The following is a 115,343-nucleotide window of genomic DNA, read 5'->3' as shown; positions in this document are numbered from 1 at the left end:
AGTTTATTCCGCCGGGCTTTATGCCAGAGTCGCAACGACCACAATTTGTGGTGGATGTGTACTTGCCACAAGGCTCGGATATTCGCCGCACCGAACAGGTTGTCGCCAGCATTGAGAAAGACGTGGCGCAAAAAGACGGTATTACCAATATCACCAGTTTCATCGGCGGTGGTGGCCTGCGTTTTATGCTGACCTACTCACCCGAGGCGCGTAACCCTAGTTACGGTCAACTGCTGATTGATATTGATGACTACACCAAAATTGCTCCATTAGTAGGCGAGCTGCAAAATGAGCTGGATGCCAAATACCCAGATGCCTCAATCAAGGTGTGGAAGTTTATGCTCGGTCGCGGCGGCGGCAAGAAAATTGAAGCCGGTTTCAAAGGCCCAGACAGCCATGTGCTGCGCCAATTGGCCGAACAAGCCAAAGCCATCATGCATAACGACCCGAACTTGATTGCGGTGCAAGATGACTGGCGTCAACAGGTGCCGGTATTGCAACCTGTGTATTCCGCGCAAGAAGCACAGCGCCTTGGCTTAACCACACAAGAAATCAGCGCCGCGATCGCGCAAACGCTCAATGGCCGTAATGTTGGGGTGTATCGCGAAGGCAATGATTTGATCCCGTTGATGGTTCGCGCACCAGAAAATGAACGCCACCACGAACGTGCGATTGAAAACAGTGAAGTGTTCAGCGCGCAAGCCGGTCGTTACGTTCCGGTGAGCCAACTGGTGGATTCAGTCAATACTGTCTATCAAGATGCCTTACTGCGCCGCATCAACCGCATGCCGACCATCTTGGTGCAAGCTGATCCAGCGCCGGGTGTGATGACGGCCGATGCGTTCAATAATGTGCGCGAAAAAATCGAGCAGATTGAGTTGCCAGCTGGCTATGAGCTGATTTGGTACGGTGAATACAAAGCCTCGAAAGATGCCAATGAAGGTTTGGCGCTCTCCGCTCCTTATGGCTTTGCGGCGATGATTCTCGCGGTGGTGTTTATGTTTAACGCGCTGCGTCAGCCACTCGTGATCTGGATGACCGCCCCCTTTGCCGTCGTGGGTGTCACGATTGGCCTTATCGCCTTTCAAACTCCGTTCGAGTTTATGGCAATCCTCGGCTTTTTAAGCTTGATTGGTATGATGGTGAAAAACGCGATTGTGTTGGTTGACCAAGCGGATGCGGAAATTCGCGAAGGTAAAGAAGCTTACTTCGCGATCATTGATGCGGCGGTGAGCCGTGCACGCCCGGTTCTGCTAGGCGCATTCACCACGATTTTAGGTGTGGCTCCACTTCTGGTAGACCCATTCTTTAAGAGTATGGCGGTCACCATTATGTTTGGTTTGCTGTTTGCCACCATTCTGACCTTAGTCGTGATCCCGCTCTTCTATGCCGTGCTGTTTAGAGTGAAAGTCTCCAAAGTATAATCAGGCGGTTAATCTCACCCTTCCCAACCAATAAGGCTCCGCAAGGAGCCTTATTATTCTAGAAAACCCAGCACAATTGTCGTGATTTTGCCCACTCCAGCTACTTTGTAAGCAAACGCACTCAATGCGCGAGTTTTTTTCGGATTTCTGCTTGACCATCCACAGTAGAATCATTAAATTAGCGCCTCGTTAGCCAAGCGGTTAACGATTCGGTGAGTTGTCCGAGTGGCTGAAGGAGCACGCCTGGAAAGTGTGTATACGGCAACGTATCGAGAGTTCGAATCTCTCACTCACCGCCACATTCAAGTTTAAAGACGTCCTAGGACGTCTTTTTTCTTATCTGAAATTTATAAAAATCAAATAGTTACTATTCAGTAGTATTCCACAAGATGTCATAAAAGCGTTCACTTTTCGTAATACCTAAAGTAATACCCAGCTACCCACTCTAGTGCTAGTATTACTTTTGAGCACCAATCCAGGTATTACTTTATGGTCAAACTGCCCACCAAAGCAGGCTGTAACTTAATGTAAATTAAGTAGTTATTAGCCAAAAGTAATACCTATTTTTGGGAGTCCTCATGCTCTAGCCAGGTATTACTTGAGGGATTGAAATGGCAAATAATCTAACCGCAAGGCAAATTCAAACCGCAAAACCTAAGGATAAGCTTTATCGTTTATCTGATGGCGGCAATCTCTACTTTTGCGTACGTCCAAGCAATTCTCGCTCATGGCAATTCCGTTATAAACGACCAGGACAAGATAAGATCACTTATCTTTCGTTTGGAACCTATCCCGATATGTCTTTGGCGGAAGCTCGAGAGAAAGCCCTTGAGGCTCGCAAGCAGTTAGCGGATGGTATTGACCCTCAACTCGCTAAAGAAGAACAAAAAGCAAAAACCATTACTGAACAAAATGCGACGTTCAAGTTTGTCGCTGAGCAATGGAAGGCTACGAAGGAAGGGCAAATAAAAGAGAAGACACTGGAAGGGAATTGGCGAAAACTTGAACTTTATGCCTTTCCCAAATTGGGCTCGATACCCGTTAGTAAACTTACTGCGCCGATTGCCATCGCTGCATTACGGCCAATAGAGTCTCAAGGATTACTAGAAACTGTAAAACGCACCGCCCAACTTATGAATGAAATCATGAACTATGCGGTAAATAGCGGGGTCATTCATGCTAACCCATTGGCTGGCATCCGTGATGTGTTTAAAAAACACAAAGTGGTGCACATGAAAGCCCTGCAACCACATGAAATGCATGATCTTATACGCACCGTTGCTACAGCAAATATCCAGCATGTGACACGATTTTTAATTGAATGGCAACTTCACACCATGGTTCGGCCTAACGAAGCCTCTGGTGCTCGTTGGGAAGAAATCGACATGGTTAATAAGCTTTGGATTATCCCTAAAGAGCGAATGAAGATGAACCGTGAGCACGTAGTCCCACTGACAGCACAAACATTGGCTATTCTTGAAGCAATTAAGCCCATCAGTGGTCATAGAGAGTTCATTTTCCCATCTAGCCGTAATCCAAAGGTACCCACCGATTCTGAAACCGCTAATAAAGCACTTAGCAGAATGGGATTTAAGGATAGAACGACCGCGCACGGTCTTCGTGCTTTGGCAAGTACCACTCTTAATGAACAGGGCTTTGAACCTGATGTCATTGAAGCCGCATTGGCTCATACTGACAAAAACCAAATACGCAAAGCATACAACCGTACCGACTATTTAGACTCTCGTCGAAAGCTTATGAGCTGGTGGAGTGAGCATATCGAAAAATCTAGTTATGGAAGTTACAGTGTGGCTGGTGCTGGATATTTGCACTTACTGAAAGCCTAAATAAGTGGTAACACACCAGTATGCCTAGGCCATCTAGTGCGCGATGGGACGACATTGATTGGGATGAGAAAGTTGGGGCTATTCCCACAGAGAGAATGAAAAAAGAAGAGAGCACCGCATTCCGCTCACAGAGCAGATGCTAGCGCTATTGGAAGTAATGAAACCGATAAGTGGCCATCGCAATTTTATTTTTCCGTCAGATAGACCCGAAAAAGCCCTGCAACAGCCAAACGGCTAACATGGCATTAAAACGTATGGAGTTTGCTGGAAGGCTTGTTAGTCAAGGCTTGCGCTCTCTAGCGAGTACCACACTCAACGAGCAAGGCTTTGATCCCGATTTGGTAGAAGCAGCGTTGGCCCACGTTGATGATAACCAAGTTCGAAGTGCCTATAACCGCACGGATTATCTCGAACGTAGAAAACCAATGATGTGCTGGTGGAGCGAGCATATAGAAGAGGCCGGCAAAGGCAGCCTCTCTGTTACTGGGACCAAGCAATTTTTAAATATCATCCTTGGATTGAAAAACTGTCCAAGGATGAAAAATGTGGTACATACTGACTTTAGTTAACCGCTACATTATCCTGCTTATGAACTCAATGGATGCTTTCTTTCCGCTCATCAGCTTCTTTCTTCTTCAACTGAAAATCGATCACATTAACGCTTTGAGAGATTATTGTCTGAATTTCTTCATCGTTCATCGTTCTCTCATTGTTTTTCTTATGCTTTTCAATCAATAATTTGGGCAAATCAACCAAGGTTAATGAAACAACTTTTTTGGCCGAGTCATAAATGACATTTTCCAGATATGGTCTCAGAACTTCATTTGCCATTGCAACAGTTGCATATGCAACAATAACATCAACAACACTTCCTTTTTTAGTCTCTTTTAAAGTCCAAACAATACCGTCTTGACTTCCATTGTATAGTGGTAACCCTAAATCCTTAGTTACACTTTCCAGTAAAGCTATAGAGTTCAATGTAATATCGAGAACCGATCGTGAAATAATACCTAGCTCTTTAAGCTCTCTGTAATAACCCGTGGTGCTCAAACTTGCAAAATCTTCTTGATATGGTGAATCAGTGCTTAACGTAATAGATAGCAGTTCCTCCATACCTTCTACCTTAGCAACTTGTGAAGCTCTATAGAGCTTCATATCACCAAAGATCAGAGGCTCAGGGGTACCTATTTGACATGCTCCGTTCGAGTAATCCACGTCGCCGCTGTTAGAAGTTTCTGCTTGATTAATAATAAACTTTTGGAGGTACTCATCAATACGCAAATTGAGCTTAAAGGGAGGAATTGTAGTCCTTTCAATACGCTCAAAGAAAACCTTTGCCTTGCGTTTATCGACTGTCGATTTCAACGTGTCAAAACGGCCAAAGCGGTTAATGTTGTGTGCATTAACGTCGCCGTTCATTAATTGAAGAAGCAAATCCTTGTCTAACCCAAGCGCCTCAACAATACCAGCAATCCGCGACTGTTCAGCCTGATTTTGGTAGTCATTGATGTAGTCTCTAAACGAATGACCATCAATTAATTTAGCATCACCACGCTGCAAATCATGTAAAAAGAGCTTGGCGTATCTTTGCTCGGCTTGGGTGAGCGATGCAAACGACTTGTGTAGCTCATTTAGTGTCGTTTCAACACTTGTATAGTCTTTGTGTTGATTCAGCTCCTTTAAGTATTTATCAAATCGGCTGTTCATGTAGTCGGCATCAATTTTGCCGGTATCAATTTCTGTTAAATAGCCACTGATATCGAAAGGAACATCGCCGCCATCTGAGCCGCCGCCATTATCTTTACTAGCTAGCTCTTTGTAACGCAGGGCTAGCACCAAGTAGGTTTGCTGTTCTATGGCGAGCAACACTTCCCGATCAATACCGCCATCCTCTTCTGAGGAGTCAGTAAATGTGTAGACAGACTGCCCCCAATGCATTCCTTGCACTTTGGCAGCTTCCAGATGCTTGTTCAAATCATTAAATAGCTGGGCAAACTTGGCACAGACTTCAATATCTTCTGGCAATTTTTCAAAATTTCCGACGCCAGCGCTAACAAACAGTTCGGTAATCTCTGCCGCTAGCTCATTCATCGCCTCAAGGTTGCTTGCAAGTTTGTCAACAAATAAACCGATGGGTTTGTCGCCGGAATAGAGTTTTACCGCATCGTTAATGTGTTGTTCCATGGTGTGTGGATAGCGGTAATAACGAATGATGCCGTGAGGCTTGTCAGGACCGAACAGGCGATTGGTACGCGAGAAGGCTTGAATAATATTCTGGTACTTAATCACCTTGTCCAAATACAAAGTATTCAGCCACTTAGAATCAAAGCCAGTGAGCATCTGATCGACAACAATCAAGAGGTCCAGTTGTTTTGCTGGCTCGGTATGAATATTCTCGTAGGGTTTCTTATGAGCAAGTCGGGCTGCTACATCTTTTTTAAAGGCTGCATGGCGGGCAAAATCAAAATCGTGCCCGTAACGGGCGTTGTAGTCGCCCATAATTTCTTCTAAACCATCACCTTTAAAGGTTGGGCCACGGTCGCCGCTACCGTCGTTGTCAATATTTGGGTCAAAGAGAGCAGATATTTTCAGTTCAGGTTTGGCGGCTTTCAAGCGGCGGTAGTAGTCAATGGCTTCCGCGATACTATTTGTGGCAAAAATGGCGTGGAATTTATTGCCTTGGCTAAGTACATCCCATTTATCCAAGATGTCACTGACGACTTTTTCTTGGTGAGTGTCAGTTAAATATTGGCTTTTGGGGACATAGTCTTCAATGCCTTTATGATATTTACCTGTGGCATCTTTGTAGCCTGCCATCGGCACGTCATTCATAAAGTGATTAAATTTTTTCTTCTTGACTGGATCTGCCATCGCATCAGTCACCGAGTCAGCCTTGGCTTGCTCTAATGCTACAGCTTGTTTTAGATCACTGTCTCGAAAGGTGGGCACTTTATAAGGGTCAAATCCCAACACGTTTCCATCACGGATACCATCAGCGATGCTGTAACGGTGCAGCTCGTCACCAAACACATCGGTGGTGGTATTGTTATTAACCTGATTTTCTTCATGAATCGGCGTACCGGTAAAACCAAAGAAAAGGGCTTTAGGGAAGGTTTTTTTCACCCTTACCAACATGCCTTCTTTGTTTTCTTTGCCCCCACTCATGGTCGAGCGGTGTGCCTCATCAATAATAAACACCAATCGCTTCGCACGAATTTTATCTATGTCGGCCGAATTAGTTGCAGTGCCCTCATCATCTACCTCTTCAAAAATGTTACTCATTTTCTGGATTGAGCTAACAATGAGGGTATCAGCAGGATCGGTGCTCTTTAACTTGGTCACCAGCACATGAGTATTTTCAGTGGCTTGTACCACTTCCCCGTCGCCAGCAAAACCTTGGTATTCAAGGAGTGATTGAGTGCCAAGCTCAATTCTATCCATTAAGAAAATGACCTTGTCAGCATCTTTTGATTGAGCGATCAACTGCGCCGACTTAAAGCTCGTCATCGTTTTACCCGAGCCAGTGGTATGCCACACATAGCCACCAAGTCTGTCTTTATTATTTACACTACCCAGTTGATTCCACGTAGTTTTGGCAACGCGGTCGGATATCGCATTGGCGGCATAATACTGGTAGCTGCGCATGACTTTGAGCACGCCATCGGTATCATCGGCCACAGTGTAAAAACCAATCAACTGGTGTGCCATCGGGATAGATAACAGCGTTGAAGCGATATCCTTCCAGTGGTTCACAGGCTCGTTATTAAAATCGGCCCAATGGAATTGATAATCTGGATTAAACTTGCCATCTAGACCAGGGTTGGCGAAGTATTTGGCCTCTTCAGGCTCCATGGCGACAAAGACTTGGATGAGCGAGAACAAACCGCTAAACACACCCTCTTTGCTGTATTTTTCAATCTGGTTCACCGCTTGGCTTACAGGTACACCGCTGCGTTTTAGTTCAACATGAATGACCGGCATACCGTTGATCAGTAACAGCACATCACCACGACGATCGTTACGCAACGGACTGCCGCGTTCAAACTTGGGTTGCTGGACTATTTGATAACGGCTTTGACCTGCTGCTATTTCGTGGCGGTCATAAATTTTTAAGCTGACTTCCTTACCATAGTGCAGTGTATCATCAGGGTTATCACGTTTGATCGCGACGGTTTTACCGTTAATTAGCCCGTTTAGCTTAAGCGGCGTTTTCAGCGCTTTGATCTGCTCAATAATCTGCTGCATTTCACTTGCAGTCAGCGGCACATCGTTTAAGCGATCTTGCTGCCGATTGTTTTCAAACAAAATGTTTGCCCAGTTTTGCAACAACTCGGCCTCAGTTTTGTTTTTAAGTATCTCTGGCTCCCACCCCTTTTGAGTAAGCACCTCTATAAAAGCCTGCTCAAATTGCGCCTCGGTTTTAAAGGTAGTCATGGTCTCTCCCTAGACAAACATCTTGCTCAAGCAGGCTTGCTTGATGTTATTAAGTTTGGTGATCTGTTGTTGGTGTTGGTTGATCAGCGCATCGAGTTTTTGGAAGTAGCTGCCAATGGCGGCTTGTTCTGTTTCGCAAGGCAGAAGAATTTTCATACGTCCAAGTTGCTTACCTGAAATCTCTAAGAACGTCGAGCCTGACGCATGTTTAAGGGCATATTCTTTAATCTGTTTGCCTGCGGAATAAATGAAATAAGGTACAAATCCTTCTTTCACAACAAAAGATTGAAATCCCTGATTGGTAGTACCAGGTTTTGTAAGAATAGCCATATCACCTATACCAGCTCTACTAGTAAATAGAACCGTCCTACCAGCCGGAAGTAGCTTTGCAGACGAACTTTTAAGGCCTAGAGCCGTAATTTTTTTCTGGCTACCTTCAGCATACACTTTGTCACCAATTTCAGTAGGCGAGTACCAATCGATATCACCGTTCCAAAATTCAGCTATAGAGGTACTAGGAGTGCCTCCACCAATGATATCAGCAACATCAGTACCCAGTTGTTTATCCTCCCACTCCCCACTAAACCCTTTAAAACGTATTTCTGGGATAGTTTCGCATTTTTGGGGGAACATTTTTTCCAGCATTGCTTTTTTAATGTTACTGAGCTTGTCATGCTTTTGTTGATGCTGGCTGATTAGGCTATCGAGTTTTTGGAAGGTGTTGCCGATGGCGGTTTGTTCTGCTTCAGCAGGGAAAACAAAATCTAGTCGTTCTAATGCATCATATGAAAGAAAAGGCTGGCCACTACCACCGCAAACCTTTTTCAAGTTCATTTTTACTAGCGAAAAATATCCGAATAATGGATTGAAATCAGATTTTTTTGGTTTAGCAATAGTTCCATTATAAGTTACGAAATGCTCACCCTCCGCCCACAAGACAGAACCAGCATATTCACCCATATGGCCAATTACAGCAGAGCATCTAGCATTAAATCTGGTATAACCCCCAATAATTCCATTTGCACCATAAACAGGATATTGTCCACCATTGCTTGGGTTGTTATTAAACTCACCGTACTGAAAGCTATAAAGTTGCCCTAGCTTATCTTCCTGCCACTCCCCACCAAATCCCTTAAAACGAATCTCAGGAACATTCTTTTCCACACTCATCTTACGCGCCCTTCAATAAGTTAGTCAGTTCAGTCAAGCCTTGCAGATCAAACTCATTACCGGTGAGTTCGCCCATCATTTCTGCTAGCTCAATCTCGGTGGTTTTTATCTCATTCGCTACTTGCGAATAAGTCACCGCGTATTTATCGGCAAGGGCTTGTACTTGGTTGGTCAACTCTGAAATCACGGCGCTTGGCATGGCGGCGAGTTCAAGACTTAATGGCGTGACCCATTTCAAGTGCAGCAAATCTTTTACTTGTTCGCCCGTCAAACCCTCGATAGTGGTTTTGGTTTTCAAGTGCAGTTTAGTGGCCGATTCTTTGACCGCTTTTTTCAGGTTTTTTTCTTCATCAATCAGTTTGCTGGCACGAATAATTTTGGCCTTATAGCTGACTTCTTGATCCAGGCTGTCTTCAGCAAATTTGAGCTTGCTGGCTTTTTGTTCTTTTAAGAAGGCTTTCGCTGCCTTGGCGACTTCGGCATTGGCAAAAGCATCTTTACTTTCTTTGACCGTATCTAGCTCTTTTTCTTCTTCGCTTAGAGAATCTAAGATCTCTTCAAGTGCACTAGCTATTTCTGCCAAGCGACTATCTTGTTTAGTCAATGATGCTAGGTCATCGCTTAAGTAGGTTTGTTGCACTAAACCAAATGGCAATATATGACCTTTCCAAGGCGTCACTTTGTCTTGTACCTCGGCTTCTTTACCGTCTTTTTTCTTGATAATGATATTTGGATCAACCTGTTTGGTTGCAGTAAAGCCTTCAGTTTGCATCATTTCCAGGTCAGCACTGATGACTTGCCATTGGTTGTTCAGACATTGGAAAGCTTGGTATTTATCAATGAGGGAAATCGACTTTAAGCGAGTAAACAGCTCCGCACTCAACATTGCCTCTTGCTGGTTGCGGTTAACCGCTTCCCAGCCTTGAATAAGGCTAGTATTCAAGTAATCATCAAAGCCAACAAAAGCTTGGTTGTAAGCGCTGATAAACTCCAACACCTGTGGGTGGCTACTGATGTTGGCATTAACTGTGTTTTTGGTAATGGCTAACTCACTGTAGGCACTAGATTTAGCTTTAAACAGAGCACTACGTAACTGCGGGAAAGCAAGCCAGTAAGGATTTAGCTCGGCAATTTCGCTGTTAGGAATGCCGCCTAGCATGGTGGCGTGTAAATCCCAGCTTTCAGCCGCTGCTGAAGAATCAACATAGCGTGGTATGTTTAGGTTGTAGCCATTTTCGCGCAGAGTTTGCTTACTCACCACTTGCGAGAATTTTTCGATGCTTTCTCTATTGATTACAGCATCGACAATGCGCTTAATGTCACTGGCTTGCAGCTTGTTGTTCTTACCTTCTTTTATAAAGTGCTTTGACGCATCAACCACCAGCACATCGGTATTTTGGCGTTTTTGTTTGAGTACCAAAATTACAGTAGGAATACCGGTACCAAAAAAGATATTTCCAGGCAAACCAATAATGGCGTCAATGTGGTTTTGCTCAATGAGTTGCTTACGGATTTCCCCTTCTTCACCGCCACGGAACAGCACACCATGAGGCAATACAATGGTCATTATGCCATCAGGTTTTAAGTGATAAAGGTCGTGCAACAAAAAGGCAAAGTCGGCCTTGGTTTTGGGGGCTAGACCAAAACGCGAGTAGCGAGGGTCACTCTCTTTATAGCTTGGATCCCATTGTTGTGAATAAGGTGGGTTTGATACAACGGCATCCACATACAAGGCGTGGTAAGTGCCTTGTGGATCGTTTTCATCAAAATACGGCCAATCGTCTTCTAAAGTGTCGCCATTACGGGTTTTAATGTTGCTGGCTTTAATGCCCCGCATGATGAGGTTCATACGGGTGAGGTTGTAGGTGTTGGCTTTCAACTCTTGGGCATAATAGGTAATGCTGTCTTTGTTTTTCGCGTATTTTTCAACCGCTTCACCAATATTGATCAATAGCGAGCCAGATCCCGACGTTGGATCGTAAATCTCGATGGTGTCTTTGTGTTTTAACTCGTGAGCGATGATGTGCGACATCAGTACCGAGACTTCATGAGGCGTATAAAACTCTCCGGCTTTTTTTCCGGCATTAGCGGCAAATTTTTCAATCAGGTATTCGTAGATGTAGCCCAGCACGTCATAGCCTTGCTTGCCGTTCATTGGGATACTTTTGATCAAATGCAGTAGGTCACTAATGGCTTTTGTGCGCTTACCCGCGCTTTCACCGAGTTTGCTTAGGCCCGTTTCCAGGGTGGTGAAAATACCCTCAAACAGTTTTTTGTAGGTAGGCGAAATCAAGCGACTAAACGCCGAGAGTGCATCACGAATATTAGACTCGTCAAAGTTAGACGTTGGATCAATCCAAGTTGAAAACAAGTTATCATAAGCAATGAAGTAGCCGAGATTATCTTGAATGTATTTGACCGTTTCAGCATCTTCTTCAGTTAAAGCCTTAATCTCCTCCGGTGTCATCTCTTCTTTGGTAACAAACTGCACCTGTTGATCGCTGAGATATTTATAGAAGATGAAACCTAAGATATAGTCTTTGTATTCGTTTGCTTCGATCTTCGAACGCATCTGGTTTGCCGATTCCCAGATTTTTGCCGCTAACTGTTGTTTGTTCATATTGATTGCGCTCTATTCTTTTCTAGTGTTGGCCAATTTCTTGAAAAATCATTGGCACATTCACGTAATCTTGTGTTTGGAGACTCAATTAAGCCTATTTTTGCTCTCAAATCCAAGCTTCGAAGACCTCACGTTCTAAGCCCAAGAAGCACCCACGTTAATGCCAAGTAACTTGCTTTCACTGGTAAACCGATAGGTATTTTTTTTCTGCAAGCTTCAGATACGTAGCCAATGCTTTTCGATTAAAATTTAGACATTTATTTCAGCGTGTTAGCTCTAACCGATTACGTTGACAATTTTGATGGTGAGAGAATATGAAAAAACAGATCCGTGGGCAATGTTCTAGGTATGGTTATGAGATTGTGCGCTTAATCTCTGCTCAAAAGCGCTGAACTTGTTGGTATTACTCACAGAGTTAAAACGCACTATTTAGCCAAACCACTTCTTGTTCTAACGCCAACCCCTGTTTCTTCATTTCTTGTATAAGTGCTTTTAACTCATTTTCCTGTTCGAGCCATTGGCCAGCATTACGCTCAAAGGATTCAAACTCTCGTGCAGTATCAATCCAGAGTTTATTTTGGCCATAGCGAGTTAATAAGATGCGCCAATTCGGCATCAGCCAAAAAGTGGCTCTCTCTCCGAGCCGCTCTTTTAAGCGGCGGTAATTGTTCAGCCCTACTCCATCATAATCAGCAAATAAATAGATGAATGGCGACCGCTGCGGAGGTGCCAGCCAATCGATCAACTTATTGTGCAGTTGGCCACGATACCAAATTACGCTGGTGGGCTCCGAAGCTGGCAACCAATCAAGCCTATCAAACAGCTCTTGGTTCTCCACGAGCCAGATAGGATGTTTGCTATACAGTGAATGATTTTTGTCGCCGCCGATTTCTAGAGCGGCAACGCCAAACTCTTCGCTCGCTCGTTGTAACTGTTCTGTTGGCCTATCTCCGTCAAACCAGTTCGGCTGAGCTTGGGTCTTAATAAATACATGAGTAACATCGTGGGTGATTCTTCCCTGTTTACTACTTCGAGTGCTGGCGATGTTCGCGGCTCTTGGCGGAATCGATAACGGTAAGTCTTGATGTGGTGACAATTGCTGTAGGGTCACGGTCACGACGGCGAGATCTTCAATGCGGTAGGCAACCCCTCTGCCGCTAGGCGTCATTCGCACGCTGTGAGTCTTTCGGCAAAATTCGTCGAGTTGCCTTTTCTGCGCTGTCGTCATTGTGCTCGCTGCAATCGAGTCTGGATGTGCGTTCATGAGCCGTTTTAAGGCGGCAATCAATGGCTGACTCATTGTGATGTCTCCGCTATTGGCTGAGTCACAATACGACTTTCGATGGGCGACAATAGCTGCCAGCTATTACGGCTTATGACGTTTTTACCATTCACTTGGTGAATTGGTACACAATAACGAGCGGTGGTTAACGGTGCTGGCGAGGCAAAAATTAACGCGAAGCCAAATTGCTCTGCTATCTCAATTAAGTTGGCTTGGTTCTTGGTATCCAATGCTAACGCTTCGTCCAAATAGCAGACTGCTTTCATTTGGTGGCGTTTGTCTTGCATTAGGTGCAGCATGGCAAGGCCGGTGACTAACTTCGCCATCAATACCGTGCCGTTAGACGCTGCGCTATCAATATCTTCAAAAGACTCTTGCGGTTGCCCCTGCTTTGCCACGACAAACTCAAGCCTAAATAAGTCTGCGACTCTTAATCCTTGGCGAGCATTGCCCTCTTCAATTAACGTATTTTTCGCTCGCTCTAGATCTGCATCATCCAAAATGCTCGCTTGATCGAACAGATCGAAACTTTGCCCCGAATCTGTCTGCTCTGCTTGCTGTATCAACACATTCATCGCATTCACAAGCAAGCTTTCCTCGACAGGTTCGATTTTGAAGGTTTTCAAATCAGATAGCTGTCTGTGACTGATTAATCGGTTGAATTCCTTCATCTTGCTTTGCAGCGTATAAAGGCCACTTCTCAGCTCTCTTAAACTCGCTGCTACTGTAACAACTTTAGAACGCGCCCACTTTTCTAACGCTTGCTTTTCGTCATCCAAACAATGGCTAAATTGAATGATGCCTTTTAGCTCTTCGTCTTGAGTGGGTGCCATTTGAAACTTTGTGAGCCCTTTCTGAGCCAACTCATTTTTCATTTGGCGTAGCTCTTTAGAAAGGTTATCCAGTTCCCGGCAATCGTTGATGAACTGTTCAAGGCGAATGGGGAGAAACTCCAAGCTCCATTCTTCGGTCGCTATCCATGGGGTATGAGGTTGTTCCGATAGCGTCGTAAAGAGGGATTGATCATCCATTCTTTGCTCTTTGAGCGACTCAACACGGTTATTATCTGAAGTTAACTTACTGAGCTTTTCCGAAGTCTTGTTGATTTGTTCTATCAGCGCTTGATAGCGCTCTTTCGCACTTGCTAAAGCATGATCAATCGCTGTGATCTCTTGCTCGATCTTGGCTTGTTCTTCTCTACGTTGAGACTGATTCGCGGTGAGTTGCTCAAGTTGCTGATAATCGATGAGCGCCCTTTCACACTCTTTCACAGCGCCGTGCAATTCGTTCTTTTTCTTTTCCGCCAAATCTCTTTGCTGACTGACCTCTAGCAGTTCTGTCAGGCTATTTATCTGCTGATTAACACTATCTAGCTCTTCCACCAGCTCTTGTTCGGTCTTTTGAACATGTTGAGGAATGAGCTCATCAAGAGATATGGTTAAACCAGAAAGAGTGAGCGTCGGGGCCGCTTCACCACTCAGCACTTCTCGAAGCTGATTGATATCGAGTGAATAGTGCGAAGGTGAACGCTGCATCACTTGCTGACTCAGTACTTTGTTCAGTTTTTCTAGCTCATGCGCTTCGAGCAATTTGGAGAGATGAAGGTACAAATTATCGTCTAGAGTTTGCCGCTGCGTTTCCAACTTTTGGCGCTTTTCTGTCCGTTCTTTTAACTGCCTGGCTAAATCTGATGAAGAAGAGCGTTGCGATTGAATACATAGCGCGGCCTGTTCTTCATAACTTTGTTTTGCTAGATTGAGCTGGCTCTCTAAATAGGCGTGATTCGGAATCAACGCAAAGCGAGCTTGAAGCTCTTGGTACTGCTCTTCGGTACGTTTTAGATCAGTGAGCTTGTTGTTTAACCCACTGCGTGCTTCAACGCGAGCAATATCTTGGTGATGTAACTGATTTTGTTCTTCTTCAAGCTGATGCTTTTGTGCTGATAATTTTTCTCTCGTTGTTTGAACGTGTCCGTGCCAATCTTGCAATAATTGGTTCACTTTGGGCTGTGCCGCTGCAATTCTGCCTCTTAACGACAATGTACGTTGAAACTTATGCTCCAGCTCTTCGATGGTCGCAAGATTATTCACCGCTGCTAGATATTGCTCCCGCTCTAAGTTGATATCTTGAAATGCCTTCTCCCATTCTTGCTTAAAATCGATACTCGCATTGGGCAGCTCACGGCTAAATATCTTGAGCAAGTTCTCTTTTACATCACTGGAATTGAGCTTATCCAATCTAAGCGTTTTGGTGAGCACTTGCTGGTAAGAGCGTGCATCGCTTACGTGTTCAAGCTTGAATACCGTAAAGTCGATGTCACCGCTTCTCTTACTCTTTGCACCACCGTAAATCAAATGACGAAAATCTCTTTCATTGTATTGATAGACCCTGTGCTGGTGGCTAGCTAGATGGTTGACCAGTTTGGGTTGAGTAACAATATGACCATCCGCCAAACGGTAATCATCTAGGTTTAATTCTCCTTTGTAGGCAAAGTATTCATAATCGTGGCCTACGCCTTTACCTACGCAGCCGAAAACAACGGTTCCGGTTTGAGGAAGTATGACTTCAAGCAGGATGTATGCGCTGTTGTTTGGGAAATAGAAACGACGTGCTTTTTCGACGCTATGAGAGCCAAAGTCCATTCTTCTTTGGTCAATGATCAGTAGAAACTGGAGGGCGTTGATTAAACTGGTTTTACCGTGATTATTTGGTGCGATTAATGACACAGAATCATCCAGTGGCAGCTCTGCTCGCTGATATCCAGCACTGCCAATTAATGCGAGACGTTGGAAGCCGTAATTTAGCATGATTCATCCTCCTCATCCGTGACTCCATCGCTAACAGAGGCTTGTTCGGTAATCGCCTCAAAGTGGTCTAAGTAACGATATACCGAAGGCAATAAGCGCCAGTGGTTGTTTTCTTGAATCGCAAAGCCTTTTCGCACCGCATTTTCGAGGACTCTTACCAATCCCCCTTGATCTAACTCTTCTGCATCCAACAATCCTTGATGCTTTTCATAGACCTCATTTAGCACTTTATTGTTAATGGTCCACTGATAAAACTGACTCAAAGAGCGACCATTGTCCGCTTGGTAGTCAAAAATCACCATCAGCAAAAGCGCCAACTGTCGCGATTGCTTGTTGATGTTTTGATTCCCTTCATCGTCATGAAACCAAGCAAAACCACGGCCATCGATACGTAGCTCAAACCCTAGGTTAGAAAATAGATGTCGATACTGTTCCGATTTCTGTTCGAGTTCATACCACAGGGCCGCATCTGTCGAACGGTTCAGGTGCCGACCTGAATTGAATAAGTTGAACAGTTCTGTGAGATGTGTCAGCTCAGTTAAGTCGAGTTTGCTATTTTGCATTATCCATATCCTTTGCACTTGTTGAGCGAGTCAAGGTCGTTAGTTGATGAGGATGATAAGTGACAGAGACGGTACTGAGCGTTGTGGTACAACGATTTGGACCCAACAGGCTTTGCCATTGTGGTTCTCGCACCAGTTCATGATAGAGACGGAGTAATTCCGTATCAGGTAAATAGCGATAGTGTGTCGTTAACCAAGTCATGAGATTCTCAACCGGCAATTCTGCTGAAAGTTGTTCACGCAATCGCTGCTCATCGATCCAATTCACTAAGAGGCTATCAGAGAGCTCTTCTTCATCCGGAAAAGGAATTGAATTGGGTTCAAAACTCAAAAATTCAGCCATCAGTTCACGCACTTCGTTCCCAATCTGAATTTTACTGGTACGACTGGCTTTCCATAATGGTAAGCCGACTGCATTTAACCCTCGAACTAGGCCCTTCTTACGAACTTGGCTTATTTGCTTGCTAATCACAGCAGAAAGCTGGTTATGTAGCCTCGCTTCCTCTCTCAGCGGTAACAAGGTATCTGCACATTGCTGAGCGATGACCCGCCCTTGGTAACGAAGATCTTTGACTTGATAAGCAATCTGACGCATTGCTAACCTTTGTTGATACAAAGAGCCGCGAATAGCCAAAGTATCAACGGCTTTGTCTAGTGCTTCTTCTGCTTTTTCCAACAATGGGTAGAAACTGCCTCCAAGACCGCTATCCATCATTTCATTCATGGGTTCAACGTATTGGTCGTACACTTCTAGTACTTCACGATAGCGGCGTTCAATTGGCACACTGGTGTCTGCGGATTTAGCCGCTTCAGCAATGTCAAAAATGGCTTGCTTGTCTTGTGTTAATTGTTGGGCGATCTTTCTCGTCAGCTCTGACAATTGGTTAGCGCCTGAACGCAGTAAATCATTATCGGTATCTTCAAGTCCCTTTAGTACTTGGCTGGTGGCGTTTTTGATAGCCTCAACGCGAGCTTTAAGTACCGCGGACAAACCAAGCTCATGCTCATGAGTCAATCCACGTACAAAATCCATCACCAGCGTGTTGAACTGATAATCACTACTTCGGCTGATAGGCTGCAAGATATCCGCGTTGATAAGACTCGCCAGCACGCTGTTAGTATCTGCATCTTTGTTTTTGTACTGGTTTATCACTTGTTCGAGGATACGGAGCTCAAATGCAGGGAACTCTCGTGAAAGCCGGGTTAACTGCTCAACCACTTCCCAGTGACGGTGTAATTGAAAAACAAGACTTTTAGGGGCAACCATTTCCACTACCTTATCCACAAAGTTCTAAGTTTTGATTCACCAAGACTATGCATAGATTGAAACTAAACTCATAATGTCTACTTAACGGCGACAGGTAAACACTGAATACATGAACATGTCGAATAACTAGACAGGAATCTAACAATGAGTGCATGGCCAATTCGATGGGATCTGCTGTTTCGATACCGAATGATTGAGATTATTGCTTTATGGGAAGGGCGTTTGACCACCAACCATCTGATCCAGAGCTTTGGTATCGGGCGTCAACAAGCTTCCAAAGACATCAATACTTATCTTGCGGAGATTGCACCTGGCAACTTGGTTTACGATAAGTACCTCAAAGGCTATAAACCCAGTGATAGCTTTAGCCCTAAACTCACCTCTGGCCATGCCGATGAATACTTGCATATTCTTTCGCGTAGTGAGGATATGACGGTCACTTTTAATGAGCTCGATATGGGCTTTGAACATTCCACTATGGTTCGCCCAGTAACACGCAATATTTCGCCACAAGTATTACGTCCTTTGGTGCAGGCGATACGAGAGAAAAAACGTGTCGATATTTGCTACACATCGCTAAAAGATGGTGAGCAATCTGAGCGCATTATTTCCCCGCATACTCTTGTTTGCACACCATTACGCTGGCATGTTCGCGCTTATTGTGAACAGGCTGGTGGCTATCGTGATTTTGTCTTAAGCCGCATACAAGGTATTCCCGATATCAACAATAATGCGATACACGGTAAACGTGACGATGTACTTTGGAATACCAAAGTGAACGTAGAGCTCATCCCCGATCTTCGCCTAAATGAAAAACAACGCGCGGTGATAGAAAAAGATTATGCGATGTGTGACGGCGTTTTGCGAATTGCCACCAACGCGTCACTCGTTCGCTATGTACTTGATACCTATAACATTGATATCTATGTACAAAAATCTAATCCTCAAGGACAACAGATTGTGCTGGGGAATCGGGATGAGCTTATATCCTACGTTTTGGAGTAGGTTCATTGAAACATTTAATACATTCATTCCCATTGTTAATGACGAAGCGCATAACTATAAAAAATTAATCCATTAATAATGATAAGCATCTTGTCATTGCATCACCATTAGAGTTTTCTCCCCCTAAAACATACATAGCTTTTCCGTTTGAAGCGGAAACACCATAGGCAATACCTGCGTCTAATTGGCATTTATTCTCCCAGGATTTACCATCAAAAATCCAAACATTCGAACTAAAGTGTTTAATAAGGCCATTATGGGCATATAAGCTTCCATTTATGAATGCGTCTTGACTACCAATAAAATATGCACCACCAATAACAATTATCTTATTGTCAATTTCACCGAAAAAATGCCCAGCTAGCCCCTCATGATTTTTACTTATATCAATAATAGACGCACAACTATCAGAATATTCCAGTTTTCCTTCTTTAAAAAAGTAGCGCTTAGTCTCTAAGCTTCTCAGACCTGGCTTCACTTCCCCTTCAATCAAAGTTACAACGTTGTCTTTATGAATTATTCCAGAACCACAATTAGGTTTAAATGGGTTTTCACCAACAACTGACCAGTGTTCATTGCATGGTGTAAATGACAAAATATTTCTATTCCAATTATAGTTATCTATTGCTTGAGACATAAATATAGTAATAAGCTCTTTATATCTATTAGGCTCTTTTGTTACATCAATTTTTGAGATTTCAGAAAGGAAGTTATTAAATGTATCCTTATCATACCCTCCGAAAAAAATGATGTCCGTCGATGATAGACTACAACAAGATGCGCCAAGAAAGCCGGTAGGAAGTGTTCTCTCTAATCGTTTCCATTGATTGATTTGACTATCAAATACATAACCATCCATTAAAACTGTTGGAAAGCTGTTATTGCCCTCTATCCCTGCACCTGAAAAAACATAAAGCTTGTTACCACAGACTGTATAGGCAGCATCATTTCGAGCAATTCCCGGAAAGTCAGCAGCCGACTTCCAACCACTATTCATATCTTTTAGGTCTAAAACAAAAAATGCATTTCCAGAACTACCAAGCCCTGCATACAATTTTTGACCTATTATTCCACCCACTCCGTGTTTAATTCCTACTGGAAGCTCAGGGAGTAATTGAAATGAGATTGCCATAATGCTCTCCTTAATTAGTCTATCACTTCAACAGTAGAGCCATTCCAAGCCAACATATAAACCTTATGACTCATTTCTTTACCACTTTTTTCTCCACCAACAATTAAAACACCCTCTGATGTAGTAAATGAAGCCCCATATGCCAAGCCCTCAGGAAGCGAATTTACCGTTGACCAAATGCCCTCTTTTTCTACATAAATTTCGGAATTAAACGCCTTAGGCAGCCCTTCATGTGCGAACATTTTTCCGTTTTCAAATGCTTGTTTCGCACCATGGAAATTCGCTCCACCAGCAACAACTACAACTCCATTTGTCTTCCCAGAAAATGCACCTGCAACACCCTCTTGGATATTGCTCGTTTGGGGTGCAGGTAAGGGCAACAAACTTTTCCACGGTTGATCCATTCCAAATTCATATTGCTTAACTTCAGCGGTGCGTAAACCCGGTTTTATCTCACCACTGATGAGAGTTACTTTGTTCCCTTCAATAACGGTTGCGCTACCACAATTAGGGAGATACGGAGACACGCCTAAATCACGCCACTCTTGTTTTTCAGGCAAATAACTGATCACATTTCGGTTCCATTTATAATCCGTAGGCTTCATTCCCATATAATCATCAACTATACGTTGCCATACTTCAGGATTTACTTGCTTGTCAGTGGTCGATATATCTCGCAGATAGCGATCAAAATAGGCTTTGTTATAACCACCAAAGAAGAGGATCTGTCTATTGTCCGGAGAATAAGAAGAAGCTCCAAGAAGTCCTACAGGCGAGGTAGTGTTCATTTTCTCCCATGAATCTTTCTTGGTGTCGTAGCGATATACCGAATCAAACAAAATAGGCGATGGATCAGACGGTTCTGCTTTGCCGGAGCCACCAAAGAGATAAATATCATTTCCGATTACAGATGCCGTCGCTCCACTTCGTTCAGCACCGGTAAAATCAGCAATCTTTTGCCATCCTTTCGATAATGAATTCAAATCAAGTACATAAAAGCTTTTCCCCAGAGATCCCAGTCCTACATACACTTTTGAACCAACTTGTGCACCAACCCCATCTTTAAATCCAGTAGGTAAATCAGACCATTGATTATCGGCATAGACAACATGACTAAATGCTGTCACAGAAAGTAACGTAGCGTAAGTCAATAGAGTTTTCATATTCATTGGTTTGTCCTTATTAATTAATATCCATACTTTTGTCAGGTGCTCAATGAGAAACTGAACTTTAACACCTTTTTTGAAGATTAATTTCCTTGCAGTTAATTAAAGTAAAAAATATCTTCATGAAATATGCTAAAAAAACCCATCAATATCTTGATGGGTTTCAAACTTGTTAAATACTGCTTAACTATCCATTAAAGGTAAAACCACTTCCGCAGTACCAAATACGGAGGCTGAATATTCAGGATATACATCTAAAAGTGTGTTAATCAAAACATCAACAAGCAACAAAGCACCAACTTTAGAAGAAAAAGCACCGCCAGTGAGAGGGCCTTCAGGCCTTGCAGCCACTAACATTTCATCTGAAATCGAAGAAAGTGGGCTATGGCTAATATTCGTAAGAGATACAACTGGCACACCGCGTTGATGAGCCTGGGTGGCCGCATGAACCACCTCTTTTGTAGACCCTGAGCTCGATATTGCAAACCATGCATCCCCGACAACACTCTGTCCAGCACTCATTGCCGCCAAGTGTGTATCTTCATACATGATGGCTTTTTTACCTATTCTCACTAATCGGTACGCCAAATAGCGACCGACGATACTGGATGCTCCCACACCAACACACCCAATAAACTTAGCACCATGAACCAACTCACATATTCTATTTAAGGCAGCTCTGTCTATCAGTTTTGCAGTATCCATTAAACTATCTACCGCGCTTTGCGCAGAAACTTCGCAAATATCGCCATCCATTTTGGGCTGAGATTGGTTTGCAGACTGACTAAGATCAACCGCCAATGCCATTCTAAAATCCGAATAACCTTTGTAGCCCAAATCACGGCATAGCCTGACTACAGTGGCTTCGCTTGTTTTTGTATTAAACGCTAGATCGGTGATCGTCTGATACTGAACTTCATGTGCATTTTCGAGCACATAATCAGCAACAACTCTGAGTTTTTTGCTCAAAGGTTCGGTATTCGAGCGCAATCGAACCATCAGATTTTTAGGCAAATTCACTTGGAGTCCTTAATATTCTTTTGACTACCATAAAAGTACCAAAGACCTAGATCTATTAATACATCATCATGATAATTTGTTCTTAAATCTTCTTTTAGGGAGGATGAATATTCCTCCCTAGCCTTTATTTAGATCGACAGGAACCCAGCATCACGCATCTTCGCAAGCACATCCGCTTTCTGCTTGTCATTCAATGAACGAATAGGTAAGCGGGGATCCCCAGCATCAATACCATGTAACTGCATGGCAACTTTACCTGCCGCAACACCGCCGTATTCGACCAATACTCGAATAATCGCAATCACTTTATCCATCAACGCTGCGACTTCATCATGTTTGCCATGGTTAAATGCTTCAATGATTTTCAAATACAATGGAGCAGCATAGTTATAAGTGCTACCAACTGCGCCTACCGCACCGACGGCTAAACCAGCAGGTAAAAACTCATCCACACCAAATGGAATATCAAATTTGCGATTCGATACTCGCACGCAACGCTGGTATTCATACAAATCAGCATTATTGAATTTTGCGCCATAAAGATTAGGAATGCGCTGTTCGCCTTTAATCAAGAACTGCTCTAAATCTAGATTCACACCCGACATTCCTGAGTGGTAGTAATAAAAACCTTTTGAAGGAGCTGCGGCAGCAACTTGAGCACAATACTCAACTAAATCATCAACACTTCCCGGTTTGAAAAAGCATGGGCCAATAGCGGAGGTAGCAAAGATATCCAGTGTTTCAGCGTGCTCTGTCAAGTTGAGGGTATCAACAATACTTAAAGCGCCTGTATGTAAAATAACATCTAACTTCCCATCAACGGCTTTCACCCAACGTTCTGCAATGGCTATTCTTTCTTCGACAGAGCAATGGATCCCCTCACCTGTCGTTCCGCAGACATAAGCACCTTTCACTCCTTGTTCAATCAGAAGCTCAGCAATTTGGTCAATCGCCGCAAAATTAACCTTGTTATCTTTTGTGAAAGGCGTATGTGGAGCAGCAATCAAACCTGTTAATTTTTTCATTTTGTTTACCTTTAAATTCTATAAGTTCGCTAGTTCAACTACTGTCCGTATCCGAGGAATAATTCCGGTAGCAGCAGAGTAAATTGAGGGAATACAGCCACCAGCGCCAATACGATGAATAACGGCACCAGTAGTGGTAAAACACCACGCGTAAGCGTATGGAATGGAATATCTCCGACTCGAGAAACCACGTATAAAGCCATTCCCATTGGAGGGGTAAGAATGCCGATCATTAGGTTAAGAATCGCCATAACACCGAAGTGAACAGGATCGATACCCACCGCTGAAGCCACTGGCACCAAGAATGGAACTAGCAGCAACAGCAAGGCCAATGACTCAATAAACGTACCCAAGAAGAGGAGCAACAAGTTGATCAACAGAAGCAGTACGAGTGGGTTATCACTGATTGTTAAGAAATAATCAGCCAACATCTGTGGTAACTGTTCGCGAGCCACAATCCACCCAAAAACAGTCACGCCCATAACCATCAGAGCAACCACGGCTGTGGTATTGACCGTTTCTTTCAGAATTTCGATGAAACCATGTAACGTGAGCGTGTTATAAACAACTGTACCTAAAAATAGTGCGTAGAGAGATGAAACAGCAGCCGCTTCAGTTGGCGTAAATTTACCAGAGAAGATCCCACCAATGATAATAACTGGCGTCAGCAACGATAAAAATGCTTCTTTAAGTGATTTAAATTGCTCACGTCTACTCGCTTTAGGCAATGTCATATATCCGCGCTTTTTGCAGATAAAATAACTCATCACCATCAAGGCAATACAACACAGCAAACCAGGTATCGCACCCGCTAAAAATAATGCGCCAATAGAGGTATTGGAAACCACACCGTATATGACTAGTGGTACTGATGGCGGCACCAGAGGACCAATGATGCAAGATGCCGCTGTCAGACCGCCCGCGAAATCATCGTGATACTTCGCATCACGCATGGATTTGATTTCAAGCTGACCTAACCCACCTGCATCTGCCAATGCTGAGCCTGACATTCCAGAGAACAACAAGCTTGCCATGATATTTACATGACCCAAGCTGCCCGTAATATGGCCAACGAGAGACTTCGCGAAGTTGAAGATTCTTTCTGTAATACCGGCACTATTCATTAGATGGCCAGTTAACACAAAAAATGGAACGGCTAGCAACGTGAAGTTGTCGATCCCACCCAGCATTTGCTGAGCCGCAAAATTAATCCCTGTACTATTGGTGAGAATGAGAAAAGCTAATGCAACAAAAATAAGTGAAAAACCTACTGGCATGCCCGCAAATAACAATCCTAACCAACCAAAAATTGAACCAACCATAGTCCTACTACCTCTCCGTTACTTGCTGATCAATTAATGAAGCAGATGAGCTAACACCCAGTAGCAGCTTCATAAGGTTAAAGATTTTTTCGAGTTGTCTAAACACCATAAACACGCCACCCACAGGTAAGCTATAATTCATCCAGCTACTCGATATCCCTAATGTGATCAATTCAAAGAATGCATTACGCTGGGCATGTTGATAGCCGAGCACAATGATTGCACCAATAGAAACCAGCACGGCAATCTCTAACGATAGGACTAAAGACAAGCGCGCCTTTTCAGGAAGTTTGTCAGAGAAAAAAGTGATATTGACGTGAGAACTTCGTTTAATGGCGATAGCACATCCCACTAAACACATATACATGAAGAGTAATCGGGCAAGCTCTTCACTCCACAAAGAAGGATCATTGAGAAGCCAACGGGTACCAATTTGCCAAGTCAAAACAGCAAGCAAGGCCGCCATTAGAGGCACAGTAATGATTTCTTCAATATTATTAATTATCTTACGTAACATCTTAAACTCCATAGCTGACCAGTCCTAGCCAGCTAATTTAATGAGACAGAGAACCCTACCCTTTACATTGCTGCCAATTTCGACACAATCGGCTGACCGATGTTACTGTCAAACTCCTTGTAAAGTGGTTGCATCGCTTCTCGGAATGGCTCCAGATCTGGGTAAGTCACGTTGATACCTTCACTCTTGAAGAAGGAGACCAATTCTGCCTCTTGAGTTTTAACGGTCTGTGTATGAGCATCTCCCACTTTCTGCACGGCTTTCTGAATGATGTCTTTATCCACATCAGAAAGCTTCTGCCAAGTAGATTCTGAAATGATCACCATTTGATCGTTAACAATATGATGTGTCATGGCTAAGTTCTTTTGAACTTCATAGAACTTCATTGTTTTAATTGTTGGTAGCGGGTTTTCTTGCCCATCTACGGCATTGGTCTGCAGCGCTAAATAAACTTCAGAGAATGACATGGGGGTTGGCGAGGCACCAGACAGCTTTGCGTAATTGAGGTTTTGCTTAGCATTCGGGACTCGAAGTTTTAACCCTTTAAAATCTTCAATCGAATTGAGGGGACGGTTTGAAGTGGTTTCACGGGTACCGTTATACCAAGTGTCCAAAGCACGCCAGTTGAACTTCTGGAGCATTTCATCACGAACACCTTGACCAAAGTCAGATTCAAACATGCGGCGTAAATGGTCAAAATCTTTCGCAACATAAGGGAGCATGACCGCTTCTGCTCGCGGTATCCAAAGCCCCATACGACCAAACTCAGCATAAGTTATATCGAGATCTCCCAGCGTCAATTGCTGAAGCATGGCACGATCATCACCAAGCTGGGCGCTTGGGTACAAAGCGAGTTTGATCTCTCCTTGACTCATTTCTTCTAATGTGTCGGCAAGCATTTTTGCCGAGTTATACTCTACAGACCCCACAGAAGCTTGCATCCCCATCTTTAAAGTCGTCGCAGCATTGACAGAAGCAGCAGCACTCAAAGTAAGTATTGCGATAGTAATCTTATTAATGGTTTTCATATTTTTCCCTTTGTTCTTTCCTGTTACGCCTTGTCTCACCATTTTCAAAAAAAACTTTTATTTCGTTTGAAAAAAATCTTCGTTATGAATTATCATTGCGGTGGAGATTATTTTCAAACCACCTTTTTTCAAAGTGTGATGGCGAACAAAATTTGGTTACAAGAGTCCTTTTGTTCATCAAGTCAGGAATTAAAAACGTTTTTAGAAAAGAAAAATGAGGCCCGTCGTGAGAAAGAATTTTTTGAATATCGAAGAGTTAAAGCGATTTTTAAACGGCCAAACTGTCGTTTCCATACAACCTGTAACAGGCAGCCCACTCGATAAAACAGATTTCATTGTGGCGATGGCGATCGCCGTCGAACAAGCGGGTGCAAAAGCGCTGCGCATTGAAGGTGTGAATAACGTGGCTGCTGTATCCGCCGCAGTAACAATTCCGATTATAGGTATCGTTAAGCGTGACTTGCCTGATAGCCCAATTCGAATCACTCCTTTTGTTTCAGATGTTGATGGCTTAGCAAATGCTGGCGCAACGGTCATTGCTTTTGATGCCACCGATAGAACACGCCCTGAAAGTCGAGAACGTATTGCGCAAGCAATCAAAAACACGGGATGTTTTGCGATGGCCGATTGCTCCACATTCGAGGATGGATTATGGGCTAACTCACAAGGTGTTGAAATTGTTGGATCAACACTGTCAGGCTATGTCGGAGATATTGAGCCCACGGTTCCAGATTTCCAACTTGTGAAAGCGTTTTCTGAAGCCGGCTTTTTTACCATGGCGGAAGGTCGATACAATACGCCTGAGTTAGCAGCGAAAGCTATTGAGTCTGGTGCGGTTGCCGTAACGGTTGGTTCTGCATTGACTCGATTAGAAGTGGTTACTCAATGGTTCAATAACGCAACCCAAGCTGCGGGAGAAAGGAAATGCGCACACTAGCCATCGATATCGGCGGAACAAAAATAGCATTAGCGATTGTAGAAGAAGGTACGATCATACAGCGTTACCAGATAGCAACGCCTGTGGTGCAGGACGTCACCAAGTTTGTTCAAGCGATTCTCGAAAAGGTCACTGAATGGCTCCCTTCTATCGATTATGTAGGCGTATCAACAACAGGTTATGTAACGCCAGAAGGCATCACATCGATAAATCCAGAGACTCTTAATTTCCCTGTACCTTTTCCATTAGCTCAAACGCTAGAACAACTCACTAATAAACCAGTCTCCATTCTTAATGATGCACAGGCCGCGGCATGGTTTGAATTTGTGCAGTTAAAAAATCCTAGCTTAAATATGGCTTTTATTACGGTTTCAACAGGGGTTGGTGGCGGAATCATCATTGATGGCAAGCTTCACAAAGGAAACAGCGGTTTAGCGGGACACATAGGTCACATGTCGGTGGCCATTGAAGGTCCATTATGCGGATGTGGTCAGCGAGGTTGTGTTGAGTCCATGGCTTCAGGTAACGCGATTCAAAAAGAGAGCGAAACCACTTTTACCGAGACAATGAGCAATGTTGAGTTATTTAAGCAAGCAGCGTTCAACCCGAAAGCAGAAGCGATCATCAATCGAAGTGTGCAAGCAGTAGCCACATTATGCTGTAATCTTAAAGCATGCTTAGATCTGGATATTATTGTTTTGGGTGGTGGAATTGGTCTCGCAGAGGGCTACCTTGAACGCCTCAACAAAGCTATTCAATCTAGGCCATCCGTATTTCACATCCCTGTCATTCCTGCTCATGGCGATTATGATGCTTGCCTACTCGGAGCAGCATTTCAGTTTAAGGAGTAAACGATGGCATTAAAGGCAATTTCAGCCACACGGCTTTTTGATGGAATTCAGTATTACGAGAATGCGGCAATGGTTTGGGAAGGTTCACACATTCACTCCATTGTTCCTATTGAGTCTCTGACGGAGGATATTGAGCATCAACATTTTGATGGTGCATTGATCGCTCCAGGATTCATTGACTTACAAGTTAATGGCGGTGGCGATGTCATGTTCAATAATGACATGACTCTTGCGGGTATTGATTCGATCTGCCGAGCACACAGAACTCACGGCACCGCCTATCTGCTTCCAACCTTAATCAGTGCAACACCGGAACACATCAACCGTGCACTTGATGCCATTCAATCTGCAATCGAAAATCAAGTCTCGGGTGTGTTGGGTATTCACTTAGAGGGGCCTTGGTTAAACCCAGAAAAGAAAGGCGCTCATAACCCAGATCTGTTCTATTCCCCGACACCCGAACAACTTTCACAGTTTCACTGGCCAACCAAAGGCAAAGTTCTTGTAACGGTCGCGGCTGAAAACCTCTCCATCGACTCACTAAAGTGGTTAAAGGATCATCATGTTACTTTCTCGTGTGGTCACAGTAATGCCACTACAGCCCAATTAACCACTGAGAAGTTAGCTCTCATTGATGGATTTACCCACTTATTTAATGCCATGTCGCCTTTTGAGAGTCGTGAACCCGGAGTTGTCGGTACAGCATTGAATACCGATCATGCTTGGTGTTCAGTAATAACTGATGGAATTCATGTCCATCCACAAAGCTTTTTACTCGCTAAGCGAATCAAACCTAAAGACAAACTTCTTATTGTTACCGATGCCATGGCTAGCCTTGGCAGTGTGACTAACCAGTTTGAATTGGATGGGGAAACCATTCGCGTCATCGATAATAAACTGGTTAATAGCCGAGGCAACCTTGCGGGAGCACACATCGGGATGGATGAATCGGTTGCCAATGTTATTCGTTGGGGAATCGCGGAAGATGAAGCACTAAGAATGGCCTCGTCTTATCCGGCTCAAGCAATCCATTGTGATGATTTAGGGCAACTAAAGCCCAATTATCGAGCCGCCGCCACTGTATTAAACTCCAAATATGAAAGCTTGGCTGTAGTCAGTGAAGGCGTACTCTACAACTGAGCTACCGATCAAACATGCCAATCCGTTATTGACCAGATCTTTCACTATTCCAATGTTCAGCAGAGATCATTGGAATAGCTCTTCCCAAAAAATCTATATGCCTTTAGGCATTAACTGCACTTCCGTCACCGTTATTCCGACTTCCGTAGCTTCCTCTAACCCAACTACACACATCTAAGTACGAACATAACTGCAACGTGTTGATGTCTCATCGATTAAACAACACACAAAAACATTTTGGAAATTATTTTTTTTGCGATCGTAGTTCATGAAGAAAATATTTTTTAATGAGAATCTACAACTGGAAATGTGAACGTTTCCAAGCCTTACATTCGATGGAGACTTGTCAATCAAGATGACTTCACAACGAAGAAGAGCATCGATTCACAAGGAAACAGATTCTAATATAAAGGGAGTAGATATGCGTTTCAAAAACGTAAAGAAAACCGCTTTAATGCTTGCTATGTTCGGTATGGCGACAAGCTCAAACGCCGCACTTTTTGACTATAACGCAACGGGTGACACTGAGTTTGACAGCCCTGCCAAGCAGGGATGGATGCAAGACAACACGAATAATGGCAGTGGTGTTTTAACCAATGCAGATGGAATGCCCGCTTGGTTGGTGCAAGGTAATGGAGGGAGAGCTCAATGGACATATTCTCTCTCTACTAATCAACATGCCCAAGCATCAAGTTTCGGTTGGCGAATGACGACAGAAATGAAAGTGCTCAGTGGTGGAATGATCACAAACTACTACGCCAACGGCACTCAGCGTGTCTTACCCATCATTTCATTAGACAGCAGTGGTAACTTGGTTGTTGAATTTGAAGGGCAAACTGGACGTACCGTTTTGGCAACCGGCACTGCAGCAACGGAATATCATAAATTTGAATTGGTTTTCTTTCCTGGAAGTAACCCATCCGCTAGCTTTTACTTCGATGGCAAACTCATTCGTGACAACATCCAGCCTACTGCATCAAAACAAAATATGATCGTATGGGGGAATGGCTCATCAAATACGGATGGTGTCGCCGCCTATCGGGATATTAAGTTTGAAATTCAAGGCGACGTTATCTTCAGAGGCCCAGACCGTATACCATCCATTGTAGCAAGTAGCGTAACACCAGGGGTGGTAACCGCATTTGCAGAGAAACGTGTCGGCGGTGGCGACCCCGGTGCTCTAAGTAATACCAATGACATAATCACTCGTACCTCACGAGATGGCGGCATAACTTGGGATACCGAGCTCAACCTCACTGAGCAAATCAATGTCAGTGATGAGTTTGATTTCTCTGATCCTCGGCCTATCTATGATCCTTCCTCTAATACGGTTCTTGTCTCTTATGCTCGATGGCCGACCGATGCCGCACAAAACGGAGATCGAATAAAACCATGGATGCCAAATGGTATTTTTTACAGCGTCTATAATGTTGCATCAGGGAATTGGCAAGCGCCTATCGATGTTACCGATCAGGTGAAAGAACGCAGTTTCCAAATTGCTGGTTGGGGTGGTTCAGAGCTGTATCGCCGAAATACCAGCCTAAATAGCCAGCAAGACTGGCAGTCACACGCTAAGATCCGAATTGTTGATGGTGCTGCGAACCAGATACAAGTTGCCGATGGTGGCCGAAAATATGTTTTCACACTGAGTATTGATGAATCAGGCAGTCTGGTCGCTAATCTAAATGGTGTTAGTTCTCCGATTATCCTGCAATCTGAACACGCAAAGGTTCACTCTTTCCATGACTACGAACTTCAATATTCGGCGTTAAATCGCACTACAACGTTATTCGTGGATGGTCAGCCAATCACCACTTGGGCTGGCGAAGTATCGCAGGAGAACAACATTCAGTTTGGTAATGCGGATGCCCAAATTGATGGCAGACTGCATGTGCAAAACATTGCTCTCACACAACAAGGCCAAAACCTCGTGGAGTTTGATGCTTTCTATTTGGCACAGCAAACCCCTGAAGTAGAGAAAGACCTTGAAAAGCTTGGTTGGACAAAAATTAAAACGGGCAACACCATGAGTTTGTATGGGAATGCCAGTGTCAACCCAGGACCGGGTCATGGCATCACCCTTACTCGACAACAAAATATCAGTGGCAGCCAAAACGGCCGCTTGATCTACCCAGCGATTGTGCTTGATCGTTTCTTCTTGAACGTCATGTCTATTTACAGTGATGATGGCGGTTCAAACTGGCAAACCGGTTCAACACTCCCTATCCCTTTTCGCTGGAAGAGTTCGAGTATCCTAGAAACTCTCGAACCTAGTGAAGCTGATATGGTTGAGCTCCAAAACGGTGATCTACTCCTTACTGCACGCCTTGATTTTAACCAAATCGTTAATGGTGTGAACTATAGCCCACGCCAGCAATTTTTGAGTAAAGATGGTGGAATCACGTGGAGCCTACTTGAGGCTAACAACGCTAACGCCTTTAGCAATATCAGTACTGGTACCGTTGATGCTTCTATTACTCGGTTCGAGCAAAGTGACGGTAGCCATTTCTTACTCTTTACTAACCCACAAGGAAACCCTGCGGGGACAAATGGCAGGCAAAATCTAGGCTTATGGTTTAGCTTCGATGAAGGAGTGACATGGAAAGGACCAATTCAACTTGTTAATGGTGCATCGGCATATTCTGATATTTATCAATTGGATTCGGAAAATGCGATTGTCATTGTTGAAACGGATAATTCAAATATGCGAATTCTTCGTATGCCTATCACATTGCTAAAACAGAAGCTGACCTTATCGCAAAACTAAGAGCAGCTTAACGTGTTAAAGCTGATAGCACATCAAATGATGCTATCAGCTTATTTCTCGTCAACCGTTTCAAACCAGTACTCACATTGACAAACACTCTGCTTATCTTGGGTAGACATTTGCATGCAAAACCACATAATTGTTGTCAAAAAGCTATATGTGGCTTGTATAAGGAAGTGGCGATGATTGTGGATCCCGACCACAATATTCCGTTGTCCACCACTTTGTCATGATCTGAGCACGAGAATTCGTCGTTTGAAAACTCCACAAAAAGCAGAGCGAGTTGCCCTCACCGTCGAGATCCTCACGACGATTCAACTCGTGCAGATCGACATCCTGTCGAAATACTGTTCAAAAGAGAAACAGCGAATCATGAAGCCATTGCGTTTATCGCCTTTTTTCTTAGCAGAATAATGGCCTAGATTCTTTAGATCACGAACTCTACTCCGGCCAAGTAAACCGTTGATGTTACCCACTCGATACAGTTACACTACGCGGCTCAGAGCAAACAAGCGCAGCAAACACTGCGCTTGTTCAAATCGCAAGACGATAATCCCTAATCATCCTTTAGCCTGTTTCGAGCACAACCCGATGAACCGTAAAAAGAAAATTAATCAGACATTACAAAAACGCCTTAAAAAGCAACATGCGAAATTGCACCCGAGCAATAAGCCTCGTTATATTTCTAAAGCGGATCGGGCTAAACTCGCGGCAGAACAAGAAGCGAATCCCGAGCTTGGAACCCGCGATTCAAACCCTACGGAGCCCTCGCTGAGCAATAGCGCATTACAGTAATAGACGATGCTCAATCGGGTGAAATTGACTGGCGACATCGATTAAATGTTGTGCGGTCAGTTTCGGCACGCCATACACTTCAACCTTAACCTGAAAGCGTTGCGCAATTCTGGTCACCAAAGGCTCAAAATCACCATCCCCAGAAACGAGCACCAAGGTGTCTACCTCCTGAGCTAATTCATAGCCATCAAGGGCAATCCCGACATCCCAATCCCCTTTCGCGCTACCATCACTGCGCTGGATAAAAGGTTTTAGCATCACCTCAAAGCCAATCCCTCGTAAAATATGATGAAATTGCCTCTGCTGCGGATCTTTACTGGCAATCGCATAGGCATTAGCTTTCACTACCGTACGATTTTGCGTCACTTGCGACCAAAACTGGTTGTAGTCAAAGTGCCGGCCATATTGCTCGCGGCAGGTGTAATACACGTTTTGTACATCGACCAAAATGGCAATTTTTTCCATTGATTCCTACTTAGTTATTCTTGATTCAAGGCTCAACGCCGCACTTATATTCTACACCGTTATTTAAAAACCAATTCATATATAAGCTATTAGGGGGCTGTAGTTAGGAGGTAAAGTCACCAAATCTATTTCTTTTGACAACCCCCCTCTTGGCATTGGGTTTGGCCAAACCAGCGCGAGAGGCGCATTCTGTGTTTGGCAAACAGGAGATACATTCGATCACTGATCCCCTTTAAAATCGTCAGACGAGTAATGAAAAGCCAGCGATGTCGGTTGACCAAACGCCATGCAAGCACTGTCACGTCTAAGCCATATAAAAGTTGTCCTTGCTGATCGATACCGTGCAAGATAGACAATACACGTTGTTTATCGATCGATGGGTAGCAGGACATCGTACCCGTATCATGCACATCCACCAGCAAAATTCGCGCTTGGTGATCCGCCGTTTTTAATGCGCGCATCTCGTTACAACAGAGCGGACATTGTCCATCAAAAAAGATCACCAGATCTGGCTTATTCATGGCTATTGACCTCAGATTCATCATTGCAATCTGTTACGCACACTCTCTTTTCGAGGATCAATCCCATTACCGCAACCGCAGCGCGTGATCGCTCAATCCCTTTGACCGTATAAACGCTCATTAACCCCATCATCGGTATTGAGAGTGGAACTTGAGTAAAAAAATTGGCCTGTACTGGTTTACCAACGATTTACGAGTGAACGATAACCCGCTACTTGAGCAAGCCTCGCAGCAAGTGGATCGCTTGATCTGTTTGTACTGTTATCCCTCGATTACGCCATTTTTGGCGCGCTACGCCCAGCAAACACAATGGGGCGAAGCCAAAAAAAGGTTTCTCAACCAAACCTTGGCTGACTTAGATCATTCGCTCAGTACGCTAGGCCAAAAGCTTTGGGTGACGCCACTTTTGCCCTATCAGGCGCTGCGCCACCTACTGACTCAAGTCGAGATTACGGATATTTATGTGGATGCAGTGGCGGGCTCAGATGAACGCCAAGCTATCGCGCGCATTCATCAGGACTTTTCTTCTGCGCACATCCATCAGCAAGCTCTGCACAGCTTATTGAGTGAGCCGCAGTTGCCGTTTGCACTTGAGGCGCTACCGAGCACCTTTACCCAATTTCGTAAGCAAGTAGAAACGCTCTCCCTCTCTGCGCCGATGGGTTATCCGCGTGTTTTGCCACCCATTGAGCAAGGCTGGCAGTTGCCTTTGATGGACATTGTTACCGAGCCGAATCACAGCGCCTTTGTCGGTGGTGAGCAAGCAGGGCTGACGCATTGCCAAAACTATTTCTCCTCCATGCTCCCCAGTCGCTATAAAGAGACGCGCAATGGGTTAGACGGCATGGATTATTCCACTAAGTTTTCGCCTTGGCTCGCGCTCGGCGCGGTTTCGTCAAAAACCATTTATGCCATGTTGCAGCGTTATGAAGCTGTACATGGCGCGAACGATTCCACCTACTGGATTTTCTTTGAGTTACTGTGGCGTGAGTATTTTTACTGGTACGCGCGGCGCTATGGCGCAAAACTGTTTCGCTTCTCCGGGATTGGCGAGAAAAAACCGCTCACCAGTTTCTATGCGCAGCGCTTTTTACATTGGAAGCACGGAGAAACGCATTTCCCCATTGTGAATGCTTGTATGCGGCAACTGAATCAAACGGGTTACATGTCCAACCGTGGTCGACAGTTAGTCGCCAGCTGCCTAGTCCACGAACTAGGCTTAGATTGGCGCTATGGTGCCGCTTATTTTGAAACCCAGTTAGTGGATTACGATGTCGGATCCAACTGGGGCAACTGGCAGTATTTGGCGGGAGTCGGAGCCGACCCACGCGGCTCGCGGCAATTCAACCTCGAAAAACAGGCGCACACTTACGATCCAAAGGGCGAGTTCGTTGCCAAATGGTGCGGAACGGATTGTGACAAGCTAAATGCTCTCGAAAATTTGACGCTCGACAGTGTCGATATGGTTGACTGGCCAATCGCCGCCACCGCGTCTCATCTTATCCATCATCCTCATAATAAGGAAAACTCATCATGAATATCGTGATCATCGGTGGCAGCGGCGGTATTGGTTTGGCGATGGTGCAAGAAGCGCTGAACTGGTTTAGTAAGGCCAACGTGCATGCAACTTACCATAGTACTATGCCGACGTGGCAGCACCCGCGGCTGACTTGGCACGCACTCGATGCCACCCAAGAAGCGCAGGTACAAGCCCTGAGTGAGCAATTTAGCCGAGTCGATTGGCTTATCAACTGTGTCGGCGTACTGCATACGGCAAGTAAAGGACCAGAAAAGAACCTCAATGCCTTAGATGCGGATTTTTTCCTCTACAACCTGACCCACAATGCCTTGCCTAGCCTACTGCTTGCCAAGCATTTCACCGCCAAACTGAAGCAGAGTGAGGCGGCCAAGTTTGCCACGCTTTCCGCCAAGGTCGGCAGTATTAGTGATAACCAACTCGGCGGTTGGTACAGCTATCGAGCATCGAAAGCGGCGCTCAATATGCTGCTGAAAACGTTAGCGATTGAATGGCAACGCTCACTGAAAAAAGGCGTGGTGTTGGCACTGCATCCCGGCACGACCGACACCAAACTCTCTGCGCCGTTTCACAGCAATGTCGCCCCAGAGAAACTGTTCAGCCCCGCCCGTGTTGCGCACGATTTGATTAGTTTGATTGCAGCGGCAACGCCTGAACAAAGCGGCGGATTTTATGCCTACGATGCTCAGGCGCTGCCTTGGTAAAGCGTAGGGATTAGCTAAAGGTGGATAGATTAGCTAAAGGTGGATAGATACAGCGCCTCAACCTTATCGCGCGCCCATTGAGTTTTACGCAAAAACTTGAGCGATGATTTAATCGATGGGTCATTTGCAAAGCAGTTAATGTTGATACGCTGATGTAACCCACTCCAGCCATAATGCTCCACCAAGCGAGTGACGATTTTTTCTAGGCTTAGGCCGTGCAGCGGGTTATTAACTTGTTGGTTCATTAGGGGGTTCTCTGTGAAAATCTGCCTTTCATCAGGCAGAAAATGGGAATAGGCGATGAAGCTGCCAATCTTACTTCAGTATCCCCAGTGCTTTCAATTTGCGATAGATGGTATTTCTGCTCAGCCCAAGCAAACGCGAGGTTTGACTAATGTTGCCCTGCGTTGCTTGGTAGGTTTTGAGTAAGGATGCTTCTACCGTGGATTTGATGTCTTTCTGTTGATCATCCTCCGCAGCGATAGGCGCCGCGTGGCTGAGTTTTTGGGCAAGATGTGTCGGCAGATGATTGAAAGTGAGTATCCCTTCGCCTTCGGCCATCAAACTCGCGACTTTGATTAGGCTATCCAGTTCACGTAAATTACCCGGCCAGTGATAAGCGAGTAGCCTTTGCATTAAGTCACCACAAATTTGTTGGCCAGGATCACTGTAGCGGCGATGAATATGGTGGATCAGGGCTTGTTTATCTTGACGCTGCTGGAAGCTGGGCAGCTCGACAACCAAATCACAGAGTCGGTAGTAGAGATCTTGGCGAAACAGCCCTTGTGTGACCAACTGTTCAAGGTTTTTGTGAGTTGCAGCGATAATCTGAATATCGACTTTGCTGGCGTGATTAGAACCCACTGGCAGCACGGTTTTGTCTTGCAACACATGCAGTAAGCGACTTTGCGCATCTAAGGGTAAATCGGCGATTTCATCTAGAAATAGAATGCCTTTGTCGGCTAAACGCACTTTCCCTTGGTATCCTTTATGACTGGCTCCGGTAAAGGCGCCAGCGACATAACCAAACAGCTCGGCCTCCACCAACTCTTTTGCCAGTGCACCACAATTTACCGCGACTAAAGGGCCGTTTTTACGCTGGCTATTTTTGTGCAGCGCTTTAACAAATTCATTTTTACCCACCCCAGTTTGGCCAAGGATCAGCAAGCGGATATCTTTATCAATTACCCGATTAGCCTGTTGCCAGCAGCGCTCCACCTCCGCATCCCCAAAATGCAGATCACTGGCGGGGGTTAACGCGCGGGTACGATGTTGTTTGGAGTGTAGCGGTGTGGTGGTATAGATAAATGATGCATGCGTCTGTGGCCGTGGCAGCACCTGCTCCACCGATTGACCAATCACTCTGCCTTGCGCTAATAACTGACCTGCGACTTGGTTATGCGCCAATATCTGGCCCGATTCATCCGCAATAATTACGCCTTGCCAGCCACTGCTCAATAACGAGGGTTCACAGGCGAGATCGATTCGTACATGGCCATGTGGTATCTGGTTAAGGAGCTGATTTTCAACCAGTTGTACCATATTCTGCACCACAACTTGGGTTGAAAGCGTGTGTTTCTGCTGCTCGCTGGTGATGTCTAACACTCCGATCAACTGTCCGGTGTAATCAAAAATCGGGCTCGCGGAACAACTGATAAAGTGATGATGCTGAATAAAGTGCTGCTCACCAATCACCGAAATGGGTTTTTGCTCAATCAAAGCCGTGCCAATAGCGTTGGTACCTTTGATCGGCTCTTGCCAACATGCGCCGGAGCTTAGCGCGATTTGGCTCAGTTTTTCACGAAATCTCGCTTGCCCCCAACTCCCGATGATCACGCCGTGTTCATCGGTCAAAATTAAACGACTGTCACTGTGTGCAAACAGTTGATAGAACAGCGGTAGAGCAAATCGGCTGACCGTATCAATCAGCCCCGCGAGCTCTTGGCGACGCTCCTTAAGTTTGTTGTCACTCAAGCGAATATCTTGCGCACGACTCTGCTGGGTCAACCCCGCCTGTTCACTGCGCTGCCAAGAGTTCACCAGCCAATTAACGTGGCTAAGCTGTTGAAGTTGCATCACTGTTCCATTTCCTCACACTCTGGGTGTGTCATTTTGTAACACTTGAACACTCGTACACATCATCCAATCGAGTACGGCAACCTTGTCTGTTACTTGCGATCCTTTTGTTAACCATAACGTTACACAAGATTAACAACAAGTTCATTTATGTTGGCCTGTGATTTGCGTTATAGCGTTGGAATACCCGAACCACTTGGAGTAGCCACTTCAAGTAGGAAAGGGATAAAGCAGTGCATTTCGACACTGTGTAACACCCAAACCGAAAACAAAAGGACGAGTTATGATTTATGCACAACCGGGTAGTGACAACGCCGTTATCACCTTCAAGAGCCATTACGATAATTTCATTGGCGGCCAATGGGTTAAACCTGTCAGTGGCGAATACTTTGGTAATATTTCACCCGTCAATGGACAGGTTTATTGCCAAGTCGCGCGCTCAACCCAAGCAGATATTGATTTGGCGTTAGATGCCGCACATCAAGCGCGTGAAGCATGGGCAAAAACCAGTGTGACTGAGCGCTCTAACCTGCTACTGAAAATTGCTGATCGAATTGAAGCAAACATCGAGCAGCTTGCGGTAGCGGAATGCTGGGAGAATGGTAAACCGGTGCGTGAAACTCTAGCGGCCGACCTCCCTCTGGTGGTTGACCATTTCCGGTATTTTGCAGGTTGCATTCGTGCTCAAGAAGGCAGCGCCGCTGAGCTCGATAGCCACACGGCCAGTTACCATTTTCCTGAGCCAATCGGAGTGGTGGGACAAATCATTCCTTGGAATTTCCCAATGCTGATGGCGGCGTGGAAGTTAGCGCCAGCCCTTGCTGCAGGCTGCTGTGTGGTACTCAAACCTGCCGAGCAAACCCCCACTTCGATCTTGGTGTTGATCGAGAAAATCGCCGACCTCATCCCAGCAGGCGTCATCAACGTGGTCAACGGTTTTGGCAGTGAAGCAGGCCAAGCCTTGGCCACCAGTCAACGTATTGCCAAACTGGCGTTTACGGGCTCAACCCAAGTGGGTCAACACATTCTCAAATGTGCGGCGCAGAGTTTAATTCCATCAACCGTAGAGCTCGGTGGGAAGTCTCCCAATATCTATTTCCCAGATATTTTTGACTATGAAGACACCTATCTGGAGAAATGTATCGAAGGCACGCTGCTGGGCTTTTTCAACCAAGGTGAAGTGTGTACTTGCCCTTCTCGCGTTCTGGTTCATGAGTCAATTTACGATCGCTTTGTGGCCAAAGTCGCGGAGCGGGCGAAAGGCATCAAACAAGGCAATCCACTGGATACCGACACTCAAGTGGGCGCTCAGGCATCTCAAGAGCAGTTTGACAAGATCTTGAGTTACTTAGATATTGGCCGCCAGGAGGGCGCAAAAGTGCTGTTTGGTGGTGGCGTTGCCAAACAGGAAGGGGAACTCGGTCAAGGCTACTATATTCAGCCGACCCTACTGCAAGGCCACAACAAAATGCGAGTCTTCCAAGAAGAGATTTTTGGTCCTGTGATTGCCATTACCTCTTTTAAAGACGAAGCCGAAGCGTTGGCATTGGCTAACGATACCGAATACGGCCTCGGCGCAGGTATTTGGACTCGTGACCAAAACCTCGCCTACCGTATGGGAAGAAATATTCAAGCAGGCAGGATCTGGATCAACTGTTACCACGCTTACCCCGCGCATGCGGCCTTTGGTGGCTATAAAAAATCGGGGATTGGGCGTGAAACCCATAAAATGATGTTGAACCACTACCAGAACACCAAAAACTTACTGATCAGCTACGATGTGAATCCTCTCGGTTTCTTCTAAAAGCTTAATATTCAGTTAATACCCCAAACCCAGCCTCGTTTCAGCGAAGCTGGGTTTTTCATTTTGGATCCATTCCAATGTTTTTACGAATTGGCGTTGTAGGGAAACAGCCTGTTAGTTAATCCCTATTAGCACAGATAAACGATGTGATTGAGGCGAACGAACTTAGCCGGCACCGCTGCAGCTTCAAGAAGGAAATATATATACCCAAACTACTTGGAGTTGCAGGTAGGCGGCAAGTGAATTCATCCCCATGAGCATAGATACACTATGTGATTGGGGTGAACGAACGTAGCCAACACCGCTGCAGCTTCAAGTAGGAAGGGGATAGAACGACGAATATCACACTTAATTGTGTGTGGTACAAATCTATAGCGAGTGAATTATTTTTGCTATTTCGGCAAAACCCAACATCCATTAATTTTTAGCTCATCAGTTAAATACTTTATGAGCCAATAAATGATCACCGAACTCACCAACGTCCATTTAATTAAAGGCAACCTTCAAGCAAATAGTAAAAATGAAGTTTTTGCAGAATTGGCACAAATGTTACTTGAGAATAACCGCATCAGTAACAAAGAGGATTTTTTAAACGACATTGAAATACGTGAAAGATTAAGTGTCACGTCAATGGACGGCATCGCCTACCCACACTCAAAAAGTAAAGCCGTTACAAAACCTGCCATCGCTGTTGGTGTAAAGCACGAAGGCATTGAATATGGAGATGAAGAAGGCATCAAACCGACCGTATTCTTCATGATTGCCTCTCCCGACAACGGCGCAGACCACCATATTTATGTTCTTCAAGAATTATTCGGAAAATTTAGCGAAGAATTTATTGAAGATATTCATAACGCAAAAAATGAACATCAGATCCTTAATATTTTAATTCAATCATAAGGCGTGAAATTATGAGTACCCTAACCGCTCAAGCTACCAATAATAGTAGCGATTTCAAAAAACTCCTCAGTACCATGAAAGGCCACCTTTTATTTGGCACCTCACATATGTTGCCATTTATTGTTGCTGGCGGCGTATTATTGGCACTTGCGGTAATGGCATCCGGCAAAGGTGCCGTTCCTGCCGATGGCTTATTAGCGGATATTTCCAATATCGGTATTAAAGGTCTGGTGCTGTTCCCGATTATTTTGGGTGGTTTCATCGGTTATTCCATTGCAGACAAACCAGCTCTTGCGCCAGCGATGATCTCTTCTGGCATCATGGCGGATATGGGCGGCGGTTTCCTTGGTTGTATCGTAGCGGGCTTCATCGCCGGTGGTGTGGTATTCCAACTTAAGAAGATCCCTCTTTCGGCTAACATGACTGCGTTGGGCGCTTACTTCATCTACCCACTTATCGGTACACTTATCTCCGCAGGCATCGTTTTATGGGGTATCGGCGAACCCATCAAGCTGTTCATGGCGTCTATGAACGAATTCCTAGCTTCTATGGCTGGCGCTTCTAAAGTGGTGTTAGGTGCGATTCTTGGTGGTATGACGGCATTCGATATGGGCGGTCCAATCAACAAGGTCGCAACGCTATTCGCTCAAACTCAAGTGGATACTCAACCATGGCTAATGGGTGGTGTGGGCATCGCAATCTGTACGCCTCCTCTCGGCATGGCGCTAGCCACGTTCCTGTTCAAGAAAAAATTCACCAAACAAGAACAAGAAGCAGGTAAAGCAGCAGCAATCATGGGTTCTATCGGTATCTCTGAAGGCGCTATCCCATTCGCAGCAAATGACCCAATGCGCGTTCTTCCTTCCATCGTTGCTGGTGGTATCGTTGGCTGTGTGTTTGGCTTCCTGACTAACGTTCTGCTTCATGCTCCTTGGGGCGGTCTCATCACAGCACCGGTATCAAGCAACATCCCAATGTACGTTGTAGGTATCGCACTAGGCTCACTCACCACTGCACTCATCGTTGGCTTCTGGAAACCAGTCGCGGAAGAAGAAGTGGAAGACGAAATCGCAGAAGCTGCACCGATGCAAGCTCAAGCGGCTCCAGCAGCCGGCGAAGGCGAGTACGATATCGTTGCTGTCACTTGTTGCCCATCTGGCGTTGCTCACACCTTTATGGCAGCCAAAGCGCTCGAAAAAGCAGGCGCAGCCGCTGGCATCAAAATCAAAGTCGAAACGCAAGGTCAAAATGGCATTAAAAACCGCATTACTGACTTAGACATCGCCAATGCGAAGCTGGTTATCCTCGCTCACGATATTCAAGTGAAAGATGCTCACCGCTTTGCCAACGCGAAAGTCATCCAATGTTCGACCAAGGAGGCGATGAAAAAAGCCGCCGAACTTATCCAAGCTTAAACCTTAAGCTCCTCCCCCAGAGCCCTTTCCCCCAAAGGGCTCTTTTTCTATCTCAAGTGTAGTGATTCAGAATGTTATCGCTTTATCTGCACCAATGCCGCGGCATTTAAAATCGCGTCTTTCGTTGTCACGTCAATGACTTTAATGTGCTTGAAGCGTTCTGGTTCTTTAATCGCCACATCGTGCGCAAAAATCACCAGCTTCGCTCGTTGCACATCTTTGGCCGTGATTCGATTGATGATGCCGTTGGCGCCTTGTGTTTCTACTTTGATTTTCACTCCCGCCAGACAGGCGGCTTTTTCGAGTGATTTAGCCGCTAAAAACGTATGAGCAACGCCAGAAGGGCACGAGGTGACGGCAAGAATGTCGGCTTGCCCTTCTCCAATCACCGATGAAAAAGCAAGTGACTGCCCCTGCTCATTGTCCTGCTCGTGCACCGTTTTCTTCAGGGCAATAGCAATCAGTGCCGTGGTTAATGCACCGGCGATAGTGCCAAGAATATACCCTAGCTTACCGTCCACAACAGGCAGCACAATCCAACCGCCCCAAGGGGCGTGATTGAGCACTTGAAAGAGAAAACCAATCACGTTGCCAACAATACCACCCGCAATAATTGCAGGGAGTACGCGCGCGGGATCAGCGGCGGCAAACGGAATCGCCCCTTCACTAATGCCAATCATACCCATGATGCCCGCCGCTTTTCCGGCTTCACGTTCGTCCCGCTTGAATTTACTTGGTGACAATAAGGTCGCAAGCGCCATCCCCAATGGTGGGGTACAAATGGCAATGCCTACCCCACCCATTAGCCAAGGTTGGGTGTTGACTTGAGTTTGGGCAAACAGCGTAGCGACTTTATTGATTGGGCCGCCCATGTCAAAAGCGGTCATCGCCCCCAATACCGCTCCGAGCACCACTTTGCCGGAATCGGCCATCGATGCCAGAAATTGATTGAGCCACAGCATACTGCTGGCAATCGGTGCGCCGATTAACCACATCACAGCACCACAGGTTACAAACGTCCCCACCAGCGGATAGATGAAGATGGAACCCAGCGAACTCATGCTGTCGGGGAGAGCGATTCTTTTCAGTTGACGAACCACAAAGCCTGCAAAAAAACCCACGATGATCGCGCCAATAAAGCCGGTTTGATATTGGTTTATCGCAACCCAGGTGCCAATCATGCCGGGGGCCAAACCGGGTTTATCTGCCATCGAGTAAGCGATATAACCACCCAATACCACCGTAAATAGGGTTAAACCGGCAATACCCATTTGAGCGATATCCGCCAACACGCCCTCTTCTGGCACCGCTCCGTGACCAGACATCATCACTGAAAGCGAGAGTAATACCCCACCCGCCACGATAAACGGCATCATGTGAGAGGTACCAAACAATAGATGCTCTTTAACGCGAGCTAATTTTTGTGCCATTGGGCTTAGCGGCTGGTAATCGGCATAATCCATTACCGGTGTAGAGCTTAATGTTGAATGGTGTGGGTGAATGAAAAGGGCGAGTGCCTGCTCAACACTTTCTGCGGCTTTAAGCTGTTCAACAAATCCCTCTTCAATCAATTTACTGGAGATTTGTGCCAATACTTCAATGTGGTGATGATCTTCTCCATCCGGTGATGCCAGCATAAAAAACACATCAGAAAGCTGACCATCTTCTGCACCGTAATCGATCCCTTGGCGGCTAATACCCACGACGACTGCAGGCAACGCCACCGCAGCACTTTTGGCGTGTGGAATGGCTATTCCTTCTTCAAACCCTGTATTTCCGATCTCTTCTCGTCGCCAAATGTCGTTTAAAAATTGCTGCTTATCGGTCAACTTTCCTGCGTTATCGAGCAACTCAACCAGCTCAATCAGAACATCTTCTTTGTTATTGGCTTTTAGATCTAAACAGATGATTTCAGGTTCGATCAGATGGGTAATATCCACAATTGTTTTACCTTACTGTTGTTTGAATTGGCATTGCCATACCGATGCGCCTCGCTAGAGTAACGAGCGATACTCTTTCAAGACACAGGACAAAAGATGCAATAACTGGATTAATGTAACATTCGATTTGAACTGTGAACTGGGTCTTGGCCGAAAACGGAGTATTTGCCAAGCGCTATGTTACTATCGCCGCAAAAATAACAATGAGGGATTTCCATGAAAATTGTTGCGGTCACCGCCTGCCCAACGGGCATTGCTCATACTTATATGGCGGCCGATGCTTTGACCAAAGCCGCACCAAAGTACAATGTGCAGATCAAAGTGGAAACTCAAGGTGCGATGGGTATCGAGAATCCTCTCACGCCTTATGACCTCTCTCATGCCGATAAGGTGTTGATCGTCTCCGATATCGACATCGAACAGCCTGCACGATTTGAAGGGATGAAGGTGGTGAAGCTCTCGATCGAAGAAGTGCTACTCAATGTCGATAAAGTCTTTCTCGTCCACTGCCGCTGATCCTTGGCATGATGCATGAATTCCAAGTCACCTTCTTGGTGAATGATGTGAATGCCAGCGCCCATGTTGCCCAACCGCTGTCTCGCGTTGCGCGTAAGTTCAAAAGTACCCTACATATCATCAACATCGCCAGAAACCGCAGTGCTGAACTCACTAAATCTCTCGCAGTATTGCAGGTGGGATTACAAGAAGGTGATTTATGCCAAATCACCGCCATCGGTATTGATGCTGAACTCGCCTGTTTCGTGATTAAAGACATGCTTTCTGCGCATTACACTGTCGTGGGCTCCAAAATCAACTATGAGTTCTCTAGCCTGCTCGCCGAGCGCCTGCCACAAATATGCCCGCCGAGTGAAGTCAAATGGCACTATGCCAAAGCCCATACCACACTGACCAAATTCGAGTGTTTGAAAGGATTAGCGCAACTGATCTACCCCGTTTCACCCGATGAGTTGATTTTGGCTTTTATCAAACGTGAAGAACGCTCTTCCACCTGCGTAGCGCCTGGGATTGCGATTCCCCATGTGATGTTTGCAGACATAGAACACATTGCGGTTGCCGTTATTAAGAATGATGAGGCGATGGACTGGGCCTCTCAAATGGGAGAGGTGCATTTAGCGATTGCTTTGGTGATGCCGAGTAAGCCCAATCGAGAGCAAATCATTACCGCAACCAACCTGACCCGAAATTTACTGTGCGATCAAATGGTAGAACGTTTACTACTGACACGCAGCGGCGTTGATTTACAAGCTCTGCTGATGTACGCGATGTCACGCCTGTTAAATTGAAGCGCGATAATCCGTTGGTGTACGGCCTGTACGATTTTTGAAAACGCGGCAGAAGTAATTCACATCTTTAAACCCACAGCGTAGCGCCACTTCATTGAGCTTAAAGTTGTACTTTTTCAGCATAAATTTTGCTCTATCAACCCTGACCCACGTAATGTAATCGGCCAAGGTCATATGCCCTTGCTGACGAAACAGCCTCGATAAATGGTTGGCAGAAATACTAAAACGCGAAGCAATACTCTCTCGCGTGATCGGGCGGTGAAAATTCTCTTGGATATAGATACAGATCCCTTGGTAGAGATCCTGCACTCGGTTTTGTGGCTGCTCTGTCGGAGCATTCAACATAGTCTGGGTATATTGAAGGAGAGCTTGCAGCAACAGCTCATCCATCGGTTTTTTATGATTCTCACGCGCCAATGAGCTGAGCGCTTCTAAGATGTTATCAATAGCAAACCCTGAGCGCGTTTGGATACTATGCTTTTGAATATCATAAAAGTTGGCTTCGCCTTTGCGCTTGCTGACAAAACTCAGTCCTAGTTGGCGGCGTCCAAATAACATGCTCAACACTGAGCAATCTGTATCCCAGTTCGGTTTATTCCAACAGTTAGCGGGAATAAAAATCGCATCTCCGGCTTTGGCAATTATTTTCGTAACTTTACGGTCATGACTTTCCATTTCATTTATATACTCTCCACCTAAGACCAATTCTAAGCGTGGAAAATTCACCTGATAACTGAATTCAGGTGGTGTATGAAAATCACCCGCAAACCAAATATGATGAAATGATTCACGCTCATTAAGCACCGAGGAAATCAAATCATCAAATATCATATGCAAACTCTCACTTCGTCATCGTACTTTTATTAACGTCAGGTATACCCCGAATGCCATTGAGTCTCTTTGAGCAACATCACACTCAAGCAAGAATGATACAATAATCCAGTGTTAACACCAATTCTCTAGCACAAACCTCCATCATGAATAACAACAAACACATTATAACTAAATGAAAATTAATGAATTAACCCTATAGTCATTACTTAAAATTGGCCTCACTACCCCAATAGACGCTACGAGATCTAAATCACACCCAACCAATAGGGTTACAATACTCCAGTGAATGCTTTATTTCTGCACTAATAATAAAAATAAAAAAATTAAAGAATGACTCTGACATAAAAATAAAATGTACAGAGGTCTCTATGATCAACCAATTGATTAATGCCGATTTAATTCAGCTTGATCTGCAAGCGAATTCCAAACAAGCCGTATTTGAAGAACTGATAAATATCCTACATGCCCAAGGGCGAATTTCAGATAAAGCGGCATTCTTAAAAGATATTCAAGCTCGTGAAGAGTTAGGTAATACCGGATTTGAAGATGGTGTCGCTATTCCGCATGCTAAAAGTGCAGCGGTGACTCAACCAGCCGTTGCAATTGGTGTCAGCCGAGAGGGTATCGACTATGGCGCAGAAGATGGTTTGCCTTCCAAGCTTTTTTTCATGATCGCCTCGCCCGATGGCGGCGATAACCACCACATTGAAGTGTTGGCCGAACTCTCTTCCAAACTGATTGAAGAAGGTTTTATCGAAGCTTTTCTCAACACCAAAAACTCAGAGCAAGCACTAGAATTACTGCTGAAAAAATCCGCGCCTACACCTCTTGCAAACCAAGCAGAAAGCAAAGGGCTGATTATCGGTGTTACCGGTTGCCCGGCGGGTATTGCTCACACTTACCTTGCGGCTGAAGCACTCGAAAAAGGCGCGGCGGCTTTGGGTTTTGAGATCAAAGTGGAAACCAATGGCTCGATTGGAGTGAAAAACAGCCCAAGTGCGGAAGAAATTGAACGCGCTGAAGCGATTGTGGTCGCCTGTGATAAACAAGTCGACATGGCACGGTTTGCCGGCAAACGCCTCATCAAAACAAATGTGAAAGCGCCAATTCGTGATGCACAAAAGCTGATTAATGAAGCGTTAAGGGCGCCAACTTATCAAGCTGAAACGGTTAAGACTCAATCGGTGGCAAACAAAGCCTCACAAGCTCGCTCGGATTTGTATCGCTTTTTGATGAATGGCGTGTCGCACATGATCCCATTTGTGGTAACAGGCGGGCTTTTAATTGCACTGGCTCTCGCGGTGGGTGGTGAGCCAACAGAAGCGGGTATGGCCATTCCTGCGGGCAGTATGTGGAACCAAATCCTTGAAGTGGGCGTGGTGGCCTTTACCTTGATGATCCCCATCCTTGCTGGCTACATCGCCTACGCCATTGCCGATCGCCCTGCGCTCGCTCCCGGTTTGATTGGTGGCTGGATTGCCAACAACGGCTCTTTTTATGGCGCCGATGCAGGTACAGGATTTATCGGTGCCATCATCGCGGGTCTCTTGGTCGGTTATTTCGTGAAGTGGATTACTTCCATTAACTATCACAAGTTTATCCAACCCCTAGTGCCGATCATGATCGCACCGATCACGGCATCGCTGTTTATCGCTGGTCTGTTCATTTTCGTTATTGGCGCCCCCATTGCGAGCCTGATGGATGGACTCACGGCTCTACTAACTAGCATGAGTTCTGGCAACGTTATTCTGCTCGGCATCGTACTCGGTGGTATGGCAGGCTTTGATATGGGAGGCCCATTCAACAAAGTCGCTTTCCTATTCTCTGTAGGCATGATTGCCAGCGGCCAAACTCAATTTATGGGTGCGATGGCCTGTGCGATTCCCGTTGCACCACTCGGCATGGCACTCGCAACAGCGATGGGCCGTAAGCTCGAACTGTTTGAGTCTTCTGAGCTTGAAGCGGGTAAAGCCGCAGGCGCAATGGGCTTAGTCGGTATCTCTGAAGGCGCCATTCCTTTTGCGGCGCAAGACCCAATGTCAGTCATTCCAGCCAACGTGTTGGGCTCTATGGTTGCCGCTGTCATGGCATTCTCTTTTGCCATCACCAACAGTGTGGCTCACGGTGGCCCCGTAGTCGCCCTGCTTGGCGCAATGAACTACCCTCTGCTTGCCCTACTTTGTATGGCGGCTGGTGCGGGTGTTACTGCCATCACCTGCGTGACGCTCAAAAAAATCCGCTCACAAAAGTTTGAAGCCGCTGCGGCTTAATTCTCCCTTCCTCGCGATGGCTTGAGGTTTCACTCAAGCCATCTTTCTAACGGTGACGACAATGACTCAGATTCCGACTCAGGATGCAGCCCTACCAGAGGCAGTATTCTTCCCGATGACCAACCCTATCCAAAACTACGCATGGGGCAGTAAAACCGCTTTGCCGCAGTTGTTTGATCTCGAAAACCCAACCCATGCCCCCCAAGCAGAGCTATGGATGGGCGCTCATCCTAATGGCTGCTCCGGTATAGCCATTAACGGTAAAATCGTTCAACTTTCCGACTTTATTGCACAAAATCCAAACTTGATTTTGGGTGAAAATACCGCGCGGCAGTTCGGCGAACTCCCTTATCTGTTTAAAATTTTGGCGGCGGAAAATGCACTCTCCATTCAGGTCCATCCGAACAAACAGCAAGCAGAACGAGGCTTCGCTCAAGAGGAACAATTAGGTATTGCGCTCACGGCATCTCACCGAAATTACAAAGACCCGAACCACAAACCCGAATTGGTTTATGCGCTCACCGAGTACCAAGCCATGAACGGCTTTCGTGCCAATCAGGAAATCCTTAACTACTTTATTGAGTTATCGATAGATGAGATTCAGCCTCTCGTTGACGCATTCCAATCAAATCCGACAGAACAAGGGCTCAGAGACTTTTTCTCAGGGTTACTCTCATTACAGGGAGAAGCCAAAAAACGTGCGCTTAGAGCTTTGATGACTCAAGCTAAGCAGATTGATCTGCCTCTTTTCCAGCTGATCGTCGAATTGGAAAAACACTATCCCAATGACATTGGTTTATTCGCCCCTCTGATGCTCAATGTGATTACCTTACAACCAGGTGAAGCGATGTTTTTAGACGCAGAAACGCCGCACGCGTATTTGCACGGAACAGGCCTTGAGATTATGGCCAACTCAGACAATGTGCTACGCGCAGGGCTCACGCCAAAATATATGGATATTAATGAATTGGTGACATGTACTCAGTTCAAACATAAGCCACTTGAACAGCTACGCCTTAAGTCTGAAGTCATTGAAGGGTGTGAACAATATCCGATCCCAGTTGCCGATTTTAAATTTGCCATCATCCCACCTACGACTCAGCAGACTATCGGCGTTAAGAGTGCAGAAGTTGTGCTGCCTCTCGATTCTTCAATGATATTGCGACATGCAAATGGTGAGAAATGCCTTGTACGAAAAGGACAATCTGTCTTTATTCCGGCTTATGCTGAGCGATACACCATTGAGTGTGATGGTCGTGTAGCAAGAGCTTTTAGCGCCTAGTATTAGCCTAAAAGGCCAGTTTCACTTATTCCCTAGATCTGATTGCTCGATTTAGGGTAATAACTGAAATTGGCCAAATTAAATGGAGTGGCAGTTAACAGGGCAAATGTTTAACCGTATTAACCCTCAGATACTGTATAGCCGGGAACTTTAAACCAACGGCGGCACATATCGAGGAAATAGCCATATAACACACCCATTCCACACGACACCAATGCATTGGTGGCCACAGCAGTAATGATTTGATCGGTAGAAGCGCCTACGGTGAAGAGAATGGCGGCATAAACCGGCGATTGAAAGAGAACATAAGCCACGAGATCGGAGAGATTCTTCATCCAACCGGTTGGGGAAATTCTACGCCCTTGGCGAAGAACATAATCTCTAAACACACCATACGGCCAAGCAATCGCGATATTAACGGGAATGGAAAGGGTTCGGGAAGCGAGTGATTGCTGAAAGGTCATCCCAGACACAAAAATTTCAATAATCATGCCTGTTACAAAACAGAATATAACCATCGCAAAAGTATCAGCCGCTGCGTGACGGATACAGAATGGACCACGTGCTTTCATTTACATCCCCTATAAAATATATCACTACAATTTCACAATCATAGCCAGACATGGAACTGCCATTAATCCTAAATGGCAGTTTATGGTGCTATTAAATCATAGAAATTTTAGTTTTAGGCTTTGTTTTTGAACGCAACAGGTAAATAAACAACCAGAAAATGAAACCAAAATAGCATCTATAGCTAGTTTTTGGCTTTTTTGAAATAACACATCGGTTAGTGGGTTTAATTTTGGTAATTTAATTACATACAGCAACGCGATGTTATCGCCCAAGTACACTAAGTGAATAGAAATAGGATGGGGTTAATCGGAAACTGCCGATAGGCATTCGGGATGATATTGATAGAGGCGCTCATAATGTTGTTCAAGCGTGAAATCCAACTCATGCTCTGCAATCGGTTTAGCAATGATGTCATCAGCACCGGCTGCGATCATGCGATCCCTCGTCTCTTTGAACACATCAGCGGTACAACCAAAAAGCAGGATATTGGACTGTGGCGAAGACAATTGGCGGATTTCTCGTGTAGCTTGAATACCATCTTTTAACGGCATGTGGTTATCCATTAAAACCAAATCGAATTGACCTTGTTGCAAGGCCACAATAGCCTGTTCGCCATCCGTGACACTTTGGCATTCAAAGCCTTTATTGCGCATGAAAGCCTCCAAAATCATGATGTTGGTGCGGTTATCTTCCACGATCAACACACGTAACCCTGGATATGTTTTGGCTTTCGTCGGCTTAAATTCTTCTTTGATGGGCTCTGTGATGGAAAGCTTCACTTTCACTTCAAAACAGGTACCGCGCCCCACTTCACTGTGCACGACAACGCTACCATTCATCAATTCAGCAATCTGCTTAACAATTGCTAGCCCCAAACCCGTTCCACCAAAACGGCGGGTCGTATGAGACTCCGCCTGTTCAAAGGGTTGAAAAATACGCCCCAAAGCCTCTTGGGCAATTCCGATCCCACTGTCTTGAACTTTAATGGTGAGGTAATTTCCATCATGGGTTTTCTCTTCCATCAAATCCACTGAAACGAAGCCTTTTTCAGTGAACTTTACGGCATTGCTCAGTAAGTTAAAGACGATTTGTCGCAAACGAGCTTTATCTCCGTAATACCAACGCGTATCACTGATCTCCGAGTGGAGCTGAAATTTGAGTCCCTTTTCATAACAGAGGCTGGAATAAATACTTTTGATGCTGCCAATAATAGAACGTAATGGGAACGGGCTATAATCTAGCTCAAACTTGCCTTGCTCGATTTTTGAATAGTCCAGAATTTCATTAAGAAGCGACATCATGTGTTCACCTGACTCATAAAGGCTAGTTAGATGTTGTCGCTGTTTTGTGGTGAGTTCATCTTTGAGCAAGATCTGCGCGGTGCCAAGAACCCCATTCATCGGTGTACGAATTTCATGCGAAAGTGTTGCTAAAAAAGCACTTTTGGCTTTGGTTGACGCTTGGGCTTTGACTTTTTCTGCTTCTAAATAAATGGTTTTCTGGTTAAAAGTATCAATAAGATGGCGAATTTCATCTTGGTAGTGATAGCGAATATCAATAATCTCACCTTCTCCCGATTCACTGACTTTCTTGGCAATCATCACGATCGGGCGGATCCAATAATGGTTGATCAAGAAATACCCTACCATCAAGCACAGTAGTAGGATCGGCATCAATCTTTTTTCTATATCGATGATTAAATTGAAAATGATTTCATCAACATGTTGAGTGGCATTCACTACTTCAATCTGCCAGTTAAACTCACCAAAGTTGTGATAACTCACTAACGCATGTTCGTAAGTTCGAAAATTATGAGAAACAATATCTACCCCGAAGGCATCTTTAAGATTGACGCCCAAATTGTATTGCTCTGCCGTTGCAGCAACAAATTTAATCAAGCCATCCAGTGATAAATCAACCGTTGCTACACCAGCGAATACGCCATTTCGATAATACGGGGTGGAGACAGTAATCATCTCCACTCGCGTGTAGGCATCAACATACACAGGGGACCAAAAATAAAGCCCTTCAGCCTCATGTTCTGCTGTGAGGTACCAGCTCTCTTTGTCATATCCCCCCGCTTGAGGATTGTTCCATGAGATCAATTGATCGATCTGACCATCCACAGCTTTGTTGAAAAACAAGCTGTCATACCGTAATGCTTCATCGGTAGACAAACTGGGATCCGGCCACAAACCACCACTGATAATTACCCCGTCAACCACAGAGAACAACGAGCGTAACATGCGCTCTTGCTCTTGCTTATCGGTTGCGCTTTTTCCAATGCTGGTGACACTTTGTAGTACACCGATTGAGTTATTCAGCGGCTCACGCACTTGAGTCGCGAGCAGCTCCGCTCTCAGGGCAAGATTATTCTTCAGTTCTTTGCGAAAAGGAACTTCAAGCCCCCAATAGCTTAGCGTTCCTACAATTGCGAGGAAGAAAGCCAGATAAATGGTGAGCGCTAGAATACTTTTCTTTTTAAGCGAGGAGCGAATAGCCATAACCAACTGAATTACTTTTTGTTTACAAAATTATAGCGAAATAATTCCTGCCAGTTCTGTTTTCTGCGGTATTTTCCATCGACTTGCGCACTATGTAACACTCTGGCGGACCAAATTGTGACTTTATCCTTCACAGAGCCAACAAGCGGGTGCTCTCACCATGCTTTCAAGATAGAATCCTCACACTGATTTTTTAACCCATTGAACTCATGCAAACCTTACAAGAAATTCTTCAACAGTCCGAATTAGAAGATAAATTGCTCAACCATGCAAAAACGGTTGGTTTTGTCACCTCAATGGCTTGTTGTCCAAACGTTTTACCTCCCGAAGAATGGCTGCCATTCTTATGGGGCGGTGAAGAAGTCGCCCCATTCTCCAATGCAGAACAATTAGAAAACTACTTCCAGCACATCATTTCTCTGTGGAATGAAACAAGGCCACAACTGCTTGAAGGCGATTGGCAATGGCCAACTGGATATTTATTAGATGAAGCAGAGATCGTGAACCAAAACGTTCGTGATTTCTGTGAAGGGATGCTCCAAGGCTGGCAGTTGGCACGTGATGATTGGGAAGTTCTGATGCCCGAAAATAGCTCAGATAATACTCTGCTTGGCGGAGTGCTACTTTCTTTAAGCATGCTCTACGATCCTGAAACATCGATCGCGACGCTTTACGAGCAAGGTTTCACAGGATTGGAGCAATTTGCTGAAATCTATAATGCCATTCCGGTTATGTTATGCGGTATAACACAACGCGGTGTCAATTTAGCTGAAGCTCAATAAGTTAACAGACACTGCAAGCAATCGATTGACAGAAAAATGCCCATCAAATGATGGGCATTCGTAATTATGCATTGCCTTTAACTTTCATATTCAGTTGCTCGGCAAAATCTAACATGCGGTTAAGAGGTATCAAAGACTTAACTCGAAGTGCTTCATCGACAAAAATTTCGTGCTCTTTACCACCATCACGCAATGCTTTAGCAATCGCTTGCAAACCATTCATCGCCATCCAAGGGCAATGAGCACAACTGCGACATGTGGCTCCAGCACCTGCCGTAGGCGCTTCAATCAACTCTTTATCCGGCACCATTTGCTGCATTTTAAAGAAGATGCCTTTATCCGTAGCTACAATCATCTTCTTCTGTGGTAAAGCTTTTGCTGCTTTAATCAACTGGCTTGTAGACCCCACCGCATCGGCTAACTCAACTACGCTCGATGGTGACTCAGGGTGTACCAGAATGGCAGCATCTGGGTAGAGAGCTTTCATTTTACGTAATGCATCAGCAGAAAACTCATCGTGCACAACGCACTCACCTTGCCAAAGCAACATTTCAGCGCCCGTTTTCTTCTCAATGTAAGAGCCGAGGTGGCGGTCTGGCCCCCAAATAATCGGCTTTCCTTCTGCATCAAGATGTTCAACTATTTCTAGCGCAATGCTAGAGGTCACCACCCAGTCAGCGCGTGCTTTAACAGCGGCAGAAGTATTGGCATACACCACGACAGTGTGATCAGGATGCGCATCACAAAATTCAGTGAACTTATCGGCAGGACAACCTAAATCCAGTGAACATTCCGCTTCAAGAGTCGGCATCAAAATGCATTTTTCTGGAGTCAAGATTTTCGCCGACTCCCCCATAAAACGGACGCCCGCAATAATAAGAGTCGTTGCCGGATGACGGTTACCAAATTTGGCCATTTCCAGTGAATCACCCACAAATCCACCCGTCGCTTCGGCCAGAGCCTGAATTTCAGGATCGGTATAGTAATGGGCAATCAATACTGCATTTTTTGCAACCAGAAGCTGCTTAATCTCCGCAATATAGCTGTGCTTTTCCTCGGACGTTAGAGGCGTTGGTTTAGGGGGAAATGGATAAACTGTATTAATAGTATCGAGTATGTGGCTCATTGCTCTTGCTCTACACAACTTCCTTAGACGGCGCATTGTACACCCTAAATAAAGTTTCTAGCAAAATCGAATGATATCAATGGTTGAGAAAGTAATACCAATTAAAAGGACGGGCTACTGAACATTACCTCAATGTAAAACGAACAAGAGCTGCATTAGCAGCTCTTGTATTAAAGTACTCACTTAAGACTTTCTTTGGCAATTTTTGCAGAAGCGCTATCAGGGTATTCGTCGATGGCTTGTTGATAAAATTTCCGCGCCTGTTCGGCATTATTATTTCGTTTAGCAATATCACCCAACTTAACAAGTGCATCAGCCCGTTTATTTGAATCTTTCTGAGAGACAACAGCAATGAAGCTTTTCGCCGCTTCTTTGTCATCTTTCTTAGCAAAATAGAGCTGACCTAACCAGTAACTTGCATTAGCGGAAAAGGTTGAATTGGGGTAGTCAGTCTGAAACTTCTGGAATGCAGCAATTGCACCCGCGTAATCACGCTTTTTAAGGATCAGATCAACAGCATTCTGGTAAGCAGCTTGCTCATTTGCATCGCTACTGAAAGTACCTTGTGCAGCATCATCACTACCACTTGCGGGAAGTTGGCTTGCAGCAGAAGGCGTTTTGAGTTCACCACGTAGGCGATCAAGTTCTACAAACAACTCACGCTGACGTTGCAACATCTGTTGCATGTCGTAGTTGTTTTTTTCAATTTGTCCCCGTAATTCATTGACTTCAAGCGCCATATCATCGAGTTGCTTTTGCATTTGCAACTGCATGAGATTACGGTTTTCGAGTAAACGTTCTAGCCGTTCGATTTCAGAATTCCGCGAACCACTCGCAGAACCAATGGATCCGTTGCTACCTAGGTCAGATACTGGAGCGGGTGCAGCGAGCGCATAGCTCGCTGCACTTGCCAGTAACATCAGCATAACAACGTGCTTTAAGTTACTGAACATGAGGCATCACCTCAATTAGTAAACCAGAACTGCACGACGGTTTTTCGCGTACGCTTCTTCTGATTGACCTAGTACTAGAGGCTTTTCTTCACCGTAGCTAACGATAGAGATTTGGCCAGCTTGAACACCTAGAGCTTCTAGGTACTTAGATACTGCTTGAGCACGACGCTCGCCCAGTGCGATGTTGTACTCTGGAGTACCACGCTCATCAGCATGACCTTCAACAGTCACTTTCAGGCTTGGGTTTTTCACTAGGTAAGCAGCGTGTGCAGCCAGCATTGCTTCGTAATCGCTAGCGATAGTGGCGTTGTCGAATGCGAAGTAAATTGTTTGGTTTTCACGTAGAGCTTGTTCTTTTAGTTCTTGCTCAGTCAGTTGACCTTGTGCATTCAAACCATTTGCGTCAACAGTAGAAACTGCTGCTTGGTTGGTTTGAGAGCCTGAGTTCGCTGCGTCATCGCTTGAACTACAAGCGGTAACAGCTAAAACTGGTAGCGCAATCAATAGCCCTTTAAGAACTTTGTTCAGTTGCATTTTCTATTCCTTTCTATTAAACAGTTACTTGTTATAAAAACGGTGACCAGGCTGGAGCACGTACGCGCCCATTGGTTGCCGGTAATCTTGCTTTAAAGCGTCCATCAATGGAAACCATCGACAAGACGTTGGCCTTATTGTAGATGGAGCTATAAATCACCATACCACCATTCGGCGCAATACTTGGGGACTCATCTAACAAGGTTTTTGTTAAAATCTGCATTGCCCCTGTTTCTAAATCCTGCTTCGCGAGATTGAAGCCGGAATCACTACGATTCACCATCACCAAGAATTTACCATCTGGTGTAATTTGCCCACCAAGATTTTGACTGCCCTGCCAAGTTAAACGCTTGGTTGCGCCGTCGGATAAATTTACTTGATAAATCTGTGGTTTACCACCTCGATCTGAGGTGAAAATTAATGATTTACCATCTGGATGCCAGAATGGCTCGGTGTTATTCGCTCGACCATCCGTAACTTCTTTTAAGCGACGTGTAGCCAAGTCCATCGTGTAGACCTGTAGATTACCAGTTTTCGATAAAACCAGTGCTAGCGTTTTACCATCTGGTGAGAATCTGGGCGCACCATTATGACGTGGGAATGAAGTCAGCTTGTCACGTTGCCCAGTGTAAATGTTCATCATGAAGATTTCGGCTTGCCCATTTTGAAAACTGACGTAGGCAAGAGTCTGACCATCAGGAGACCAAGCAGGAGACATAAGCGGTTGCTTTGAGCGCAAGACTAAGCGTTCGTTGTAACCATCGTAGTCGGAAATTCTCAATTGATAAGGATATGGATCTTTATCATTGACCACAACGTAAGCGATACGTGTTAGAAACGCGCCTCGTTCACCAGTCAGTTCTTCATAAACCAAGTCTGCAATGCGGTGTGCGTATTCACGCATCCTTGATGCAGGAACGGTTGCTACTTTATTAAACAAAACATGATCTTTAGACAGCACCAATTGACCATCCTGAGATAGAGCTTTGCTTTGGCCTTGAGTGAGCTGCCCACGCACAATATCGACCAGTTGATAACTTATCACATAGCTACCTTCGGCGTTTTGTGTAATGGTACCCGTCAATAACGAATCAACGCCCAGTGATGTCCATTTACCAAAGTTCACTTGCTCTTCGCTATATGGCGTCTGTGGCATTTTACTGGTTGGAACAGGGCTAAATTTACCACTGCGCTGCAAGTCTGAGGCAATTACTCCAGAAATATCTTCTGGTAACTTAGTTACGCCTTCCCATTTAAAAGGGATGATCGCTATTGGACGTGCCGAATCAATACCGTCAGTGATCACTAGTTCTAATGCAGCATTAGCGACACTTGTCATGCTAGTGCCGATGAGCATCAAAATAAAAACTAATCGCTTAAACACAAGCCTTCCTTCCTTATTCAGGTGCTACGGTTAAATTAATATTTTTCAGTTTTTCCACTACGTCTGGCTGATCCTTAGGTAGCGGAAATGTACCGACTTGTGCGATTGCTCTCTTAGCTGCCGCACATAAACGGCTATCACCATCAAGAATACTTAGACTGCCAAGTAAGGCGCCAGTTCCTGTTGGAATCAGCCGTAAGTTGACCCTACATTGCTTTCCACGAAAGCTGTCTTCTACCAACAAATTTTGCTTAATCAATTGTGTATAAATTGCGCCATAACGGCCCACTTCAGAAGTCACAAACTGTTGTTTTGCAGCATTATTTTGTTGGTTTTCATCGCTCAAGCTACCAAAGATATCATTCAGAGCTGCCTCTTGGGCTTTGCGATCCGCTTCCGCTTTAGCGGCCTTTTCTTTTTCTTTCTTCGCTTTCTCGGCGGCTTCTTTCGCAGCCTTTTCTTTGGCTAAACGATCTTGTTCCGCTTTGGCAGCAATTTCTTTCTCACGCTTTGCCTTTTCTTCAGCCTGCTTAGCTTCTTTTTCACGTTCAATACGTTGCTGTTCGGCTTTCGCTGCAGCAGCTTCTTTCGCTACACGTTCCTGCTCTGCTTTCTTGGCTGCTTCTTCTTTAACTTTGCGTTCAGCCTCTGCTTTTGCCGCACGATCTTTTTCTTCACGTGCTTTTTGTTCAGATGCTAGCCGCTCTTGCTCTTTCTGCTCTCGTAACTTTTCCGCCTCACGAGCAGCCTTGGCTTCTTTAGCTTGCTGCTCTTTCAATTGGCGAATACGTTCCTCTTCGGCTTGTCGATTCTTCTCAAGCTGTTCGCTTTCACGGCGTAATTTATCCAATCGATCTTGCTCTTTCTTAGCCGCTTCTTCACGTTGACTGCGGATCTGTTGAGCTTGTTGACGCACCAATTGGGGATCGATCACGACCGCTTCAATCATCTGTCCTGTCGGTTCTGGGTCAGACATAGTGAAATCAGCGCCCCAGAGCAGGATCACCACCAAAGCCCCATGCATAGCCAACGAAATAGTTATCGATTTAGCATCATTACTTTTTCTGGACTTATTCTCTTTCATGCTCAGTGTTAAACCTGTTACTTAAGGTCCGTGAGTAGCCCTACTTTGGGAATGCCAGCTTGACTCAACTCGTCCAATACCAAAACGATTTCTGCGTACGGGGTGGCAGCATCACCTCCCACTGCAACAGGTGAATTTGGTTTAAGCGATAACTCAGCTTTCACGCGAACTATCACATCTTGAAGCGATAAACCTCGTTGTACTTCTTCATCATTGACGCTCAGACCAACATTTCCCTCTTTATCAACCTCGACAATAATAAAGCTGGAATCACTGTTATCACCCGCCATTTCTTGTGCCGATTTCGCGGAGTGTGTTTTTGGTAACTCTACATCAACCCCTTGTGTAACAAAGGGAGACGTTACCATGAAGATAATCAGCAGAACGAGCATAACGTCGATATAGGGAACTACGTTAATTTCTGCTTTCATCTCTCGCTTTTTAGGTTGATAGCCAGCCATATCGTTATTCTCTACCTGCCATCGCTTGACGATGCAAAATGGTATGGAACTCTTCCGAGAAAGTAGCGTAATTATGCTCAAGCTTACTGACTTTATTACTTAAACGGTTATAGGCCATGACTGCAGGAATTGCAGCGAAAAGACCAATCGCGGTAGCAATCAGAGCTTCAGCAATGCCTGGAGCAACCATGGCGAGTGTTGCTTGCTTGACTTCACCCAATGCAATAAAGGCATGCATAATACCCCATACCGTACCAAATAGACCGATATAAGGGCTGATAGAGCCGACTGTTGCTAGAAATGGCAAACTGGTTTCAAGCGAGTCCACTTCACGAGCTACTGCTACGCGCATCGCACGCCCTGTACCCTCCATGACGAAATCTGGTGCACTTGGGTTGGTTTTGCGCAAACGCGCAAATTCGGTAAAACCTGCATAAAAGATTTCTTCTATGCCATAAATATCATCTTTACGTTTTTTGACATCTTGGTATAGAGCACCTAGATCGATACCCGACCAAAAACGGTCTTCAAATGTATCCGCCTCACGCTCTGCCGCAGAGATGACTTTGCTGCGTTTGATGATTGCCGCCCATGAGGCAACAGACATACCCAACAGCGTGAGCATTACCATTTTTACTAGAAAACTAGCTTGTAAAAAAAGGTCAAGAAATGAAATATCAGCAGTCACTGCAGTTAAACTCCAAACTGATTAATTGAGGCATCGCTTTTGGCCTCATATTCTCATTGTCAATACATGCTACCTTAACCGTTGCTTTAGACAACACACGACCCTCAGGATTAACGAGTTCCTGACAGAAAGTTAGGGAAGCTTTTCTTAATTCGGACACGGTAGTGATTACTTCAAGGTGCTCATCTAATCTTGCCCCTTTAAGAAAATCAATTTCCATATGTCTGACCACGAAGCCAGTACCTTGTTCCAATAAAACCTGTTGGTTAATACCAACAGCTCTCAGCATTTCAGTACGAGCTCTTTCAAAGAATTTTAGATAGTTTGCGTGATAAACCACTCCACCAGCGTCAGTATCTTCGTAATACACCGTGACTGGCCAACGAAAAGTGTTCATGGTTTGGGTTAAATCTCATATACCGAGGAATGGCTGCTACTATAACGCAACTCGCTTAAGATAGTACAAGAGCGTACAAAGTTTTCTTATCTAATGATAAAAAATTGGCGCTGTCTCAAAGTCACAGCGTCAATCTGATTAAAAGCTCATCAATACTATGAAACCATTTAGTTTATGACTTGAATCACGGTGAGATAGCCTAATATTGTCATCGATATATATGGACTAAAGATGATCTGCCATAACCAGTAACGTGGTTTGAAGCCAATACCAAATATCATACTGGTACATATAGCCCAGATCATCAACGGGGCAATCACTGCGTTAAAACCACCCACTCTGTCAGCATAACTATTGGGATCCCACATCACCATAGCGGCATTATAAAATCCGAGCAATAAAGATAAGGCCTTAAACAAGGCCTTATCGATTATTTGATGGTAGAGAGGGATCTTTTCAGACCAATTACTCACTATCTTTATCCATCATTTCTGTGTGCTCTAACCAAAGAGCATTAATGATACCGAAAGCACAAGCGAGCAATACGCCAAGAATCCATGCGAAATACCACATAATAACAGCTCCTTAGTACAGTGAATTCTTATTGTCTTCGATGAATTTATCATCCAGACGGCCAAACATTTTGTAGTAACTCCAAATGGTGTAACCCAAAATAATTGGCACCATAACTACCGCAACCACTGTCATTAGTTCAAGTGTCAACATACTTGATGTAGAGTCCCACATGGTCAGGCTATGCGATGGATTCAAGCTTGAAGGCATAATGAATGGGAACATAGCAAAACCAGCAGTAAAGATAACGCCTGCGTTACCTAGACTTGAAGCTAAGAATGCTAAACCACCTTTATCAATGCGTGATGCTAGAACTGCAAGCAATGGCATGAAAACACCAAGCGCTGGTGCTAACCACAATACTGGCACTTGTTCAAAATTACGCAGCCAAGCGCCGGCTTCACGGACAACTTCTTTATTCAGTGGGTTCGATGCCGCGTTGCCATCAATAGCACCTACAAGCACATAACCATCAATATGTTGGATCCAGAAACCTGCAGCCACAAAACACACCGCTGTCAGTAAACCAGTCAACTGTGAAACCGTACGTGCACGTTGATGTACATTTGCTGTGGTTTTCATCTGTAGCCATGCAGAACCTTGTAGCAAGGTCATGAACAAGCTAACCAAACCACACAACAGAGCAAATGGGTTGAGCAAACCGAAGAATGAGCCATGGTAAGTCGGCATCAAAAAATCACTCAGTTGGAATGGTACGCCTTGCAGTAAATTACCAAACGCAACACCAAAGATCACAGGAGGAATAAATCCGGAAGCTGAAATAGCCAAATCCCAGTTATTACGCCATTTAGTGCTTTCAATTTTTGAACGGTAGTCCAAACCAATAGGACGCAGCCACAGTGCAGCCAGTGTCACAATCATCGCTAGATAGAAGCCAGAAAATGATGTGGCATAGACTAATGGCCATGCAGCAAACAGAGCACCACCTGCGGTAATTAACCAAACTTGGTTACCATCCCAGTGTGGGGCAATCGAGTTAATCATCACTCGACGTTCAGTATCGGTTTTACCAATAACAGGAACTAAGGCACCGACGCCCATATCAAAACCATCGGTGATAGCAAAGCCCACTAGGAGTACACCAATCAGCACCCACCAAATGAGTCGTAAGATCTCGTAATCAAACATGGTTGTATCTCCTTGCCTTATGCTTCAACTTGGCGGTTGACTTGATCTTGAACAGACTCAGAGCCTTGTTCAAAGTGGTATCGTCCGGTTTTCAGGCTGCTTGGGCCTTTACGAGCAAACTTCACCATCAAGTACACTTCAGCAATCAAAAATGCTGTGTAGAGAGCAAGAATGGCTAGCATAGAAGTGATAATTTCACCTGCGCTCAATGCTGAAGCAGCAACGTTCACAGGAAGAATTTCACCAACAGCCCATGGTTGACGACCGTATTCAGCAACAAACCAACCCGTTTCAACCGCGATCCAAGGCAATGGGATACTAAATAGTGCCGCTTTAAGTACCCATTTTTTCTGCTCAATTTTCTGACGGCAGGTTTGGATAAAGGCTGCACCAAAGACCACTAGCATAATCAAACCACAAGCAACCATGACACGGAATGACCAGAATAGAGGCCATACTGTGGGAATAGAATCATCCGCCGCCGCTTGAATTTGCTCTTCAGTCGCATCTGTCACTTTGTCGGTATAACGTTTCAAAAGAAGACCGTAGCCGAGATCATGTTTCACTTCGTCGAACGCAGCGATATTTTCTGGTGTTTTCTCACCTGCACGTAGACGCTCAAGAAGATCATACGCATACATACCAGTACGGATTCGATCTACGTGTTCATCACGCAGATCACGCAAGCCTACAACTTGTTCATCCAGTGAGCGGGTTGCGATGATACCCAATGCAAACGGAATTTTAATTGCATAGTCGGTATGCATCTTCTCTTGGTTTGGAATACCAAACAAAGTGAAAGCCGCAGGAGCCGGTTCGGTATGCCATTCAGATTCAATAGCCGCCAATTTCACGCGTTGAACTTCACCCAGCTCGTAGCCAGACTCATCGCCCAGAACAATAACAGACAGCACAGCTGCCATACCAAATGAGGCAGCAATCGCAAATGAGCGACGAGCAAAGGCAATATCACGACCTTTAAGCAAGTAGTAGCTACTAATACCTAAAATGAACATCGCACCTGTCGTGTAGCCAGCAGCAACCGTGTGAACAAACTTCACTTGCGCAACAGGGTTAAGCACAACTTCTGCAAAACTCACCATTTCCATGCGCATCGTTTCAAAATTAAACTCTGAGCCAACTGGGTTTTGCATCCAACCGTTAGCAACCAAGATCCACAATGCTGAGAAGTTAGAACCTAGTGCCACCAGCCAAGTTACGACTAAGTGTTGTCGCTTAGAAAGCCTATCCCATCCAAAGAAAAATAGACCCACAAATGTAGATTCAAGGAAGAAGGCTACCAGTGCTTCAATCGCCAACGGAGCACCAAAAATGTCACCTACATAATGAGAGTAATAGGACCAGTTAGTACCAAACTGAAACTCCATGGTAAGGCCTGTCGCCACACCTAGAGCAAAGTTAATCCCGAACAACTTACCCCAAAACTTCGTCATGTCCTTGTAAATCTGCTTGTCGGTCATGACATAGAGCGACTCCATGATAGCCAGTAGAAAAGCCATCCCTAGAGTCAGGGGAACAAACAGGAAGTGATACATCGCAGTCAGTGCAAACTGCAACCGCGATAAATCAACGACATCGATCATGATAACTCCTTTGTGTCGGCTGAATGACACGTTCGCCATAGGGCAACAACCGCAATGTTAATAAATCTATAAGAGCTTGCTACAGAAAGCATTTGTTGTTGCAACTATGTACCAGTATGGTTAGTTAATTGTTAAGTTACAGCTAATATAGCTAGGTCTAATACTAATGCCAAAACCTACTTGTTTCAAAAGGTTTATAGGAGAATTACGCCTTGATCTACATCAAGTTTTGCCACCACAAAATGGTCAACAAACAAACAAAATGATCCAAATCAAAAGATGCTGGCCATTTGTGTTATCTAGTCGTAAAAAAAACAATGTAACCAGAATGAAAGCGACCAATGAATTAACATAATGCTAGTAAAGACTAACAATTGCGCTCAGGGGGGAAATATAAGAAATGAGATCTCTATCAAAAAAGAAAGCCTCACCCAGCAAGCTGAGCGAGACTTGTAACATTATTTTTCAAGGCCGAAATGTAAATAGGCTCGATCCGTAGCAATACGACCACGTGGAGTTCGCTGTAAATAGCCTTGCTGAATGAGAAATGGCTCTAAAACATCTTCTATCGTATCTTTCTCTTCACCAATTGCAGCAGCAAGGTTGTCTAACCCAACTGGACCTCCAGAAAACTTTTCCATAATCGCCAACAGAAGTTTTCTATCCATATAATCAAACCCTTGGTGATCAACATCTAGCATGTTGAGTGCTTTATCTGCGGTTTGCGCACAAATGTGTCCATCGCCTTTGACTTCCGCATAGTCCCTTACTCGGCGTAACAATCGATTGGCTATACGCGGTGTACCACGAGCACGGCGAGCGACTTCGAGCGCACCTTCACTATCCATCGAAAGCCCAAGGCAATGCGCACTGCGTTGAACGATGTTTTGCAGGTCAGCCACATTGTAATACTCAAGACGCTGCACGATTCCGAAACGATCACGTAATGGTGAGGTTAACGAGCCTGCACGAGTTGTTGCGCCAATCAAGGTAAATGGAGGGAGGTCAATTTTGATTGAACGAGCAGCAGGGCCTTCACCTATCATGATGTCCAATTGGTAGTCTTCCATTGCCGGATAGAGAACCTCTTCCACCATTGGACTCAGACGATGAATTTCATCGATAAACAAGACGTCATTTTCTTCAAGATTCGTCAGCAGAGCAGCCAAATCCCCCGCTTTTTCTAACACTGGACCAGAAGTGGTACGGATATTCACCCCCATCTCATTGGCCACAATGTTCGCTAAAGTCGTTTTCCCTAGTCCTGGAGGTCCAAAAATCAGCAAATGATCTAACGCCTCTTCACGCTGTTGTGCGGCCTTGATGAATATTTCCATCTGATCTCGCACATGGTCTTGGCCTTGGTAATCGGCAAGTTTTTTAGGACGAATCGCCCTATCAATCACTTCTTCATCTTTGAAGGTGTGGTTAACAGCGGCAATTAAACGATCGGCTTCTATCATATTTTCTCTATAAACTGAGTGAGCATGTGTCTAGCGTTTTGAATACACGCCGCTACTTACACCATAGATTTGAGTGCTTCACGGATCAACTCTTCGCAGCTCATGCCCGCTTTCGCAATTTGTGACACGGCTTTAGATGCTTGAGGCGGTTTATAACCCAATGCAAGAAGCGCACTGATTGCTTCTTCTTGAGCATTTTGGGCAAGCGCAGGAACGGAATCGATAGGCGCTGCATCCGTAGCTGGCGTAAAGAGATCACCAGCCCCCCATCCTTTTAGACGGTCTTTCATTTCAACAACCAAGCGTTCTGCTGTTTTCTTGCCAACACCCGGTAGTTTGATCAGTGTAGATATGTCTTCTTTTTCAACACAACTGACAAACTGATTGGCTGTCATGCCAGAGAGGATCGCAAGCCCCATTTTCGGCCCTACGCCATTGGCTTTGATTACTTCACGAAACAGAGCGCGTTCGCTAACGGTATTAAAGCCATAAAGTAGCTGTGCATCTTCTCGAACTACAAAGTGGGTATAAATGATGGCTTCTTCCCCAATATTCGGCAGTTCATAAATACAGCTCATCGGCATTTGCACTTCGTAGCCAATACCACCGATCTCAATCAAAATTTGAGGAGGTAACTTTTCAATCAGCGTACCGCGAAGACGTCCAATCACTTGTGTTTCCTTATAATAGAGGGAGGAAAGATGCTCTGGATGATAATCAATAACTGGATGGATAGCCAGTAAAATGCTCGTAGCATCAAGCTACATTTAACGATAACGACCTCTACGCGCGCTCGTTGCCTGCCCTGCCAATGCAATCAGAGTTTTGTTGGTATTAGCATGACAAATAGCAACACCTAAAGCATCTGCTGCATCGGCTTGGGGTTTACCGGGCAGTTTGAGCATCTGCTGCACCATATGTTGAACTTGGCTTTTATCAGCCGCTCCCGTACCAACTACCGCTTGTTTAATCAGTCTGGCAGCATATTCATAAACAGGAAGTTCTGCGTTCACCGCCGCCACAATCGCACTGCCGCGGGCTTGACCAAGTTTTAATGCTGAATCGGCATTCTTTGCCATAAACACCTGCTCAATGGCAAATGCATCTGGTTGGAATTGGGTGATGATTTCACTCACCCCCGCGTAAATTTGTTTTAAACGAAGCGGTAGATCTTGTTCCGAAGTTCGAATACAACCACTCCCCAGATAGATAAGATGTCGCCCTTGTTGACGAATCACACCATACCCAGTCACTCGTGAGCCGGGATCTATCCCTAAAATGACAGACATACTATCTTGCCTTGTTAATTTACTCTTTACGCCAAGAAAGCGCGTCTGAAAAAGAGAGTGGGCTTTCGCCCACCCTTTGATTGATTACTTGTTATTTACGACGCCACGTTGTGCCGTTAGGGCCATCTTCGAGAACAATGCCCATTTCATTCAACTTATCGCGTGCCATATCAGCATTCGCCCAATCTTTCGCGGCACGAGAATCATTGCGTAGCTTGATTAATGCTTCAATTTGCTCCGCCTCTTCATCTTCCGCGCCGCCTTGAAAGAATGCCTCTGGTTCTTGGTGAAGTATACCAATAACGTCAGCCAACTCACGCATCAAGCTGCCCAAAGCACTGGCATTGGTTAAATCTTCGCTTTTGAGTCGGTTAATTTCACGCGCCATATCAAACAGCACTGAGTAAGCTTCAGGAGTATTGAAGTCATCATTCATCGCAGCTGTGAAACGAGTTAGATATTCTTCTCCACCAGCGGCAGGCACAGTTTGATCTAGCCCACGCAATGCATTGTAAAGGCGCTCTAACGAAGCGCGTGCTTGGTTGAGATTCTCTTCACTGTAGTTCAATTGGCTTCTGTAATGGCCTGACATCAAGAAATAGCGAATCGTTTCCGCATCATAATGACCAAGAACATCACGGATGGTAAAGAAATTGCCTAATGATTTAGACATTTTCTCTTTGTCTACCATCACCATGCCACTGTGCATCCATGTGTTGACGTATTGGGTGCCATGAGCGCAGCAAGATTGTGCGATTTCGTTTTCATGATGCGGAAATTGCAAGTCTGAACCCCCACCGTGGATATCGAAATGATTCCCCAGAATGGACGAGTTCATCGCGGAGCACTCGATATGCCAGCCTGGGCGACCAGGTCCCCAAGGCGATTCCCATGTAGGTTCACCCGGCTTAGACATTTTCCACAACACGAAGTCCAATGGACTGCGCTTAGCCGCTTCTACATCAACACGCGCACCCGCTTGCAGTTGGTCAAGATCTTGCTTTGAAAGTTTTCCATATTCATCATATTTGCCAACCTCAAACATCACATCGCCATTGTCAGCAACATACGCAAAACCACGTTCAATCAGGCGTTGCACCAAAGCAATGATTTCTTCGATGTAGGCAGTCGCACGCGGCTCAACATCCGGTCTTTTGATGTTTAGTGCATCAAAATCGGCATACATTTCCTGAATCAAACGTTCGGTCAATGATTCGCAAGTCTCTGCATTTTCTGCTGCACGCTTGATGATCTTGTCATCGATATCGGTAATGTTACGAACAAAAGTTAAATCATAACCGAGGTAACGAAGGTAACGCGCTACGACATCAAAAGAGACAAACGTCCGTCCATGTCCGATATGACAGAGATCATAAATGGTGACTCCACACACATACATGCCCACTTTGCCGGCAACGATTGGCTTAAATTCCTCTTTCTGTCTTGTGAGTGAGTTATAAATCTTCAACATGATCTCTATCTGATTACCATCAAAATTATAAACGGTGGACAGTATAACAACTCAAAGATTGTCAGGTCATCCATTTGATGTTTTGAATGCAGAAAAAGTTAGGCTAAACTCTTGCTCTCCATTGATAAATGCGAAGGTAAAACTCATGATCACCCTGCATACCAATTTTGGTGACATCAAAATCCAGCTCAACTTTGAAAAAGCGCCTGCAACTAGCGCAAACTTTGAGCAATACTGCCGTGAAGGTTTCTACGACAACACTCTTTTCCACCGTGTCATTGACGGTTTCATGATTCAAGGTGGCGGTATGACTTCAGGACTGCGTGAGAAAGAAACTCGCGATCCAATCCGTAATGAAGCAAACAACGGTCTGAGCAATAAAGTCGGTACCATTGCAATGGCGCGTACTATGGACCCACACTCAGCCAGTTCGCAATTCTTCATTAACGTGAATAACAACACTTTCCTCGACTTCCGTTCTGAAAGCCGTGACGGTTGGGGTTACTGTGTGTTTGGTGAAGTGGTTGAAGGTATGGATATCGTCAACAAAATCAAAGGTGTTAGCACTGGTTCTTATGGCATGCATCAAGATGTGCCACTAGACGAAGTGATGATCACTAGCACCACCATCGAAGCTTAAATTAATTAGGAGCGCTTAGGCGCTCCTTTTGTTGTGAAAGATGCATACATTATTTATTTCTGATCTCCACCTATCCCCTAACCGACCTGATATCACAAGCAGTTTCATCCATTTCATGCGTGAAGAAGCACCCAATGCCGATGCACTCTATGTCCTTGGTGACCTGTTTGATTTCTGGATTGGTGATGATGACCCCACGCCATTTGCGCAACAAATCAAAGCGGAGTTTCGCCGACTAACACAACAAGGAGTGCCGTGCTACTTCACACAAGGCAATCGCGATTTTTTGGTCGGAAAAACCTTTGCTCAGGAAACCGGTATTCAACTATTACCTGAAGAGGCAGTGATTGACTTATACGGACAAAAAGCCGTCATACTGCATGGTGATACTCTCTGCACACAGGATACGCGCTATTTAGCCTTCCGAGCCAAAGTGCATCAACCTTGGCTACAGCACTTATTTGGATGTCTCCCATTCTCTCTACGGCAACGTATTGTACGCAAAGTACAAACAGACATTCGAGACGAAAAACAACATAAATCTATGAAAATCATGGATGTCACACCAAGTGAAGTGTTAAAAGTCATGCAATATCACCAGGTTGACTTGATGATTCATGGTCATACACATCGGCCTGCCATTCATCCGATTATGGATGATGCCCTCACTCCCAAAACACGAATTGTTTTAGGTGATTGGTATAGCCAAAGTTCGGTGTTGGTCTATTCTAAACTAACAGGTTACGAATTATTGTCTAAATCGCTTAGTCAAAATGATTGAATGCATACTAATAAATGTGTTTTTACCTATTGAGTATCGCAGTATAATTTTTAACTATTGATAAGACACACAACAATAACCAAGGATAGGTAACGCTTTGAAGTACTCATATGTAGCTAGGCAGCCCATTTTAGACCGAGATAAAAGCACAATCGGCTATGAACTGCTATTCCGAGATGGCCCCAAAAATACCTTTCCTGATATTGATCCTGAAGAGGCGACAAGTCGCCTTCTATCCGACCATTTCCTAACAGCGCATTACAGCACTCTTGGCGAACATCTTGGCTTTGTTAACTTCCCTTATCAAAGCCTATTAAATATGGTGCCTACACTATTTCCTGTGAAAAGTTTAGTCGTAGAGATTCTGGAAGATTGCCCACCAACCCGTGAGCTGCTCGAAGCCATCAAGAAAATGGCACAACTGGGTTATAAAATCGCGCTTGATGATTTCATCCCAAGTAATGAATGGAAGGCTTTCCTACCTTATATCTCGATTATTAAGTTTGATATTCGTTTGGTTCCTATCCCTAGAGCTAAATTATTCATGGATAAACTTATCTCGACCAAGATCGAGTTTCTTGCCGAAAAAGTTGAGACCTATGAAGAGTTTGAGCTCGCAAAACAAGCTGGATTTCACTACTTTCAAGGTTATTTTTTCAGTAAACCTGAAATCATCCAACGTAAAGCATTACAACCCTCCTTTCTTACTATTGTTAATTTGCTAAAAGAAGTCGCCAAACCAGAAGTGGACTTTCGTGAAATTGAAAGTATCGTGGCGAAAGATCTCTCCTTATCGTACAAATTGCTCACATTTGTGAACTCCTCTGCAACGGTAAGTTCCAAAATTCATTCATTTCGTCAGGCGTTAGTTTACTTAGGTCAACAAAAGCTGAGAAAATTTATCTCCTTAGTGGCAATCGCCTCAACCCAAGATTCAAAACCAGACTACCTTTATAACCTCGCAATCCTCCGAGCGCGATTTTGTGAAATGCTCAGTGAGAGAGTCAATACAGAAATTGCACCAGGAGCAGGGTTTCTAACGGGTATGTTTTCATTACTGGATAGCCTTCTCGATCAGCCATTGGATTCGATTGTCAGTGAAATGCCTATACAAGAAGAAGTTAAACTCGCTTTGACTCAAGGCAGTGGAACCCTCGGACAAATATTAGCATTGAATAAAGCGTATGAAATGGCAGATTGGGGGGAAGTGATTGCTATAGCCCAAGCCCTCAACTTACCCAATGAGGCGCCTACAGAATGTTATATTGAGGCAGTAAAATGGACGGCTGACCTTCTCGGTGTGCAGACCTAAGCTGGTAATTGAGATAAGTGAACGATAGACTCTAACAACATACTCACCATCATCACTTTCCTATGACTTGTTATTGTGGAAATACTGAACCCTATTCGCAGTGTTGTGAACCTATCCACCAAGACTTTAAGAATGCAACAACACCCGAACAGCTCATGCGGGCACGTTTTAGTGCCCATATTCTAAAAAACACTGACTTTGTCGTGAACACCTATCACCCATCATGCCATGCAGAAGATGAGAGGGAAGCGATTCAAGAATCGGTACAAAGCCACTGGCTTCGACTTGAAGTCGTTTCTGCAGAAATGGGACAAGAGAATGATGAAGGCTTTGTGCACTTCAGAGCATTCCTTGAGCAACATGGTCAAGAATACTGTCTTGAAGAACGTTCCAGATTTCTCAACGAAGACGGACATTGGTACTACATTGATGGTGAATTTCCCGAAACACTACCCAAGCAGAGCCGCAATGATCCTTGTGCTTGTGGCAGTGGGAAAAAATTCAAAAAGTGCTGCAGTAAATAGAGTAAAGCCTGCATTCGCAGGCTTTCACTTATTCTTGATCGACCATCCATTTTTTGAACGCTTTGCGCTCCTGTGGTGAAGCCTTTAAATACCATGCCTGAAGTTGACCAACTGTTTCATTAACCTCATCTGATAATTTCACTGCAGTCTTAAGTTCAGCAATAGGCTTAGCTGTATTTGACTCTGACTGAAGAGCAGCCACTCCACCTTGTTGGTTATAATCTGCAGCCTCTTGGATAAAATTACGCCCAATTTGTACACCGTTATAACTTAGCTTATCTTGATAAATGGTTAATTGCTTGTTTTTTGCATCAAACAAGCTCCACTCTAAAGAAGCTATTTCTTTCTCTGCCTGTTTCAAATTACGGTACTTGGGTAAATTAAAATTAATTGTTGTATTGTAAGCATCAAACTTCGCAATAATTATGTCACCATAAGCTTTTTTTACCATATCGCCTTCATCAAATGAAGGACGGAACTGGAAGACAATTTGATTAGCGCCGTCTGGCAATACTAACTCTTTCTTTTCAAGTAATGCACTTTGAGGCTTTTTCATATTAACAAGTAATAAATCAACGTCTTGAGGTATCTTTAATACAACTTCAGCATTGACTGAGAAAGCCAACAAAACAGATGACATAACGAATAATATTGGCCCTTTTTTCATTTCAACATCCTCATTCCAAATAGAAAACTGCATCATTTATCAAGTAAAAAGCCCGGTATAAACCGGGCTTTAGTATATAACTTAAACTGATTACCAGTAAACGCGAGCGCCAATACCGTAGTTGTCAGTTGAAGATTTGTTTTCTTCTTTGTGGTAGTTAGCTTCAGCGTATACGCGTCCCCAACTCGCAAACTTGTATTCAACACCAGCATAAGCATTGTCTACATCGCTGTTAGCATCTTTGGTCTCGATAAACTCATAGCCACCATACAGTTTGGTTTTATCTGCAATTTTGTAATCAGCAGCTAAAACAAATGAGTTCTTCTTAACATCCGCAGTTGAGTCAACTTCAGTTTTGTTGTGGTAGTATGTCGCACCTAAACCTAAGTCACCAAGAGTGTAAGCGGCTGTTAGCATGTAGTAAGTTTGCTCAGTCTTAACACCAGCAGTTGTCAGTTCAGTAGCACCCAAACCACCATAAACAGAAACATCACCAAATGCTGTACCAGCGAACAATTCGGTCTGTTGTTCTTCTTTGTTCTCTTCATCTAAGCCAAAGCTTGCTTTTACCCAGAATGAATCGTTATCAAATTCATATTTGATCATAGAGTCGTGTACGCCGTCATTTGCGTAAAGTACACTATCACCACCGAAGAAGTATGAGTTTTCAGCACCCCATACATCGTCAGAAATTTGGATTTGTTTACCAAAAGTTAAGGCGCCAAAATCACCAGAAATACCGATAAAATGAAGACGCATGTAGACATCTTTACCAACGCTATCACCAGCTTTTTTATCACTAGCCTTGCTCTCGTTTAGGGAAAGCTCTGCTTTACCTAACCAGTTTAGGTCTTCGTTGATGGCATATTTTGCATCGAAACCAGCACGTGAAGAACCAGAAGATAATGTTGCATCTTTACCATCTAGTTTTTTAAATTCTTGACGCAATTGACCGTAGAAATCTACAGTGCCAGCATCTGATTTTAGAATTTCGACTGCGTTTACAGAGCCTGCTGCTGCAAGCACTGCGAGTGCTAATAGAGTTTTTTTCATGTTAATCCACTGCCTTTTCTTAATTTGGGAATTCCTTATCCGGTTCCCTGTTTTTTGATGATGGTATTCCAACTCTTTGTTTGGTCACCACCGCCATTAGATTCGTGGTTAAGATTGCAAAAGAATATTCTGTATGTCAAATACCATAAAAAAAACAAAGAAAAAAAACATAAAACCAAACAAATCAATTATTTACATGGTTTTCATGATTTTTTTCGGCTCACTTCGTAACAAAAAAAGACAAAAACACTCAATTACCAAAATGGAAAAACAAAGAATAAAACACCAAAAAACTCCAACATAAAGATAAAAAACAGCATTTGATAAAATATAAACCCAGAATTTAAAGGCATATATTTTTTGTAAAACAAAATAAATTTAAGTTCCTGAAGGTTCAGTTTTTATTTGTGAACAAGATCTAGATTTCTATTAAAAGCATACGATTTCGTGAACTAGGTATCACTCAGTGATCTGTGCTACCATCGCGCCAACGCACTTTGGACACCCTTATGCTCACAAAAAATATCCAAGATTCCATTCGCAATAGTTATCAAAATCTACAAAATCAACTGGAAAACTTTATTCCTCGCCGCGCTCAAAACTTCTTAGTGGCAGAAATGGCGAAAACACTTTGTGGGACTTACCATAAATCAACCCGAATGTTAGTGGCTGAAGCCGGAACAGGCATAGGCAAATCACTTTCCTATTTAATGGCAGTGATCCCCGTTGCTGTCATCAATCGACGTAAGGTAGTGATTTCAACGGCAACAGTAGCGTTGCAAGAACAACTAATGAATAAAGATTTGCCGCTATTTCGTCGCATCACTGACCAAACTTTTTCTTTTATTCTGGCAAAGGGACGCCAACGCTATTGCTGCTCAGAGCGACTAGCCGCGGCGACTGGCGCTGATGATACTCAGATCGCGCTATTTGAAAGCAAACCGAAACCACAAGAGATCGAATTACTAACGGAGCTTTATACTGCGCTCAGCCAAGGGAAATGGGATGGGGATCGCGACTCTTGGGCAACGCCTATTGCCGACGAGCTTTGGTCACTCATCGTGAGTGATAAGCACAGTTGTAATGGCAGTTTTAGTGCTCATCGCCATTGCCCTTTTCAAAAAGCTCGCTCAGAACTTGATAAAGTCGACGTGATTATTGCTAACCATAGCCTCGTGATGGCAGATGCAGACTTGGGGGGTGGCGTTATTCTCTCAAATCCGGAAGAAACGATTTACATCTTTGATGAAGCACACCACTTACCCCTCGTAGCCCGTGATCACGCCTCTGCTGCCGCGACCTTAAAAGGAGCCGCCAGTTGGCTAGAAAAGCTGAATCAGTCATTATCAAAATTCGCCGCTCTCGGTGATGAGAAACGAGCTGAACGCTTCGCTGAAGAAGCACGTGAGGCGATACAGTATTTAATTCCAACATTAAGCCAGTTACCCAAACAGTTTGTGGCTGAACATTTTGTTGATGGTATCTATCGATTTGAACATGGCGAACTACCGCAATGGTTAGCGGACGAATCACAAACACTCAGTAAATCTGCACAAAAAACCATGCAATCGGTCAGCAAAATAACCGATTTAATTGCAGAGAAGGTGAAAGAGGGTGAACTCACCACAAGGATTGCCGAGCCTGCATTAGGTGAATTGAGTTTTTATATTCAACGTTTAGAAAATCTTACCCAAGTTTGGCAACTGATGGCAAAGCCCAATAAAGACAAAGGTGCACCATTAGCACGCTGGCTTGAAATCAGCCAAGAGCGGGAAGGAGACTATCTCGTGAGTGTCTCTCCTCTTGAAATCGGATGGCAACTTGACCAACAGATTTGGAGCCGCTGCGTTGGCGCGATTTTAGTCTCTGCAACCTTACGTGCATTAAATTCATTTAGCTTTTTTTGTCGACAAGCAGGGATCAGTGACAAAGCGGAAGATGGGGTGCAATTTTTAGCTTTAGCTTCACCATTTGACTACCCAACTCAGGGTGAACTGTTGATCCCTAAAATGGAAATGGAGCCGCAAGCTGAAGGTTATACCGCCTATTTAGCACAAAAAGTGTTGTGCTATTTACAAGCAGACAAAGCAAACCTGGTTTTATTTGCTTCCTACTGGCAAATGCGAGAAGTTGCACAATCGCTGCAAACCGAATTCACTAAACGTGGTTGGGCGCTGCAAGTCCAAGGTGAAAAATCTCGTACTGAAATCCTAAATAAACATAAAAAACTTATTGATAAACAAAAGACGAGTGTTTTATTTGGTACCGGTAGCTTCTCGGAAGGTCTGGATCTGCCGGGTGAACTCCTCGAAAATCTGATCATCACCAAAATCCCGTTTGCGGTTCCTACCTCTCCGGTTGAACAGGCGCATGCCGAATATATTCAAGAGCTCGGCGGTAATCCCTTCATGCAGATTACCGTGCCAGAGGCCAGTAAAAAGCTCATTCAGTCTGTTGGGCGCTTACTGCGTAAAGAGCGGGATTCTGGTAGAGTGGTCATCCTTGATCGGCGGGTAGTATCAAAGCGTTACGGAAAAGCGTTGTTAGATGCCTTACCGCCCTTTAAGCGCACCATTGAATACTGATAATAACGACTAACTCACCACAATTAGGATTGCGCTTTTGATGGAATGGATAGAACCCACCACAATAATGGTGCTGGCTCTTGTTGCTTTTATTGCTGGATTTATTGATGCTGTCGCGGGTGGCGGTGGAATGTTGACTGTTCCAGCTCTCCTCTCGCTAGGCTTACCTCCTCACCTTGCATTGGGCACGAATAAACTTGCGGCTACCTTTGCCTCTTCAACAGCAGCTTGGACATACTATCGCCAAAAGCTGTTTACTCCCGCATGCTGGAAACGAGCCTTTATCGCCACCTTGATCGGGGCGATAGTCGGGACATTGGCCGTCGATGCTATTAGTACGGAATGGTTACGTAAAGTGCTACCGCTGGTCATCCTCGCCGCAGCCTTGTACAGCGTATGGCATCGCCCTCAAAATACTGAACAAAACGCGATACCAGAACCCTGCCCGAAACTACACCGTAAACAAATCTTGCAGGGTCTTGGGCTCGGTTTTTATGATGGCTTGGCGGGGCCAGGAACAGGAGCATTCTGGACGGTCAGCTCAATGGCGCTGTACCGTTTTAATATCTTGTTTGCTTCAGGGCTCGCCAAAGCAATGAACTTAACCAGCAACCTGACTTCCTTAGTCACCTTTGCGATACTCGGTCATATTGATTGGCTACTCGGCTTAACCATGGGGCTTTGTTTGATGGCAGGCGCTTTTGTCGGAGCTCATTCCGCGATTCGCTTTGGAGCTCCCTTTATTCGACCTCTGTTTGTTTTGGTGGTTACCCTATTGGCAGGAAAGTTAGCCTATGATGCATGGTGGATAGGATAATGGATAGTTACGCGAAATTTCATGAGATTTTGACCGAGCTGAAACACTCCTCGGCACAGATTGATCGTCAACGGGGTGAGCATCACCGACCGCTATTTGACGAAGTCCTTTTTCACTGCCACGGAAAATTATTAACCCCTTGTGTTGAGGAAACCCATTCAACACTACAAGCGTTGATTCGTGAAAAAGAGAGTGGACGATTAACGGCACTGCGAGCGGAATATCTTTCTGAACGATTATTGGCACAGATCGCAGCATTAACCCGCGAGCTCTCCACTCAAAATGTGCGCCGTAAAGAGCCTAAACCGTACACTTACTTCAAAAAACCGATCAATGAACTCTATCAAGAGCTTGCTCAGCATCAAGACTGGGAACGTCGATTGATGGATTTGGTTCGTGATAAAGCCATGTTACTCGAACAAGCTTCCGTCACCGATAAAACAGCGGCCCAACAAGCACTGCTGCAATCGGAACAGCGACTCAACCGCTGCCGAGAAGCTAAAATTAAAATAGAAAAGCGAATTACCGCTCAGGAGAGAAAAGCATAAATGCCGAGCACATCGATTCCACTCAATGAAGCACCCGATGAGATCAAACTCGCGGTTGATCTCATCTATTTATTAGAATCTCACGACATCCAGCCACATATTGCGCTGGCCGCGCTTGAGATCGTCAAACGCGACTTCGAGCATAAACTTTCTTCAATAGCGACTCTAGATGCTCAGAACCGCTCAAAACACGACTAGTCTACTTTGAATTGAGCCACTAAATTTCGTTGTTCCAAAGAGAGATGGGCGATCTGCTCACCCACTTTTTCCGATTCCTCACTCTCTTTTAAGATCTTCGCACTCAAGTCACGAATGTTCACCACACTCTCCGTGACTTGAGATGATACGGATTGTTGATCCTGCGCGGCTTGTACTATTTGATGACTCATCTCATTAATCGCATGGATTGCGGAAAATACTCGATTAAGCTGTGTCACGGCATCGGCAACTTGCTCTGCTGTCACCTGTGCTGTTTCATTACTGCCTTGTATCGCATTGACCACTTCCTGAGTGCCAATCTCAACTTGATTAATGACAGTTCGAATCTCCCCGACTGAGGCTTGAGTGCGGCTAGCAAGATTACGGACTTCATCGGCGACAACGGCAAATCCTCGACCTTGATCCCCCGCACGCGCCGCTTCAATCGCCGCATTTAATGCCAGTAGGTTGGTTTGTTCAGAAATACCTTCAATCACACTCAAAATTTCTACGATCCCAGCATTATTGCGAGCCAATTCTTCAACCACAGGAACGGTGAGGTTCATTCGTTCAACCAATTGGTTCATTTGTGCTTGCGAGTGTCGGATCACTTGATCGCCCGTCTGTGCAGCCTGCTGCGCTTCATTTGCAGCGCTCACCGCACGCTGTGCATTCTCCACCACATGGGCAGAGGTCTGCGTCATTTCTTCTGCGGCAGTTGCCACACTATCCACTTCCTTAAATTGAGCTTCGCTACTATAGCGAGTCGAGGCTACGGTGGCTTTCGCATGTTCGGTGGTTGCCACAACCTGCCCAGTGTTATCGACTACACGGCGAATAATTGGTTGTAGCTTGTCCATAAACAGATTGAAACCTTGCGCCAGTTGACCAATTTCATCGGTTGACGTGACGTTTAAGCGCTGCGTCAAATCCCCCTCTCCTGAGGAGATATCTTGTAATCGATACGCGACCGCACGAATGGGTTTCACTAAGCGCATTGCCATAAGAGCCACAACAACCAACCCAATCAGTACCAAGGACGTGCCAACCACCAACTCGCTACGAATCCCTCGCTCAAGTTGTTTGGTCAGCAGCACATCTAATTGGTCGGCATCTTGCATTACGCTACCGCGCGGCATTTCAAAAATCACACCCCAGTTTTGATTCGCGACGGTAATAGGAGCGAACACCACTAACCACTGGCCATCCTCACTCCATTGGGTTTTTACCTCTCCAGCCTGCAACAGAGAATCCACTGCGGCACGGGCTAAGTGTTCACTTTGAAATGCGCTACCTAATGTCAATTTAGGATCGTCACTCGCTACCAATAGATTATTGAGGCTGACTATCGAAACCTTACCCTCACCTTCAAACAGGTTTCGATCCGACTTTTGAGCGATCGGTACTAACGGTGCAAGCGTCAAATCAATGCCATAAAAACCGATAGCGACACCATCAATCAGAATCGGCACAGAAAGTGAAGCCGCAAGATGACTCCCCGTATCCAGCTCCACCACTCTTGGTGAACTGATACAGGCAGCAGCACTGGTAATCGGGCAAGCAAAACGTTCTTTGTCTGACTCTTGAACCAGTTGGGCTTGGGTGAGCACACGAGAAACGACGTTTTGTCCATTTGCCGCTTTAGTCCAATATGCCGCAAACTGCCCTATATCATTCGAGCCAACATAATCAGCATTGACGTAATTCGAGTCTTCGTTATCAAGCATATTGGGTCGGAACACCAAATAAGCGCCCTCAATGGTGTCAAACCCCAAAACGGATTTCCGCACCATCTCGTCTAACGAGGTACGTAACACCTCACTTTCACCGAAATTTTCTTCTGAATTGTTTTTTAAAAACAAAGCATTCGAGGCAAGCATTTCCGAACGATAAATCGCTTCGCTAAGATATTCAGAAATTTCGGTTGCGTTCAATAATGCGCCGGTTTGCAAGAGTTGCTGAGATTTATCAATCACAGATTCGGCACTTTGCTGTTTAGCAGTTTGCTGGCTCACACGCGCGTTGTAGATTGAAAAACCAATCAAAGCGAGAGAAGTAAATACCAGACAAAGCCCAGAAAGTAGCGTAATTTTCCACTGAACTGAAATTTGGCGCATACAACATCCTTATGTTTGCGATTGAGACATGAGAATAAAGAGATAAGACTAAAAATAAGTCCAAGCTCCATTTTTAACAACATTTTTATTACTTTTGATTTACCATCCCGATTCACTATTGAACCAATAACGCTTCTTACTTGAGATCCCAAACTTAGGTGATAACATCACACTTCAGCCAACCAAAAGGAAGCGCAATGAAAATCATCAGTTTCAATATCAATGGACTCAGAGCCAGATTGCATCAACTGCAAGCTATCATCGACAAACATCAGCCCGATGTCATTGGCCTACAAGAAATCAAAGTCCATGATGACGCCTTTCCTCGTGAAGAAGTCGAAGCTATGGGCTATCAAGTCTATTTCCACGGTCAAAAAGCGCATTATGGCGTGGCTATTTTGTGTAAACAGACCCCGTTGGAAGTCATCAAGGGCTTCCCAACCGATAACGAAGAACACCAGAAACGAATGATTATGGCAACGTTTGCCGATCAAGAAGGTAACAAAACCACGGTTCTTAACGGTTATTTCCCACAAGGCGATAACGTAGAGCACGAAACCAAGTTCCCTTACAAGCGCCAGTTTTACCGTGACCTTATGACTTATCTGCGTGAACACCGCAGTAATACGGAACGCTTAGTGGTCATGGGGGATATCAATATCAGCCCGATCGATCTGGATATCGGTATCGGCGAAGCCAACCGAAAACGCTGGCTGCAAACCGGAAAGTGCTCATTCCAACCTGAAGAGCGTGAGTGGTTACAAACGCTACTCGATTGGGGATTGGTTGACACTTTCCGTCAACTCCACCCTAATGTTAACGATCAATTTTCGTGGTTTGACTACCGTTCTCGCGGATTTGAAGACAATCGTGGTCTACGAATTGACGTCATTCTGGCCACCCCATCTCTGGCTGAAACTTGCCAAGAAGCGGGAATTGACTATGAACTTCGTGGTATTGATAAACCGTCGGATCACGCACCAATCTGGGCAACGTTTAACTAATTCCCACCATGTCGCGGTGTGAGTTAGACTACCCCCATCACATCACACGATGGGGGCTTCCATTAGCTCCGTGGTTTTAAATAGGCAAGAAAACGCTTTTCTGCCTGTTTAAAACACCAAAGAATGATAAACGTCAGCGACATATAAAACAGCCCAGCACTCAAAAAAGCCTCAAATGGCGCATAGTAGCGTGAGTTCACTAAACGTGCGGCTCCCGTTAAATCCATAATGGTCACAATGCCAGCCACCGCACTCCCATGCAGCATAAAAATCACTTCATTACTGTACGCAGGTAATGCTCGTCGTAGTGCACTGGGTAAAATAATTCTCTTATAGGTCTGCCAACTGCTCATTCCATAAGCCTTTGCTGCTTCAACCTCGCCTTTAGGTAAGCCATTAATTGCGCCACGAACAATTTCTGCCGTATAGGCGGAAGTGTTTAGAATGAACGCCACCAAAGCACAAAACCACGCATGTTCCCAAAGCGTTCCTTTCACTGGAAAAAACTGGTCCATACCATAATAGATGAGGTACAACTGTACCAACAGCGGTGTCCCACGCAGAAAATAGATGTATCCCCATGCGGGGTAGCTCAGCCACTGCTGCTTGCTATTTCTCGCAATCGCCAGCGGGATAGCCCACATCAAACCGATCACTAATGAGAGGCTAACCAGCCATACCGTAGTCCATAGACCGCTTAAGTAAACGGGTAAACTTTCGATAATAAGAGAAAAGTCCATGTCTACCTCGTATGAATACTGAACTTGCGTTCTACCAATTTGAGCAAGCCCGTGGATACACTGGTAAAAAACAAAAAGATAACCGCAACAGCCATATAAAAGGTAAACGGCATTTTGGTTGAGCCCGCCGCAAGTGAACTAATGCGTACCATATCTTCTAGGCCGATAATCGAGACCAAAGCCGTGGTTTTGAGTAACACCAACCAATTATTGCCAAATCCAGGGATTGCGTGACGAATCATTTGCGGTAATAAAATGCGCCGAAAACTCATAGCAGAACTCATTCCGTAAGCCTTCGCCGCCTCTAACTCACCCTTATCCACTGCGAGAATCGCACCACGAAATGTTTCCGCCATATACGCACCAAAAATAAAACCTATGGTCAAAACACCCGCAACAAATGGGCTAACATCAATATAATCAGGTAGGTACGATACCCATTCATGATTAGGATCACTCTGTGTGAACCATTGATTAAGGAACTCATTAATACTACTGAGCCCATTATTCAGGAAGATCTGTCCGCCGAAGAAAATCAGCATCATCAAGACTAAATCTGGGATACCACGAATAATGGTGGTATAGAGTGTGGCGATCCAGCGTGCCCAACGATAGGGCGCCATTTTCGCTAAGGCACCGAGCATACCCAAAATGACCGCGAGCAATAGTGAGAGCAGTGCAACTTCAATGGTGACCAGAGCCCCTTTGGCAATCGAAGCTTCATAACCTTGTAAATTCAGCATTCTCGTTCCCTATGGGTAAAGGTCGGGCTATTGGTGACATCAGGAACGAGTAGCCAACAGCCCGGATACAGGTCGTTAATCGCTATCCCATAGATTGGGATCAAATCGCGAATTAATCACCATAAACATCATATTTGAAGTATTTCGCTTCAATTTGCTGATAGATGCCCTTTTCACGCAGTGAAGTGATCGCAGCGTTAAGCTTTTCGGTCAAATCTTTATCTTGCTTACGAACGGCAATACCAAAACCTTCCCCGAACCATTTAGGATCAGTCAGTGAAGGACCCACAAATTCATAAGCATCACCGCCCGCTTTGTTCAGCACCCCTTCTTCCAGTGCTGATGCATCACCCAATACTGCCGCAATTCGACCGTTTGCGAGATCGAGATATGCTTCATCAAATGAGCCATAACGAACGATATCGACAGAATCACCATAGTTATCGGAAATGTATTTATCGTGTGTGGTCGCACGTTGCACACCAATCTTCACTCCCTTCAAACCTTCTTTGGTAAAGGCCAAGTTGGCGCCTTTTTTGGCAATGAATTTATTGGGGATCAACGCATACTTACCCGTGAAATCCACTTTCTTTTTACGTTCTTCAGTAATTGACATGGCCGCGATGATCGCATCGTATTTACGTGCGAGCAGTGATGGAATAATGCCATCCCAGTCTTGTGGCACGATCTTACACTCCACTTTCATCTCTGTGCACAACGCGTTGGCCATATCGACATCAAACCCTTTCAGTGAACCATCGGATTCCGTCCAACTAAAAGGAGGGTATGCCCCCTCGATGCCAAAACGCACCGTCTTCCATTCTTTGGCTTGCGTGACACCACTGATTGTTGTGGCAATTAATGCCGTCGCAACTAACCACTTTTTCATATCCATACTCCTGTGATTGTTTGTCTTTATGTTGTGTTTAGTAATGATTAAACAGAATTTACATCCGAGAGTGACGAGCAATACATGCCGTTAGCTCTTTGAATCCAATTGCTTTCACCTACGTTAATAAATAGATGAAATAAACTGCTTTAATCGCTCTGAATCGGGATTTTTAAACAGTTTTTCTGGGTTACCTTGCTCTTCGACTTTGCCTTGATGTAAGAACATCACATGATTTGAGACATCACGAGCAAAAGCCATCTCATGCGTTACAACCAGCATAGTGCGCCCTTCTTCTGCTAGGTCACGCATTACGCCTAGCACTTCACCCACTAATTCGGGGTCTAGCGCCGATGTGGGTTCATCAAACAACATCACTTCAGGCTCAACGGCAAGAGCCCGAGCAATAGCAGCACGCTGTTGCTGACCACCAGAAAGGTGTCCAGGGTAGTAATCTTTACGCTCGTAAAGCCCAACTTTATGTAATAAACGCTCAGCAAGTTCGATTGCTTGAGCTTTTGGCACCCCCAAAACATGTACGGGTGCCTCTATTACGTTTTCCAACACAGTCATATGTGACCATAAATTGAAACTTTGAAACACCATCGCTAAGCGTGAACGAATACGCTGCACTTGTTTCTCTTTGGCGGGTTGTACTATGCCTTGGCGTGAGGTTTTCATTTGGATCAACTCACCTTTAACCCAAATTTCACCGGACGTAGGTGTTTCTAGCAAGTTAATACAACGTAGAAAGGTACTTTTTCCAGACCCAGACGAACCGATGATGGAGATCACGTCGCCTTTGAGTGCCTGAAGGGAGATCCCTTTCAGCACTTCATTCTGTCCAAAAGTTTTGTGTAGGCTTTTTATCTCAAGCGCGGGTACATCCGTCATGCGCTAACGCTCCCTGTTTTATCGATGAACTTCACTGTTCATTTTTGAAACAAGCTAACACTCAACCAAGGCAAGCGCAACAAATTATTAACCATGAAAATATGACTGAAAAGTTATTTAATTTGCAGGTTAATGCACTAGCGAGTGAATAAAACTTGAAAATGCCAATAAATACTCATTTCACCACAAAATATTTATTAATATTTTTTTAACATCGTCACACGCGAAATAGACTTGGGTTGATGACACCCAGAATTCCCTTAGTTTTTTTAAGCCATTTTTATCCGATTAAAGTGTAATAAAACACGCAAGATGAAAAAATATTTCAAAGTAAAAAACCCCTATGTGCCTGATATCTCTAGGCATGTGTAGTTTTATTTCATATTTATTCTTAAAGTGATCAAGATCAATCGACATTATTGATAAGCACGTTAAACTCGCCGCAAATATAAGGTCATTATAATGATCAGTATTTGTGTTAGAGATGATTTATTTGACTGTTCTCAAAAACGCTTTAACACCTTATTCATTCATGCAATGAAACAGTATTCACAACTGAATTACTTACTTTTACAAATATGAGGAATCATATGTCAGACGTTATGAACAAAGAGCGCTCAGACATTGAGACGAAAAGCTACCGGGAGCTTCATCGTCCAGCGTCTGAGTTTGCGACTCGCTCAGAATATCTGGATCATGAACTACAAATCATGAAGCCACGCCGTTTTGGTCTCAACTTACCTGGGCGAGATTTTCGCTTTGAGTTAGAAGATTTAGTTCCTGCTCTTGCGGGTACCATCGGCATTATCTCAATGTACTCCGCGGTAATGATGTCTTGGGCTGATGGCCTAACTCAAGCTTGGGATCACATTACACTGGGTAAAGAGTTTGCGATTGAAGTCGCTCGTGTAGAAATGCTCTTCCCTGCCCTATTTTTCTGTGTCATCGCGTCTGGTTTCTTAAACCCACGTGCAAACCTAGCAGGCAACCACGGACCAATGATCCCTTTGATTGGTTCTATCGCTCTCGCCGGTGCTCACCCTCTCGCTCTTGCAATTCTTCTTGGGGTATTCGGTCTGCTACTCAGTTACTTCAAAGGTGGGTCCAAACTGGTGAACCTCACCTCTGAGGGAACAGCAGGTGGTTTGCTCATTTTCCTCGGTTTCACCGGCACAATGAGCCAAATAACGTCGATACAGGAGTGGGCCGTCGGCTTACAATCTGCTGATATCGCTGCTGGCAGCATGGGGTATATAGGTTTAGTCGTACTGGGTGTAAACATTGTGATTTATGCTCTGCTCGCTAAGTTTAACCTACGCTGGTTAGCCATTCCGGTGTGTGCCTTTACGGGGTTGATTATTGCGCTGGCTTTAGGCGCAGGTTTTGATCTGAAGTTTGAAACCCAAATGGGCTTGCCAAATCTGAACCCTGTTTACTGGTGGGGCAGCACTGAGCAAGGTTGGATGTTGGGTATGCCAACATTGCAACACTTCATTGCATCACTGCCATTTGCCATTCTGGCCGTTGCCATGTGGTCACCAGACTTCCTTGGCCACCGAATCTTCCAAGAGCTGAACTATCCAAGACGTACTGAAAAAGTGCTGATGGATGTGGATGACACCATGACCATGTGTTCTATTCGCCAAATGGTGGGTACCGCATTGGGTGGTGGTAACATCACGTCATCTTGGGGTACATACATGATTCCAGCGGCGATTGCCAAACGCCCAATTCCAGGCGGTGCGATCATCCTCGGCTGTCTCGTGATGACGATTGCTATCCTTGGCTTCCCGATGGATGCTGCGGTATGGCCACCTGTTATGCGTTGTGCTCTGTTAGTGGGTGTATTCCTACCACTGCTTGAAGCTGGCATGCAAATGATCAAAAACACCAAAGATTCACAAGCAGCAGGTATCTGTATCTTTGGTTCAGCAGTCGTGAACCCTGTACTGGCATGGGCTCTAACTATGCTTCTGGATAACAACGGTCTTATCGGAGACAAAGAGCGCGCAGCAAAATTGTCATTCGTAGATAAAGTTGTGATCCCGGGCGGCGTGCTTATCATCTGTTTGATTGCTATGCTTGCTGTGGGCATGTTGGAAAGCCAATATGGTCTACAAGCCTGGTTGTAATCACCATTCTTGATTGGGTAGCGCAACTGCGCTACCCAAACTTTATTTTAAATTTTTAACTTTTATTGATTTAGTTTAAGGTTTACGAAATTTTTTTAGCGTAGAGTGACTACATTAAAGGAACTAATAGCGATATTCATATTCAAACAGTATCTGATTGCATTTGAATATCGTTATTGAAGAGTGTACTGCTCCCCTCGGGGATAGCTGGCTCAACGGCGAAGACAGTACGTGTTTTTTCTACTCATAAAGGTAGGTATGTCATGGCAGAGCAATTTGCTAAAGCTTGGGAAGGTTTTGCGGCAGGTGACTGGCAAAACGAAGTTAACGTTCGTGATTTTATTCAAAAGAACTACACACCGTACGAAGGCGACGAATCTTTCCTAGTTTCTGAAGGTACTGAAGCAACTAACAAGCTTTGGGACAAAGTAATGGAAGGTATCAGACAGGAAAACTCAACTCACGCTCCTGTTGATTTCGACACTTCTCTTATCTCTACCATCACAGCTCACGACGCTGGCTACATCAACAAAGACCTAGAAAAAATCGTTGGTCTACAAACTGATGCTCCTCTGAAACGTGCAATCATCCCTAACGGTGGTATCCGTATGGTGGAAGGTTCATGCAAAGCCTACGGCCGTGAACTGGATCCTCAAGTTTCAAAAATCTACTCTGAATACCGCAAAACACACAACGCTGGCGTATTCGACATTTACACTCCAGAAATTCTGGCTTGTCGTAAATCAGGCGTTCTGACTGGTCTTCCAGATGCTTACGGCCGTGGTCGTATCATCGGTGACTACCGTCGTGTGGCACTGTACGGTATCGACTTCCTAATGAAAGACAAACTGGCACAGTTCAAGTCTCTACAGGAAAGATTCGAAAACGGTGAAGATCTGCAAATGACCATGCAACTGCGTGAAGAAATTGCAGAGCAACACCGTGCACTAGGCCAAATGAAAGTGATGGCTGCGAAATACGGTTACGATATTTCTCGCCCAGCAGAAACAGCACAAGAAGCAATCCAATGGACTTACTTCGGCTACCTAGCGGCGGTGAAGTCTCAAAACGGTGCTGCAATGTCTCTTGGCCGTACTTCTACTTTCCTAGACGTGTACATTGACCGCGACATGAAAGCCGGCAAGATCACTGAAGTAGAAGCTCAGGAAATGATCGACCACTTCGTAATGAAGCTGCGTATGGTTCGTTTCCTACGTACTCCTGAATACGATGAGCTGTTCTCTGGCGACCCAATTTGGGCAACTGAATCTATGGGCGGTATGGGTCTGGACGGTCGTACGCTGGTAACACGTACTAACTTCCGCTTCCTGAACTCACTGTACACCATGGGTCCATCTCCAGAGCCAAACATCACTGTTCTTTGGTCTGAGCAACTGCCTGAAGGCTTCAAGAAGTTCTGTGCGAAAGTATCTATCGATACGTCTTCTATCCAGTACGAAAACGATGACCTGATGCGTCCAGACTTCGAGTCTGATGACTACGCTATCGCATGTTGTGTATCACCAATGGTGATCGGTAAACACATGCAGTTCTTCGGCGCTCGTGCAAACCTTGCAAAAACTCTGCTGTACGTAATCAACGGCGGTGTGGATGAGAAACTGAAAATCCAAGTGGGTCCAAAAATGCCTAAGATCATGGACGAAGTTCTGGACTTCGACGATGTATGGGGCAAGCTGGATCACTTCATGGGTTGGTTGGCGACTCAATACGTCACTGCACTGAACAGCATCCACTTCATGCATGACAAGTACAGCTACGAAGCTGCTCTGATGGCTCTGCACGACCGTGACGTACGTCGTACTATGGCGTGTGGTATCGCAGGTCTGTCTGTTGCCGCTGACTCTCTGTCTGCAATCAAGTACGCGAAAGTAAAACCTGTTCGTGACGAAGACGGTGTAGCAGTCGATTTCACTATCGAAGGCGACTACCCTAAATTCGGTAACAACGATGCACGCGTTGACGACATCGCTTGTGAACTGGTTGAGCGTTTCATGAACAAGATCCGTTCACTGAAAACTTACCGTGATGCAGTACCAACTCAATCTATCCTGACTATCACTTCAAACGTGGTATACGGTAAGAAAACAGGTAATACACCAGACGGTCGTCGTGCAGGTGCTCCATTCGCACCAGGTGCGAACCCAATGCACGGTCGTGACGAGAAAGGTGCGGTAGCATCTCTGACTTCAGTAGGCAAACTGCCATTTGCTCACGCGAAAGACGGTATCTCTTATACCTTCTCTATCGTGCCAAATGCACTGGGTAAAGATGAAGGTTCACAACGTGCTAACCTAGCAGGTCTGATGGATGGTTACTTCCACCACGAAGCTGGCATTGAAGGTGGCCAACACCTGAACGTTAACGTTCTGAACCGTGACACTCTGCTAGATGCAGTTAAGCACCCAGAGAAGTACCCACAACTGACTATCCGTGTATCTGGATACGCAGTACGCTTTAACTCTCTGACTGCTGAACAGCAACAAGACGTTATCGCTCGTACTTTCACTGAATCTCTATAAGATTTAGCGAGTCTCTTCAAAGCCCCGTTTCAACGGGGCTTTTTTGTTTTTCACACTCCGCTACACTTTTTTCTGTATATCACAGCACATTTGTGCTTTTCTCTACTAGGTTTATTCTCAGCAATGGCGCATGATCCATTGGCTTTTCTTTATATCTCCGAGACATAGTTCACTAACCATGAAATCGATTCGCTATTTGCCTTTGCTGTTCATCAGCACTTACGTCGCCGCAGCACAAACACCGACTTTTACCCTAAGCATCGATAATGACGGTGTATTCGGGGTGGATCAAAACTACACCAATGGCCTTTTCCTCAGTTATACCTCTGGAGCCATTACGCCTTATTGGCTTGCAAAACCGCTGAGTTTATCTATATGGGGAGCACCCAGTTTGGATAAATGGGAATTCACTCTCGGCCATAAAATGTGGACGCCTTCGGATATTGAATTGACCAAACCACAGCCTAATGAACGCCCTTATGCCGGTTATCTACACACTGAATTCAATTACCTAAGCCTACATCCACAGCAAGCACAACGCTTCAATCTGACCATAGGGATGACGGGTGAAAGTGCTTTATCTGAGGATGCGCAAAAAATTGTGCACAATATTACAAAATCGGATAAACCGAACGGTTGGGCATACCAAGTCGACGATAAATTTGTTGGCAGCCTAGGTTACCGCTCGCATTTCAACTGGGGACGCTATCAAGCCATCGGAGGTACTGCGTTAGAACTGGCGAACATCACCGAAGTCAACGCCGGGAATTTTCGCAGTGATCTCTCTTCTGGGTTGATGTTGCGGTGGGGAACCGATTTAGAGAACAACTTTGGCGCAGCACAAATTTCGGTTGAAAACCCGTTCACACCGGGCATGATCGGGGCCTCGGATCAAGGCTGGTTTGTGTTCACAGGCATTGAAGGCCGTTACCGGTTTAACGATATTACTATCGAAGGTGACCGCCCATTAGACGGGTTAGATCACCCTGCTGAGTATTACCAAGTGCATGTTGAACCATGGCAAGCAACCGCTGTGATTGGGTTTGCTATGTATGCACGCAGCTTTGGTGCCAGCTTAACCTTTACCGCTAACAGCTCCGAATTCAAAGAAGATAAGGAGACCATCAGCGGTACAGGTAACGTTGCTCTCTATGCATTCTTCTAAATTCCACTCACGTGGCTACAGCGTGAAACGTTGACAGTCGTTTTCTAAACTCTCAGCGCGCATCTCCACTTCACCACTGGTCATGCGCAGCTGATTGTTATAAGACTCCAAAGCTCGCATGGCACTCAAAATATGAGTCATATTCTTCGCCATAGCATGACTTGTTTCTGATAGTTCTTTAATCGAAGAAAAAATCATCTCTGTTTGTGATGCAGCCTCGTTGGTTCCTTGCGTAATTCTTGCTAACGCCTGCATCGCTTCGTTCCCTTTACTTTGCCCCTCTTCCATAGTCTGTTCTGATTGATTCATGAACAAGATCACTTCAGCACTCTCTTTTTTCATGGTTTCGATGGTGCCAGAAATTTCGCTCACCGCGTTCACTGTTCTGACGGCCAAACTACGAACTTCATCAGCAACAACGGCAAACCCTCGTCCTTGTTCACCCGCGCGTGCAGCCTCAATCGCCGCATTCAAAGCCAATAAGTTGGTTTGCTCAGCAATACCATTAATGATGTCCATGACAGAGTCGACTTTGGCAGAGGCTTGTTCCAATTGTTGGATATGTCCTGCTGCCGATTGCAAAATGCTTCCAACTTCACGTAGCGAGCCAATCGCCACTCCGATGATTTTGCTCCCTTCTTCAGCTGCCAACGTCGAAGCTTTGCTGACATTCGCAACGACCTCGAGCGAGTGTGATACTTGTTGAGTCGTCATGCTGACCTCTTCAGTAGCTGACGCGAGGCGATGAGTTTGATCCATAACCTCAGACTGGCTACTGACTAGATTATCGATCGCCTGATTTAAAGCGATCGCATCACCCGATAGAGCAATACTGCGGTCTTGCACTACATGCACCAACCCGCCGAGGTTTTCACAACTTTTGTTGACAGCAAGACCCAACTGATTGAACTCATCATTCTTATTAGCAGAAAGCGTGAGCCGTTGTGATAAATCTCCAGATGATAATTTTTCCAGTACCCGTTTGATCTGGCTGAGCGCCTTGGTTAAAGACATACTCACCATCATGAATAGCAAGATCGTTAATACGGCCAGAATGACACAAGCCACTAGAATAGACAGTAAAGTGCGCTTACCCGCTTGCTCAGCGAGGGTTTGATAACTTTCGCTTACACTCTCAAGTCGATGAGCGGTGGATTCAATCACCTCCTGTGCTTTCGCCTCACTACTTAACAGCTTTTGCTCAATCTCTTTGACCTGCTGAGAAAGCTCACTAACGCGTAAAAATGTGGCTTTAAACTGTTCAATTTCCGCTTTGTAAAGATCCAGCATGGCGTAAGATTGTGATGTACTGATAAAACCCGCTAACGCACGATTAAAAAGTTTCAAATTTTGCTCATTCGGTTGCAATAAGTAATTTTGCTGAGTCTTAACCATGGCTTGGAAATCAGAGTTGATAGTTACCATTCCTGTTTCATCAATTTTCTTTTCTATGATAGTGGCTAAACTTTTCAACAGGGCTAACTTACCATCATCAACATTAAAGCCCAGCTCTCCTTTTATCTGCAGCCAAGGCTGCATATCACTGATAAAAGCTTGTACCGCCTGCTGTAACACCTCACCCTCATTGGAAAAATCGTTGTTGACTAGGAAATTTTTATCGCGCTCAACTTTCTGTGTGAGCTCATTTAATCGCGTTTTTATATCTGCAACTTTACTCGAATCGAGGTGTTCACGCTCAGAGGCCAATTCAAACAGCTGAGCTTGGGTGGCAAATAATGCAGCAGAACCGGTGGTTACCCCTCCACTTTGTTGATACTGCAAATTCATTTTGGATAAGCTTCGCTCGGTAAATAGAGACAACCCAATAAAACCTAAACAAAGAACAACAATAAATAAGGTGATCTTTTGTTTTTGTGAAAGTTGTATTACATCCATCTTTTCACTTCCTTTTTCATACTGCATCGCTGCACTGTTCACTTCACCAGTTTACTTACTGACAACAGATACTCTTTATGATTGATAGGAAAAGTTTAGACCTAGGATGCAAGACTTACCCACTTTTCATTCAAATTGATCCCTCGCGAAATAGAACGTCATGACGAAAAACTTACCTAAATCTGCAGGAACCCTTGTCACTGCTAGCTATAGGGGGAAATTAGCCAAGAGATAAACCTATTTAATCCCTGCTATTTGTAATAAAATAACGCCCAAATTACATAACTGAGAAGCGCTCATGTCTACCATTGGTCGAATCCACTCTTTCGAATCTTGTGGCACTGTTGATGGCCCCGGAATCCGCTTTATTGTATTCCTACAAGGTTGCCTGTTCCGCTGTAAGTATTGTCATAACCGAGACACTTGGGACACCCATACAGGTCGTGAAGTGACGGTTGAAGAAATCATCAAAGAAGCAAAATCGTACCGCCATTTCATGAATGCTTCGGGCGGTGGTATCACTTGTTCCGGTGGCGAAGCCATGCTGCAACCCGAATTTGTGCGTGATTTTTTCCGCGCAGCGAAAGCCGAAGGTATTCATACCTGTTTAGACACCAATGGCTACATTCGTAAGTTCACCCCAGTGATTGACGAAGTGTTGGAAGTAACTGATCTGGTCATGCTCGATATCAAACAGATGGATGACGAGATTCACCAAGATCTGATCGGTGTCTCCAACAAGCGCACTCTCGACTTTGCCCGCTACCTACATCAAATTGGCCAAAAGACTTGGCTACGTTATGTGGTAGTTCCAGGGTACACCGATGATGAAGCCTCAGCGCATCAGTTAGGTGAGTTCATCAAAGACATGGAAAACATCGAGAAAATCGAACTGCTGCCTTATCACAAACTTGGTGCTCATAAATGGGAAGCCATGGGCGAAGAGTACCCATTGGAAGGTGTGAATCCACCAAGCAAAGAAACCATGGATAAAATCGTAGCAATCCTTGAGCAGTATCACTCAAACGTAAAATACTGATTCAACCTCGCGGCGTTATCGTAAAAAATACCAACCACTTCGGTTGGTATTTTTTTTAGGTAACTCGATTGGAATTAGCACAGCTCGCTTCAACCATTATTATTTTGGCCGTTTTACTCTTGGTGAAAAAAGATAGCCAGCAAACACTGTGGCCAAAATTTCGTAATGATAGATCTTTCCAACATCTCACCTACTTTGTGATGCTGGGCCTGTTTCTACTCTGGTCAGCACAAGCCAGTGTTAAAGAAGGTCTCAACATTCATTTTCTCGCCTTAACCACATTGACGATGATGTATGGTTGGCGCAGTGCTTTTATTATCACCATACCTGTCACCACAGCCCTAGCTCTCGTTGGCAAAATCAGCTTTGCAGCCTTGCCAGAATATCTGCTTCTTTCTAGCCTACTGCCGATATTGATCAGTTACTCAGTTTTCGCCTTAAGCTACCACTATCTACCCAGAAATATCTTTGTGTTTATTTTTGTGGCGGGCTTTTTTAATGCCGGCGTAACTGGCAGTTTGCATCTGTTGCTAAACTCGCTGTATGTTTGGGAAATGGGGACTTATGATTGGAAAACGATCATGGATAACTACCTGATTTTTATCCCTCTACTTGCCTTTCCTGAAGGTCTACTCAATGGCATGGCACTCGCCATTTTGGCGGTGTTCCGCCCCGAGTGGCTGCGCGTATTTTCCGACCGTGATTATTTGTATAACCACTATCATCGTCATTAAGCATGCTGTTTTTTTGTGCTTTCACTATTAAAACCGTGTTGAGATCATGTTTCACTCTACACCAATGCTGTTAACCTTAAATCAGCAAAATAATAACTCTGATTTGAAGTGAGGCTTTACATGGAAATGACCAACGCTCAGCGTTTGATCTTATCGAACCAATATTTCCTTATGTCGCAACTTGACCCAAACAACGCAAACAAATACAAGCGTTTACAAACGATTGTTGAACGTGGTTATGAGCTACAAATGCGTGAGCTGAACCGCGAGTTTGGCTGCCTACCTGAAACGGAATGCCGCGAAATCATCGACATTATGGAGATGTACCACGCGATGCAAGAATCCAATCGCATGCTGGATGATGCCGCACGCAAAGACGTAGACCAACGCCGTTTGACTTTCCTTGGTTTTGATATGGCCACCGAAGCACCATTGGTGAACTATGTGCGCTTCTTAGTGGATTCTGAAGGTCTGTACCCACAATTTGATAAGGGCGAGCACCATTTCAACAGCCAAATGCCGATGCTGGTGAAGTACCGCCGCATGCTAACCACTTGGCGCAATTGCCCGCGTCAGTATCATCTGTCAGCGAATGAATTGCGCCAAATCATGAACGCTTAATTCACTTTTTTGTCCTTTCTATTCTCTTAAGCTGGCTTCATTGCCAGCTTTTTATTTTACGACTTTCCCACCTCACAGACTGCTCTGCGTCATCCCAACTTACCTGACTTACTCGAAATCACGATTTTGAAATAAAACCATAATTCTTAAGCAAAAGAGTAGATTACAGACTAGGCTTAATTTGTTAGGGATTTGTATACAGCGGTTGTATGTCGTCATGACATTTTCAAAGGGGAAACAACTATGAGTATTTTTGAACACTTTCAGGCACGCTATGAAGCCGCCAAGGATGAAGAGCTGTCCATTCAGGACTTTCTGGCTCTGTGTAAAGAAAACAAAAGTGCTTATGCCAATGCCGCGGAGCGCTTGTTGCTGGCTATCGGCGAACCCGAGATGATTGATACATCCAAACACTCGCGCCTTAGCCGAATTTTTTCCAACCGAGTGATTGCTCGTTATAAAACTTTCGAAGATTTTTATGGCATGGAAGAGGCCATAGAACAGATCGTCGCTTACCTCAAGCATGCAGCGCAAGGCTTGGAAGAGCGCAAACAGATTCTCTATTTACTCGGCCCTGTGGGCGGCGGTAAATCATCACTGGCTGAAAAACTCAAAGCTTTGATGCAACAAATGCCGATTTATGTGTTGTCGGCCAATGGTCAACGCAGCCCGGTTAACGATCACCCCTTCTGTCTCTTCGATGTGAATGAAGATGGTGAACTACTCAAACAAGAATACGGCATTGATCGTCGTTACTTGCGCTCCATCATGTCACCTTGGGCAGCTAAACGCCTGCATGAATTTGGTGGTGATATTACTAAGTTCAAAGTGGTGAAAGTGCGCCCATCCATTTTGGATCAAATCGCGGTAGCCAAAACCGAACCGGGCGATGAGAACAACCAAGATATTTCCTCTCTGGTGGGTAAAGTCGATATCCGCAAACTGGAACACTTTTCACAAGATGACCCAGATGCCTACAGCTACTCCGGTGCGCTATGCCGCGCCAACCAAGGTTTGATGGAATTCGTGGAAATGTTCAAAGCACCGATTAAAGTGCTACACCCACTACTAACCGCCACCCAAGAAGGTAACTACAACGGTACTGAAGGGCTTTCTGCGTTACCGTTTGATGGAATGATCCTCGCCCACTCGAACGAATCCGAGTGGCAGACTTTCCGTAACAACAAGAACAACGAAGCGTTCCTAGACCGGGTTTATATTGTCAAAGTGCCTTACTGTCTGCGTGTTTCTGGTGAAGTAAAAATCTACCAAAAACTGTTGGATCACAGTGAGCTATCCAAAGCACCTTGTGCTCCAAGCACACTCGAACTACTGGCACAATTTAGCGTACTGTCTCGCCTAAAAGTGCCAGAAAACTCTTCCTTGTTCTCAAAGATGCGCGTCTATGATGGTGAAACGCTGAAAGATACCGATCCGAAAGCCAAAAGCTATCAGGAATACCGTGATTACGCTGGGGTTGATGAAGGCATGTCTGGGCTTTCCACCCGCTTCGCGTTCAAAATTCTGTCTCGCGTGTTTAACTTCGATCACTCAGAAGTTGCCGCGAACCCAGTGCATCTGTTCTACGTTATCGAACAGCAAGTCGAGCGGGAGCAGTTCCCACAAGAAACTGCGGATCGCTACAATGAGTTCCTCAAAGGCTACTTAATCCCGCGCTATGTCGAATTCATTGGCAAAGAGATCCAAACCGCTTACCTAGAGTCTTACTCTGAGTACGGTCAGAATATTTTTGACCGCTACGTCACCTACGCCGACTTCTGGATTCAAGATCAAGAGTATCGCGATCCAGAAACGGGCCAACTGTTTGACCGTTCAGCACTCAACAGTGAACTGGAGAAAATTGAGAAAACCGCGGGGATCAGCAATCCAAAAGATTTCCGTAATGAAATCGTTAATTTCGTACTGCGTGCACGTGCCAACAACAACGGCCAAAACCCAGTGTGGACCAGCTACGAGAAATTGCGCACTGTGATCGAGAAAAAGATGTTCTCCAATACTGAAGATCTGCTTCCGGTCATCTCCTTCAACGCTAAGACCTCATCCGACGATCAGAAGAAACACGATGACTTCGTCGCTCGTATGATGGAAAAAGGGTACACCGAAAAACAAGTCCGCTTGCTGTCTGAGTGGTACTTGCGAGTACGTAAATCCTCATAGTGTGTATGCCGTGTAATGGTCGGCGGTAGTGCAACTACCGCCACCTGCGGTGTTACCTACCCCACAGAATCGCTGTTGGGCTGTAGGTCACCCCCTCAACAAACTCGTGTTCGAGTTTGAGGTGATGTCATTAGGGAGAGGCTCATGGCGCAATTTATCGACAGAAGGCTAAACGGAAAAAATAAAAGCACAGTCAACCGACAACGCTTTTTACGCCGTTACAAAGAGCAGATTAAAGAGTCGGTTGCGGATGCCGTTAACCGCCGCTCAATCACTAATACGGAATCCGGAGAAGATGTCTCGATTCCGACTCGCGACATTAAAGAGCCGATGTTTCATCAAGGCAAAGGTGGCGTGCGTGAACGTGTGCATCCGGGCAATGACCAATTTATTCGTGGCGATAAAATCGATCGCCCTAAAGGGGGTCAAGGCAGCGGCGGCTCAGGTGAAGGTGAAGCCAGTGCTGATGGTGAAGGCAGCGATGATTTCGTATTCCAAATTTCCAAAGATGAATACCTCGATATTCTGTTTGAAGATTTAGCACTGCCGAATCTCAAGAAAAACCAAGTTAACAAAATCACCGAATGGAAAACTCATCGCGCAGGTTTCCAAACCTCGGGAGTTCCCTCCAATATTTCTGTGGTGCGTTCACTACAACAATCCTTAGCACGCCGTACGGCGATGACCGCTGGTAAACGCCGTTTAATGAGTGAGTTGGAGGGAGAACTCGAACGTATTCAGCGCAGCGAACCACCACAAATTATGGAAGAGATGCGCATCAAGCAAGAGATTGAAGAACTGCGCAATAAAATCGATAGCGTGCCCTTTATCGATACCTTTGATTTGCGCTTCAAAAACTACGAAAAGCGCCCGATTCCCTCCAGTCAGGCGGTAATGTTCTGTCTGATGGACGTGTCAGGCTCGATGGATCAAGCGACCAAGGATATTGCAAAACGCTTTTATGTCCTGCTTTACCTGTTCTTAACTCGCACTTATGAAAACGTGGAAGTGGTATTTATTCGCCACCATACTCAAGCCAAAGAGGTGAATGAACACGACTTCTTCTACTCCCAAGAAACTGGCGGCACCATAGTGTCCAGTGCGCTCAAGCTGATGCATGAAATCATTGAAGCGCGTTTCCCACTGGGTGAATGGAACATTTATGGCGCGCAAGCTTCTGATGGTGATAACTGGGCAGACGATTCACCGCGTTGCAAAGAGTTACTCTCCAACAAGCTGCTGCCCTATTGCCAATACTATGCCTATATCGAAATCACGCGTCGCTCACACCAAACTTTGTGGCACGAATATGAAAAATTACAGGCATCCTTCGATAACTTTGCAATGAAGAACATTCGCAGTGTCGAAGACATTTTCCCTGTGTTTAGGGAGCTGTTCCAAAAGGAAAATGCGTAGGGAGACTGAGAGATGACAACCAAAGCCAAAGCCGCACCCAAGCGTAAAGCTGCCCAAAACAAGCGACTGCCCGATGGCCCAGATTGGACATTTGAGCTGATCGAACGCTATCACCAAGAGATTCGCCGAGTCGCTGAGTTTTATCGTTTGGATACTTACCCAAACCAGATTGAAATCATCACCTCAGAGCAGATGATGGATGCCTATTCCAGCATCGGCATGCCCATCAACTACAACCATTGGTCGTTTGGCAAAAAATTCATCCAAACTGAGCAAACCTACAAGCATGGCCAGATGGGCTTAGCGTACGAGATCGTCATTAACTCCGATCCTTGTATCGCCTATCTGATGGAAGAAAATACCGTGACCATGCAAGCCCTCGTGATGGCTCATGCCTGTTATGGCCACAACTCCTTTTTCAAAGGTAACTATCTGTTCCAAACCTGGACGGATGCCAGCTCGATCATCGATTACCTGCTGTTTGCCAAAAACTACATTGCCGAGTGTGAGCAAAAATTTGGTGTGAACGAAGTGGAAAAGCTACTCGACTCTTGCCATGCCTTAATGAATTACGGGGTTGACCGTTATAAACGCCCCGAAAAAATCTCGATAGCCGAAGAGAAAGCGCGCCAAGAAGAGCGCGAAGCCTATCTGCAATCTCAAGTGAATGCCTTGTGGCGTACTGTGCCGAAAAAAGCGGTTGAGCAGGAAAAACATCGCCGCTTCCCGAGTGAACCGCAAGAGAACATTCTCTACTTTATTGAGAAACACGCTCCCTTGCTGGAACCTTGGCAGCGCGAAATCGTGCGCATCGTACGCAAAATCAGCCAGTATTTTTATCCGCAGAAACAGACCCAAGTCATGAACGAAGGATGGGCGACCTTCTGGCACTACACCATTCTCAATCATCTTTATGATGAGGGGTTAGTCAGCGACAAATTCATGCTGGAGTTTCTGCACAGCCACACCAGCGTTGTGGCGCAACCGCCCTACAACAGCCGTTATTTCAGTGGCATCAACCCTTATGCGCTTGGGTTTGCCATGTTCCGTGATATTAAACGGATCTGTGAAGAACCGACTGAGGAAGATAAAGAGTGGTTTCCAGAGTTAGCGGGATCTAACTGGTTGGATGCCCTTCATTTTGCGATGCGTAACTTTAAAGATGAAAGTTTTATCAGCCAGTACCTATCCCCCAAACTCATTCGCGATTTTAAGCTGTTTGCCATTTGCGATGATGATAGAAAAAATCACATCGAAATCAGTGCTATTCACGATGACCTCGGTTATCAACAAATCCGCGAAAAACTTGCGGCACAATACAACCTCAGTAACCTTGAACCCAACATTCAAGTGTATAACGTCGATGTTCGAGGCGATCGCTCATTGACGTTGCAGTACGTTCCACACGATCGCATTCCGTTAGATCCAAGCTACGAGGAGGTGCTGAAACACATGCACCGTCTATGGGGTTTTGAAGTCAAACTGGAGGAGGTCAAAGACACAGGAAGAAGAGAGATCCTCGCAACCTGCCCAAAAAAGAGCGATTTTGAAAGCCGAATTTAATTTGGGCTGCAATACAACATTCCTAACATTTAATAAAAAAGCTCCTGTTAAGGAGCTTTTTTCTGATGAGCAAGGCGAACTTGGTTTCGAAAACTAATGTGCACGTTCAGTAACAATGCGGCGCACCACTTCCAAATCATCTGGCGTGTCGACCCCAGCCGGCGGTGCTTCTAACGCGACCGCAACATGGATTTTCTCACCATGCCACAACACGCGAAGCTGCTCTAAGCATTCAATCTTTTCAAGCGGGCTTGGCTGCCAATGCAGATAGGTGTTGATAAAGCCTGCGCGGTAAGCATAGATGCCGATATGGCGCAGCAGTGGCTGAGCGATAGACTTATCGGCTTTAGCGAAGTTATCTCGATCCCAAGGAATCGTGGCGCGGCTGAAGTACAGTGCATAACCGTTTTTATCGGTGATCACTTTCACCGCATTCGGGTTAAACACTTCCGCTTCATCTTCAATTTCCACCGCCAAGGTCGCCATTGGCGCGCTGCACGCGGCTAAGTTATCCGCAACTTGGCGGATAATCGCAGGCGGGATTAAAGGCTCATCACCTTGTACGTTAACCACAATGTGATCGGCCGGAATAGCCATTTTTTCAACCACTTCCGCCAAACGTTCTGTGCCGGATTGATGGTTAGGCGAAGTCATGCACACCACACCGCCAAAGGAGTGAACCGCTTGCTCTACACGCTCATCATCGGTTGCAATGATCACGCGGTCAGCACCCGCCTGCATAGCTTGTTCATACACCCATTGAATCATGGGGTTACCACCGATGTCCGCCAGAGGCTTACCCGGTAAACGCGTTGATTGGTAACGCGCGGGGATCACAACGGTAAATGACATTAGCGTCCCTCATCCATGCTCATGCTGCGTGCTTCCGGCTCTAAAAGCACTGGAATGCCTTCTTTAATTGGATAAGCCAAACGATCCAATTTACAAATTAACTCTTGACGATCTTTATCGTAAGTCAGCTTACCTTTACACACTGGGCAAGCGACGATTTCAAGCAGACGGTGATCCATACTGTTCCATTACCTCTTTAATTTTGTCCACAACACGCTGCTCCGCTTCTGGAGCAAATTGAGCCGAAACGGGCAAATACCACCAATTTGGCTGGGCAAACTCAGCGCATTTTACGGCGTCTTTTTCTGTCATGATCAGATGTTCGCCCTGCTGCGCCAGTTGATTCAACTGAGCAGCATCAAAGGCTTGATGATCGGCAAAACCTTGGCAGTGAACCAAATCAGCATTGAGTTCACGCAAGGTATTAAAAAATCGGGAAGGATGACCAATCCCAGCCATGGCACACAAGCGAGTGAGCTTATTCACTGCACAGCGTTCACCCGTCTGCAGATTAATCGCATCCGCAGGTTGAAGATGCATCGCGACTTCATTGGCCTGAGCCACACCACCATTGGTGATAATGAAATCGACTTCATCTAACCGACTGATCGGCTCACGCAGAGGGCCTAGCGGGATCAGCTGTTGGTTACCAAAACGGCGCGCACCATCCACCACCGCGATTTCAATGTCACGCTGCAATGCATAATGCTGCAAACCATCATCAGTGATGACGATGTTAACTCCTTGCTCAAGCAACGCTTTCACAGCTTGGCTGCGCACAGGATCGACTGCCACTGGCACTTTTGTGCGCTGGAAAATGAGTTTTGGTTCATCACCGCAATGTTCCGCTGGCGTTTGTTCACTGACTACCAAAGGGTAACTTGGCGCTTTGGCTCCATAACCGCGTGATACCACGCCAGGACGATAGCCGAGGTTTTGCAATGTTTCCACCAACCAAACCACAACCGGCGTTTTACCATTGCCACCCGCGGTAATATTGCCTACCACCACCACAGGTAATGGTGCACGATAGGAGGTTTTGTCACCCGTTTGATAAGCTTTGCGCCGTGAGCGGCTAATTGCGCCAAACAGCAAGCTTAATGGCCACAACAGTGGCCATAACAGGTAACCCAACGGATAGCGGTGAAACCAAATCTTTTCTATCACCACTATTCACCAAACTGGATGCGGTGTAGTTGAGCATACGCGCCATCTTGTGCCAACAATTCAGCATGACGGCCGCGCTCAATGATTTCACCTTCGTCTACCACAAGGATCTCATCGGCTTGTTCGATGGTCGACAAGCGGTGCGCAATCACCAGCACGGTTTTGTTTTTCTGTAGCTCATTCAATGCCGCTTGGATCGCGCGCTCAGATTCAGTATCTAGCGCTGAAGTCGCTTCATCGAGAATGAGCACCGGAGCATCACGCAGCAATGCACGCGCAATTGCCACACGCTGACGCTGACCGCCGGATAAACTGGTGCCATTCTCACCGATCACGGTATCCAAACCTTGCGGCATGTTTTCAATAAACTCCATCGCATGTGCTTGGCGCGCAGCTTGTTCAATTTGCTCACGGGTGTATTCACCTTCGGCAGCGTAAGCGATGTTATTGGCGATGGTGTCGTTAAACAGATGTACGTTTTGCGAAACCAAGGCAAAGTGACGACGCAAATTGGTCAGCTTGTAATCACGCACATCGTGTCCATCAAGGCTGATTGAACCACTGTCTACATCATAAAAACGAGTAAACAGATTAGCGATGGTCGATTTGCCAGAACCAGAACGGCCAACCAGTGCGACGGTTTTCCCCTGCGGAATCGAGAACGAGACATGCGATAACGCGGGCTTCTCTTTGCCTTGATAAGTGAAAGTCACGTCTTTCACTTCAACTTCACCTTTGACGCGCTCGGCTTCGTACTTGCCGTTGTCACGCTCCGTTTCCAGATCCATCAAACCAAACAGAGTTTGACAAGCGGCCATACCGCGTTGGAATTCAGACGTTACACTGGTCAAAGCTTTTAGCGGGCGCATCAAGCCAAACATAGCGGAGAACACCACAGTGAAGGTACCCGGTGTCAGGTCTGCGCGAATTGAGTCAACACTCGCCAAGAACAACACGGCAAACAGCGCCAGTGAAGCAATCATTTGGATCACGGGATCCGCGATAGACTGCGCCGAAACCAGCTTCATGGTTTGTTGACGCATGTTGTTGCTTACTTGATCAAAGCGTTTACGCTCAACCTCTTGGCCACCATAGCTCAATACCACTTTATGGCCTTTGAGCATCTGCTCCGCAGATGAGGTGACATGCCCCATAGTGGTTTGCATATTACGCGAAATTTTACGAAAGCGCTTAGAAACAAAACCAATCGCAAACGCAACTACGGGCGCAACCACAATCAAGACCAACGAGAGTTGCCAGCTGTTCCAGAACATCAGCACCAGTAAACCAACGATGCTCGCCCCTTCACGCACAATACTGACCAAGGCACGGCTAGTGGCGCCCGCCACTTGTTCTGAGTCGTAAGTAATACGTGATAACAGCCCACCAGTGGATTCTTGGTCAAAAAAGCGCACTGGCATGTGCATAAAGTGGTTAAATAAACGGCGACGCATCTGCATCACCACATTCCCAGAAACCCAACTCAGACAATAGGAAGAAGCAAATCCACTTAACCCGCGCACAAACATCAAGCCTAAAATCATGAAAGGCAAAATACGTAGGAAATTGGATTCTGCATCACCAAAACCTTCATCCAACAAAGGTTTTAGTAAAGAAATCATGTAGGTATCGGCAACAGCATTGATAATCAACGCAACAACTGCAACAGTAAGGCCCGCTTTGTATAAGCGGATATAAGTCCACAGACGTTTAAAAGTCTGCCAAGTAGTTTCGTCAGAGTGAAGTGACATAGAAAGGCTTTTCTGATTACAAAATTGCGCTCATTCTACTCCTTTACGCAGCATCTGCCTATACCATGGCACCCAGCCAAGTCCACGCTGAGTAAACCAATCAAACTGATCTGGATAGAAAAACAGACTGATTTGCCCTGCTTGACCAGTATCTAGCCAATCAGATTGCTGGCTTTGATAACGTTCCACCACTTGCGGGTTAGGCAAATTCCAGCGGTTATCTTTGGCAAGAGAAGCAATCGCCAATCGTGGTTCGACTTTCGCAATAAACTCAGCGGTGGATGAGGTTTTGCTGCCGTGATGAGGCACTATCATCACTTCGCTCGATAAAAGCGTTCCTCCACGAGCAAGTAGCCATTCTCCCATGGCGGTGACATCCCCAGATAACAAAACGGAATAGTGAGATTGGAGATCGGTCATGCGAATCACACACGAATGCTGATTATAGGCTCGATTCACCAACCTCGGAGGCCATAGCACTTGGAAATCTAATGACTGCCACTGCCAACGTTCACCCCGTATACAAGGCATAAACGCCACATCAGCTTGACTTGCACGTATCCAATCAGGCTGCCAACGCTTAGCCAAGCTTTGCCAATCTCCAGCGTGATCATTATCGAGGTGACTCAGAATCAGTCCATCGAGCTGGCGTATACCGCGCTGCTGCAAAATGGGTTCGATGAGACTCTCGACGTAGCTGCCTCCGGGCCAACTGCTGCCCGTATCGTAGACAATCGCGCGCTTATCTTGCTCAATAATGATCGCTAAACCGTGTCCGACATCCAAAACATCCATCCGCCACCGTGGAGTGACTGAAGGAAACCACCACCACAGCCCAGCAAGGCACCATGCCAAAATGCAGGCGCGTAAGCTCATCACTCGGTACAACAAACAGATCACGATAAAGGCAGCAACGAAACCTTGTACGGTTTTCGGTATCACCACCCATCCTACATCCGCAAACTGCAGTGCCCAATCGAGAGGGTAAAACGTCCAGTCTACCCAAGGCCAATAAAGCGTCGCCCAATACCACATTGTCACGCTAAGAAACAAACCCACAAACAGAGCGGGAACAATCACCACGGAGAACCAAGGGATAAACAGCAAATTGTACACCACGGACGTCATGCTTAATCCACCGAAAAAGTATGCCGTGACAGGCGCCATTAAGCAGACAAGGGTCAATTGCGCCCACAGTAAGGCCTTCCACCAAGCCTGACGCTTCTCTTGATTAGCCAATTGATACAATACAATCGCAACGGCTAAAAATGACATCCAAAAGCTGTTTGAAAGCGAGGCAAAGGGCGACCAAACTAAAACCGCACACAGCGTCAGCAGGATCCGTTTTAATGCTGAAAGAGGAAAGCCCAAGATCACCAATCCCACATTCAGCATGCACATGATCAGTGCACGTTGGGTTGGTATAGTGAACCCCGCGAGCCATGCGTATAACACAGCCAATAATGCGCCCACCACGAAAGGAGACCACAACAATTTACCATGCAAGCGCATCAGCCCGGTGCCTAGCAAATACCCGATACTGAAAGCGATACCGATATGCAACCCAGAAATCGCCACCAAGTGGATTAGGCCGCTATTGCGCAAGACTTGCCAGTCTTGTTCACCAATCCCTTTTCTTTCACCAAACGTCAGCGCTAATATCAACCCTTGATAAGGGCTGTTTTGGGTGAGTAACTCAAGCTCCGCCAGTAAAGCGGAGCGTAGGCTATGTTGTGGCACAATGTGGTAAGTCGTATTCGGGCTGACAACCGCTCGCGCCAGAACCGATTGAGTCAGAGAGTGGGCTTCCAAATCAAAGCCAGTTTCATTAAGACGTCCCACAATCGGCTTAAATGAAACTGTAAATTCGAATTGCTCATTCGGTTTTAACGCTACAGGAGCCGTTAAACGTACACGAGGCCACATCAGTCTGTTTAAGGTTTGACCATTCACCTCATGAATTAAGACTAAACCCTCATATGCGTAACGAGTTTGCGTAAAAAAGCTGTCAACCTGACCTTTTATGATACTATCCGAGCCTGCTTGAGAGAGCAGGTTGGATTGATCTCGCATTAGGTTGCCATGGCACACGACAGTGAATATGGCCAACGCGAAGCCAAGGAGTTTGCGGCAAGCTCGGTAATAACTGAGCACGCCAATCAGGATAAGGCAAAACCAAGCCCAGCCCCATGTCGGCATCCAAGGCCAATACGGTGCAGAAAGCAAGGTGATCGAAAAAGAGATAAGCGACCAGTAATTCGACAAGAGAGTCATAATCCCGTATGCCAAGAAAATTTATTAAGCGGTTTATGCCTGACCACGAAGTGATCAAACGCCAAAAAGCGCTGCGCGTGTTTGGTAATGTGCTGTATAACCCAAATCTCTGGTGTCTAAATCGCCGCTCTGCCGCCGGTGCTTTTGCTGTTGGTTTATTTATGGCGTTTGTTCCGCTTCCGAGCCAGATGATTATGGCTGCCGGATTGGCTATTTTGTTCGGAGTTAACTTACCGCTCTCAATCGCACTAGTATGGATCACCAACCCGATCACTATGCCGGTGATTTTCTACTTCACCTATAAGCTCGGGGCTTGGTTGATGGGCACCCCAGCACAATCGTTCCACTTTGAGTTGACGTGGGAATTTCTCCTCAACCAAATGAGCACCATTGGTCCACCATTTTTGCTCGGTTGCACAGTTTGTGCGGTATTAGCGTCACTGATTGGTTATTTTGGTATTCGTGGCTTATGGCGCTATTCCGTGGTTCGCAGTTGGCAAAAACGTCGCACCAGTAAGATGCCGGAGAATCAGCCTTAACACACGGCACAGACCAGCGATTGATACCAAGTTGCGAGCAACTGCATTCGCCGTTTTGCAAACAATGTTTACTTAAGATGGAAAAAGGACCCTAAGGTCCTTTTTTATTGAACGCAGAGAAAGCATTCTGTTTGCTTCTCCGAGATGATCTCGCTACTTGCTACTCAACACTTGAGCAGGATTCAGTCGACTTGCACGCCGCGCCGGATACCAAGTGGCAAGCAGGCTCAATGTAATCGCCGTGCCCGAGACAAGCATCACATCGAACCACTCGACTTGTGATGGAAGAAAATCCACAAAGTAGATATCGCCTGACAAAAATTGATGGCCGATCAGTTTTTCCAACCCTTTGATCAGCGGCGTTAAATTTAACGCCACTACCACACCAAACAGACTGCCGACAATACTGCCCAGAACACCAGAGAACACCCCTTGCCATACAAAGATGCGTTTGATTAGACCATCGGTTGCACCCATGGTACGCAAAATCGCAATTTCACCAGCACGGTCTTTCACTGCCATCATCAGCGTTGACACAATGTTAAAGCTCGCCACACCGATGACCAGCACCATCACCAAATACATAATCGTACGTACCATCTGAATATCGCGGTACAAGAAACCATACTTTTGCTGCCAACTGTGCAAATAGACGTATTCATTGAGCTGATTACCCACTTCACGTACGATATGGGTCGCTTGCAGAACATCTGCCACTTTCACGGATATGCCTGTCACGCCACTGCCCAAATTCGCGTAGCTTTGTGCATCTTCCAGTGGCAGTAACGCCAAACTGTGATCAATTTGCCCATTAAGTGTCAGTAAACCACTGACTTTCACACGTACCCGTTTCGGAGCTTGTACTTTTTCACCACTAGTCGCACTTGGGATCATCAAGGTAATAAAATCCCCGACCTGCACACCGAGTTTGTCGGCTACCCCTTGGCCTAAAATCACCTGTTGTTCACCAGGATTAAAATGTTGCCACGCTTGCGGCGTAATAAACTGCGACAGGCGAGACACGGCTTGTTCACGTTGCGGATCAACACCACGTATTTCAATCGCTTTGAGCTGGGTGCCATTCTCCGCCAGCGCCGTCATTTTCACATAAGGCGCCGCCGCGATAATGTTAGGTTGACGGGCAGCTTGCGCCATTAAATCCGGCCAACGCTCTATAGGGCCACGCACACCTTCAAATTCCCCATGCGGAATAACTGAAAGCACTCGCGATTGCAATTCACGTTCAAAGCCATTCATGGCCGAAAGACCAATGATGATCACCGCTACGCCCACGGCAATCCCAATCGTGGACGAAAGCGAGATAAACGACACCATCTTGTTACGTTGCTTAGCGCGACTAAAGCGCCCACCAATAAACAGAGCTAAAGAGGAAAACACTTAGGCCCCCGTCATATCGGTGAGTAACCCATCTTTCATGTGCATCTGGCGATCCATTTTCGCGGCTAACTCACCATCATGGGTCACCACTAAAAATGCCGTACCAGATTCTCGGTTCAGCTCACGCATCAAATCGTAAATCGACAATGCCGTCTTATGATCAAGGTTGCCCGTTGGCTCATCGGCTAACACTAAATCGGGTTTATTGACTAACGCGCGCGCAATCGCGACACGTTGCCGCTCACCACCAGACAACTCTGATGGGCGATGAACTAAGCGATGACCTAAGCCAACTCGCTCAAGCAAACTTTGGGCTTGCGCTTTCGCTTTCGCCACATTCATGCCGCCAATCAGCAGAGGCATCGCAACATTTTCTAACGCCGAAAAATCCGCAAGCAGATGATGGAACTGATAAACAAAACCCAAGTGCTGATTGCGGATTTTGGCTTGCTTATTGGAACTGAGCGCATGTAATGGCTGACCAAGAAACTCCACCAGACCTTCACTGGCATCATCCAATGCCCCCAAGATATGCAGTAGAGTGCTTTTCCCTGAGCCAGAAGATCCAATGATTGATACCAACTCACCCCGCTTTAACTCAAAGCTCACCCCTTTAAGAACCTGAGTTTGCAACTCACCTTCTTGATAGGTTTTGCAAACCTGATGACAGCGTAAAAGGTTATTCATAACGTAGCGCCTCAGCGGGTTGAACAGAAGATGCGCGATAGGCTGGGAACAGCGTCGCCAATAGGCTTAAAACAATCGCAAGAACAATAACTAAAACAATTTGTAGCGGCTCGATCACAACGGGCAAAGCGCCGCCCACGGAGAAAAGGGCGACACCTAGTGCCTCCATCAGGCTATTGAGATTGGCGGCTAGCAACACACCAAGACCTCCGCCCACTAGCGCGCCAATCACCCCACTACTCGCGCCTTGCACCATAAAAATGGCGAGTACATGTTGTGACTGCATCCCTTGGGTTTTCAAAATTGCCACTTCGGCCTGCTTTTCCATCACCACCATAATCAACGCCGAAATAATATTAAACGCAGCAACCCCGACGATGAGACCGAGCATTAATCCCATCATGTTCTTTTCCATACGTACCGCTTGAAACAACTCGCCGCGTTGCTCACGCCAATCGCTCCATTGCCAACCGTCAGGTAACGGTTGTTTCGCCAGAGTGCTGACCACAAACGGGTCATCAAAAAACAGTCGCCAACCTGAAATCGTCTGTGCGTCATAGCGCAGTAATTTGGCCGCATCACGCAGATGGGTCACCATCAGTTGCCCATCCACATCCGAACCAGTGTTAAAAATGCCCGCCACCGTAAAGTTACGCTGACTGGGTAGACGCCCTAACGGCGTGAATTGGCTCGCTTCTGTCACCATCAAACGCACTTTATCACCCACCGTAACATTGAGACTGCGCGCCAACAGGTGACCGAGGAACAGTTGATATTCGCCCGCTTGCAAAGCCGTTACCCGCCCTGCAATCAAGTATTGATCAATCGGATCATTTTGTTGTGGCTCGATACCAATCAGCAAACCCGCAGCCAGTTGCGAAGCACTCTGCACCACCGCTTCACTGCGCACTAAAGGCTCTGGTGGGCGTTGCGTAGATAGTGCCGAGATGAAAGCCGGCGGTTGATTGGCAAATGCGGTTTTACCCACATCTTGCGTCACCACCGCTTGGGGCAAAACGCCTAAAATGCGCGATTTCAGTTGTGTTTCAAAACCGTTCATCACCGATAACACGGTCACCAAAGACATCACGCCGATCGTAATCCCCGCCGTCGACATATAAGAGACAAAGCGGCTAAAACGATCACCAGAACGACCGCGCAAATAGCGTAAACCAATAAAAGCCGAAATCGGATGAAACATAAATCCAACCATAGGAATAGAATGGCGCTACTGTAGCGAGAATCCCTGCGAGGTTGTAGCTTTTCTTTGCCAAATCTGTGTAAGAGGACGTTTATTTCACACCGATAACAATGACATACCTTGATTAGTTACTGCTTATGACGATAATCAACACAGATGTGAGAAGGAACCCTCTATGAATGACCAAGAATTCTTTACTGTTCACCATGCGCTAACCATTAATGTGGAGCCGCTGGCGGACCATTTCGCGCTCCCTTCTCATGAGATTTTTGAAGCGGAAATCCCCGCTCCATTTGTGGTAGCGAGTGAATTCAGCCAATTGGAACAGCTCAGTGACAGCGCGCGCATGGAGCTGAAAAACAGTGATTTCAAAAGTGTCCTGCAACTGCTTGAAGCGCAAAACTCAAAGCTCAATCTGCTCCTAACTTTTATGCTGTCACAGCAAGTCGATCCGCAATCACGCAGTACAACCACTCGTTTTGGCGCCAGTCAACTCACCTATTTGGCAAAAGCCCCCTTGGCTTTGGGGCAAAAAGTTCGCGTTAAGCTGTTTTTAGAATACCCAGCCGCAGCCATATACTGCTACGCTAGCGTGACCGAATGTAGCCAACAAGCAGAACACACCTTAGTAACTCTGAAGTATGATCTGCTGCGCGATGTGGATCAGGATTTACTGATCAAAGCCGCCCTATATCAACAGCAGCGCCTGCTGCGTCAACGCTCACTAGACCGAGAAAAACCTCAAGCGTGACTATGACTACACATTCCCTACTCTCTCTGTTCTCGGCGCAAGGTGCCGGAGACAAAAAAGCCATCGGTAACTTACACGGCTCTAGCCTTGCCTTGGCCATTGCTGAATTGGCTAACGCCCATACCAGCCATACTTTGCTGGCAGTTCCGGATCCGCAAACGGCACTCAAACTGCTGCACGAAATTGAGCAATTTAGCCACAGCGAAGTCGCTCTCTTCCCTGATTGGGAAACGCTGCCGTACGATAATTTTTCTCCGCATCAAGACATCATTTCTGATCGTATTTCGCGCTTGTATCAATTGCCAAGCCTGACGCGTGGCATCACGATTGTGCCGGTCAGCACTTTGCTACAACGCCAATCACCGCGTGACTTCTTATTGCAGCACACCTTAATCGTTAAGCGAGGTGACCTTTTCTCGCTCGATAAGCTACGCCTACAGTTAGAAAATAGCGGTTATCGCCATGTAGATCAGGTCTTTGGTCCCGGTGAATACGCAAGCCGCGGTTCGATTCTCGATCTCTTCCCAATGGGCAGCAGCGACCCGTTCCGGATTGATTTTTTTGATGATGAAATCGACACCATTCGCACTTTCGATCCGGAGAATCAACGGTCGATTGCTGAAATGGATGAAATTCGTCTGTTGCCCGCACATGAATTCCCCACCACAGCGGCAGCGATTGAAGAGTTTCGTAACCGCTGGCGTCAACGCTTTGAAGCGCGCCGCGAGCCTGAATCCATTTATAGCCAAGTCTCCAAAGGCACTTGGCCTGCGGGGATTGAATACTGGCAGCCGTTGTTCTTTGATCACAGCGAAACCTTGTTCGACTATCTCCCCTCCAACAGCCAGCTCTTAGTGGTTGGTGAATTGGAAAAGTCCATCGACCAGTTTTTGGCGGATGTGGATTATCGCTACGACCAACGCAATATCGACCCATTGCGCCCATTGCTACCACCGAATGAGCTTTGGCTGCGCAAAGATGAGCTGTTTGCCCACTTTAAAACGCTGCCGCAAGTTCAACTGACAAGCTCACCTATCGAGCTACGTGCAGGACGAATGAATGCCCAAGTACAGCCATTGCCCGTATTGGCCGTTGAGCATCAAAACAAAGAGCCTTTGGCAGCACTGCGCCAGTTTAGCGAGCAATTTGCTGGCAAAATCATTTTCTCTGTCGAATCAGAAGGTCGTCGTGAAGCCTTGCTTGAACTTTTGCAACGCATCAAACTGCGCCCGCAAAGCCAAAGTGAGTTCAGCATTGCCTGCCAACAAGCAGAGAAGTTCTCGCTAGTACTGGGTGCCGCAGAGCGTGGATTTATTTATGGTGACAACCAAATTGCCCTGATCTGTGAAAGCGATTTACTGGGCGATCGGGTGATTCAACGTCGCCGTAAGAAAGATCGCAAAACCGTCACCAACAGCGATGCGGTGATCCGCAATCTTGCCGAGCTCAAACCGGGGCAACCCGTTGTACATATCGATCACGGGATTGGCCGCTACTTAGGGCTACAAACTCTCGAAGCGGGCGGCATGGTCAGCGAATACGTCATGCTGGAGTATCAAAACGAAGCCAAGCTGTATGTGCCAGTTTCATCACTCAACCTAATCAGCCGCTACTCAGGAGGTGCTGAAGAAGCAGCCCAATTACATAAACTGGGTGGCGAGGCATGGGTAAAAGCCCGCCGTAAGGCCGCCGAAAAAGTACGTGATGTCGCGGCAGAGCTATTGGATGTCTACGCTAAGCGCGAGATCAAACCGGGCTTTAAATTCCATCTCGACCGTGAACAATACGCGACCTTCAAAGCCACCTTCCCGTTTGAAGAAACCGATGACCAAGCGATGGCGATCAACGCTGTGCTGTCGGACATGTGCCAACCCAAAGCCATGGATCGTTTAGTGTGTGGTGATGTTGGCTTTGGTAAAACCGAGGTGGCGATGCGCGCGGCTTTTGTCGCAACCGATAATGGCAAACAAGTGGCGGTATTAGTCCCAACTACGCTGCTCGCTCAGCAACATTTCGAGAATTTCCGCGACCGATTTGCCAACTTGCCGATCCGCGTCGAAGTGCTCTCCCGCTTTAAATCCGCTAAAGAGCAGAAACTCATCCTACAAGACGTGGCGGACGGTAAAGTCGATATTCTGGTCGGCACTCATAAACTACTGTCGAGCGAGATTCGCTTTGCTGATCTTGGCTTGCTGATTGTCGATGAAGAACACCGCTTTGGGGTTCGTCAAAAAGAGAAAGTCAAAGCGATGCGGGCGGATGTCGACATCCTCACTCTCACTGCAACGCCGATTCCGAGAACGCTCAATATGGCGATGAGTGGTATGCGTGATCTCTCCATCATCGCCACACCACCAGCACGTCGATTAGCGATCAAAACCTTTGTGCGCCAAAGTGAGGACAGCGTGATCCGTGAAGCGGTGCTGCGTGAAATTATGCGTGGTGGTCAGGTGTACTTCCTGCACAATCAAGTCGAAACCATCGACAAAGTAGCTGCGGATTTAGAAAAACTGGTTCCTGAAGCGCGGATTACTGTTGCCCACGGGCAGATGCGCGAGCGTGAGCTGGAAAAAGTGATGAACGATTTCTACCACCAGCGTTTCAATTTACTGGTGTGTACCACAATTATCGAAACTGGTATCGACGTTCCGACCGCGAATACCATCATCATGGATCGAGCCGACAGCTTAGGTTTGGCTCAGTTGCACCAGTTGCGTGGCCGTGTGGGCCGTTCGCATCACCAAGCGTACGCCTACTTGTTAACCCCGCCGCCCAAAGCGATTACCAAAGATGCGGTCAAACGCCTAGAAGCGATTGCCTCTTTAGAAGATTTAGGAGCGGGCTTTACTCTGGCCACACACGATTTGGAAATTCGTGGTGCTGGAGAACTGCTAGGTGAAGAACAGAGCGGCCAAATTCAATCTATCGGTTTTACTTTGTATATGGAAATGCTTGAACAAGCAGTTGAAGCCCTGAAATCGGGTAAAGAACCCGCGCTGGATGACTTGCTGCGTGAGCAAACTGAAGTTGAAATGCGCCTACCAGCCTTGCTGCCGGAGGATTATATTCCGGACATCAACACCCGTTTGTCGATGTACAAACAGATTGCTAGCGTCGCCAGTGAAGATGAGTTAGTCGAGCTCAAAGTCGAATTGATTGATCGCTTTGGTAAATTGCCTGACGCCGCGTTAAACTTACTCGCCATCGCCGAACTGAAGCTTAATGCTATGCGTCTCAAAGTACGTAAAATTGAAGCCCATGAACGTGGCGGATACATCGAGTTCTATCCCAATGCTGACATTAACCCACTGTTTTTGGTTAAACTGCTGCAATCGCAACCTAAGCAATTTGCGATGGATGGGCCGACCAAATTTAAATTTACCTTACCGTTGGTTGAACGCAGTGCGCGCATTCAATTTGTCGCTGACATGTTGAACGATTTCCAGCAAAATGTGCTACCGGCGATTTAAGTAATTAACCAGATGTAATAACCCAGTGTGAAACACTGAACAACGGAGTGACAATGAAAAGATTGATCCCACTGCTGCTGTTGCTAATCGCAATGCCCAGCATGGCGGCTCGGCAGTTTGATATTGAAGTGATCATTTTTAAACGTGCGGTAAATGCTGAAAAAGTGAGTGAATCTTGGCCCAATACGCTTCCTGCGATTAATCTTGATCGTGCGGGAAGTTTTGCTGACGTGAGCTTTCGCCAAGATAAAGGCGTCATGTTATTACCATCGTCACAATACCAACTGACCAACGAAGCGCAAAAGCTAAGAAACCATGCGGGTTTTAATGTCTTACTGCATACTGCTTGGCGTCAAAATGATCAGGGTCGACAATCGGCTCCCGTCTTCCACATTCAAGCCGGACGTGATTTTTCAGGGCAATTCCAAGCTGATGGTAACCCAATCGGCAACACAGCCATCGCCGCACCAGTTGATGGCGTAACTGAAATGAGCATTGCCAAACCACTGTATGAATTGGATGGTACTTTACAGATTTATGTTCAGCACTTCTTATTTGCTGAAGCATTGCTGGATTTAAAACAGCCTGCGGTTCGTGAAGTGACTTTACAAGACTCACCACTTCAGTTGAAGACGGCGCCAGAAGATCAAGATGCCACTGTCCAAGCCGGATTGTTGGAATCCGTTTCGCCCAAAGTGGAAGAAGAGACGTTCTTGAAAAGCTACCGCCTTGACCAAAAACGCCGTATGCGCAGTGGTGAAACACACTATTTAGATCACCCACTCATGGGCATGATCATTCAAGTACGCCGTGTCGCTGAATAACTTTTGTGGAGTTTGAACTCAAATCCCGAGTTCAAACTCCTTTTCCTCTCTATTCATCTCCCCTCATTAGTCTCATTTAATCCATCCGTTTCTCAGATACGAAAATGAGATTTGTCAAAGAGATAAGAACCCGTCCACTTACTTTCCAATAAGGTTGAACCCGACCTCCACCGCCGCCCATAATCCAAACGCTTTGAGTGTTTCGACGTAGCAGCCATTTCCATCAGCTGTTAATTACTCATATATCAATAAAAGACACCACGCCGACAACACAAAGATCCCCCACTGGATAAACCCATAAGGTCAACCAATGAAAACCAAACTTTCTTTCTACACCATGAGTGCTCTCGCTTTAGGTAGCTTACTCACTCAAGGTTTAGCGCTTGCTAATGACGAAATCCCGACCAAATTAAAATGGTCTTGGTCTACCAGCACTTTTCATCCTGAATCCAATCAGGTAATAGCCGCCCCATTGCTGTGCAATTAAATGATGATAACGGTGATGGAAAGATTGATGAAAAAGACACTGCCGATATCATCGTCGTGACTTTTGAGGGTAACCAATACGCTAACGGAGGGTATATTCGCGCTCTGAGTGGTGTGGATGGCTCTGAATTATGGAGTTATAGCAATGGCGGAGTCATTGCTGATGCTCGTTATTCACCCGCGGCGGCGGATCTGGATGGGGATGGGCTGATTGAAATCGTGTCTACCAGCGCGCTATCCCCTTACATTACGATTCTTGATCACCAAGGCAATATCAAAAAGCAGCTGTTGAAATCCGCCTCCGGTTGGCGCTCTGTCGGTGACATTGCCTTAGCCGATATTAATGGCGATGGCCACCTTGAAATTCTTGCTGCAGACGGCGTGTATAGCTACGAGTCGGGCTTACTGTTTAGCCACGATTGGGCTCCTAGCTCCATCGCCTTCGACAGTAATGGCAATGGTCAGAAAGAAGTGTTCGCAAATGGTGCGCTCTACCAAAATAACGGGGCTTATCTCTGGCAATATCAAGCCAATGATACGGTTTGGTTCTCTTCTGTGGCTAACCTTGATGGCGATAACAGCCCAGAACTGGTGGTTTCAGTTCCTGCCTCTCTAAATACAGCCCAAAACAGTGAGATTGCAGTTCTAGAGCATGACGGCACCATAAAATGGCGAGTGAATAACTTAGACAACCCTGGCGGCAGCGTTCAAGCCGTATCTCACTTTTTGGGCACGCAAACCGAAAGTGTAGGTCAAATTGCTGGTCAATCGTCGGTATACGGGTATACCGATTGGGCGAATACCGCACGTATTCTCGCGGGCAGTGATCATCAGATCGCTATTCGTTCTGGTTCGATTGTCGATGCAATTGGTGCCAATAGTCAAAGCATGGTCGGCGGTAGTGGTGGTTCATTACGTACGTTAGACACCTCCAAAGTACGAGCGATTGATGTCACCTACGGTAAATTCAAAGATTGGTGGAGCTATGGCATTCTTGAAATGAGCTTCACACTCGACAATGGTTCGAAAGTCACTGTCGGTTCAAAAGATTCTGCGTTTACTTACCTAGGGTTAGAGTGGAAAACCAAAACTATTCCTTATCTTGGTTTTGAGTGGCGTACCAAAACCGTGTCTTACTGGTTCTTTGGTTGGCACACTAAACAAGTGGCTTATTTAGCCCCGGTATGGAAAGAGAAAACCATTCCTTATTTAGCTCCAGTGACGTTATCGAAATCCACTACCGTCCATTATGACGTTCCGCAAGGCTCACAATTGCTCGGTATGAATGTTTGGAGCAAAGAAAAAGCCCTGCTCAAAAGTAAGCAGCAAGTCAATGCAGTACAGTTCTTAGTCGGCAACCTTACCGCAGATCAGTCCCACATGGGGATTGTGTATGCCGGTTACTACGCCGTAGATATGTATGATATCAATGGCAATAAAGTATGGTCTGTCGCTAATGATGATTTGAACAGCGGTAAAATCGGCGTTTCTGCCTATGATTTTACTGGTGATGGCATTGACGAAGTGTTAGTTCAAGATCGTCTCAGAATGCGTATCCTTGATGGTAAAACAGGGCGTGTACTTAGCACCATCGCAAACTCCTCTGGCACGTTGTGGGAATACCCTATCGTTGTCGATCTGGCGGGCAATGACAATGCTGCGCTGATCATGGTGGCGAATGACTACGATCGCGAAAGCAAAGTCAACCACGGTGTGTTTGTGTATGAGTCTGCCGATCCTAGCAAGCCTTGGAAAAAAGCGACGCGAGTTTGGAATCAGTATGCGTTTAATTTCTCAGACATTAGCGCTACCGTTCCTACTGAAGCACAGCCAAGCTGGTTAACCCACAACAGCTTCCGTTCAGCAACCATTCGTACACCATTAAAATAACTCTCTGCATAACAGCCGCTCCTTTGGGGCGGCTGATTTACCTCACCGATT

General features: G+C 45.5%; 96 protein-coding genes, 1 tRNA gene and 2 pseudogenes (1 of these 99 running past the window's edge). 44 read left to right on the top strand and 55 right to left on the bottom strand.

Features of this window, described 5'->3' with window-relative positions; all coding sequences use genetic code 11:
• The 4 genes and pseudogenes from vexD to EPB59_RS04560 form a co-directional block, all read left to right on the top strand.
• A protein-coding gene (gene vexD, locus EPB59_RS04575) for an efflux RND transporter permease subunit VexD (RefSeq protein WP_154171674.1) crosses the window boundary here: on the top strand, positions 1-1,424 show its final stretch. Its footprint begins 1,627 nt before the window's first position; 1,424 of the gene's 3,051 nt are visible here — the last part of the coding sequence; its start codon lies beyond the left edge, outside the window; its stop codon occupies positions 1,422-1,424.
• A 211-nt stretch (positions 1,425-1,635) separates the two neighbouring features.
• Positions 1,636-1,723, top strand: a tRNA-Ser gene (locus tag EPB59_RS04570).
• Positions 1,724-2,035: 312 nt separating this feature from the next.
• Entirely contained in the window at positions 2,036-3,271 is a 1,236-nt protein-coding gene (locus EPB59_RS04565; RefSeq protein WP_114735788.1) for a tyrosine-type recombinase/integrase, read from the top strand.
• 17 nt (positions 3,272-3,288) lie between these two features.
• Positions 3,289-3,840: pseudogene (locus EPB59_RS04560) on the top strand (tyrosine-type recombinase/integrase); the annotation flags it as partial.
• Positions 3,841-3,865: 25 nt separating this feature from the next.
• On the opposite strand, the gene EPB59_RS04555 reads toward EPB59_RS04560, so the two are convergent.
• The 7 genes from EPB59_RS04555 to EPB59_RS04525 form a co-directional block, all read right to left on the bottom strand.
• Complete coding sequence (locus tag EPB59_RS04555) at positions 3,866-7,705, bottom strand: type I restriction endonuclease subunit R, EcoR124 family (RefSeq protein WP_154171673.1); 3,840 nt, start codon at positions 7,703-7,705, stop codon at positions 3,866-3,868.
• 9 nt (positions 7,706-7,714) lie between these two features.
• Positions 7,715-8,875: a restriction endonuclease subunit S gene (locus EPB59_RS04550; RefSeq protein ID WP_154171672.1), complete on the bottom strand. Its 1,161-nt coding sequence runs from the start codon at positions 8,873-8,875 to the stop codon at positions 7,715-7,717.
• A gap of 1 nt (position 8,876) precedes the next feature.
• Positions 8,877-11,495: a type I restriction-modification system subunit M gene (locus EPB59_RS04545; RefSeq protein WP_154171671.1), complete on the bottom strand. Its 2,619-nt coding sequence runs from the start codon at positions 11,493-11,495 to the stop codon at positions 8,877-8,879.
• A 415-nt stretch (positions 11,496-11,910) separates the two neighbouring features.
• The gene (locus EPB59_RS04540; protein ID WP_154171670.1) at positions 11,911-12,795 is read right to left on the bottom strand and encodes a DUF7281 domain-containing protein; all 885 of its coding nucleotides are present in this window, start codon (positions 12,793-12,795) and stop codon (positions 11,911-11,913) included.
• Positions 12,792-15,584: a hypothetical protein gene (locus tag EPB59_RS04535; RefSeq protein ID WP_154171669.1), complete on the bottom strand. Its 2,793-nt coding sequence runs from the start codon at positions 15,582-15,584 to the stop codon at positions 12,792-12,794. Before EPB59_RS04535 ends, EPB59_RS04540 begins: the two co-directional genes overlap by 4 nt.
• A complete protein-coding gene (locus EPB59_RS04530; RefSeq protein WP_045568907.1) occupies positions 15,578-16,147 on the bottom strand; it encodes a condensin complex protein MksE in 570 nt (189 codons plus the stop codon). The genes EPB59_RS04535 and EPB59_RS04530 overlap by 7 nt, the downstream gene beginning before the upstream one ends.
• Entirely contained in the window at positions 16,137-17,414 is a 1,278-nt protein-coding gene (locus EPB59_RS04525; protein WP_154171668.1) for a hypothetical protein, read from the bottom strand. The genes EPB59_RS04530 and EPB59_RS04525 overlap by 11 nt, the downstream gene beginning before the upstream one ends.
• A gap of 144 nt (positions 17,415-17,558) precedes the next feature.
• On the opposite strand from EPB59_RS04525, the gene EPB59_RS04520 reads away from it, so the two are divergent.
• Positions 17,559-18,419, top strand: a complete 861-nt coding sequence (locus tag EPB59_RS04520) for a helix-turn-helix transcriptional regulator (protein ID WP_154171667.1) — start codon at positions 17,559-17,561, stop codon at positions 18,417-18,419.
• A gap of 64 nt (positions 18,420-18,483) precedes the next feature.
• Here EPB59_RS04520 and EPB59_RS04515 read toward each other — a convergent pair whose 3' ends face one another.
• From EPB59_RS04515 to siaP, 7 genes are all read right to left on the bottom strand, one after another.
• Positions 18,484-19,551, bottom strand: coding sequence for a YjhT family mutarotase (locus EPB59_RS04515; RefSeq protein ID WP_154171666.1), 1,068 nt, complete (start codon positions 19,549-19,551; stop codon positions 18,484-18,486).
• Positions 19,552-19,565: 14 nt separating this feature from the next.
• Positions 19,566-20,720 (bottom strand): N-acetylneuraminate epimerase, encoded by a 1,155-nt coding sequence (locus tag EPB59_RS04510; protein WP_154171665.1) that lies wholly within the window; start codon positions 20,718-20,720, stop codon positions 19,566-19,568.
• Positions 20,721-20,900: 180 nt separating this feature from the next.
• Complete coding sequence (locus EPB59_RS04505) at positions 20,901-21,737, bottom strand: MurR/RpiR family transcriptional regulator (RefSeq protein WP_001052934.1); 837 nt, start codon at positions 21,735-21,737, stop codon at positions 20,901-20,903.
• A 128-nt stretch (positions 21,738-21,865) separates the two neighbouring features.
• A complete protein-coding gene (locus EPB59_RS04500; protein ID WP_154171664.1) occupies positions 21,866-22,762 on the bottom strand; it encodes a dihydrodipicolinate synthase family protein in 897 nt (298 codons plus the stop codon).
• 38 nt (positions 22,763-22,800) lie between these two features.
• Positions 22,801-24,084, bottom strand: a complete 1,284-nt coding sequence (gene siaM / locus EPB59_RS04495; protein ID WP_089072366.1) for a sialic acid TRAP transporter large permease SiaM — start codon at positions 24,082-24,084, stop codon at positions 22,801-22,803.
• 7 nt (positions 24,085-24,091) lie between these two features.
• Entirely contained in the window at positions 24,092-24,613 is a 522-nt protein-coding gene (gene siaQ, locus EPB59_RS04490) for a sialic acid TRAP transporter small permease SiaQ (RefSeq protein WP_154171663.1), read from the bottom strand.
• 50 nt (positions 24,614-24,663) lie between these two features.
• Complete coding sequence (siaP, locus tag EPB59_RS04485) at positions 24,664-25,629, bottom strand: sialic acid TRAP transporter solute-binding subunit SiaP (protein WP_154171662.1); 966 nt, start codon at positions 25,627-25,629, stop codon at positions 24,664-24,666.
• 214 nt (positions 25,630-25,843) lie between these two features.
• On the opposite strand from siaP, the gene EPB59_RS04475 reads away from it, so the two are divergent.
• From EPB59_RS04475 to EPB59_RS04455, 6 genes are all read left to right on the top strand, one after another.
• Entirely contained in the window at positions 25,844-26,566 is a 723-nt protein-coding gene (locus EPB59_RS04475) for a putative N-acetylmannosamine-6-phosphate 2-epimerase (RefSeq protein ID WP_001889711.1), read from the top strand.
• Positions 26,554-27,417 (top strand): N-acetylmannosamine kinase, encoded by an 864-nt coding sequence (locus EPB59_RS04470; RefSeq protein WP_154171661.1) that lies wholly within the window; start codon positions 26,554-26,556, stop codon positions 27,415-27,417. The genes EPB59_RS04475 and EPB59_RS04470 overlap by 13 nt, the downstream gene beginning before the upstream one ends.
• A gap of 3 nt (positions 27,418-27,420) precedes the next feature.
• Positions 27,421-28,557, top strand: a complete 1,137-nt coding sequence (nagA, locus tag EPB59_RS04465; RefSeq protein ID WP_154171660.1) for an N-acetylglucosamine-6-phosphate deacetylase — start codon at positions 27,421-27,423, stop codon at positions 28,555-28,557.
• A 421-nt stretch (positions 28,558-28,978) separates the two neighbouring features.
• Entirely contained in the window at positions 28,979-31,324 is a 2,346-nt protein-coding gene (locus EPB59_RS04460) for a sialidase family protein (RefSeq protein WP_195707056.1), read from the top strand.
• Between the two features lie 255 nt (positions 31,325-31,579).
• On the top strand, positions 31,580-31,738 hold the full coding sequence (locus EPB59_RS18410) for a hypothetical protein (protein ID WP_195707055.1): 159 nt from the start codon (positions 31,580-31,582) through the stop codon (positions 31,736-31,738).
• Positions 31,739-31,915: 177 nt separating this feature from the next.
• Positions 31,916-32,119, top strand: a complete 204-nt coding sequence (locus EPB59_RS04455) for a DUF2986 domain-containing protein (RefSeq protein WP_154171658.1) — start codon at positions 31,916-31,918, stop codon at positions 32,117-32,119.
• Here the strand turns inward: EPB59_RS04455 and EPB59_RS04450 are convergent.
• The 3 genes from EPB59_RS04450 to EPB59_RS18835 form a co-directional block, all read right to left on the bottom strand.
• Complete coding sequence (locus EPB59_RS04450) at positions 32,111-32,584, bottom strand: NYN domain-containing protein (RefSeq protein WP_019828244.1); 474 nt, start codon at positions 32,582-32,584, stop codon at positions 32,111-32,113. The two genes, EPB59_RS04455 and EPB59_RS04450, sit on opposite strands and share 9 nt — an antisense overlap.
• A 125-nt stretch (positions 32,585-32,709) precedes the next feature.
• Positions 32,710-33,105, bottom strand: a complete 396-nt coding sequence (locus tag EPB59_RS04445; RefSeq protein WP_195707054.1) for a thiol-disulfide oxidoreductase DCC family protein — start codon at positions 33,103-33,105, stop codon at positions 32,710-32,712.
• Complete coding sequence (locus EPB59_RS18835) at positions 33,098-33,226, bottom strand: hypothetical protein (RefSeq protein WP_001891361.1); 129 nt, start codon at positions 33,224-33,226, stop codon at positions 33,098-33,100. Before EPB59_RS18835 ends, EPB59_RS04445 begins: the two co-directional genes overlap by 8 nt.
• A 30-nt stretch (positions 33,227-33,256) precedes the next feature.
• On the opposite strand from EPB59_RS18835, the gene EPB59_RS04440 reads away from it, so the two are divergent.
• Together EPB59_RS04440 and EPB59_RS04435 are read left to right on the top strand one after the other, a co-directional pair.
• Positions 33,257-34,642, top strand: a complete 1,386-nt coding sequence (locus EPB59_RS04440; protein WP_154171656.1) for a DASH family cryptochrome — start codon at positions 33,257-33,259, stop codon at positions 34,640-34,642.
• On the top strand, positions 34,639-35,346 hold the full coding sequence (locus EPB59_RS04435) for an SDR family oxidoreductase (RefSeq protein WP_154171655.1): 708 nt from the start codon (positions 34,639-34,641) through the stop codon (positions 35,344-35,346). The genes EPB59_RS04440 and EPB59_RS04435 overlap by 4 nt, the downstream gene beginning before the upstream one ends.
• Before the next feature lie 29 nt (positions 35,347-35,375).
• Here the strand turns inward: EPB59_RS04435 and EPB59_RS04430 are convergent, their stop codons facing one another.
• Positions 35,376-35,591, bottom strand: a complete 216-nt coding sequence (locus EPB59_RS04430) for a VF530 family DNA-binding protein (RefSeq protein WP_001076091.1) — start codon at positions 35,589-35,591, stop codon at positions 35,376-35,378.
• A gap of 70 nt (positions 35,592-35,661) precedes the next feature.
• Positions 35,662-37,422, bottom strand: a complete 1,761-nt coding sequence (locus EPB59_RS04425) for a sigma-54-dependent Fis family transcriptional regulator (protein WP_195707053.1) — start codon at positions 37,420-37,422, stop codon at positions 35,662-35,664.
• 283 nt (positions 37,423-37,705) lie between these two features.
• Here EPB59_RS04425 and exaC point away from each other — a divergent pair, with 283 nt between their 5' ends.
• The 3 genes from exaC to EPB59_RS04410 all read left to right on the top strand — a co-directional run bounded on the left by exaC (position 37,706) and on the right by EPB59_RS04410 (position 41,541).
• The gene (gene exaC / locus EPB59_RS04420; protein ID WP_154171653.1) at positions 37,706-39,226 is read left to right on the top strand and encodes an acetaldehyde dehydrogenase ExaC; all 1,521 of its coding nucleotides are present in this window, start codon (positions 37,706-37,708) and stop codon (positions 39,224-39,226) included.
• Between the two features lie 459 nt (positions 39,227-39,685).
• On the top strand, positions 39,686-40,126 hold the full coding sequence (locus tag EPB59_RS04415; RefSeq protein WP_000627278.1) for a PTS sugar transporter subunit IIA: 441 nt from the start codon (positions 39,686-39,688) through the stop codon (positions 40,124-40,126).
• 11 nt (positions 40,127-40,137) lie between these two features.
• Positions 40,138-41,541, top strand: coding sequence for a fructose-specific PTS transporter subunit EIIC (locus tag EPB59_RS04410; protein ID WP_154171652.1), 1,404 nt, complete (start codon positions 40,138-40,140; stop codon positions 41,539-41,541).
• A gap of 74 nt (positions 41,542-41,615) precedes the next feature.
• Here the strand turns inward: EPB59_RS04410 and EPB59_RS04405 are convergent, their stop codons facing one another.
• On the bottom strand, positions 41,616-43,481 hold the full coding sequence (locus EPB59_RS04405; RefSeq protein ID WP_154171651.1) for a fructose-specific PTS transporter subunit EIIC: 1,866 nt from the start codon (positions 43,479-43,481) through the stop codon (positions 41,616-41,618).
• A 216-nt stretch (positions 43,482-43,697) separates the two neighbouring features.
• On the opposite strand from EPB59_RS04405, the gene EPB59_RS04400 reads away from it, so the two are divergent.
• Together EPB59_RS04400 and EPB59_RS04395 are read left to right on the top strand one after the other, a co-directional pair.
• A complete protein-coding gene (locus EPB59_RS04400; RefSeq protein WP_000706152.1) occupies positions 43,698-43,997 on the top strand; it encodes a PTS fructose transporter subunit IIB in 300 nt (99 codons plus the stop codon).
• Positions 43,998-44,005: 8 nt separating this feature from the next.
• Positions 44,006-44,785 (top strand): PTS sugar transporter subunit IIA, encoded by a 780-nt coding sequence (locus EPB59_RS04395; protein ID WP_154171650.1) that lies wholly within the window; start codon positions 44,006-44,008, stop codon positions 44,783-44,785.
• Here the strand turns inward: EPB59_RS04395 and EPB59_RS04390 are convergent.
• Entirely contained in the window at positions 44,777-45,616 is an 840-nt protein-coding gene (locus EPB59_RS04390) for a helix-turn-helix domain-containing protein (RefSeq protein WP_000575418.1), read from the bottom strand. The genes EPB59_RS04395 and EPB59_RS04390 overlap by 9 nt on opposite strands.
• A gap of 371 nt (positions 45,617-45,987) precedes the next feature.
• Here EPB59_RS04390 and EPB59_RS04385 point away from each other — a divergent pair, with 371 nt between their 5' ends.
• Both EPB59_RS04385 and manA read left to right on the top strand, forming a co-directional pair.
• The gene (locus EPB59_RS04385; RefSeq protein WP_154171649.1) at positions 45,988-47,889 is read left to right on the top strand and encodes a fructose-specific PTS transporter subunit EIIC; all 1,902 of its coding nucleotides are present in this window, start codon (positions 45,988-45,990) and stop codon (positions 47,887-47,889) included.
• Between the two features lie 61 nt (positions 47,890-47,950).
• Positions 47,951-49,171, top strand: coding sequence for a mannose-6-phosphate isomerase, class I (manA, locus tag EPB59_RS04380; protein WP_195707052.1), 1,221 nt, complete (start codon positions 47,951-47,953; stop codon positions 49,169-49,171).
• 119 nt (positions 49,172-49,290) lie between these two features.
• Here manA and EPB59_RS04375 read toward each other — a convergent pair whose 3' ends face one another.
• Positions 49,291-49,743 carry an L-alanine exporter AlaE gene (locus EPB59_RS04375; RefSeq protein WP_154171648.1) on the bottom strand — a complete coding sequence of 151 codons (453 nt, stop codon included), beginning with the start codon at positions 49,741-49,743 and terminating at the stop codon, positions 49,291-49,293.
• Between the two features lie 303 nt (positions 49,744-50,046).
• The gene (gene cqsR / locus EPB59_RS04370; protein ID WP_195707051.1) at positions 50,047-52,248 is read right to left on the bottom strand and encodes a hybrid sensor histidine kinase/response regulator CqsR; all 2,202 of its coding nucleotides are present in this window, start codon (positions 52,246-52,248) and stop codon (positions 50,047-50,049) included.
• A 209-nt stretch (positions 52,249-52,457) separates the two neighbouring features.
• Here cqsR and EPB59_RS04365 point away from each other — a divergent pair, with 209 nt between their 5' ends.
• Positions 52,458-53,030 carry a YecA family protein gene (locus EPB59_RS04365; RefSeq protein WP_055051121.1) on the top strand — a complete coding sequence of 191 codons (573 nt, stop codon included), beginning with the start codon at positions 52,458-52,460 and terminating at the stop codon, positions 53,028-53,030.
• Positions 53,031-53,094: 64 nt separating this feature from the next.
• Here EPB59_RS04365 and nadA read toward each other — a convergent pair whose 3' ends face one another.
• The 16 genes from nadA to cysS form a co-directional block, all read right to left on the bottom strand.
• On the bottom strand, positions 53,095-54,156 hold the full coding sequence (gene nadA / locus EPB59_RS04360; protein ID WP_154171646.1) for a quinolinate synthase NadA: 1,062 nt from the start codon (positions 54,154-54,156) through the stop codon (positions 53,095-53,097).
• Positions 54,157-54,335: 179 nt separating this feature from the next.
• The gene (gene ybgF, locus EPB59_RS04355) at positions 54,336-55,109 is read right to left on the bottom strand and encodes a tol-pal system protein YbgF (protein WP_055051119.1); all 774 of its coding nucleotides are present in this window, start codon (positions 55,107-55,109) and stop codon (positions 54,336-54,338) included.
• Between the two features lie 15 nt (positions 55,110-55,124).
• The gene (gene pal / locus EPB59_RS04350) at positions 55,125-55,643 is read right to left on the bottom strand and encodes a peptidoglycan-associated lipoprotein Pal (RefSeq protein ID WP_055051118.1); all 519 of its coding nucleotides are present in this window, start codon (positions 55,641-55,643) and stop codon (positions 55,125-55,127) included.
• 31 nt (positions 55,644-55,674) lie between these two features.
• Positions 55,675-57,027: a Tol-Pal system beta propeller repeat protein TolB gene (gene tolB / locus EPB59_RS04345; protein ID WP_055051117.1), complete on the bottom strand. Its 1,353-nt coding sequence runs from the start codon at positions 57,025-57,027 to the stop codon at positions 55,675-55,677.
• 13 nt (positions 57,028-57,040) lie between these two features.
• Positions 57,041-58,111: a cell envelope integrity protein TolA gene (gene tolA / locus EPB59_RS04340; protein WP_055051116.1), complete on the bottom strand. Its 1,071-nt coding sequence runs from the start codon at positions 58,109-58,111 to the stop codon at positions 57,041-57,043.
• A 17-nt stretch (positions 58,112-58,128) separates the two neighbouring features.
• Positions 58,129-58,572, bottom strand: a complete 444-nt coding sequence (gene tolR / locus EPB59_RS04335; protein WP_000929540.1) for a protein TolR — start codon at positions 58,570-58,572, stop codon at positions 58,129-58,131.
• Positions 58,573-58,576: 4 nt separating this feature from the next.
• Positions 58,577-59,260 carry a protein TolQ gene (gene tolQ, locus EPB59_RS04330; RefSeq protein ID WP_000123078.1) on the bottom strand — a complete coding sequence of 228 codons (684 nt, stop codon included), beginning with the start codon at positions 59,258-59,260 and terminating at the stop codon, positions 58,577-58,579.
• Complete coding sequence (ybgC, locus tag EPB59_RS04325) at positions 59,250-59,657, bottom strand: tol-pal system-associated acyl-CoA thioesterase (protein ID WP_055051115.1); 408 nt, start codon at positions 59,655-59,657, stop codon at positions 59,250-59,252. The genes tolQ and ybgC overlap by 11 nt, the downstream gene beginning before the upstream one ends.
• Before the next feature lie 167 nt (positions 59,658-59,824).
• Positions 59,825-60,130 (bottom strand): cyd operon protein YbgE, encoded by a 306-nt coding sequence (ybgE, locus tag EPB59_RS04320; RefSeq protein ID WP_154171645.1) that lies wholly within the window; start codon positions 60,128-60,130, stop codon positions 59,825-59,827.
• Complete coding sequence (cydX, locus tag EPB59_RS04315) at positions 60,123-60,230, bottom strand: cytochrome bd-I oxidase subunit CydX (RefSeq protein WP_000270285.1); 108 nt, start codon at positions 60,228-60,230, stop codon at positions 60,123-60,125. Before cydX ends, ybgE begins: the two co-directional genes overlap by 8 nt.
• Positions 60,231-60,242: 12 nt before the next feature.
• Complete coding sequence (gene cydB / locus EPB59_RS04310; RefSeq protein WP_000460770.1) at positions 60,243-61,379, bottom strand: cytochrome d ubiquinol oxidase subunit II; 1,137 nt, start codon at positions 61,377-61,379, stop codon at positions 60,243-60,245.
• Positions 61,380-61,396: 17 nt separating this feature from the next.
• Positions 61,397-62,983, bottom strand: a complete 1,587-nt coding sequence (cydA, locus tag EPB59_RS04305; RefSeq protein ID WP_055051113.1) for a cytochrome ubiquinol oxidase subunit I — start codon at positions 62,981-62,983, stop codon at positions 61,397-61,399.
• A gap of 458 nt (positions 62,984-63,441) precedes the next feature.
• The gene (gene ruvB, locus EPB59_RS04300) at positions 63,442-64,446 is read right to left on the bottom strand and encodes a Holliday junction branch migration DNA helicase RuvB (RefSeq protein WP_154171644.1); all 1,005 of its coding nucleotides are present in this window, start codon (positions 64,444-64,446) and stop codon (positions 63,442-63,444) included.
• Positions 64,447-64,502: 56 nt separating this feature from the next.
• The gene (ruvA, locus tag EPB59_RS04295; RefSeq protein ID WP_055051111.1) at positions 64,503-65,117 is read right to left on the bottom strand and encodes a Holliday junction branch migration protein RuvA; all 615 of its coding nucleotides are present in this window, start codon (positions 65,115-65,117) and stop codon (positions 64,503-64,505) included.
• A 96-nt stretch (positions 65,118-65,213) separates the two neighbouring features.
• A complete protein-coding gene (gene ruvC / locus EPB59_RS04290) occupies positions 65,214-65,735 on the bottom strand; it encodes a crossover junction endodeoxyribonuclease RuvC (protein ID WP_055051110.1) in 522 nt (173 codons plus the stop codon).
• Positions 65,736-65,826: 91 nt separating this feature from the next.
• Positions 65,827-67,206 (bottom strand): cysteine--tRNA ligase, encoded by a 1,380-nt coding sequence (cysS, locus tag EPB59_RS04285; RefSeq protein ID WP_055051109.1) that lies wholly within the window; start codon positions 67,204-67,206, stop codon positions 65,827-65,829.
• 145 nt (positions 67,207-67,351) lie between these two features.
• On the opposite strand from cysS, the gene EPB59_RS04280 reads away from it, so the two are divergent.
• The 4 genes from EPB59_RS04280 to EPB59_RS04265 all read left to right on the top strand — a co-directional run bounded on the left by EPB59_RS04280 (position 67,352) and on the right by EPB59_RS04265 (position 70,463).
• Positions 67,352-67,846 carry a peptidylprolyl isomerase gene (locus tag EPB59_RS04280; protein WP_055030644.1) on the top strand — a complete coding sequence of 165 codons (495 nt, stop codon included), beginning with the start codon at positions 67,352-67,354 and terminating at the stop codon, positions 67,844-67,846.
• A 40-nt stretch (positions 67,847-67,886) separates the two neighbouring features.
• Positions 67,887-68,627, top strand: coding sequence for a UDP-2,3-diacylglucosamine diphosphatase (gene lpxH / locus EPB59_RS04275; protein WP_154171643.1), 741 nt, complete (start codon positions 67,887-67,889; stop codon positions 68,625-68,627).
• Positions 68,628-68,724: 97 nt separating this feature from the next.
• Positions 68,725-69,939 (top strand): EAL and HDOD domain-containing protein, encoded by a 1,215-nt coding sequence (locus tag EPB59_RS04270; protein ID WP_055051107.1) that lies wholly within the window; start codon positions 68,725-68,727, stop codon positions 69,937-69,939.
• Positions 69,940-70,001: 62 nt separating this feature from the next.
• On the top strand, positions 70,002-70,463 hold the full coding sequence (locus tag EPB59_RS04265; protein WP_154171642.1) for a YchJ family metal-binding protein: 462 nt from the start codon (positions 70,002-70,004) through the stop codon (positions 70,461-70,463).
• Between the two features lie 28 nt (positions 70,464-70,491).
• Here the strand turns inward: EPB59_RS04265 and EPB59_RS04260 are convergent, their stop codons facing one another.
• Positions 70,492-71,130: a DUF2057 family protein gene (locus EPB59_RS04260; RefSeq protein ID WP_055051192.1), complete on the bottom strand. Its 639-nt coding sequence runs from the start codon at positions 71,128-71,130 to the stop codon at positions 70,492-70,494.
• Between the two features lie 90 nt (positions 71,131-71,220).
• A complete protein-coding gene (locus EPB59_RS04255; protein ID WP_055030316.1) occupies positions 71,221-72,183 on the bottom strand; it encodes a porin in 963 nt (320 codons plus the stop codon).
• Between the two features lie 509 nt (positions 72,184-72,692).
• Here EPB59_RS04255 and dinG point away from each other — a divergent pair.
• From dinG to rsmS, 4 genes are read left to right on the top strand one after another with little or no spacing between them, the layout of a single operon-like run.
• Positions 72,693-74,768 carry an ATP-dependent DNA helicase DinG gene (gene dinG, locus EPB59_RS04250; RefSeq protein WP_154171641.1) on the top strand — a complete coding sequence of 692 codons (2,076 nt, stop codon included), beginning with the start codon at positions 72,693-72,695 and terminating at the stop codon, positions 74,766-74,768.
• A 40-nt stretch (positions 74,769-74,808) separates the two neighbouring features.
• A complete protein-coding gene (locus tag EPB59_RS04245; RefSeq protein WP_055051103.1) occupies positions 74,809-75,585 on the top strand; it encodes a sulfite exporter TauE/SafE family protein in 777 nt (258 codons plus the stop codon).
• Entirely contained in the window at positions 75,585-76,133 is a 549-nt protein-coding gene (locus EPB59_RS04240) for a primosomal replication protein (protein WP_347233057.1), read from the top strand. The genes EPB59_RS04245 and EPB59_RS04240 overlap by 1 nt, the downstream gene beginning before the upstream one ends.
• Positions 76,134-76,331 (top strand): pleiotropic regulatory protein RsmS, encoded by a 198-nt coding sequence (gene rsmS, locus EPB59_RS04235; protein WP_055051101.1) that lies wholly within the window; start codon positions 76,134-76,136, stop codon positions 76,329-76,331.
• Here the strand turns inward: rsmS and EPB59_RS04230 are convergent.
• Positions 76,328-78,448 carry a methyl-accepting chemotaxis protein gene (locus EPB59_RS04230; RefSeq protein ID WP_095468229.1) on the bottom strand — a complete coding sequence of 707 codons (2,121 nt, stop codon included), beginning with the start codon at positions 78,446-78,448 and terminating at the stop codon, positions 76,328-76,330. The two genes, rsmS and EPB59_RS04230, sit on opposite strands and share 4 nt — an antisense overlap.
• A 197-nt stretch (positions 78,449-78,645) precedes the next feature.
• Here EPB59_RS04230 and xthA point away from each other — a divergent pair, with 197 nt between their 5' ends.
• A complete protein-coding gene (xthA, locus tag EPB59_RS04225) occupies positions 78,646-79,452 on the top strand; it encodes an exodeoxyribonuclease III (RefSeq protein WP_055027979.1) in 807 nt (268 codons plus the stop codon).
• A gap of 62 nt (positions 79,453-79,514) precedes the next feature.
• On the opposite strand, the gene EPB59_RS04220 is transcribed toward xthA, so the two are convergent.
• The 4 genes from EPB59_RS04220 to EPB59_RS04205 form a co-directional block, all read right to left on the bottom strand.
• Positions 79,515-80,192, bottom strand: a complete 678-nt coding sequence (locus EPB59_RS04220) for an ABC transporter permease (protein ID WP_055051099.1) — start codon at positions 80,190-80,192, stop codon at positions 79,515-79,517.
• Between the two features lie 2 nt (positions 80,193-80,194).
• On the bottom strand, positions 80,195-80,935 hold the full coding sequence (locus EPB59_RS04215; protein WP_000933483.1) for an ABC transporter permease: 741 nt from the start codon (positions 80,933-80,935) through the stop codon (positions 80,195-80,197).
• A 112-nt stretch (positions 80,936-81,047) separates the two neighbouring features.
• Entirely contained in the window at positions 81,048-81,824 is a 777-nt protein-coding gene (locus EPB59_RS04210) for an ABC transporter substrate-binding protein (protein WP_055030323.1), read from the bottom strand.
• A 123-nt stretch (positions 81,825-81,947) separates the two neighbouring features.
• The gene (locus tag EPB59_RS04205; RefSeq protein ID WP_154171639.1) at positions 81,948-82,718 is read right to left on the bottom strand and encodes an ABC transporter ATP-binding protein; all 771 of its coding nucleotides are present in this window, start codon (positions 82,716-82,718) and stop codon (positions 81,948-81,950) included.
• 590 nt (positions 82,719-83,308) lie between these two features.
• Between EPB59_RS04205 and EPB59_RS04200 the strand changes: the two genes are divergently transcribed.
• From EPB59_RS04200 to EPB59_RS04190, 3 genes are all read left to right on the top strand, one after another.
• Complete coding sequence (locus EPB59_RS04200) at positions 83,309-84,850, top strand: DUF3360 family protein (RefSeq protein WP_001286258.1); 1,542 nt, start codon at positions 83,309-83,311, stop codon at positions 84,848-84,850.
• A gap of 263 nt (positions 84,851-85,113) precedes the next feature.
• A complete protein-coding gene (gene pflB / locus EPB59_RS04195; protein WP_000840429.1) occupies positions 85,114-87,390 on the top strand; it encodes a formate C-acetyltransferase in 2,277 nt (758 codons plus the stop codon).
• 178 nt (positions 87,391-87,568) lie between these two features.
• Positions 87,569-88,555, top strand: a complete 987-nt coding sequence (locus EPB59_RS04190; protein ID WP_154171638.1) for a lipid A deacylase LpxR family protein — start codon at positions 87,569-87,571, stop codon at positions 88,553-88,555.
• 15 nt (positions 88,556-88,570) lie between these two features.
• Here the strand turns inward: EPB59_RS04190 and EPB59_RS04185 are convergent, their stop codons facing one another.
• Positions 88,571-90,451 carry a methyl-accepting chemotaxis protein gene (locus tag EPB59_RS04185; protein WP_154171637.1) on the bottom strand — a complete coding sequence of 627 codons (1,881 nt, stop codon included), beginning with the start codon at positions 90,449-90,451 and terminating at the stop codon, positions 88,571-88,573.
• A 298-nt stretch (positions 90,452-90,749) separates the two neighbouring features.
• Here EPB59_RS04185 and pflA point away from each other — a divergent pair, with 298 nt between their 5' ends.
• The 6 genes from pflA to EPB59_RS04155 all read left to right on the top strand — a co-directional run bounded on the left by pflA (position 90,750) and on the right by EPB59_RS04155 (position 98,002).
• Positions 90,750-91,490: a pyruvate formate lyase 1-activating protein gene (pflA, locus tag EPB59_RS04180; RefSeq protein ID WP_000103940.1), complete on the top strand. Its 741-nt coding sequence runs from the start codon at positions 90,750-90,752 to the stop codon at positions 91,488-91,490.
• 68 nt (positions 91,491-91,558) lie between these two features.
• On the top strand, positions 91,559-92,224 hold the full coding sequence (locus EPB59_RS04175) for an energy-coupling factor ABC transporter permease (RefSeq protein WP_154171636.1): 666 nt from the start codon (positions 91,559-91,561) through the stop codon (positions 92,222-92,224).
• 120 nt (positions 92,225-92,344) lie between these two features.
• Complete coding sequence (locus EPB59_RS04170; RefSeq protein ID WP_000426109.1) at positions 92,345-92,845, top strand: YfbU family protein; 501 nt, start codon at positions 92,345-92,347, stop codon at positions 92,843-92,845.
• Positions 92,846-93,088: 243 nt separating this feature from the next.
• On the top strand, positions 93,089-95,023 hold the full coding sequence (locus EPB59_RS04165) for a PrkA family serine protein kinase (protein ID WP_000021519.1): 1,935 nt from the start codon (positions 93,089-93,091) through the stop codon (positions 95,021-95,023).
• A 144-nt stretch (positions 95,024-95,167) separates the two neighbouring features.
• Entirely contained in the window at positions 95,168-96,439 is a 1,272-nt protein-coding gene (locus EPB59_RS04160) for a YeaH/YhbH family protein (protein ID WP_154171635.1), read from the top strand.
• Positions 96,440-96,451: 12 nt separating this feature from the next.
• On the top strand, positions 96,452-98,002 hold the full coding sequence (locus tag EPB59_RS04155) for a SpoVR family protein (protein ID WP_000208350.1): 1,551 nt from the start codon (positions 96,452-96,454) through the stop codon (positions 98,000-98,002).
• Between the two features lie 93 nt (positions 98,003-98,095).
• Here EPB59_RS04155 and kdsB read toward each other — a convergent pair whose 3' ends face one another.
• Genes kdsB through EPB59_RS04130 form a run of 5 tightly spaced genes read right to left on the bottom strand, consistent with a single transcriptional unit; the run spans position 98,096 to position 104,046 of the window.
• Entirely contained in the window at positions 98,096-98,854 is a 759-nt protein-coding gene (kdsB, locus tag EPB59_RS04150) for a 3-deoxy-manno-octulosonate cytidylyltransferase (protein ID WP_154171634.1), read from the bottom strand.
• On the bottom strand, positions 98,854-99,033 hold the full coding sequence (locus tag EPB59_RS04145; RefSeq protein ID WP_000350068.1) for a Trm112 family protein: 180 nt from the start codon (positions 99,031-99,033) through the stop codon (positions 98,854-98,856). The genes kdsB and EPB59_RS04145 overlap by 1 nt, the downstream gene beginning before the upstream one ends.
• Positions 99,014-100,021 (bottom strand): tetraacyldisaccharide 4'-kinase, encoded by a 1,008-nt coding sequence (gene lpxK, locus EPB59_RS04140; protein ID WP_195707050.1) that lies wholly within the window; start codon positions 100,019-100,021, stop codon positions 99,014-99,016. Before lpxK ends, EPB59_RS04145 begins: the two co-directional genes overlap by 20 nt.
• 2 nt (positions 100,022-100,023) lie before the next feature.
• Complete coding sequence (msbA, locus tag EPB59_RS04135; protein ID WP_154171632.1) at positions 100,024-101,772, bottom strand: lipid A ABC transporter ATP-binding protein/permease MsbA; 1,749 nt, start codon at positions 101,770-101,772, stop codon at positions 100,024-100,026.
• Between the two features lie 30 nt (positions 101,773-101,802).
• On the bottom strand, positions 101,803-104,046 hold the full coding sequence (locus tag EPB59_RS04130; RefSeq protein WP_195707049.1) for a DNA internalization-related competence protein ComEC/Rec2: 2,244 nt from the start codon (positions 104,044-104,046) through the stop codon (positions 101,803-101,805).
• Between the two features lie 8 nt (positions 104,047-104,054).
• On the opposite strand from EPB59_RS04130, the gene EPB59_RS04125 reads away from it, so the two are divergent.
• Complete coding sequence (locus EPB59_RS04125) at positions 104,055-104,585, top strand: DUF2062 domain-containing protein (RefSeq protein ID WP_055051087.1); 531 nt, start codon at positions 104,055-104,057, stop codon at positions 104,583-104,585.
• Between the two features lie 153 nt (positions 104,586-104,738).
• On the opposite strand, the gene lolE is transcribed toward EPB59_RS04125, so the two are convergent.
• The 3 genes from lolE to lolC are packed head-to-tail and all read right to left on the bottom strand — an operon-like array spanning position 104,739 to position 107,871.
• Positions 104,739-105,983, bottom strand: a complete 1,245-nt coding sequence (lolE, locus tag EPB59_RS04120) for a lipoprotein-releasing ABC transporter permease subunit LolE (protein WP_154171630.1) — start codon at positions 105,981-105,983, stop codon at positions 104,739-104,741.
• Positions 105,984-106,670 (bottom strand): lipoprotein-releasing ABC transporter ATP-binding protein LolD, encoded by a 687-nt coding sequence (gene lolD / locus EPB59_RS04115; RefSeq protein WP_114773121.1) that lies wholly within the window; start codon positions 106,668-106,670, stop codon positions 105,984-105,986.
• Positions 106,663-107,871, bottom strand: coding sequence for a lipoprotein-releasing ABC transporter permease subunit LolC (gene lolC, locus EPB59_RS04110; protein ID WP_055051086.1), 1,209 nt, complete (start codon positions 107,869-107,871; stop codon positions 106,663-106,665). The genes lolD and lolC overlap by 8 nt, the downstream gene beginning before the upstream one ends.
• A gap of 175 nt (positions 107,872-108,046) precedes the next feature.
• On the opposite strand from lolC, the gene EPB59_RS04105 reads away from it, so the two are divergent.
• From EPB59_RS04105 to EPB59_RS04090, 4 genes and pseudogenes are all read left to right on the top strand, one after another.
• Positions 108,047-108,622, top strand: a complete 576-nt coding sequence (locus EPB59_RS04105) for a PilZ domain-containing protein (protein ID WP_154171629.1) — start codon at positions 108,047-108,049, stop codon at positions 108,620-108,622.
• 2 nt (positions 108,623-108,624) lie between these two features.
• Positions 108,625-112,092, top strand: a complete 3,468-nt coding sequence (gene mfd, locus EPB59_RS04100; protein ID WP_154171628.1) for a transcription-repair coupling factor — start codon at positions 108,625-108,627, stop codon at positions 112,090-112,092.
• A gap of 53 nt (positions 112,093-112,145) precedes the next feature.
• On the top strand, positions 112,146-112,916 hold the full coding sequence (locus EPB59_RS04095; protein WP_055051083.1) for a peptidoglycan binding protein CsiV: 771 nt from the start codon (positions 112,146-112,148) through the stop codon (positions 112,914-112,916).
• A gap of 310 nt (positions 112,917-113,226) precedes the next feature.
• Positions 113,227-115,292: pseudogene (locus tag EPB59_RS04090) on the top strand (beta-prism lectin domain-containing protein).
• Positions 115,293-115,343 lie beyond the last annotated feature (51 nt).

The organism is Vibrio metoecus (assembly GCF_009665255.1).
GTDB classification, from domain to species: domain Bacteria; phylum Pseudomonadota; class Gammaproteobacteria; order Enterobacterales; family Vibrionaceae; genus Vibrio; species Vibrio metoecus_B.
The sequence above is the reverse complement of the archived record's forward strand: the minus strand, read 5'-3'. Positions and strand labels throughout refer to the sequence as shown.

Excerpts from the sequence above, each read along its gene's own strand:
- EPB59_RS04565 (WP_114735788.1), top strand. The coding sequence starts at position 2,036 with ATGGCAAATAATCTAACCGCAAGGCAAATTCAAACCGCAAAACCTAAG.
- EPB59_RS04555 (WP_154171673.1), bottom strand. The coding sequence starts at position 7,705 with ATGACTACCTTTAAAACCGAGGCGCAATTTGAGCAGGCTTTTATAGAG.
- EPB59_RS04550 (WP_154171672.1), bottom strand. The coding sequence starts at position 8,875 with ATGAGTGTGGAAAAGAATGTTCCTGAGATTCGTTTTAAGGGATTTGGT.
- EPB59_RS04545 (WP_154171671.1), bottom strand. The coding sequence starts at position 11,495 with ATGAACAAACAACAGTTAGCGGCAAAAATCTGGGAATCGGCAAACCAG.
- EPB59_RS04540 (WP_154171670.1), bottom strand. The coding sequence starts at position 12,795 with ATGAGTCAGCCATTGATTGCCGCCTTAAAACGGCTCATGAACGCACAT.
- EPB59_RS04535 (WP_154171669.1), bottom strand. The coding sequence starts at position 15,584 with ATGCTAAATTACGGCTTCCAACGTCTCGCATTAATTGGCAGTGCTGGA.
- EPB59_RS04530 (WP_045568907.1), bottom strand. The coding sequence starts at position 16,147 with ATGCAAAATAGCAAACTCGACTTAACTGAGCTGACACATCTCACAGAA.
- EPB59_RS04525 (WP_154171668.1), bottom strand. The coding sequence starts at position 17,414 with ATGGTTGCCCCTAAAAGTCTTGTTTTTCAATTACACCGTCACTGGGAA.
- EPB59_RS04520 (WP_154171667.1), top strand. The coding sequence starts at position 17,559 with ATGAGTGCATGGCCAATTCGATGGGATCTGCTGTTTCGATACCGAATG.
- EPB59_RS04515 (WP_154171666.1), bottom strand. The coding sequence starts at position 19,551 with ATGGCAATCTCATTTCAATTACTCCCTGAGCTTCCAGTAGGAATTAAA.
- EPB59_RS04510 (WP_154171665.1), bottom strand. The coding sequence starts at position 20,720 with ATGAATATGAAAACTCTATTGACTTACGCTACGTTACTTTCTGTGACA.
- EPB59_RS04500 (WP_154171664.1), bottom strand. The coding sequence starts at position 22,762 with ATGAAAAAATTAACAGGTTTGATTGCTGCTCCACATACGCCTTTCACA.
- siaM (WP_089072366.1), bottom strand. The coding sequence starts at position 24,084 with ATGGTTGGTTCAATTTTTGGTTGGTTAGGATTGTTATTTGCGGGCATG.
- siaQ (WP_154171663.1), bottom strand. The coding sequence starts at position 24,613 with ATGGAGTTTAAGATGTTACGTAAGATAATTAATAATATTGAAGAAATC.
- siaP (WP_154171662.1), bottom strand. The coding sequence starts at position 25,629 with ATGAAAACCATTAATAAGATTACTATCGCAATACTTACTTTGAGTGCT.
- EPB59_RS04475 (WP_001889711.1), top strand. The coding sequence starts at position 25,844 with ATGAGGCCCGTCGTGAGAAAGAATTTTTTGAATATCGAAGAGTTAAAG.
- EPB59_RS04470 (WP_154171661.1), top strand. The coding sequence starts at position 26,554 with ATGCGCACACTAGCCATCGATATCGGCGGAACAAAAATAGCATTAGCG.
- nagA (WP_154171660.1), top strand. The coding sequence starts at position 27,421 with ATGGCATTAAAGGCAATTTCAGCCACACGGCTTTTTGATGGAATTCAG.
- EPB59_RS04460 (WP_195707056.1), top strand. The coding sequence starts at position 28,979 with ATGCGTTTCAAAAACGTAAAGAAAACCGCTTTAATGCTTGCTATGTTC.
- EPB59_RS04455 (WP_154171658.1), top strand. The coding sequence starts at position 31,916 with ATGAACCGTAAAAAGAAAATTAATCAGACATTACAAAAACGCCTTAAA.
- EPB59_RS04450 (WP_019828244.1), bottom strand. The coding sequence starts at position 32,584 with ATGGAAAAAATTGCCATTTTGGTCGATGTACAAAACGTGTATTACACC.
- EPB59_RS04445 (WP_195707054.1), bottom strand. The coding sequence starts at position 33,105 with ATGAATAAGCCAGATCTGGTGATCTTTTTTGATGGACAATGTCCGCTC.
- EPB59_RS18835 (WP_001891361.1), bottom strand. The coding sequence starts at position 33,226 with ATGAGCGTTTATACGGTCAAAGGGATTGAGCGATCACGCGCTGCGGTT.
- EPB59_RS04435 (WP_154171655.1), top strand. The coding sequence starts at position 34,639 with ATGAATATCGTGATCATCGGTGGCAGCGGCGGTATTGGTTTGGCGATG.
- EPB59_RS04430 (WP_001076091.1), bottom strand. The coding sequence starts at position 35,591 with ATGAACCAACAAGTTAATAACCCGCTGCACGGCCTAAGCCTAGAAAAA.
- EPB59_RS04425 (WP_195707053.1), bottom strand. The coding sequence starts at position 37,422 with ATGCAACTTCAACAGCTTAGCCACGTTAATTGGCTGGTGAACTCTTGG.
- exaC (WP_154171653.1), top strand. The coding sequence starts at position 37,706 with ATGATTTATGCACAACCGGGTAGTGACAACGCCGTTATCACCTTCAAG.
- EPB59_RS04415 (WP_000627278.1), top strand. The coding sequence starts at position 39,686 with ATGATCACCGAACTCACCAACGTCCATTTAATTAAAGGCAACCTTCAA.
- EPB59_RS04410 (WP_154171652.1), top strand. The coding sequence starts at position 40,138 with ATGAGTACCCTAACCGCTCAAGCTACCAATAATAGTAGCGATTTCAAA.
- EPB59_RS04400 (WP_000706152.1), top strand. The coding sequence starts at position 43,698 with ATGAAAATTGTTGCGGTCACCGCCTGCCCAACGGGCATTGCTCATACT.
- EPB59_RS04395 (WP_154171650.1), top strand. The coding sequence starts at position 44,006 with ATGATGCATGAATTCCAAGTCACCTTCTTGGTGAATGATGTGAATGCC.
- EPB59_RS04390 (WP_000575418.1), bottom strand. The coding sequence starts at position 45,616 with ATGATATTTGATGATTTGATTTCCTCGGTGCTTAATGAGCGTGAATCA.
- EPB59_RS04385 (WP_154171649.1), top strand. The coding sequence starts at position 45,988 with ATGATCAACCAATTGATTAATGCCGATTTAATTCAGCTTGATCTGCAA.
- manA (WP_195707052.1), top strand. The coding sequence starts at position 47,951 with ATGACTCAGATTCCGACTCAGGATGCAGCCCTACCAGAGGCAGTATTC.
- EPB59_RS04375 (WP_154171648.1), bottom strand. The coding sequence starts at position 49,743 with ATGAAAGCACGTGGTCCATTCTGTATCCGTCACGCAGCGGCTGATACT.
- cqsR (WP_195707051.1), bottom strand. The coding sequence starts at position 52,248 with ATGGCTATTCGCTCCTCGCTTAAAAAGAAAAGTATTCTAGCGCTCACC.
- EPB59_RS04365 (WP_055051121.1), top strand. The coding sequence starts at position 52,458 with ATGCAAACCTTACAAGAAATTCTTCAACAGTCCGAATTAGAAGATAAA.
- nadA (WP_154171646.1), bottom strand. The coding sequence starts at position 54,156 with ATGAGCCACATACTCGATACTATTAATACAGTTTATCCATTTCCCCCT.
- ybgF (WP_055051119.1), bottom strand. The coding sequence starts at position 55,109 with ATGTTCAGTAACTTAAAGCACGTTGTTATGCTGATGTTACTGGCAAGT.
- pal (WP_055051118.1), bottom strand. The coding sequence starts at position 55,643 with ATGCAACTGAACAAAGTTCTTAAAGGGCTATTGATTGCGCTACCAGTT.
- tolA (WP_055051116.1), bottom strand. The coding sequence starts at position 58,111 with ATGAAAGAGAATAAGTCCAGAAAAAGTAATGATGCTAAATCGATAACT.
- tolR (WP_000929540.1), bottom strand. The coding sequence starts at position 58,572 with ATGGCTGGCTATCAACCTAAAAAGCGAGAGATGAAAGCAGAAATTAAC.
- ybgC (WP_055051115.1), bottom strand. The coding sequence starts at position 59,657 with ATGAACACTTTTCGTTGGCCAGTCACGGTGTATTACGAAGATACTGAC.
- cydX (WP_000270285.1), bottom strand. The coding sequence starts at position 60,230 with ATGTGGTATTTCGCATGGATTCTTGGCGTATTGCTCGCTTGTGCTTTC.
- cydB (WP_000460770.1), bottom strand. The coding sequence starts at position 61,379 with ATGTTTGATTACGAGATCTTACGACTCATTTGGTGGGTGCTGATTGGT.
- cydA (WP_055051113.1), bottom strand. The coding sequence starts at position 62,983 with ATGATCGATGTCGTTGATTTATCGCGGTTGCAGTTTGCACTGACTGCG.
- ruvB (WP_154171644.1), bottom strand. The coding sequence starts at position 64,446 with ATGATAGAAGCCGATCGTTTAATTGCCGCTGTTAACCACACCTTCAAA.
- ruvC (WP_055051110.1), bottom strand. The coding sequence starts at position 65,735 with ATGTCTGTCATTTTAGGGATAGATCCCGGCTCACGAGTGACTGGGTAT.
- cysS (WP_055051109.1), bottom strand. The coding sequence starts at position 67,206 with ATGTTGAAGATTTATAACTCACTCACAAGACAGAAAGAGGAATTTAAG.
- EPB59_RS04280 (WP_055030644.1), top strand. The coding sequence starts at position 67,352 with ATGATCACCCTGCATACCAATTTTGGTGACATCAAAATCCAGCTCAAC.
- lpxH (WP_154171643.1), top strand. The coding sequence starts at position 67,887 with ATGCATACATTATTTATTTCTGATCTCCACCTATCCCCTAACCGACCT.
- EPB59_RS04265 (WP_154171642.1), top strand. The coding sequence starts at position 70,002 with ATGACTTGTTATTGTGGAAATACTGAACCCTATTCGCAGTGTTGTGAA.
- EPB59_RS04260 (WP_055051192.1), bottom strand. The coding sequence starts at position 71,130 with ATGAAAAAAGGGCCAATATTATTCGTTATGTCATCTGTTTTGTTGGCT.
- EPB59_RS04255 (WP_055030316.1), bottom strand. The coding sequence starts at position 72,183 with ATGAAAAAAACTCTATTAGCACTCGCAGTGCTTGCAGCAGCAGGCTCT.
- dinG (WP_154171641.1), top strand. The coding sequence starts at position 72,693 with ATGCTCACAAAAAATATCCAAGATTCCATTCGCAATAGTTATCAAAAT.
- EPB59_RS04245 (WP_055051103.1), top strand. The coding sequence starts at position 74,809 with ATGGAATGGATAGAACCCACCACAATAATGGTGCTGGCTCTTGTTGCT.
- EPB59_RS04240 (WP_347233057.1), top strand. The coding sequence starts at position 75,585 with ATGGATAGTTACGCGAAATTTCATGAGATTTTGACCGAGCTGAAACAC.
- rsmS (WP_055051101.1), top strand. The coding sequence starts at position 76,134 with ATGCCGAGCACATCGATTCCACTCAATGAAGCACCCGATGAGATCAAA.
- EPB59_RS04230 (WP_095468229.1), bottom strand. The coding sequence starts at position 78,448 with ATGCGCCAAATTTCAGTTCAGTGGAAAATTACGCTACTTTCTGGGCTT.
- xthA (WP_055027979.1), top strand. The coding sequence starts at position 78,646 with ATGAAAATCATCAGTTTCAATATCAATGGACTCAGAGCCAGATTGCAT.
- EPB59_RS04220 (WP_055051099.1), bottom strand. The coding sequence starts at position 80,192 with ATGGACTTTTCTCTTATTATCGAAAGTTTACCCGTTTACTTAAGCGGT.
- EPB59_RS04215 (WP_000933483.1), bottom strand. The coding sequence starts at position 80,935 with ATGCTGAATTTACAAGGTTATGAAGCTTCGATTGCCAAAGGGGCTCTG.
- EPB59_RS04210 (WP_055030323.1), bottom strand. The coding sequence starts at position 81,824 with ATGAAAAAGTGGTTAGTTGCGACGGCATTAATTGCCACAACAATCAGT.
- EPB59_RS04205 (WP_154171639.1), bottom strand. The coding sequence starts at position 82,718 with ATGACGGATGTACCCGCGCTTGAGATAAAAAGCCTACACAAAACTTTT.
- EPB59_RS04200 (WP_001286258.1), top strand. The coding sequence starts at position 83,309 with ATGTCAGACGTTATGAACAAAGAGCGCTCAGACATTGAGACGAAAAGC.
- pflB (WP_000840429.1), top strand. The coding sequence starts at position 85,114 with ATGGCAGAGCAATTTGCTAAAGCTTGGGAAGGTTTTGCGGCAGGTGAC.
- EPB59_RS04190 (WP_154171638.1), top strand. The coding sequence starts at position 87,569 with ATGAAATCGATTCGCTATTTGCCTTTGCTGTTCATCAGCACTTACGTC.
- EPB59_RS04185 (WP_154171637.1), bottom strand. The coding sequence starts at position 90,451 with ATGGATGTAATACAACTTTCACAAAAACAAAAGATCACCTTATTTATT.
- pflA (WP_000103940.1), top strand. The coding sequence starts at position 90,750 with ATGTCTACCATTGGTCGAATCCACTCTTTCGAATCTTGTGGCACTGTT.
- EPB59_RS04170 (WP_000426109.1), top strand. The coding sequence starts at position 92,345 with ATGGAAATGACCAACGCTCAGCGTTTGATCTTATCGAACCAATATTTC.
- EPB59_RS04165 (WP_000021519.1), top strand. The coding sequence starts at position 93,089 with ATGAGTATTTTTGAACACTTTCAGGCACGCTATGAAGCCGCCAAGGAT.
- EPB59_RS04160 (WP_154171635.1), top strand. The coding sequence starts at position 95,168 with ATGGCGCAATTTATCGACAGAAGGCTAAACGGAAAAAATAAAAGCACA.
- EPB59_RS04155 (WP_000208350.1), top strand. The coding sequence starts at position 96,452 with ATGACAACCAAAGCCAAAGCCGCACCCAAGCGTAAAGCTGCCCAAAAC.
- kdsB (WP_154171634.1), bottom strand. The coding sequence starts at position 98,854 with ATGTCATTTACCGTTGTGATCCCCGCGCGTTACCAATCAACGCGTTTA.
- EPB59_RS04145 (WP_000350068.1), bottom strand. The coding sequence starts at position 99,033 with ATGGATCACCGTCTGCTTGAAATCGTCGCTTGCCCAGTGTGTAAAGGT.
- msbA (WP_154171632.1), bottom strand. The coding sequence starts at position 101,772 with ATGTCACTTCACTCTGACGAAACTACTTGGCAGACTTTTAAACGTCTG.
- EPB59_RS04130 (WP_195707049.1), bottom strand. The coding sequence starts at position 104,046 with ATGACTCTCTTGTCGAATTACTGGTCGCTTATCTCTTTTTCGATCACC.
- EPB59_RS04125 (WP_055051087.1), top strand. The coding sequence starts at position 104,055 with ATGCCAAGAAAATTTATTAAGCGGTTTATGCCTGACCACGAAGTGATC.
- lolD (WP_114773121.1), bottom strand. The coding sequence starts at position 106,670 with ATGAATAACCTTTTACGCTGTCATCAGGTTTGCAAAACCTATCAAGAA.
- lolC (WP_055051086.1), bottom strand. The coding sequence starts at position 107,871 with ATGTTTCATCCGATTTCGGCTTTTATTGGTTTACGCTATTTGCGCGGT.
- EPB59_RS04105 (WP_154171629.1), top strand. The coding sequence starts at position 108,047 with ATGAATGACCAAGAATTCTTTACTGTTCACCATGCGCTAACCATTAAT.
- mfd (WP_154171628.1), top strand. The coding sequence starts at position 108,625 with ATGACTACACATTCCCTACTCTCTCTGTTCTCGGCGCAAGGTGCCGGA.
- EPB59_RS04095 (WP_055051083.1), top strand. The coding sequence starts at position 112,146 with ATGAAAAGATTGATCCCACTGCTGCTGTTGCTAATCGCAATGCCCAGC.